At 65.6% G+C, this 100,987-nt stretch carries 78 protein-coding genes and 2 pseudogenes; 47 read left to right on the top strand and 33 right to left on the bottom strand.

Annotated elements, in window-relative coordinates; genetic code table 11:
* The first annotated feature begins 861 nt into the window (after nucleotides 1–861).
* The 3 genes from EBN03_RS30215 to EBN03_RS30205 all read left to right on the top strand — a co-directional run bounded on the left by EBN03_RS30215 (nucleotide 862) and on the right by EBN03_RS30205 (nucleotide 2,320).
* Nucleotides 862–1,206 (top strand): hypothetical protein, encoded by a 345-nt coding sequence (locus tag EBN03_RS30215; RefSeq protein WP_122191567.1) that lies wholly within the window; start codon nucleotides 862–864, stop codon nucleotides 1,204–1,206.
* On the top strand, nucleotides 1,203–1,658 hold the full coding sequence (locus EBN03_RS30210; RefSeq protein WP_122191566.1) for a MerR family transcriptional regulator: 456 nt from the start codon (nucleotides 1,203–1,205) through the stop codon (nucleotides 1,656–1,658). Before EBN03_RS30215 ends, EBN03_RS30210 begins: the two co-directional genes overlap by 4 nt.
* A gap of 326 nt (nucleotides 1,659–1,984) precedes the next feature.
* The gene (locus tag EBN03_RS30205; RefSeq protein ID WP_122191565.1) at nucleotides 1,985–2,320 is read left to right on the top strand and encodes a YnfA family protein; all 336 of its coding nucleotides are present in this window, start codon (nucleotides 1,985–1,987) and stop codon (nucleotides 2,318–2,320) included.
* A 370-nt stretch (nucleotides 2,321–2,690) separates the two neighbouring features.
* Here the strand turns inward: EBN03_RS30205 and EBN03_RS30200 are convergent, their stop codons facing one another.
* Nucleotides 2,691–3,911: an MFS transporter gene (locus EBN03_RS30200; protein ID WP_199743033.1), complete on the bottom strand. Its 1,221-nt coding sequence runs from the start codon at nucleotides 3,909–3,911 to the stop codon at nucleotides 2,691–2,693.
* Nucleotides 3,912–4,156: 245 nt separating this feature from the next.
* Nucleotides 4,157–4,630 (bottom strand): Fur family transcriptional regulator, encoded by a 474-nt coding sequence (locus EBN03_RS30195; RefSeq protein WP_122191564.1) that lies wholly within the window; start codon nucleotides 4,628–4,630, stop codon nucleotides 4,157–4,159.
* A gap of 121 nt (nucleotides 4,631–4,751) precedes the next feature.
* Here EBN03_RS30195 and nicT point away from each other — a divergent pair, with 121 nt between their 5' ends.
* Nucleotides 4,752–5,876, top strand: coding sequence for a Nickel transporter NicT (gene nicT / locus EBN03_RS30190; protein WP_407671272.1), 1,125 nt, complete (start codon nucleotides 4,752–4,754; stop codon nucleotides 5,874–5,876).
* 36 nt (nucleotides 5,877–5,912) lie between these two features.
* On the opposite strand, the gene EBN03_RS35720 is transcribed toward nicT, so the two are convergent.
* Nucleotides 5,913–6,116, bottom strand: coding sequence for a zinc transporter Slc39a7 (locus tag EBN03_RS35720; protein WP_122191563.1), 204 nt, complete (start codon nucleotides 6,114–6,116; stop codon nucleotides 5,913–5,915).
* A gap of 331 nt (nucleotides 6,117–6,447) precedes the next feature.
* On the opposite strand from EBN03_RS35720, the gene EBN03_RS30180 reads away from it, so the two are divergent.
* The 3 genes from EBN03_RS30180 (at nucleotide 6,448) to EBN03_RS30170 (ending at nucleotide 9,482) form a co-directional block, all read left to right on the top strand.
* Nucleotides 6,448–7,029, top strand: a complete 582-nt coding sequence (locus tag EBN03_RS30180) for a DUF5134 domain-containing protein (protein ID WP_122191562.1) — start codon at nucleotides 6,448–6,450, stop codon at nucleotides 7,027–7,029.
* A 113-nt stretch (nucleotides 7,030–7,142) separates the two neighbouring features.
* Nucleotides 7,143–7,355: a heavy-metal-associated domain-containing protein gene (locus EBN03_RS30175; protein WP_122191561.1), complete on the top strand. Its 213-nt coding sequence runs from the start codon at nucleotides 7,143–7,145 to the stop codon at nucleotides 7,353–7,355.
* Nucleotides 7,356–7,454: 99 nt separating this feature from the next.
* On the top strand, nucleotides 7,455–9,482 hold the full coding sequence (locus EBN03_RS30170) for a cytochrome c oxidase assembly protein (protein ID WP_122191560.1): 2,028 nt from the start codon (nucleotides 7,455–7,457) through the stop codon (nucleotides 9,480–9,482).
* Here EBN03_RS30170 and EBN03_RS30165 read toward each other — a convergent pair whose 3' ends face one another.
* Nucleotides 9,483–11,738, bottom strand: coding sequence for a heavy metal translocating P-type ATPase (locus EBN03_RS30165; protein WP_122191559.1), 2,256 nt, complete (start codon nucleotides 11,736–11,738; stop codon nucleotides 9,483–9,485). It abuts the gene before it with no gap.
* Between the two features lie 251 nt (nucleotides 11,739–11,989).
* Between EBN03_RS30165 and EBN03_RS30160 the strand changes: the two genes are divergently transcribed.
* Complete coding sequence (locus EBN03_RS30160) at nucleotides 11,990–12,205, top strand: heavy-metal-associated domain-containing protein (RefSeq protein WP_158675788.1); 216 nt, start codon at nucleotides 11,990–11,992, stop codon at nucleotides 12,203–12,205.
* Between the two features lie 66 nt (nucleotides 12,206–12,271).
* Here the strand turns inward: EBN03_RS30160 and EBN03_RS30155 are convergent, their stop codons facing one another.
* Nucleotides 12,272–12,832: a vitamin K epoxide reductase family protein gene (locus tag EBN03_RS30155; protein WP_122191557.1), complete on the bottom strand. Its 561-nt coding sequence runs from the start codon at nucleotides 12,830–12,832 to the stop codon at nucleotides 12,272–12,274.
* Nucleotides 12,829–13,620: a DsbA family protein gene (locus EBN03_RS30150; RefSeq protein ID WP_233608742.1), complete on the bottom strand. Its 792-nt coding sequence runs from the start codon at nucleotides 13,618–13,620 to the stop codon at nucleotides 12,829–12,831. Before EBN03_RS30150 ends, EBN03_RS30155 begins: the two co-directional genes overlap by 4 nt.
* A gap of 170 nt (nucleotides 13,621–13,790) precedes the next feature.
* On the opposite strand from EBN03_RS30150, the gene EBN03_RS30145 reads away from it, so the two are divergent.
* Both EBN03_RS30145 and EBN03_RS30140 read left to right on the top strand, forming a co-directional pair.
* A complete protein-coding gene (locus tag EBN03_RS30145; RefSeq protein WP_122191556.1) occupies nucleotides 13,791–14,366 on the top strand; it encodes a hypothetical protein in 576 nt (191 codons plus the stop codon).
* Between the two features lie 341 nt (nucleotides 14,367–14,707).
* On the top strand, nucleotides 14,708–15,268 hold the full coding sequence (locus tag EBN03_RS30140) for a sigma-70 family RNA polymerase sigma factor (protein ID WP_233608741.1): 561 nt from the start codon (nucleotides 14,708–14,710) through the stop codon (nucleotides 15,266–15,268).
* Nucleotides 15,269–15,402: 134 nt separating this feature from the next.
* On the opposite strand, the gene EBN03_RS30135 is transcribed toward EBN03_RS30140, so the two are convergent.
* Nucleotides 15,403–15,972, bottom strand: a complete 570-nt coding sequence (locus EBN03_RS30135; protein WP_147471763.1) for a hypothetical protein — start codon at nucleotides 15,970–15,972, stop codon at nucleotides 15,403–15,405.
* 214 nt (nucleotides 15,973–16,186) lie between these two features.
* On the opposite strand from EBN03_RS30135, the gene EBN03_RS30130 reads away from it, so the two are divergent.
* Nucleotides 16,187–16,855: a hypothetical protein gene (locus EBN03_RS30130; RefSeq protein WP_122191553.1), complete on the top strand. Its 669-nt coding sequence runs from the start codon at nucleotides 16,187–16,189 to the stop codon at nucleotides 16,853–16,855.
* 191 nt (nucleotides 16,856–17,046) lie between these two features.
* Here the strand turns inward: EBN03_RS30130 and EBN03_RS30125 are convergent, their stop codons facing one another.
* Nucleotides 17,047–17,421, bottom strand: a complete 375-nt coding sequence (locus EBN03_RS30125; RefSeq protein ID WP_122191552.1) for a zf-HC2 domain-containing protein — start codon at nucleotides 17,419–17,421, stop codon at nucleotides 17,047–17,049.
* A gap of 108 nt (nucleotides 17,422–17,529) precedes the next feature.
* Between EBN03_RS30125 and EBN03_RS30120 the strand changes: the two genes are divergently transcribed.
* Nucleotides 17,530–18,711: an MFS transporter gene (locus EBN03_RS30120; protein WP_199743032.1), complete on the top strand. Its 1,182-nt coding sequence runs from the start codon at nucleotides 17,530–17,532 to the stop codon at nucleotides 18,709–18,711.
* Nucleotides 18,708–19,721: a sugar ABC transporter permease gene (locus EBN03_RS30115; RefSeq protein ID WP_122191573.1), complete on the top strand. Its 1,014-nt coding sequence runs from the start codon at nucleotides 18,708–18,710 to the stop codon at nucleotides 19,719–19,721. Before EBN03_RS30120 ends, EBN03_RS30115 begins: the two co-directional genes overlap by 4 nt.
* Nucleotides 19,722–19,875: 154 nt before the next feature.
* Here the strand turns inward: EBN03_RS30115 and EBN03_RS30110 are convergent, their stop codons facing one another.
* The 4 genes from EBN03_RS30110 to EBN03_RS30095 all read right to left on the bottom strand — a co-directional run bounded on the left by EBN03_RS30110 (nucleotide 19,876) and on the right by EBN03_RS30095 (nucleotide 23,566).
* Entirely contained in the window at nucleotides 19,876–20,598 is a 723-nt protein-coding gene (locus tag EBN03_RS30110) for a metal ABC transporter substrate-binding protein (RefSeq protein ID WP_233608740.1), read from the bottom strand.
* 14 nt (nucleotides 20,599–20,612) lie between these two features.
* Nucleotides 20,613–21,491, bottom strand: coding sequence for a metal ABC transporter permease (locus tag EBN03_RS30105; RefSeq protein WP_233608739.1), 879 nt, complete (start codon nucleotides 21,489–21,491; stop codon nucleotides 20,613–20,615).
* Entirely contained in the window at nucleotides 21,488–22,108 is a 621-nt protein-coding gene (locus EBN03_RS30100) for a metal ABC transporter ATP-binding protein (protein WP_199743031.1), read from the bottom strand. The genes EBN03_RS30105 and EBN03_RS30100 overlap by 4 nt, the downstream gene beginning before the upstream one ends.
* Nucleotides 22,109–22,387: 279 nt before the next feature.
* A complete protein-coding gene (locus EBN03_RS30095) occupies nucleotides 22,388–23,566 on the bottom strand; it encodes an acyl-CoA dehydrogenase family protein (RefSeq protein WP_122191550.1) in 1,179 nt (392 codons plus the stop codon).
* An 85-nt stretch (nucleotides 23,567–23,651) separates the two neighbouring features.
* Here EBN03_RS30095 and EBN03_RS30090 point away from each other — a divergent pair, with 85 nt between their 5' ends.
* A complete protein-coding gene (locus EBN03_RS30090; RefSeq protein ID WP_158675787.1) occupies nucleotides 23,652–25,310 on the top strand; it encodes a CoA transferase in 1,659 nt (552 codons plus the stop codon).
* Nucleotides 25,307–26,944 carry a class I adenylate-forming enzyme family protein gene (locus EBN03_RS30085; RefSeq protein WP_233608738.1) on the top strand — a complete coding sequence of 546 codons (1,638 nt, stop codon included), beginning with the start codon at nucleotides 25,307–25,309 and terminating at the stop codon, nucleotides 26,942–26,944. The genes EBN03_RS30090 and EBN03_RS30085 overlap by 4 nt, the downstream gene beginning before the upstream one ends.
* 1,131 nt (nucleotides 26,945–28,075) lie before the next feature.
* Here EBN03_RS30085 and EBN03_RS30080 read toward each other — a convergent pair.
* Nucleotides 28,076–28,783, bottom strand: coding sequence for a PAS and ANTAR domain-containing protein (locus EBN03_RS30080; protein WP_233608737.1), 708 nt, complete (start codon nucleotides 28,781–28,783; stop codon nucleotides 28,076–28,078).
* A 239-nt stretch (nucleotides 28,784–29,022) separates the two neighbouring features.
* On the opposite strand from EBN03_RS30080, the gene EBN03_RS34370 reads away from it, so the two are divergent.
* Nucleotides 29,023–29,181 (top strand): hypothetical protein, encoded by a 159-nt coding sequence (locus EBN03_RS34370; protein ID WP_158675786.1) that lies wholly within the window; start codon nucleotides 29,023–29,025, stop codon nucleotides 29,179–29,181.
* A 468-nt stretch (nucleotides 29,182–29,649) separates the two neighbouring features.
* Here EBN03_RS34370 and rmuC read toward each other — a convergent pair whose 3' ends face one another.
* On the bottom strand, nucleotides 29,650–31,281 hold the full coding sequence (gene rmuC, locus EBN03_RS30075) for a DNA recombination protein RmuC (protein WP_147471762.1): 1,632 nt from the start codon (nucleotides 31,279–31,281) through the stop codon (nucleotides 29,650–29,652).
* 414 nt (nucleotides 31,282–31,695) lie between these two features.
* Here rmuC and EBN03_RS30070 point away from each other — a divergent pair, with 414 nt between their 5' ends.
* Nucleotides 31,696–32,457 carry a class I SAM-dependent methyltransferase gene (locus EBN03_RS30070; RefSeq protein WP_122191545.1) on the top strand — a complete coding sequence of 254 codons (762 nt, stop codon included), beginning with the start codon at nucleotides 31,696–31,698 and terminating at the stop codon, nucleotides 32,455–32,457.
* A 403-nt stretch (nucleotides 32,458–32,860) separates the two neighbouring features.
* Here EBN03_RS30070 and EBN03_RS30060 read toward each other — a convergent pair whose 3' ends face one another.
* The 5 genes from EBN03_RS30060 to EBN03_RS30040 form a co-directional block, all read right to left on the bottom strand.
* Nucleotides 32,861–33,310, bottom strand: a complete 450-nt coding sequence (locus tag EBN03_RS30060; RefSeq protein WP_147471761.1) for a hypothetical protein — start codon at nucleotides 33,308–33,310, stop codon at nucleotides 32,861–32,863.
* Nucleotides 33,311–33,569: 259 nt separating this feature from the next.
* The gene (locus EBN03_RS30055) at nucleotides 33,570–33,827 is read right to left on the bottom strand and encodes a hypothetical protein (RefSeq protein WP_122191543.1); all 258 of its coding nucleotides are present in this window, start codon (nucleotides 33,825–33,827) and stop codon (nucleotides 33,570–33,572) included.
* A 2-nt stretch (nucleotides 33,828–33,829) separates the two neighbouring features.
* Nucleotides 33,830–35,242, bottom strand: a complete 1,413-nt coding sequence (locus EBN03_RS30050; protein ID WP_122191542.1) for a WXG100-like domain-containing protein — start codon at nucleotides 35,240–35,242, stop codon at nucleotides 33,830–33,832.
* Nucleotides 35,239–35,526 (bottom strand): WXG100 family type VII secretion target, encoded by a 288-nt coding sequence (locus EBN03_RS30045; protein ID WP_122191541.1) that lies wholly within the window; start codon nucleotides 35,524–35,526, stop codon nucleotides 35,239–35,241. The genes EBN03_RS30050 and EBN03_RS30045 overlap by 4 nt, the downstream gene beginning before the upstream one ends.
* 4 nt (nucleotides 35,527–35,530) lie before the next feature.
* Complete coding sequence (locus tag EBN03_RS30040; RefSeq protein WP_122191540.1) at nucleotides 35,531–35,860, bottom strand: WXG100 family type VII secretion target; 330 nt, start codon at nucleotides 35,858–35,860, stop codon at nucleotides 35,531–35,533.
* Between the two features lie 53 nt (nucleotides 35,861–35,913).
* On the opposite strand from EBN03_RS30040, the gene EBN03_RS30035 reads away from it, so the two are divergent.
* The 4 genes from EBN03_RS30035 to EBN03_RS30020 are packed head-to-tail and all read left to right on the top strand — an operon-like array spanning nucleotide 35,914 to nucleotide 42,797.
* On the top strand, nucleotides 35,914–37,518 hold the full coding sequence (locus EBN03_RS30035; RefSeq protein WP_233608745.1) for a DUF3375 domain-containing protein: 1,605 nt from the start codon (nucleotides 35,914–35,916) through the stop codon (nucleotides 37,516–37,518).
* Nucleotides 37,511–38,212 carry a DUF4194 domain-containing protein gene (locus EBN03_RS30030; protein WP_122191538.1) on the top strand — a complete coding sequence of 234 codons (702 nt, stop codon included), beginning with the start codon at nucleotides 37,511–37,513 and terminating at the stop codon, nucleotides 38,210–38,212. The genes EBN03_RS30035 and EBN03_RS30030 overlap by 8 nt, the downstream gene beginning before the upstream one ends.
* Nucleotides 38,213–38,214: 2 nt before the next feature.
* The gene (locus EBN03_RS30025) at nucleotides 38,215–41,562 is read left to right on the top strand and encodes an ATP-binding protein (protein ID WP_233608744.1); all 3,348 of its coding nucleotides are present in this window, start codon (nucleotides 38,215–38,217) and stop codon (nucleotides 41,560–41,562) included.
* Nucleotides 41,559–42,797 (top strand): Wadjet anti-phage system protein JetD domain-containing protein, encoded by a 1,239-nt coding sequence (locus tag EBN03_RS30020; RefSeq protein WP_122191536.1) that lies wholly within the window; start codon nucleotides 41,559–41,561, stop codon nucleotides 42,795–42,797. The genes EBN03_RS30025 and EBN03_RS30020 overlap by 4 nt, the downstream gene beginning before the upstream one ends.
* A 506-nt stretch (nucleotides 42,798–43,303) precedes the next feature.
* Here the strand turns inward: EBN03_RS30020 and EBN03_RS30015 are convergent.
* Together EBN03_RS30015 and EBN03_RS30010 are read right to left on the bottom strand one after the other, a co-directional pair.
* Complete coding sequence (locus EBN03_RS30015; protein WP_122191535.1) at nucleotides 43,304–44,233, bottom strand: IS3 family transposase; 930 nt, start codon at nucleotides 44,231–44,233, stop codon at nucleotides 43,304–43,306.
* Nucleotides 44,233–44,556, bottom strand: a complete 324-nt coding sequence (locus EBN03_RS30010) for a transposase (RefSeq protein WP_122191534.1) — start codon at nucleotides 44,554–44,556, stop codon at nucleotides 44,233–44,235. Before EBN03_RS30010 ends, EBN03_RS30015 begins: the two co-directional genes overlap by 1 nt.
* 304 nt (nucleotides 44,557–44,860) lie before the next feature.
* On the opposite strand from EBN03_RS30010, the gene EBN03_RS30005 reads away from it, so the two are divergent.
* The 3 genes from EBN03_RS30005 to EBN03_RS29995 are packed head-to-tail and all read left to right on the top strand — an operon-like array spanning nucleotide 44,861 to nucleotide 50,714.
* A complete protein-coding gene (locus EBN03_RS30005; protein ID WP_122191533.1) occupies nucleotides 44,861–46,435 on the top strand; it encodes a type I restriction-modification system subunit M in 1,575 nt (524 codons plus the stop codon).
* On the top strand, nucleotides 46,428–47,627 hold the full coding sequence (locus EBN03_RS30000) for a restriction endonuclease subunit S domain-containing protein (RefSeq protein ID WP_199743030.1): 1,200 nt from the start codon (nucleotides 46,428–46,430) through the stop codon (nucleotides 47,625–47,627). The genes EBN03_RS30005 and EBN03_RS30000 overlap by 8 nt, the downstream gene beginning before the upstream one ends.
* 3 nt (nucleotides 47,628–47,630) lie before the next feature.
* Nucleotides 47,631–50,714 carry a type I restriction endonuclease subunit R gene (locus tag EBN03_RS29995; RefSeq protein WP_122191532.1) on the top strand — a complete coding sequence of 1,028 codons (3,084 nt, stop codon included), beginning with the start codon at nucleotides 47,631–47,633 and terminating at the stop codon, nucleotides 50,712–50,714.
* A gap of 233 nt (nucleotides 50,715–50,947) precedes the next feature.
* Here EBN03_RS29995 and EBN03_RS35920 read toward each other — a convergent pair whose 3' ends face one another.
* The 4 genes from EBN03_RS35920 to EBN03_RS29975 form a co-directional block, all read right to left on the bottom strand.
* Nucleotides 50,948–51,556, bottom strand: a complete 609-nt coding sequence (locus EBN03_RS35920) for a GNAT family N-acetyltransferase (RefSeq protein WP_122191531.1) — start codon at nucleotides 51,554–51,556, stop codon at nucleotides 50,948–50,950.
* A 79-nt stretch (nucleotides 51,557–51,635) separates the two neighbouring features.
* Complete coding sequence (locus EBN03_RS29985) at nucleotides 51,636–52,124, bottom strand: hypothetical protein (protein WP_199743029.1); 489 nt, start codon at nucleotides 52,122–52,124, stop codon at nucleotides 51,636–51,638.
* A gap of 489 nt (nucleotides 52,125–52,613) precedes the next feature.
* Nucleotides 52,614–53,324 carry a creatininase family protein gene (locus EBN03_RS29980; RefSeq protein WP_122191530.1) on the bottom strand — a complete coding sequence of 237 codons (711 nt, stop codon included), beginning with the start codon at nucleotides 53,322–53,324 and terminating at the stop codon, nucleotides 52,614–52,616.
* A gap of 22 nt (nucleotides 53,325–53,346) precedes the next feature.
* Nucleotides 53,347–54,681, bottom strand: coding sequence for a helix-turn-helix domain-containing protein (locus EBN03_RS29975; RefSeq protein ID WP_147471760.1), 1,335 nt, complete (start codon nucleotides 54,679–54,681; stop codon nucleotides 53,347–53,349).
* 404 nt (nucleotides 54,682–55,085) lie between these two features.
* Here EBN03_RS29975 and EBN03_RS29965 point away from each other — a divergent pair, with 404 nt between their 5' ends.
* From EBN03_RS29965 to EBN03_RS29925, 9 genes are read left to right on the top strand one after another with little or no spacing between them, the layout of a single operon-like run.
* Nucleotides 55,086–56,327, top strand: coding sequence for an SIR2 family protein (locus EBN03_RS29965; protein WP_199743028.1), 1,242 nt, complete (start codon nucleotides 55,086–55,088; stop codon nucleotides 56,325–56,327).
* Nucleotides 56,324–57,091: an NUDIX hydrolase gene (locus tag EBN03_RS29960; RefSeq protein ID WP_147471759.1), complete on the top strand. Its 768-nt coding sequence runs from the start codon at nucleotides 56,324–56,326 to the stop codon at nucleotides 57,089–57,091. Before EBN03_RS29965 ends, EBN03_RS29960 begins: the two co-directional genes overlap by 4 nt.
* The gene (locus EBN03_RS29955) at nucleotides 57,084–58,004 is read left to right on the top strand and encodes an aminotransferase class IV (protein ID WP_122191526.1); all 921 of its coding nucleotides are present in this window, start codon (nucleotides 57,084–57,086) and stop codon (nucleotides 58,002–58,004) included. Before EBN03_RS29960 ends, EBN03_RS29955 begins: the two co-directional genes overlap by 8 nt.
* A complete protein-coding gene (locus tag EBN03_RS29950) occupies nucleotides 58,001–58,711 on the top strand; it encodes an HAD family hydrolase (RefSeq protein ID WP_122191525.1) in 711 nt (236 codons plus the stop codon). Before EBN03_RS29955 ends, EBN03_RS29950 begins: the two co-directional genes overlap by 4 nt.
* Nucleotides 58,699–59,883 (top strand): glycosyltransferase family 4 protein, encoded by a 1,185-nt coding sequence (locus EBN03_RS29945; protein ID WP_122191524.1) that lies wholly within the window; start codon nucleotides 58,699–58,701, stop codon nucleotides 59,881–59,883. Before EBN03_RS29950 ends, EBN03_RS29945 begins: the two co-directional genes overlap by 13 nt.
* On the top strand, nucleotides 59,880–60,977 hold the full coding sequence (locus EBN03_RS29940; RefSeq protein WP_122191523.1) for a glycosyltransferase family protein: 1,098 nt from the start codon (nucleotides 59,880–59,882) through the stop codon (nucleotides 60,975–60,977). The genes EBN03_RS29945 and EBN03_RS29940 overlap by 4 nt, the downstream gene beginning before the upstream one ends.
* Nucleotides 60,977–61,813 carry an inositol monophosphatase family protein gene (locus EBN03_RS29935; RefSeq protein ID WP_122191522.1) on the top strand — a complete coding sequence of 279 codons (837 nt, stop codon included), beginning with the start codon at nucleotides 60,977–60,979 and terminating at the stop codon, nucleotides 61,811–61,813. Before EBN03_RS29940 ends, EBN03_RS29935 begins: the two co-directional genes overlap by 1 nt.
* Nucleotides 61,810–62,775 carry an aminoglycoside phosphotransferase family protein gene (locus EBN03_RS29930; RefSeq protein WP_122191521.1) on the top strand — a complete coding sequence of 322 codons (966 nt, stop codon included), beginning with the start codon at nucleotides 61,810–61,812 and terminating at the stop codon, nucleotides 62,773–62,775. The genes EBN03_RS29935 and EBN03_RS29930 overlap by 4 nt, the downstream gene beginning before the upstream one ends.
* A complete protein-coding gene (locus EBN03_RS29925) occupies nucleotides 62,772–63,734 on the top strand; it encodes a class I SAM-dependent methyltransferase (RefSeq protein ID WP_122191520.1) in 963 nt (320 codons plus the stop codon). Before EBN03_RS29930 ends, EBN03_RS29925 begins: the two co-directional genes overlap by 4 nt.
* Nucleotides 63,735–64,169: 435 nt before the next feature.
* Here EBN03_RS29925 and EBN03_RS29920 read toward each other — a convergent pair whose 3' ends face one another.
* The 3 genes from EBN03_RS29920 to EBN03_RS35350 are packed head-to-tail and all read right to left on the bottom strand — an operon-like array spanning nucleotide 64,170 to nucleotide 65,236.
* The gene (locus EBN03_RS29920; protein WP_122191519.1) at nucleotides 64,170–64,364 is read right to left on the bottom strand and encodes a DUF397 domain-containing protein; all 195 of its coding nucleotides are present in this window, start codon (nucleotides 64,362–64,364) and stop codon (nucleotides 64,170–64,172) included.
* Nucleotides 64,361–64,885: a DUF5753 domain-containing protein gene (locus EBN03_RS35355; RefSeq protein ID WP_267899318.1), complete on the bottom strand. Its 525-nt coding sequence runs from the start codon at nucleotides 64,883–64,885 to the stop codon at nucleotides 64,361–64,363. The genes EBN03_RS29920 and EBN03_RS35355 overlap by 4 nt, the downstream gene beginning before the upstream one ends.
* Before the next feature lie 9 nt (nucleotides 64,886–64,894).
* Nucleotides 64,895–65,236, bottom strand: a complete 342-nt coding sequence (locus EBN03_RS35350; protein WP_233608735.1) for a helix-turn-helix domain-containing protein — start codon at nucleotides 65,234–65,236, stop codon at nucleotides 64,895–64,897.
* 249 nt (nucleotides 65,237–65,485) lie between these two features.
* Here EBN03_RS35350 and EBN03_RS29910 point away from each other — a divergent pair, with 249 nt between their 5' ends.
* The gene (locus EBN03_RS29910; RefSeq protein WP_147471758.1) at nucleotides 65,486–66,157 is read left to right on the top strand and encodes a hypothetical protein; all 672 of its coding nucleotides are present in this window, start codon (nucleotides 65,486–65,488) and stop codon (nucleotides 66,155–66,157) included.
* 647 nt (nucleotides 66,158–66,804) lie between these two features.
* Here EBN03_RS29910 and EBN03_RS29905 read toward each other — a convergent pair.
* A complete protein-coding gene (locus EBN03_RS29905) occupies nucleotides 66,805–67,614 on the bottom strand; it encodes an MmyB family transcriptional regulator (protein ID WP_122191517.1) in 810 nt (269 codons plus the stop codon).
* A 110-nt stretch (nucleotides 67,615–67,724) separates the two neighbouring features.
* Between EBN03_RS29905 and EBN03_RS34365 the strand changes: the two genes are divergently transcribed.
* From EBN03_RS34365 to EBN03_RS29880, 6 genes are all read left to right on the top strand, one after another.
* Nucleotides 67,725–67,895 (top strand): hypothetical protein, encoded by a 171-nt coding sequence (locus tag EBN03_RS34365; RefSeq protein ID WP_158675785.1) that lies wholly within the window; start codon nucleotides 67,725–67,727, stop codon nucleotides 67,893–67,895.
* A 55-nt stretch (nucleotides 67,896–67,950) separates the two neighbouring features.
* Nucleotides 67,951–68,292, top strand: coding sequence for a hypothetical protein (locus EBN03_RS33880; protein WP_147471757.1), 342 nt, complete (start codon nucleotides 67,951–67,953; stop codon nucleotides 68,290–68,292).
* 353 nt (nucleotides 68,293–68,645) lie between these two features.
* Nucleotides 68,646–69,032, top strand: a complete 387-nt coding sequence (locus tag EBN03_RS29895; RefSeq protein ID WP_147471756.1) for a hypothetical protein — start codon at nucleotides 68,646–68,648, stop codon at nucleotides 69,030–69,032.
* Nucleotides 69,033–69,048: 16 nt separating this feature from the next.
* On the top strand, nucleotides 69,049–71,694 hold the full coding sequence (locus tag EBN03_RS29890) for a tetratricopeptide repeat protein (RefSeq protein WP_122191514.1): 2,646 nt from the start codon (nucleotides 69,049–69,051) through the stop codon (nucleotides 71,692–71,694).
* A 578-nt stretch (nucleotides 71,695–72,272) separates the two neighbouring features.
* Nucleotides 72,273–73,214, top strand: coding sequence for a hypothetical protein (locus EBN03_RS29885; protein WP_147471755.1), 942 nt, complete (start codon nucleotides 72,273–72,275; stop codon nucleotides 73,212–73,214).
* 582 nt (nucleotides 73,215–73,796) lie between these two features.
* Nucleotides 73,797–75,059 (top strand): GDSL-type esterase/lipase family protein, encoded by a 1,263-nt coding sequence (locus tag EBN03_RS29880; RefSeq protein ID WP_233608734.1) that lies wholly within the window; start codon nucleotides 73,797–73,799, stop codon nucleotides 75,057–75,059.
* A gap of 34 nt (nucleotides 75,060–75,093) precedes the next feature.
* Here the strand turns inward: EBN03_RS29880 and EBN03_RS29875 are convergent, their stop codons facing one another.
* The 4 genes and pseudogenes from EBN03_RS29875 to EBN03_RS29860 all read right to left on the bottom strand — a co-directional run bounded on the left by EBN03_RS29875 (nucleotide 75,094) and on the right by EBN03_RS29860 (nucleotide 81,191).
* Nucleotides 75,094–75,921, bottom strand: coding sequence for an SGNH/GDSL hydrolase family protein (locus EBN03_RS29875; protein ID WP_122191512.1), 828 nt, complete (start codon nucleotides 75,919–75,921; stop codon nucleotides 75,094–75,096).
* Between the two features lie 59 nt (nucleotides 75,922–75,980).
* Nucleotides 75,981–77,267: an acyltransferase family protein gene (locus EBN03_RS29870; protein WP_122191511.1), complete on the bottom strand. Its 1,287-nt coding sequence runs from the start codon at nucleotides 77,265–77,267 to the stop codon at nucleotides 75,981–75,983.
* 1,327 nt (nucleotides 77,268–78,594) lie between these two features.
* A pseudogene (locus EBN03_RS35345) lies at nucleotides 78,595–79,017 on the bottom strand (M23 family metallopeptidase); the annotation flags it as partial.
* A gap of 1,046 nt (nucleotides 79,018–80,063) precedes the next feature.
* Nucleotides 80,064–81,191 (bottom strand): hypothetical protein, encoded by a 1,128-nt coding sequence (locus tag EBN03_RS29860; RefSeq protein WP_122191510.1) that lies wholly within the window; start codon nucleotides 81,189–81,191, stop codon nucleotides 80,064–80,066.
* A 795-nt stretch (nucleotides 81,192–81,986) separates the two neighbouring features.
* Here EBN03_RS29860 and EBN03_RS29855 point away from each other — a divergent pair.
* The 7 genes and pseudogenes from EBN03_RS29855 to EBN03_RS29825 form a co-directional block, all read left to right on the top strand.
* The gene (locus EBN03_RS29855; RefSeq protein ID WP_147471754.1) at nucleotides 81,987–88,859 is read left to right on the top strand and encodes a PA14 domain-containing protein; all 6,873 of its coding nucleotides are present in this window, start codon (nucleotides 81,987–81,989) and stop codon (nucleotides 88,857–88,859) included.
* An 81-nt stretch (nucleotides 88,860–88,940) separates the two neighbouring features.
* Nucleotides 88,941–95,705, top strand: a complete 6,765-nt coding sequence (locus EBN03_RS29850; protein WP_158675784.1) for a PA14 domain-containing protein — start codon at nucleotides 88,941–88,943, stop codon at nucleotides 95,703–95,705.
* Entirely contained in the window at nucleotides 95,702–96,052 is a 351-nt protein-coding gene (locus EBN03_RS29845; RefSeq protein ID WP_147471753.1) for a hypothetical protein, read from the top strand. The genes EBN03_RS29850 and EBN03_RS29845 overlap by 4 nt, the downstream gene beginning before the upstream one ends.
* Before the next feature lie 862 nt (nucleotides 96,053–96,914).
* Nucleotides 96,915–97,475 (top strand): hypothetical protein, encoded by a 561-nt coding sequence (locus EBN03_RS29840; RefSeq protein WP_147471752.1) that lies wholly within the window; start codon nucleotides 96,915–96,917, stop codon nucleotides 97,473–97,475.
* An 81-nt stretch (nucleotides 97,476–97,556) separates the two neighbouring features.
* Nucleotides 97,557–98,108 (top strand): FKBP-type peptidyl-prolyl cis-trans isomerase, encoded by a 552-nt coding sequence (locus EBN03_RS29835; protein ID WP_122191505.1) that lies wholly within the window; start codon nucleotides 97,557–97,559, stop codon nucleotides 98,106–98,108.
* A gap of 405 nt (nucleotides 98,109–98,513) precedes the next feature.
* A complete protein-coding gene (locus tag EBN03_RS29830; protein WP_158675783.1) occupies nucleotides 98,514–99,833 on the top strand; it encodes an FAD-binding oxidoreductase in 1,320 nt (439 codons plus the stop codon).
* A gap of 726 nt (nucleotides 99,834–100,559) precedes the next feature.
* Nucleotides 100,560–100,829: pseudogene (locus EBN03_RS29825) on the top strand (transposase); the annotation flags it as partial.
* Nucleotides 100,830–100,987: the final 158 nt, after the last annotated feature.

Genomic DNA, 100,987 nt, shown 5'->3' with positions numbered 1-100,987 from the left:
CCAAAGAGTGGCAAGGAAAAACGCTGGTCATCTTCGATCCGGATTTGAGTAGACGGGTGTTCTTGGTCTACAACCGAAGTGAACCCTAGTGTGGGGGTCAGGGGTTCGAGTCCCCTTAGCTCCACCCATAGATGCAGGTCAGGGCCGGATTATTCCGGTCCTGACCTGTTTCTATTCCGCCCAACCCCGCGTTTACCCCACGGTTTCGATTCAATTTCATCGTCCGTCGTGTCGGGGTGTGGCGAACCTCCTCCGTGACGGCTCCATGTGTCAGGATCGCCGCCCGCTGGGCTTCTCCGGTAATCAGGGAGTTCTCGAATTGGGTCGGCGTGGGACGGAAGTCGTTCCGTGCCGATCTATTGCGGGCTGTGCGGGTGAGGGGTGGTGCAGCGTAGCGGCTTCGATTCCATCCCGACAACGGCATGAACGGAGACAACGGCGGTGATGACCAGACGGGCCTTCGACATGCCCGGCACTCTCCCGGTGCCGGTCCATGTTTCCTATGACCCGAGACAGGTGTTTCCGATGTCCTGAGACACGTGATTGCAATGTCCTGAAACCACACACCCGGCGGCCGGGGGCGACCAGCGGCTTTCGTCGGGAACGCTGACGGTCGAAGCGGGATTCGGTGATCCGGGCCAGCGAAATCCTGGTGGCGGATACTTGCCCGACCTGCGCAGGTGATACACCGACGCAGGCAACAAGTTTCCACTGAGCTGGTGGTAGGTGGCATCGATGTGCCGTGCTGCCACTCGGCTCATGTTGTCGGGTGGGACGGTGCTCGTCTCTGGATTGGCAGGTTCGTGGGCGAGAGATTCAGTGTTTGCATTCTGTACCTAGGTACAGGCTTACCGTGGATTCATGACGATCTCACCAGCTCAGGGCGATTGGGTGCTGGACACGTGCACGCTCCCGACTGCGGAACAACCGATCAGGATCGCGGAGTTCGACCGGTTCTTCGCTGAATTCGTACACGGCACCGATCGGCCTTCCGCGACAAAGCTGAACCTGCACATCGCCGCCGACGCCGAGCCCGCCGGCCGGGATCTCGCTGCGCGGGAATCGAACTGCTGCTCGTTCTTCAGCTTCACCTTCGACACCACCGCGACCGGCCTGGTGATGCAGGTCGGAGTTCCCGCCGCCTACGTCGAGGTCCTCGATGCGTTCGCCGCCCGCGTCACGGCCGTGAGCGGGACCCGCTCATGACAGGTGCCCTGCGTACCAGCGAGCTCGCTGCGGTCGTCGGGGTGAACACGCAGACCCTGCGCTACTACGAACGCCGGGGGTTGCTGGCCGAGCCGGACCGCACACTGGGCGGACATCGCCTGTACCCGGAGGAGGCTGTCACGACGCTGCGGGTGATCAAGGCCGCCCAGCGCCTGGGGTTCACTCTCGACGAGGTCGGCGAGCTGCTCGCGACCACACGGTTCGGTGCCCGGCGCCGCGCCGATGCCGGACTGCAGGCCCGCGCCGCGGCGAAGTTGGCCGAGGTCGACGCCAAGCTGGCCGAGCTCACCGCGGTACGCGACACGCTGCGCGCCGCGCTGGCGGCAGGCTGCGACGACCTACTCGCCTGCAGCGAAATCCCTTCCTGTCCAGTCCCTTTCGAAGTAAGCGCCAGCGTTGCGAGGGTCGGGGGCTGCGCCTGTGAATGCTGATTCGAATGCAGGGTCGCGGCGTTGGTGGGCGCCGATCGGTGCCGGCGCGCTGCTATGTGTTGGGTGTTGTGTGGCGCCTGTTCTGGTCGCGGCGGGGATCCTCGGTGGCGGGACTGCGCTGGTGAGCGTGGGGTGGCTCGAGCCGATCGGGTTCGCGCTCATCGGGATCGGTGTGGTCGGGCTGGTCTGGTCGCGCAGCGAGGCGCGGCGTCGTGGGTGTGCCACGGCGGGCACAGGCGGAGCTGTCGAATCGTCGTGCGTGAGCTCGGGGTGCGGATGTTCTTCGGCTGGCGCGACTTCCTGAGACACACATTTAGGCTCTGTTCATGACCGTGGCGCGCTCGATCGTCTTGTTCGTCCTGGCCGCTGTTGCCGAGATCGGTGGTGCCTGGCTGGTCTGGCGGGGGGTGCGCGAGCATCGCGGCTGGGGCTGGATCGGCGCCGGTGTTGTCGCGTTGGGCGTCTACGGATTTGTCGCGACGTTGCAGCCCGACGCGAACTTCGGGCGCATCCTGGCTGCCTACGGTGGTGTGTTCGTCGCCGGATCGCTGTTGTGGGGCATGGCCGTGGACGGGTTCCGGCCTGACCGGTGGGACGTCACCGGCGCGTTGATCTGCCTGGTCGGTGTCGCGGTGATCATGTACGGGCCGCGCGCGCCATGATCGGGTGGCCAGCGCGTTCTTGTGTCCCTTGGATGGGGATCGTGAGGTCGGCGGGTGAGCGGTCGGGCCACAGCCGCGGAAGATGGGATGGCGCAGGACTCCGCCCGGCCGGCCGTGAGCCCAGACCGGCGGGCTGAGACTGCGGTTGAAGTGAGGTCTGGCGCCACCGATAGGCAGTGCCCCGGTCAGTGCGGCCAGGGCCACGGCTCCGGGTCGGGTCGCCGGCACAGGTGGCCACCAGCGCGTACCGCTCGCGTATCGGACTGTGATGCTGCGGATTTCGGGGATTTCTGCGGCGGCGCGGGAGCGGGTCTGGGGGGAGCGTCGGGGTTCTGCAGTCGCATCAGCGGGGGCAGAAGGCTCGGGATTTTCATCCTGCCGTTCGTGCCACCGCGAGCGGAACGAACAGTGCGAGCGCGACGACTTGAGTGCCGATCACAAAGGCCGTGACAGCGGCGAGCGAGTGCCCGTACAGGGCGCCTATGACGGTGGATCCGGCGAGCCACGCCAGACCGTATGTGGCAGTGAAGATCCCGTAACCGGTGCCCCGGCGGTGTGCGGGAACGATGTCGGCGACCGCGGCGCGCAGAGTGGATTCGTGGATGCCCAGGACGCCGCCCCACACGACTGCCCCGGCCCACACCAGGATCGGGGCCGTGGCGAACGACAGCATCGGTACGACCGCCGACAGCGGCAGCGCGATGATCAATCCCCGCAACCCGATCCGGTCGTACAACCATCCCGAACCGAGCGCGGCCACCGCGGCGGTACCCATGGCCGCGGCGTAGGTGACCGGGATCAGTTCTGCCGCGATGACGTGGCGTACCTGCAGGTGGTAGGCGAGGACGCCGAAGGTTGCGAAGCCGGTCATCGAGGTCGCGGTGAATGCGACGTAGAGCCAGAACCTGATCGGCAGCCGCGTCGGCGCGGTGGACGTTTCGCGGAGGGCGCGGTGGCCGGGATCGTAGGCAGCCGGGGTAGGTGCCGCGCGCCGCAGACGGATCAGGGTGAGCAGGGCCATGATGCCGGGGACGGCAAGAACCGCGAATCCGAGCCGGTAACCGCCGCTGATTGCGATCGTCGCTGCGACGAGCAGTGGTCCGAGCAGGGCACCGGACTGGTCGAGGGCCTCGTGAACGGCGAAGGTCTTGCCGCGTCCGGTGGCGGTGGACGCTTGGGCGAGCATCGTGTCGCGGGCCGGGCTGCGGACGGCCTTGCCGAAACGCTCGCTGATCACCAACGCCGCCGCCGGCCACAAGCTGGTGGTCACAGCAAGCAGCGGCACCGACACGATGGTGATGGCGTATCCGGCGATGGACAGCGCCCAGTGCCGGCCGGTGCGGTCCGACAACGGGCCGGTGACCATTCGGAACATCAGCGCGACGGCTTCACCGGCGCCGGTGAGGAATCCGACCAGAGCAGCCGAGGCGCCGAACGTCGCGAGGTACGGCCCTGTGATCGAGCGGGCGCCCTCGTACACGAAGTCCGCCAGCATGCTGACCAGCCCGAACCGGACGACGAAACTCCACGGGGACAGCCTGTTCGGCGATATCGGTGCGTGAGGTGCCGATATCGGTTCGGGGTCGGTCATCGTCGCCTCCGGGTTGTCACCGGATCGTGGGCATGGAGATCGTGTCCTCGGTTATAGGTGACGCCACACCTTGATCGCGGAGAGCAGTAGCAGTACGCCAGTGCGTGGCCGAGCACGGCGCTGGGGACGGCAAGCCGCCCGATGCAGACCGCATCGCTCACCCACGCAACGTTACTTGCGGTCCAGCGGTCCGTTTCTCTTCGACCTGACCGTAGGGCCGGACCCGACTGCTCCGGAGATGGTGGTCAGATCGAGTCCTGTTGGCAGGCCGGGCACAAGCCGTGCAGGGTGAGCCCGGCGGTATCGGGCAGAGCGAAACGACTACCGGTGCGCGCCTCGGCCAATGCCACAGTGAGATGGGCCGCGGGAACCTCGTCGATCGCGCCGCAGCGGGTACACACCGCGTGGTGGTGCGGGATGTCCGTGAGCCCGTAGCTGGTCACCCGTTCGTCGATGACCAAGGCGTGCAATACATTCGCATCGACCAAGGTCGAGACGGTGCGGTACACGGTCGTGAGGTCGACCCCGTGGCCGGCTGAGGCGAGGCGCTGCTGAATCTGGGCGACGGTCAGATGCCCGAGGTCGCGGGAGCCGTCCAGGACCGACAACACGGCCAATCGCGGTGTGGTGCAGCGCAGTCCGTGGTCGCGCAGCAGGCGGCGTGACTTGTGCTCACCGGCCGAGTCCGGGGCGTGGGAATGTTGCGAAGCGCCCGCCATGGCCCCAGTCTGCCGCCTCGCTCCGCACTCGCCAACCGACCCGGCTTCTTGCCAACCAGTTGCAACAACGGCGAAACCGATTTACCTTCAATGAATTCGGTTCCCGCGGAGGGGGTAGATCGTGACAGCGAAAACTCTGGGACTCTTCCGCACGGTGACCGATCGCCTTGCTTTGACCCGCCAGGAGTGGTGGCGCCTGGCCGCCATGGCCGGCGTCGTCATCGGATTGCACATCCTGGGCTGGGTCACTCTGGTCGCGTTCGTCGCTCCGCAGCATTTCGGCCTCGGTGATCGCACCCTGGGCGTCGGTGTCGGGTTGACCGCCTACACGCTGGGCATGCGGCACGCCTTCGATGCCGACCACATCGCAGCGATCGACAACACCACCCGCAAACTCATGCACGACGGGCAACGACCACTGTCGACCGGATTCTTCTTCTCCCTCGGCCACTCCAGTGTCGTGTTCGGTCTCGCGCTGCTGCTGTCGATCGGAGTGAAGGCCGTCGCCGGGCCGGTCGAGGACGACTCCTCGGCACTGCACCGCTACACCGGACTGATCGGAACGACGGTATCGGGGACGTTCCTGTACATCATCGCGATCGTCAATATCTTTGTGCTGGTAGGTATCCTGCGCGTGTTCCGGCGCATGCGCGGCGGACAGTTCGACGAGGCCGAGCTGGAAAACCAACTCGCACAACGCGGTCTGGTGAACCAGCTGCTGGGTCCGGTGATGAAGCTGGTGACCCGGCCGTGGCAGATGTACCCGATCGGGTTGCTGTTCGGCCTCGGGTTCGACACCGCCACCGAAGTCGCGCTGCTGGTCCTGGCCGGTACCAGCGCCGCGGCGGGCCTGCCCTGGTACGCGATCTTGTGTCTGCCGGTACTGTTCGCCGCCGGGATGAGCCTGCTCGACACCATCGACGGCACCTTCATGAACTTCGCTTACGGGTGGGCCTTCGCGAAACCGGTGCGCAAGGTCTACTACAACATCACCATCACCGCGCTCTCGATCGCGGTCGCCCTCGTGATCGGCACGATCGAACTGCTCGGCCTGCTCGCCGACCGATTCGGGTGGACCGGGAGCTTCTTCGACTGGATCGGCGCCCTGGACCTCAACCTGATCGGTTACCTCATCGTCGGCTTGTTCGTCGCGACCTGGGCTGTCGCCGTCCTCGCCTGGCGCTATGGGCGCATCGAGGAGAAATGGACTGCCGGACTCCAGGCTCGAACCGATCAGCTCGACTGACCAGCGGCCGCGCCCACCGTGGCCGCGCGGGTCGGCTCAGTGGTGGGTGTGCGAATGATCGTCGAGCAGATCGCTCTGATGCACATGGCGATGAGAATGTACGGTCCCGTCGGCGTGGGTATGGGTGTGTTCGTGCTCGATATGGTCGTGCTCGTGCGTGCTGTGGGCGTGGGTATGGGTATGCGTGCCGTGACTGTGCGGGTGGGTGTGGGGCTCGACATGGGGGTGTTCGTCGGTCATCTCCCAGGTCCTTTCGGCATCGAGTGGCTTTGCGGCGAAGCATGCATACCAGCACGACGTGGTGATATCCGGGATGCCACGACGATCGGCGACGAATCGACGACATGGAAGCGGCCTTGGAATCGAAGGCAACGAGGCCGAATTGCGTACCGCGCGAACGAGGCTGGCTGGACGGCGGTGCGCGGAGGATGATCGGGGCCGCCGAGGTGCGGCGCAGCTGCCGGGCTCGTCGGCGCAGTGTCCGTAGTCTGTCGGTGTGCCGCAACGCATCTTGTCGGGCACCGAAGCCGGACGACTACGACTACCTCTCGCCACAACCTGAGGAATTCCCATGAACGAGATGCCCGGGACAGGGGCACAGGCGATGGGGATGGCCCTGCTGCCGTGGTGGGTGCGGGCACTGTGGGTCTGCGTGCTGATGATCGCAGCGCTGGTCCATGGCAGGCATGTGCGGGCATGTATCGGGTTCGACCGTTGGTGGCACGGATCGCATGTCGTGATGGCGGCCGGTATGGCCGTGATGTATGCGGCGGATCCGATGCACCAGAACGTCTTGGACCACGTGTTGGTGGTCTTGTTCAGCATGGAGACTCTCGGGCTCCTGATCGCGACCCTCTTCGTCGGAAGCCGAAGCCGCACAGCCGGTGTGCGCTTTTCCGCAACCACGCTCGAGGCCGCCGCGATGGTGTACATGGCCGGCCTGATGCTGTCGCGGTCGGCTGTGTCACCGGTCGTCACCTGGCTGGTCGCCGGTGTGCTCGCTGCCTGGACCGTCTGGTTGCTCGGGGCAGTACGCAGGCGGCCGTGGTCTCGATTGTTCGACGTGCCCGGACGGCACGGCGCCGATGTGCGGTTCGCTCTGGGGGTGACGACGGCCTCGATGGTCTACATGCTTGTAGCGATGGTCGCGTGACCGATGTCGGCGGTGCGCGGAAATGCCCGGGAACTTCGGGTGCGGAGCGGCCGACTGTATCCGTGAACCGGCATGCATCGAGTCCGATCGATGCCGAGCGAACGAGGAGAGTGATGGCTGCCGAGCAGGTTTTCGCTGTCGCAGGGATGTCCTGCGACCACTGCGCTGGGGCGGTGACTCGGGCACTGACCGCGGTCGACGGGGTCGTAACGGTCGACGTGGATGTCGCCGCCGGCGCGGTGACGGTCTCGATGTCGGCTCCGGTACCCGTCGAACGGATTCGCGAAGCGATCGAGCGCGCGGGATACGAGCTGGTCGAGGCGTGATCCGGCACACCCCGGGCGGCGCCGGCGGTCTACGCCGGGCGTCGTACTGTGGGGCCGGCGCCTCCGGTTCGAGGTGGTGGGCACCCCGCGTGCCGGTGGGTGTTTCCTGTCGTTGAAACGACCGAGAGCAAGGACGGTGAGTTCGGCGTGGTGTTCCTGCGGTCGCCCGGTCCTCGGTGGGTGTACCTCGCGGCCGGTTTCGGGGCACTTGCGCTCCTCGCCGTGGTGGTTTCCGCAGACGGCGGATTGCCGTATCGGGTCGCCGGCCTGGACTCACCCGGCACCGCTGCCACCCTGACCTACGTGATGTTGCGGGCAATCGCCGCCGTAGCTGGGGCGCTCGCCCTGGGCGCGACGGTGTACACGGTCTGCTGCACGGCCGTCACTCGCGGCGGCCGGGTCGAGGTCGACGGTTATTCCGGTCTGCGGGCTGCGCAACTGGCCGGCGGTGTGTGGGCGGTGGCAGCCTTGGCGCTCGTTCCGGTGAGTGCGGCCGACGCCGCGGGGATGCCGGTGGCCCGCGCATTGAGCTCGGGGGCCGTCCTGCCGCTCATCGAGGCCGGTGAGCGGCCCAAGGCTTGGCTCGTCACGGCTGTGCTGGCGGGTGTCTTCGCGGTCGCGGTGAGATTCGTACTGTCCTGGCTCGGCGCGGTGACGCTGGCCGGGATCGCGGTGATCGCCGTTCTGCCGGCGGAACTGGTCGGGAACGCCGGGGAAGGCCCAGGGCACGACTACGCGACCGGTGCGATGATCGGCTTCCAGGCCGCCGTGGCGATCGTGCCAGGGCTGCTCGGATCGGTGGCCGCCCAGCTGCGCCGCGGGCGCGGGGGACCGGATGAGGCAGCCCTGGTCGCGATGCGGCGGGGGACGACGATCGCCGGTCTCTGCCTGGTGACGGCCGTCGTGGCCGGGGCGATCTTGGCCGTGGTCCTGTTGCCGCCGACGGCGGTCGCGCGCACGACCTACGGTCGCCTGGCGCTCGTCCTTCTCGCGATCGGTGTCGGCGTCGCGGTCCTGGTGTGGCGTGCTGTGGTGGCACTGCGTGGCCGGGCGTACGGGCGGATCGAGCCACTGTTGCGCGGTGCGGCCGCAACGGCGGCGTTCGGTTCGGTGGTTCTGGTCGCGATGGCGGTGCTCCCGGCCCCCGCGTTCGCCGATCAGAGCTTCACGGCGCAGCAGGTATCCCTCGGCTTCGACCTGCCCGGCCCGATCAGTGTGTCTCGCGTGATCACGTTCTGGCGCTTCGACATCGTGCTGGGCACGGCGGCGCTGGCCGGTCTCGTGCTGTACCTGTTCGGGGTGTCCAGGCTGCGTCGGCGGGGCGACGATTGGCCGTGGCATCGCACGGTGGCCTGGGCGAGCGGCTGTGCCGTATTGCTGATCACCACCTCTTCCGGTGTCGGCGCGTACGGGTACGCACTGTTCAGTGTGCACATGGTCACCCACATGCTGCTCACGATGGGTGTGCCGGTGCTGCTGGTGCTCGGCGCACCCATGACGCTGCTGCTGCGCGCGGTGCCGCCCGCCGGCCGGGACCGGATCCACGGTCCGCGCGAATGGGTTCTCGCGCTGCTGCATTCGCGGCCCGCCGCGTTCCTCGCGCACCCGGTGACGGCGCTGACCGCCTTCGTCCTGTCCCTCTACGGCCTGTACTTCACCCCGCTGTACGAGACCCTTATCCGATTCCATTGGGGCCACCTGCTGATGAACGTCCACTTCCTGGTGGTCGGTTACCTCTACTACTGGGGCATCATCGGCATCGACCCGGGTCCACGGCGGCTGCCGCATCTGGGCCGGCTGGGAATCATGTTCGCCGTCATGCCGTTTCACGCGTTCTTCGGCATCGCGGTGATGTCGATGGACACCGTGATCGGCGACCGCTTCTATGCGCAGCTGGACCTGCCGTGGCACGTCGATCGGCTGTCGGATCAGCACATGGGTGGTGGCATCGCCTGGGTGTCCGGCGAATTCCCGATCCTGCTGGTGGTCGGCGCGCTGCTGGCGCAGTGGATCGGACAGGAGCGCCGCACTGCGGTCCGCACCGACCGCAAGGCCGACGACTTCGGCGATACCGACCTCGACGCCTACAACGAGATGCTGCGGCAGCTGGCGCAGTCCCGGCGCTGATCAGCGCCGGGACAGCACCCGCCGCAGCCGCAGGCTGTTGGACACCACGAAGAACGACGAGAACGCCATGGCCGCACCGGCGATGAGCGGATTCAGCCAGCCCAGCGCGGCCACCGGGATCGCGATCACGTTGTAGCCGAACGCCCACACCAGGTTGCCCCGGATGGTGCGCAGTGTGGCGTGGGCCAGTTCGACGCTGTCGGCGACCGCGCCGAGATCGTCGCGGACCAGGATGATGTCGGCGGCGGCAATGGCGACATCGGTGCCGGCGCCGATCGCCATGCCGAGGTCGGCGGTGGCCAGCGCGGCGGCATCGTTGATCCCGTCGCCGACCATGGCGACCCGATGGCCGTCGGCCTGGAGTGCGGCGATCCGCGCGACCTTGTCCTCAGGTAGCAGGTCGGCAGCGACCTCGCTGATGCCGACCTGGTCGGCGACCGCGCGCGCCACCTGGGCGTTGTCGCCGGTCAGCAGCACCGTGCGCAGGCCCAGCCGGTGCAGGCGGGTGATGGCGGGTGCCGCGCTGTCCTTGACGGAGTCGGCCACCGCCAGCATGGCGGCCACCGTGCCGTCGATCGCTACGAGGACGGCGGTCCGCCCGGCGGTCTGTTGGGCATGGACCTGAGCCAGGATCGGCTCGGTGGCGATCACGCCGTGCGTTTCGAGCAGGCGGGGGCGGCCGATCAGCACCTTGTGGTCGTCGACCAGCCCGCAGGCCCCCAATCCGGGTAGTGCCTCGAAGGATTCGACCGTGGGCAGCGCACCGACCGCGGCGCGGGCGTGAGCCGTGACGGCCGCGGCGACCGCGTGTTCCGAGGCGGACTCGACAGCGCCGGCCAGCCTCAAAACCTCTGTCTCGGTGAAGGATTCATTCACCACCACCGCCGCCGCCACCGTCATGGTCGCGGTCGTCAGGGTGCCGGTCTTGTCCAACACCACGGTGTCGATGTCGCGGGTGGCCTCGAGCGCCTGGTGGCCCTTGACGAAAATACCCAGCTGCGCGCCACGGCCGGACGCGACCAGCAGCGCGGTCGGGATGGCCAGACCCAGCGCGCACGGGCACGCGATGACCAGGACGGCGAGCGCGGCGGCACCGGCACGATCTGCGTCGCCGGTGGCGAACAGCCAGGTCACAGCGGTCGCGACGGCGAGCGCCAGCACGACGGGCACGAAGACCGCTGATACCCGGTCGGCGAGCCGCTGCATGCGCGCCTTGCCCTCCTGCGCCTGTTCGACCAGCCGGATCATGCCCGCCAGCGTGGTGTCCGCGCCTACCGCGTCCGCACGCACGATCAACCGTCCGGTCAGCGCGGTGGTCCCGCCGACCACGCGCGAACCGGATGCCGCCTCCACCGGGAGCGACTCTCCGGTGATCGCGCTGCTGTCGATGCTGGACGCACCCGACAGTACTTCGCCATCGGCGGCAACCGTCTCGCCGGGCCTGACCAGGAACCGCTGGCCGACCGCGAGTTCCTCGGCCGGGATCCGGATCTCACGATCGTCGCGGGTCAGCACCGTGACCTCGCGGGCTGCCAGCGCGGCCAGAGCGCGCAAGGCGTCACCGGCGGTTCGCTTGGCACGGGCCTCGAAGTAGCGACCGGCGAGCACGAAGCACGTCACTCCGGCGGCGACCTCCAGGTAGATCGCGTCGCTGTGCCAGATGGCATCCCAGACCCCGTGCGGCGGGGTCGTGCGAGCGGGCCGCAGGAACAAGGTGTGCAGCGACCATAGGGTCGCGCTGGTGATGCCGATCGACACCAGCGTGTCCATGCTCGAGGTGCGGTGCCGGGCATTGATCAGGGCCCGGCGGTGCAACGGCGCTGCCGACCACAGCACGACCGGCAGGGCCAGCGCGACCAGGATCAGCTGCCAGCCCGGCACCCGCGCCGCCGGAACGGTCGCGAACAGCACCGACAGGTCGGCGAGGGGGAAGTAGGCCAGCAGCGCGACGGTGAGCCGGCGCCGTAGGTCGGCGATTTCGTCCCGCTCGGGACCGGCCGACGCCAGCGCACGGGCGTGGTCGGTGACGGCGGTGGCGCCGTAACCGACCGCGACGACCTCCGCGCACAGCAGGTCGGCCGAGGTCGAATCGTCCGCGTCGACGGTCGCCACACCGGTCGCGAAGTTCACCGTCGCGGTGACACCGGGAACCTTGTTGAGCCGCCGTTCGACCCGGGTCGCGCACGCGGCGCAGCTCATGCCGGTGACGGCGAGAGCGATCCGGCTGGTGCCGGGCACGGTGACATCGGTGGTCATGGCGGTTCCATCCGTCGGCAGACATTGATCCGGGGTGATCGGGCAGGCGATGCCACGCGACACCGTACCCGTCCGTACGGGTCGGCTCCCGCGCGCGCCCGGTTCCCCGGATCTGCTGCGAAGTAGGTCACAGCCCCCAGGATGAACTGGTGTGATAGCGGACACACATCGGAACGATAGGATCGATGTGGCGCGTGGGGCTGTCGTGTTCTGCTGCGCCGGCTTCGGTCCATCGCGAGATTAGGAGCACCATGTCGCAAGAGACGTTCTCGGTCGACGGCCTGCACTGTCGCGGGTGTGTCGGGACGGTGGAGCACGCCCTGTCCACCATTCCCGACGTCCACTCGGTACAGGTCGAACTCGATGTCAACGGCGTATCCAGGGTGACGGTCGACACCGACCGGCACCTGGTCGACACCGAGGTCCAGCAAGCCCTGGACAAAGAGGGCAACTTCCATCTCGTGTGAGGTCGCCCGCCCGGGAAGGCGGTGGGCTCGAGTGCCTTCGAGCCCACCGCCCGCTCGGCGCAGCGTCTATACCAGCTCCGACCAGGGAAACTGCAGGAACACCAGGACGACCACGACGGCGTAATAGACCGCCAGCATCGTCCAGCGCCACTCCACCAGGAGTCCGGGAAGTCCGACTGGGCGGGCCCACAACAGCCCGGTCACCAGCGCCACCAGTAGCGGCGTGACTGTCCACACCACCATGCAGTACGGGCACAGGGCATGAATCCGGTACAGGCTCTGGCTGATCAGCCAGCCGATGAAACCGACACCGAGAACCAGGCCGGCCCACAGACCACCCCAGAACCAGCGCGGCAGGCCGACGTTCGCCACCGCGAGGACCGCGACAGTCATCACGACCGAGAAACCCACGATGCCGATCAGCGGGTTGGGGAATCCGAATTCCGCCGCCTGCGGGGAGCTCATCACCGATCCGCACGACAGCACGGCATTGACATTGCAGGACGGCTGATAGCCGGGATCGGTGTAGAGCTCGAACCGCTCGACGGTGAGCACCACCGAGGCCAGCCAGCCCAGCAGACCGCAGATCAGCAGCACCCAGGCGGACCGGGCCGGTGCGGTGATCATCTCGCCGCGGCCTCGATCGCCGGGCGCAGCCCGCTCTGGGTGAACAGCGCGCCCGCCGTGATCGGCTGACCGTTGACGAACACCGTCGGCGTCGACTGGATGCCACTGCCGAGAACCGCGGTGGTGTGCTTCGCGACCAACGGCGCGTAGGGGTAGCCGGTGATGCACGCCGCCACTGCGGGATCCGTGTAGCCGGCCTCGGCCGCGATCCGCGTCAACTCGGCATTCTTCAATCCGGTCCCGTTCTCCGGCGGCTGCTGCTCGTAGATCGAGGCCAGCCAGCCGAGGAACTTCGACGGGTCGGCGGCGGCCGTGCAGTAGGCGGCGTTCGCGGCGCGGGTCGAATACATCGTGCCGGACGAGGCTCGGTCCAGGAACGAGATGATGTCGTACTGCACGACCGCGGTACCCGCATTCACTTCGTCGGCGAGCACCTGCGCATTCGCGGCTTCGAACCGCTGACACACCGGGCACTGAGGGTCGGCGACCACCCGGACCTGTACCTTCGCGTCGGGTTTGCCGATCGTGATGCTTCCGTCGGCTCCGATCGTGCCGACGACGCCGGAACTCGCGGGGGCTACGACCGTGGGCACGATCACCGCGGCGTTCGTGTCCGGCAGGGCATCGCCGGTCTTGTCCGACTTGTGCAGGCCGACGCTGATCCCGATGGCCACGATGAGGGCGATCAGCACCGCGGCGACCGCGATCTGGACGACTGTTCCGCGACGGCTGCTACCGCCACGGGCCGCCGCGACGACTCCGGCGCGGTTGGCTGGCTTCTTGTTCACCGGTTCGCCCGGCCTTTCTGCGACCCCGTGAGTCGGTCGCGGGTGGTGGTGACCACGCACTCCTCGGATATCCATCAGTAGGTCGCGCAGCGTGTCGATCCGGTTCCTGCCGGATTCGAAAAGCCCGGCGCTGCCACGCAACAGCGGCAGATGCGACGATGGGCAGTGCCATGACTGATCCGCTCGTGACTCCGGTGACGCGTGTCGTGCGCGCGGCGATTTTCGCCGTGGTCGCCGTCACGCTGTCGGCCGCCGGGCACGGTCATGTGACCGGCCACGGGCTGCCGGTCTCGGTATTGCTGCTGACCTGCACGGGAACCGCTGCCGTGACATGGGCTTTCATCGACCGTCAGCGTGGTGCGCTGTTCATCGTCGGTGCGTTGGCGGCCATGCAGCCGGTGCTGCATGTCTGGTTCGGTCTCGTCCCCGCCGCGGGGGCTCACGCGGAGCACGGCGGTGGGACTGCTGCGGAATGGCCGACGGTCTCGATGCTCGCGGCGCACGCCCTGGCGGCGGTGCTGTGCGGACTGTGGCTCTGGGCAGGCGAGCGAGCGTTGTTCACGCTGTTGCGTGCTCTGTACACCCGGATCTTCCTGCCCCTGCTGCTCGTCTACACGCACCCGTGCGTGCCCGACCCGGCGCCGTTCGCGCGCACGGACCTGGCTCGGGTGGCGAATCCCACGCAGACTCTGCTGCGCCATGCGGTGGCCCGGCGCGGGCCACCGGCGATCGATTTCGGGATCTGAACAGTTCATTGCCGGTGGCGGATTCGCTACCGGTGGCATTCACGCACCGACGTGCCGACACCTGGGCGCCGGCGGTCTCGACGACGTCTGCGTCCGATGGTGTTGCGCGCGGCCCGCGACCGGTACGGCTTCACCGCCGCACCGGCTGAGTGCCTTTCCCGAGCGCTGTGGCTGATCGCCACCGCGCCCCGGCGTCCCCTCTGTGGCGACGTCGCCGATCGAAAGCATTGGTAATGCAGACAATTTCCGTGCCGCCGGCTCCGATCCAGCGGCTCTGTCCCGTGCCATCCACCACACTCTCAGCGCCGGTATCCATCAGGTCCAGACCGGCGACTTCTGCGGTGGACGAAGAGTTGACCGCGCTCGCCCTGGCCGCCGGGCGGGGAGATCGCGCGGCACTCGAACAGTTCATCCGGGCGACCCAGCGCGACGTCTGGCGTTTCGTCGCCCATCTGACGGACACGCAATCCGCGGACGACCTGACCCAGGAGACGTTTCTTCGGGCGCTGCGCAGTCTGCCCGGATTCGCCGGCCGGTCCACCGCACGCGCGTGGTTGCTGTCCATCGCCCGGCGGGCCGTCGTCGACCGCATTCGCCATGCCGCCGCCCGGCCGAAGAAGGCGTTCGGTGAATGGGAGTCGGTCGTGGACGAGCGCCGGACGCGAGACAACTCCGACTTCCCGGAGATGCTGGCGATCACTGATCTGCTTCGTGGTTTGCCGCCGGACCGTCGCGAGGCCTTCGTCCTGACCCAGATGCTCGGCCTGTCCTACGCGGAGGCGGCTGACACGGTGGGATGTCCGGTCGGAACCATCCGCTCCCGGGTCGCGCGGGCCCGGGAATCGTTGATCGACAACATGATCGACTGTAGCCGCGTTCCGGCCGGGTGCCGGGCCGGCTGATCCGAGCCCGCAACCCGCCATGTGCCAGGCCCGGCACATCGACCGAACGGCCGCATCTCCGGACTTCCACAATCGGGGATGCGGCCGCCGCGTTCGCGCTCGCGCCGACATCGCCGCTTCCAGGACCGGCCGGCCTACGCGGTCGCCAGCAGGGCGGCGATGCTCAGTCCAGCTACCGCACAAGCGATCCGGGTGTCGGGCGAGTCGGTCTCGGACACGCTCAGTGGCAGACCGCGGAACATCGGAATGCGATCCCACCCGCCGCACATCCACCCGGTCGCCTCGATACCGAGGTAGACGACGGCGGCCCACGACATCATGCGGCCGACCGGCTCCGGCCACATCGCGACCGCCGCCGTTCCTGCCGCCGCCACCCCCTCGACGATTTCGGGCGGCCACCATGGATTGAGCACGCCCACATGGGATCCCACCGCCAGCAGGACACCGGACAGCACCACTGCCGCGACGGCAGCGGACAGCAACGGTGACCGGCCGGCCTCAGTTGCCGCCGGATCCGCCACGTACATCACTCCCATGCCCGCGGCCATCCCCAACCGGACCCCGTACCACCAGCGTGGCCGCGCCGCCGCCGAGATCGCGTGCCACACCTGAACTGCTGTCGCCGCGGCCAGCGCGGTCACCCACACCAGCCGCGCCCAGTCGGGCAGCGTCGGTGCGGTACCCGCGCCGGCTGCCATCTGCATCACTGTTCCGTCCGAATACCGCATCCAGCAGTGGTCGGTCCCGGGTGGCATCAAGTTCCGATCGAAATTTAATGTCCTGGAAGGAATTTGAGATCTATGCGTTCGACATGACCTTTGTCACAAGGCCTTCCGGAACCCTGATCACCGCAACCGCGACTTCTCATCGGCAGCGCATTCGCGCTGCGGACCGAAGGCAGGAAGTCGAAGGCAGACAATGAAGTTGCGCACGGGTGCCGCACTGGCGGCTATGACCATCTCCACTCTGGGTATCACGGCGGGAACGGCCGCCGCCGAACCGGTGGCCGACACCCCGGACATCCACTTCCAGGCGGTGCCGAACGGCCGGTCGGTGGTGCTGACCGCCGACGCCGGCACGCTGACCGTCGCCGACAACCACCTGCAATTCGTGGACCGCAGCGGAACGACCGTTGCCACACTGCCATTGGCGTATCTGCGGGGCGGCGACGAACTGCCGATCGCAGCCCAGGTCGAGGCCAATACCGTCACATTGACGCCCAGCACCGACCCCGCGGATGCCCGGCCGGCGGAGGCCTCGACCATTGCGGACATCGATGCGATGGCGGACCCGAATTTCAATGCGTCCGTGGGTAACTTCAGCATGGAGATGATGGCGTCCGCCTCTGTCGGCAGCTTGCTGGGCAGTGTGGTCGGCGGTGTGGTCGGCTGTGTGGCCGGTGGGATCGCGGGTGGCGCAGCCGGCGGCGTCGTCACGCTCGGTGTACTCGCTCTGCCCGGTGCGGTCGGCGGCTGCCTCGTCACCGGTGCGGCGCTCGCCGGTATCGGCGCCACGGTCGGTGTCGCCGTGACCGGCATCCCGACCCTGATCGCCGGCGGAACCCAGTTCTGGAACAGCACGCACTGACCGACGGTCGTGCGGGTGTCGCGCGTCGGCCTGCTACCGATGCGCGGCATCGCGCCGCGCTTCCCGAATCGAGCAACCCCGTCCTGCATCTGTAGTGATCTTCGGTAGGCGTTGCCCGCATTCGCGACAGCCGCGCCGGAGTAAGCGACACCGGCGAGCACAGACCGCAGCGGGAGCTCGCCGAATACCTTCTAAGGAGCCAGGATTCGCTGGGCTCGAGCGGCCCGATCGTCTCCGTCGGCCGCCTCCGGCCGCTCTGCCGATGATTGTTTCGACGGACCGGATCGGTGTGTCGGCGAGGTGGTCCGGCAACGCTTCCGATCGCTGCTCAGCGTGATCTCGGGCTCGCAGCCGGCCTCAGGCAATCGTCGCAGGATGGCTGCGGTCAGATCGGGTGTCGAGCCGACGTGCGGCAGCAGCGCGGTGCGTAGTACTACGGCATACTGGAACCACGTTCGGCACGGAGCGCAGACAGCCAGGTGCCGATCGACCGGACCGGTCTCCTGCGGTTCGGCTTCGCCATCGATGCGCGCGGACAGCGCTTCGCGGATCGTTTCGCACGTCATACCTGTGATGGTCGCGCACCGGTTGCCCGGAGTTCCTGGCAGTCTCTCGCCGGCGGTGCGGCGGCGGCCGCCGGGAACTGCAGTGGCTGTCCGTGCGACTGCTGGGATGTGAGTACGCATGCAGAAACCTCGGAGATCGCGCCCGCTCGTGCCGAGGTGCTGACGGTGCTGCTGACCACTGCGATGGCGCTGTCGATGCTGCCGCTGTTCCTGCTAGGTGCGCTCGGGCCTCGGCTGGTGCGCGAATTCGGGATCGCCGCACCGCAGTTGGGTCTGCTGGTGGCGGCGGGGTTCGGGGTGGCGGCCGTGTTGTCGCTGATCGTCGGGCCGATGGTGGCGGCGCTGGGAGCGCGGCGCTGCCTGATCGGCATGTTCGCCGTATCGGCGCTGGCGCTGGGTCTGTTCGCCGCGGCCCCGGGCTACTCGGGCCTGGTGGTCGCGGTGGTGGTGTCGGGGGCAGGGCAGGCGCTGGCCAATCCGGCCACGAATCAGCTGATCGCGACCCGGGTGCCGGTTGCGGCGCGAGGCGCGGTGGCCGGGTGGAAGCAATCGGGTGTGCAGTTCGGCGCGTTTCTGGCCGGGCTGCCGCTTGCGGCCCTCGCCGGTGCAACGAATTGGCGGGTGGCCGTGGCTGCCGCCGCGACGGCCGCCGCAGTCGCCGCCGGAGCCGCGCTGCTCCTCACGAAAGATCCTGGGCCGCCGCGCCTTCCATCGTTGATCGTGGCCCAGCCGCGTGGTGGCGCTGGGTGGATGTGCGGGTACTCGGTGCTGCTGGGCATCGGTATCTCGGCGATCAATACCTATGTGGCGCTATATGCGTCGAAGCAGCTGGGGTTTCCGGCCGCGGCCGCGAGTGCGCTGGTGGCATTGCTCGGTGTCGCGGGAATCGGCGGCCGGGTGGGCTGGACCAGGTGGTCCTCGCGGCTGCGCACACCGGCGATACTTCTGGGCCCCTTGGCATTCGGTGCGGCCTTGGCGGCCTTGACGGTACTCGCCGCAGTCTGGTGGAGCTGGTGGGTGTGGCTCGGTGTGCTCGGGATCGGCTGCTGTGCCGTTTCGGCGAACGCCGTGTCGATGATGACGGTGATCTCGACCGCCGAGCCCGCGCAGGTCGGCCGGGACTCGGCGGTCGTGTCGGCCGGATTCTTTGCCGGATTCGTGGTCGGCCCACCGGTTTTCGGTGCGATCGTGGTTGCCTCGGGTGGCTCGTACGCCCCTGGCTGGGCGATGGTGGCGGCGGCATTCGTGGCCGCCGCGACGGTGGCCTGGTGGTGGCGGTCGCGCGGATGACCGGTTCGACATCAGCGCTCGAGCGCATGCTGGACCGGATCTCGTCCACTGAAAGTGCTGTGCGGGACCGGTTTCCGCTGTTCGCCGCCGCCGATTCGGGCGAGTGGACGACCTCACGGCGTGGGTCGTGGGCCGGCGGATTCTGGGTCGGCCAGCTGTGGTTGCGTGCCCGAGTGACCGACGACCCTCGGCATCGTGCCGCGGCGGAGACCTGGGCGCAACGGCTGGAGCCCGCCATCGCCGCCGACACCGTCACCCGCGGGCTCACCCTGTGGTACGGAGTCGCGGCGGGACACCGGCTGGGTCTCTCGGTCACCGCCGGGCAGCAGGCCCGCGCGGGTGCGGCCCGGCTAGCGGCGACCTTCGACGCCGCGGCCGGGATTCTGCCCTGGGGAACGGCTTTCGGTGAACCAGCCGAGCCGTTGATCGCCAGGGTGGACGGGCTGGCGGGGACGATTCCGCTGTTGGCGTGGGCCGGCGCTGCACATGTGGCGACTCGGCACCTGGCGACTCATCTGCGAATCTGTGCGGCCCCGACCGGGCTTATTCCGGCGCTGTCGCGGTCGGGTGCCGCATGGGAGCCACGCGGTGAACCCCCTGCGGGATGGTCGCGCGGCGAGGCATGGCTGCTGCTTGCGCTCGCCGACGCGGCCCAGTGGCTCGACGGCGACCATGCCTGCCTCGCAGACGAATTGCTGGACCGGTGGCCCTGGCCGATATCCGAGATTCCCGCCGCGCTACGTCAGCATCCCGAGGTTCCCGACACCTCGGCTGCCGCGATCACGGCGGTCGCGCTGTGCAAGCTGGGCCGTCCAGACCGGGCGCAAGAACTGGTGGACGTTCTTGTGGCCCACCACTTGTCGGCTGGCGACCGCCCCGGACGGCTGCTCAGTGGGTGCTATGACCTGCCGCGTGGGCTGGCAACCACGCACGAATTGATCTGGGGGGACTTCTTCCTCATGCTCGCCCTGGCGATCCTGTCCGGTGCGGTCGATCCCACCGATCTGTGATCGATCGGCGTGAACCCGCGGGCGCGCACAGCTTGGTGGCACCTCCGGGTCGGTCCGAATGGGTCCGCGCGTGGCATTTCGCCGGATGCGGACCCACTCGGGCCGAGGGGCATTCGCGCATCGCGGCGGGAACCTCCGATGCGCGCACACGGGATCAGCCCCGCAGGGCCGCGGTGATCTTGGTGGCAGTGTCGCGATAGACCGACAGCAGATCTTGGTCCTGGGACGGATAGTTGGTCAGGGCGATCTGCTTCGCGGCCGAGCCGGGCAGCACCGGCCCGGTACTCATCTGCTCGTTGTCGAAAACGAACTGCGGGTTCTTTGCGGACAAATCGGCAACCTGGCCCGGCGTGACCGGAGCCGGGCCGTACGTACCGAGCACCTGCGCGCCGGACATCTGGGCAGCGAAGTCCAGGAAGGTCTGCTGCACGACCTTCGGCGGCTGCCCACCCTGCCACGCCGCCTTGATGTCACCGGACAACCGGCTGTATTCGGTCTCGAACCCGGTGATCCACGCGTCGGCGGCGGGTCGGGTACCGAAGGTGTCGCCCAAGCGCCGGACCTCGGATTCCATAGTGTCCTTGGCATTGTCGAGGTTCACCTCGACCAGCTTGGCGTGGGAGCCGGCAGCGTCCTTGATCTTCCCCGCGAACCCCTCGAACTGGGCGTAGAGCACGTAGTCGGCGTGCGCGACTTCGGCCAGATCCGAGGGCTTGGGGTCGTAGTCGGGTGCGTGCTTGATCGATGCGGGCACGATAACCGTCACATCGGATGCCCCGGCCGCCTTGGCGAAGGCTGCCTCCCACGAGCTCGCGGCCACAACCCGCGGACCGCTGTGCGGGTGCTCGTCGCTGCTCGAGCCGCAGCCGGTGGTCAAAGCCGCTCCGGTGATCAGTGCGACGACACCGAATCCGATGCGCGCGAACCCGCTTCGTCGGATGAGGGCCATACTCGTTGTCTCCAATCGGGAATCACATGAGCGACGAGGGCGACCGCCCCCGCCAGCAGCACCAGGACCGGCCCGGGCGGCAGGTCCAGCGCCACCGCGAGCGTGAAGCCCGCGGCGTTCACCACGACGCCCACGGCGACCGCCGTGATCGCCATGGAAATCAGCGAATTCGCCAGCCGTCGCGCGGTAAGGGCCGGCAGCAGAGTCAGCGCGTCCACCAGCAGCGCCCCGGTCAGCCGAATTCCGGCCCCGACGGCGATCGCGACCAGCATCAGCAGGATCAGGGTGAGCCGGTCCACCCGCACCCCCGAGCAGGCGGCCAGTTCCCGGTCGTAGAGCAGTAGGCCGATCTGCCGTCGGCGCATCGCGAACAGCAACGGCACCACCACGGCCAGCGCGGCCAGCACCATCACGTCACCGGTACGGGTTGCCAGGATCGAACCCCACAGCAGCTCGAAGGCGCCGTTGGCGTTCACCCCCGAAATCGATAGCACCAGAAGCGCGCCCGCGATGGACAGGCTCATCAGCAAACCCATCGCCCCGGACAGGCCTGTACGGCTGCGGGCCAGCGGCGTCAGCGCGGCACCCGACGCGCCACACGCCGCGAGCGCGCACACCATAGGATCCAGGCCCGTCAGCATGCCGACCGCGATACCGAGCAGCGCCACGTGCATCATCGCGAACCGCACCGGCATGATGTCCAGACCGATGATGATCACGCCGACGATCGGCAGTCCGATCGCGCCCAGGATCAGTGCGCCCATGCCGCGTTGCACCGGGGCAAGCTGCCAGACGTCCACGAAGTTCGCCGCGCTGCTCACGCGACCTCCCGCAGGTGCCCGTCAGCCATCTCGAGCACGCGATCGCAGCGGGCTGCCAGCGCGCGATCGTGAGTCACCACGAGCACCGTGACCGGCTGATCCACCAGTAGCTCGGCGGCCTCCGCCTGGCCGGTGAAATCCAATGCGGCCGTTGGTTCGTCGGCCAGCAGCAGGCGAGCGCCGGCGGCAACGCAGCCCAGTGCCCGCGCCAGGTACATGCGCTGTAGTTGTCCGCCAGACAGCGTGTCCAGCGGCCGATCCGCGAACTGGGCCACGCCGAGGCGTCCTGCCGCGCTCATCGCGGCATCGAGATCACCACTGCTCGACAGCAATTCGTGAGCGAGCAGCGGAAAGTGCCCAGCTGCCTGGCGTTGCGGAATCCATGCCGTGTCTTTGCGGCGTTGGTCCCAGTCCCGCTGTCCCCGCGCCTGCTGACCGTCGACCGTAATGGCTCCCGAGGTCAGCGGATGCAATCCCAGGATCGTGCGGACCAGCGTCGTCTTTCCCGACCCGTTGGTGCCGGTGAGGGCGACCCGCTCACCGGGCTCGACGACCAGGTCGGCCCGGCGTACCACCGGCCGACGGCTGTGCGTACAGCACACACCAGTCAGCTCCACTCTTGCACCCGTACGCACCTGTTCTCCCACTCGTCGCTCAACTAAGAGTCGCTGGGCCCCAGGCGTCGGTTCCCGCCGATATTCGGTGCGGGGGAGAGCGGCTCAGTCGGTGATGCAGCGGGAGGGCGCCCGTTCTGCCATCCAGCGCCTGATCGAGCCTCTGCATCGTCTTGCCAGGCGCCCTTGCGCGGGGACCATGCATGACCTATGCGCCTACCGATGCGGGATCGGCCGGAGGAGCCGAAGCTGTGAGGATTCCCGGTCGCACCGGCGATATCCTCAGCCCATCGTGGCCGTGTCCGAGTAGTCGCGGAGCAGACGGCGGGCGGTGCTGCTGACGTGGAATTCGTCGGAGCCGTCGAGGATGCGGGCCGCGCGCGCGGTACGCAGTAGCCGGGGCAGGCCGCTGGCAGTGCTGAGACCTTCAGCGCCGTGCACCTGTATCGCCGCGTCCACCGCGGTGCTCAGCGCGCGAGCGGCCGCGGTCTTCGCCAGGCTGACCTCGATCCGCGCCGGTGCACCGGCGGCGACCAGGGTGCCGGCCTCGGTCGCGAGCAGCCGGGCCGACCGCACCTGCAATTCGGACTCGAAGACCAGTTGCTGGATCAGCTGCCGGTCGGCGAGATATCCGTCACCGAGCCGCCGTGCGGTCGCCCGCCGAGCGAGCTGTTCCACTGCGCGCTGTGCCTGGCCGATCCAGCGCAGTGCCCGCAACGTGCGGCCGAGCGCCAAACGTTCTGCGGCCAGGGTCATTCCGGCGCCGACGGCACCGAGCAGATGAGTGCCGGGTACCCGCACCTGGTCGAACGCGATCTCGTACTGACCGCCCGCGCCGAGGACGTCGAGTTCGCGAACCACCCGGAACCCGGGCGCGGTCGTGGGCACCGCCAGGATCGAGAAAGCTTGCCGGACCGGTAGATCAGCGCCGGTGCGGGCGACCACCAGCACCCAGTCGGCGCGGGCGGCCCCGGTGATGAACCATTTGCGGCCGGTCACGATCCAGCCACCGGACCCGTCCGGGACAGCGGTGGTCCGCAGGCCGGCGGGATCGGATCCGGCCACGCCCGGTTCGGTCATGGCATACGCGGATCCGGCTCTGCCGCACACCAACTCGGGGACGAGCGCCGCCCGAAGCTCCCGTTGTGCGTGCGCGTCGAGCATCCGGACGGTGAGCAGGCAGGCCGAACCGAGGGCATCCGGCCCGTAGTCGCTGCGGCCCTCGAGTTCGGCGAGGGCGAGATAGTCCGCCAGTGGGAGACCGCCACCGCCGTGCTCGACCGGCAGTGGCAACGCCCACAGTCCGGCCGCGGTCGCTCGATCGCGTAGCGCCTCCCAGCTGTCCCGCTCACCGGCTTCGAGCGCGTCTTCGCGTGGAATGACCTGGGAATCAACGAAATCCCGCACCAGTAGCGGCAGGGTGGCGGACGGGCCGGACTCGGAATGCGCTTCGGAGGTCATGTCCAGATCACACCATTCGCCGGAACTGTGGTGCCCACGCGCCCGACTTGTTGACTACACACCCGAATTCGGCGGAAGGCGCGCAATGGAGCCGGCACACGCAACCATCCCGGACCCGCTACTCACAGGGGCAGCCGCGATCGTCGACGGATCCGGCGCGGCCGCCGAGGTACTGCGCGGCCACCTGCGCGCGTTGGGCGCGACGGTCACAGGCGGTGACCGGTCGGGTGCGGCGGCGGCCACCGCGCTGCTCACACTCGCCGACGGCACGCGGCGCGAGCTGCTCGTGGACTGGGGTGGGCCGATCACCGATCCAGCGCTCACGAATGAGACTGCGGTACAGGCAATCTGCGGCGTAATGCAGGTCAACGGCCGTCGCGCCGGCCGCCCGAGTGGGTTGTCGGTCGACTACTGCGAAACCGTAGCGGGCACCGTGGCCGCCACCGCATTGCTTGCGAGTCTGCTGACCGCGCCGGGCGAATCGGCCACGGTGCGAACCAGTGTCGCCGAGGCCGCGCTGTTGGCGATCTCGCAGTACCTGGCCGCGGCCGGCGCGGACGACCCCGAGGCCGTGTCCCTCGCGCCCGGTGGGCCACCGTTCACCAGCGCCGACGGCATCCGGTTCGAGATCGAGTCACTGCAACCGGAACCGTGGGGCGCGTTCTGGACCGCGTTGGGTGCTGACCCGAAGGACCTGCGGCGCGGCTGGCGGCCTTTCCAGTTCCGCTACGCCACCGCGACCGCACCGCTGGCCGAATCCCTTCACGAGTCGACCCGTGCCCGGACCTTCACCGAGCTCACGGCAGTCGCGGCGCGGACCGGCTTGCACGTGTGCCGACTGTACGGCGCGGACGAACCCGACACTCCCGCCCCGGATTCGCTACCCACACCGTGGACGGTCGTGCCGGTACCGAATTCACCAGCTGCCTCCAGGAGTCGAGAATCACCGATCGCGGCACCACTGACCGGCATCACCGTGCTGGAGGCGGGCCGCCGGGTCCAGGCGCCGTTGGCCGCGCATCTGCTCCGGTTGCTCGGCGCCGACGTCACCCGGATCGAACCACCCGGGGGTGATCCGCTGCGAGAGATGCCGCCGTACAACGGCGAGGTCTCGTCGCGGTGGCTGGCCTTGAACCGGCACAAGGCTGCGGTGGAATTCGACATCAAGGCCGAAGCCGATCGCGAGCTCCTGCGAGCAATGGTCGCTGAATCCGATGTGTTCCTCCATAATTGGGCTCCTGGAAAGGCCGAGCAGCTGCAGCTGTCGGCGGATCACCTTCCGCCCGGCACCGTCTACACCTACACCTCGGGCTGGTCCGGAGCCGACCTCGACCACCTGCCGCCCGGCACCGACTTCATGGTGCAGGCCCGCACCGGTCTCGCGGACCTGGTCGGCCCACCGGGCGAACCGCCGGCACCCTCACTGATGACCCTGGTCGACGTGCTCGGTGGGGTCCTGGGCGCCGAGGCGACCGTCGTGGGCCTGCTTCAGCGGCAACGCACCGGCTCTGGCATCGCGGTAGAGAGCAGCCTGCTCGGTGCCTCGAACATGCTGCGTGGCTACGGCATTCGGTCCGCAACCGCCGACCGGCAGCCGCATCCGGCCGGGGGCGGCTGGGCGGCCGGGCAGGTGCCGGTCACCACCGACCTCGCCGACCTGCTCACCGATACCCGGTTCGCCGATGTGATCGGTCGCGACGACGCCGGATGCCCCGCACTGAACCGGCCCTGGAGTCTGTCGTGATCGGTGCTGAAAGTACTGCTACGCACTGGTATTCGGATCTGGTGCCGGCCGGGCTCCGGCGTTCCTGGGCGCGGTCCGGGTACTACCCGGGGCGAGATGTCTACGATCTGTTCGCCCGCCACCGCACCCGGCATCCGGACAAGCCCGCGGTCGTCGACGCCGACGGTGTCGTCACCTACGCCGAACTCGACGATCAGGCCCGCCGGCTGGCGACCGGGCTGGCCGCTCTCGGGATCGGCACCGACGACGTTGTGGCCGTTCAGCTTCCGAACAGCCGCCTGGCCTGCGCCGTCGATCTCGCCGTCGCCGCGCTGGGGGCCGTCGTCCTACCGTTCCCGGTCGGCCGCGGCAGCCGGGAGGCGGCGAGCCTGCTGCGGCGTTCGCACGCGGTCGCGGTAATCACTCCCGCCGAGTACAACGGATTCCCCTGTGCCGGAAGCATTCGCGAGCTCGCGGCGGACCTGCCCGCCCTGCGCGCGGTCATCGCCGTCGGCCGGCACGCCGCGCGCGGCTGCGTCCCGCTCCACGCCCTGCTGGCCACCGATGCCGGCGAATTCCGTCCTCGGTCCACCGATCCCGACGGCCCGGCCCGGATCCTGGTCACCTCGGGTTCGGAAGCCGAACCCAAGATGGTGCTCTACTCCCACAACGCCCTCACCGGCGGCCGCGGCGCGACGCTGGCCGCACTCGCCGACAACCCGGCGACCATGCGCAACATGTTTCTGGTGCCCCTCGCGTCGGCGTTCGGCTCCAGCGGCACGGCCGTCACGCTCGCCGCCTTCGGCGCTACCTTGGTCCTGCAGCCGAAATTCGACGCCGCGGCGACCCTCGCGATGATCGACAAGGCTCGGCCCACACACCTGCTCGGCGTACCGACGATGCTGCGCATGGTGCTCGATCATCCGGCGCTGGCCACTACGGATACCTCGAGCCTGCGGGCGGTCGTGGTCGGCGGTTCGGCCATCGACGAGCTGACCGTCCGGAAGGGACGAGACCTCCTGGGGTGCCCGGTCGTCAATCTCTACGGCTCCGCCGACGGCGTGTCCTGCCACACCGCGCTCGACGACCCACCCGAACGGGCGACGACCGCCGGCCGACCCGATCCGGTGGTCGCCGACATCCGAATCACGGACTCGGCCGGCATCGACCTGCCGGCCGGCTCGGTCGGCGAGATCCTGTCGCGCGGGCCCATGTCACCGATCTGCTATGTCGGTGACCGAGCCCTAGACCACGCGCTACGCACTCCCGACGGCTGGACCAGGACCGGTGACCTCGGCATCCTCGATTCGGACGGCTACCTCACCGTCGTGGGCCGCCGCAAGGACGTGGTCATCCGCGGCGGCCTCAACATCAGCCCCGCAGAAGTCGAATCACTGCTGATCACCCACCCGGCGGTCACCGACGTCGCCTGTGTCGCGGTACCCGATCCGCTATATGGAGAACGAATGTGCGCCTGTATCGCCGCCACCGTGCCGCTGACGCTCGACGACCTCACCGGACATCTGCTCGCCGCCGGCCTGGAGCCGCGCAAACTTCCCGAGCGCTTGCTCCAATTGCCCACGCTCCCTTTGGGACCCGCGGGAAAGGTCGACCGCCGCGTCCTTCGGGAGCGTGCCGTCCACACTGAAGGCTGAACCGCGCAACCCAGCGGATGCAGGAGAAGACGCCCGCGACCGGCCCGGCCGCAGCCGCTCGACCTGTGTCGACGTCGATCGCGCCGAGCGCTCACGCGCAGTGATCGCGGCGGACGAGCGTGGCGCAGCATCGCTTATCGGGTCCTGATTTCCGGTCCGCTGTCCGAGCGCCCGTGTCTTGTGCCTCGGGTGCGGGCGCAGACTCGAGCCTGCCCCACGGTTACCCCGCGCTTTCGTCGTCGATCAGGTGCCGGTTTCTGGGCGCGACCGAGCGCGGACTTGAAGATACATCTTCGTCCGTGTCGCCATCTTCCCTGCTCAATTGTCTACTCCGGCATCACGACCGGCTCGGTCGCCGTGGCCAGGAGACGCTGCGTTGCTACCGGTTGACTTGACGTTCTGACGACCCGTCAGTTGAGGTCGGGTATCCGATGTGGGGTCTTCCAGGGTCGCCGGATGGGGAGGCCGTGCAGTTCGGTCCAAGCGGGAGTTCCTCACTTCGCGCTGGATTCTGTTGTCGCCGAACATGATTCGTCGGACTTATGGCCGGTTGGCTCGGCCGCGCCCGATGCTGTCGCGGAGACGACCGTTGGAGTCGGTCCGAACGCCGATACCTCGCCAGACCGATGAGTCTCATGAACCTCCCTGTGGGGGTCAGGGGTTCGAGTCCCCTTAGCTCCACCCATTGATGCAGGTCAGGGCCGAATTGTTTCGGTCCTGACCTGTTTCTATTCCGCCCAACCCCGCGTTTACCCCACGGTTTCGATTCATTTTTCATCGTCCGTCGTGTCTGGCGGTGTGGCAGACCTGCTCCGTAACGGCTCCTTCTGTCAGGATCGCCGCCCGTTGGGCTTCTCCGGCAATCGGGAAGTCCTCGAATTGGGTCGATGCAGGACGAAAGTCATTCCATGCCAATCTATTGCAGGCTCTGCAGGCGAGAGGTGGTGCAGCGTAGCGGTTTCGAGTCCATCCCGACAACGCCCTGACCGATCGCTAACGGAGCATCGTCTGGGTCGCTGCCGGCGGTGGATCGCCCGCACGGCGAAAGGGCCCGGAAATTCAGCAGCGATGCGCCGACCGGTTGAGATCAAGGTCGGTTTCCGAACACCGAGAAGCGGATTCGGTCGCGCGTCAGCGCTGGATGCGTTCGTGGAGTGTGAGCAGGAGGTGGTCGAACTCCGTGACGGTTGTTTCCGGCACGGCCGGGACGTCGGGCAGTTCGGTGATCAGCCGTTCGGCGAGGTCGCGGAGACGGGTGTTGGTCTCCTGGGACCGCCACACCAGCAGCTTGAACGCTTGGTCGGCGTCGATGCGGTAGATGCGCATCAGCACGCCCTTGGCCTGCTCGATCGCCGCGCGGGCCTTCATCAGCTCAGGCAGCTGCTCGTTCAATGCTTCCTCGCCGGCGGTAGCGATAGTGCTCGACAGGTCGACGTAGTAACCCGCGGTACCGACCACCCGGCCCTCGGCATCGTGGATGCGATCGGCGACCACCAGCACCTCGTGTTCGACGCCGTGGGTGTCGAGGAAGCGGTGCCGGCTCGAGAACGGTGTGCCGTCGGCGAGTGAGTCGGAGATGATCGCGGCGACCTCGTCGCGGTCGTCGGGGTGTTTGTGCTCGAGGAGCAGGTCGGTGGTCGGTTCCACCTCGCCGGGGGTGTAGCCGTGCATGATGTACATCTCGGGTGACCACTCCCAGCGGCGGGTGGCGAACCAGAACCGGAAACTCCCTGTCCGCGGTCCGGCGGACGCATTCGTCGGCTCCGGTGCCGTCGCGGGCTCGGAGGGCTTCGTCTCGGGCGAGCCCGGCTCTGCCGGTGGCTCAGCGGGAGATCCCACGCCATGAGTATCCCACCGCATAAGTGCATCTACCAGCGCAGACACACCACCGCAGGGCGGGGACGGAGGAGTGCTGGTGGTTCCGTCTGGCGTCGGCATCACTTCTCGCGCAGGCGGGTGAGCCGCTGCATCTCGTCCCTGCCGTCGTTGCGGCACGGTCCGCAGAACAACCGCAGGCCGGTGTGGTCCTGGCCACCCGTCAGCCGCACACGAAGACCGGTGAGGACGGTGTCCGGTGTATGCCGATCCCGCTGTGGGCCCTGCCGGTCTTCCGACGGTTGTACAACGACTATCTCGCTCGTAAGACTCCGAATCGGCTGAAGCTGGTGTTCTCGTCCCGGCAGGGCACGGTGCGCTATCTGAGCAACATACGGCGCGCATGGAACAGCGCCCGCTGAACCGAGTTCGAGTGGGTCACTCTCGGCACCACCCGGAAGACCGGCGCTTGCACAGTGATGGCCAAGCTCGGATCGAAGGCGACGGCCGATCAGCTCGGGCACTCGAGTGAGAGGAACGTCAAGTAGCCAAGGCGCGGGCTCGGATCGTGCCGCGCGTGAACGCGAACGCGCTGTCCTCGTTGGGTCCGACGGCTTAGTACGGGGGCACGACCCGGAACGGCGGCGCAGGAACTGAGCCGCTCGCTCAGCCGCTTGGTAGCAGGTGTCGCAACCGAGTCCTTTGCCGTGGCCGGACTGCTCGATCTCAAGTGCGACAGAGGATTCCTGCATGACCCGGCGGGTTCTGATCGCGTTCGAGAACTTGATCGCACTATCGCGGCACACGCAACTACAGGAACCAGCCCCAGCGACCGCCGGGGCTGGTTCCCCCCCGCGGGTACCGGGTCCGGGCGCGGGGGAACCTCGGCGTTAGGCCACGCTGGTGTCGTCGCCGGTGTCGACCGGGCTCGGGAAGGCGACGGCGCGCACGCTGAGTTCCACCGGTGTCAGGTCCTTCGTCGGGGTAGTCACCACCGCCAGCTCCGCGAGCTTGCGGGCACCAGGAATCACGCGCCCCTCGAACGAGCCGATCGTCTTGTTGAACGCATCGACCGCGCGAGTCAGCCCGGCTCCGGTCGCGTTGAGATGGACGGCCATCTTGGCGAACCGGTTGTACAGGTCGCGCCCGAGTTGCGCGATCTGGTCGGCGTTCTCGGCACGTTCCTGCTGCTGCCACATCTGCGCGACGGTTCGCAGCGACATCAGCAGAGTCGTCGGTGTGGTGAGGATGACCTTGCTGCGGAATGCGTCGTCCCACAGGCTGCGGTCCTCGTCGAGCGCGGCGTGCAGGAACGCGTCAGCCGGCAAGAACATCAGAACGTACTCCGGACTGCTTGAGAACTGAGCCCAATACTGCTTGCCCGCAAGGTTATCGACGTGCCGACGGACGTTACGGGCGTGCGCCGCCGCGCATTTCTTGCGAGTGTCGTCATCGTCGGCTCCGTGCGCGTCGAGAAAGGCCGCGAACGGCGCCTTGGCATCGACGACGACGTTGCGGCCGCCTCCGAGGTGGACCACCATGTCGGGCCGCAGTACGGCGTCCTCGTCGGTGACGACCCGCACCTGCTGCTCGAAGTCGACGTGCTCGACCATGCCAGCGGCCTCGACCAGCGTGCGCAGCTGGACCTCGCCCCACTGCCCGCGCACATCCGGCTTACGCAACGCGTTGGTCAGCTGCGCGGTTTCCCTGCGGAGCTGCTCGCTAGCGAGATTCGACGCCTTGATCTGCTCTGTGACCGACGAGAACTGGCCGATATTGTTCTCCTGGAACGCAGTCAACGCCGTGCTGAACTGCCCGAGCTCCTGACGCAACGGTGCAAGCATCTCCTCGGTCGCGGCCTTGCGCTGATCCAGCTCCCCGACAGCGGCTTTCGCCCGGTGATCGGTCATCTCGGTGAACCGCTGGATCAACTCGGCACCCGACTTTTGCATGACCTCGCCGGCCATCCGGGTCACCGCCTGTTGCATCTGCGTCTGCGTCTCACGCAGCTGAGCCAGCTCGCCGGCGAAGCGCTGGCGCTCACTGTCGAGCTGGGTCTCGACCGCCGACTGCGTCGCGATCGCCCGCTGGAGCTGCTCGGACAGCGACTCGGCCTTCGCCGCGGTGTCCGCCAGGTCGGTGCGAGCCCGTTCGAGCTGATCACGCTCGGCGATCAGCTCGGCCTGCAGACCCGCCGCCACTGTGGATTGGTCCTGCAGCTGCCGGCGTAGTGAATCGACCTGTGCGCGAGCGTCATCCCGCTCCGCGCGAGCCCGTCCCGCGGCCTCCTGATCCTGGCGCGCCCGCTCGGCTACCACCGCCGCGCGACCGCGCGCGGCCAGATAACCGGCCGCAGCAGCGATCACTGCCACGACCACCACAACCGCAACAAACGAGACAATCGAACCGGACACGCCAAACCCTCCATGACTCAACGGCTTCAAAGACGACCCGAAACGGGCCGACCAGGTGACATGAGCGACCAGCGACAATTCATCACGATGCCGGTCCGCCGCGAGCATGCCACCAAGCACCGACAAGAATCGATGCGCGGCAATTGATCTGCTACCGAATTGTCCGAATGGTCCAGCGGGGCGTGGTGTGGACTGCCGGTGTTCTCGCGCGTTCCGTCCAATCGGCTGGCCCGGCAATGAATGACTCCGGTGCGATTTTTGGTGTCGGTCGGTCGAATCCGACATGCTCCCAACGCCTTCTGGGTGGCGCTGAGTGACCCGCGACGTCGATGTGGGCTGTGATCGGGCGCCGTTCTGTACGGTGGCGGCGCCGGTCAGGATTGCGCTCCTGCGCTTCGTCCCCCCGAGCCGGAGCAGGTAGCGGGCGCTGGTGACCTCGGCACGGGCCGGTTCCGGACCGCCGCCTGTGGTGCCGCGCGAAATCTCGCTGCGACGCGACAGGTCTGTCGCTCGGGTGGCCAGATGACCGAGGCGGACGAGGTGGAACTGCGGGCACGCCGGGCGAATTCGTTCGGGCCGACGGCCGAAACCTATTCAGCGCACCGGCCGGACTACCCGCTCGACGGGATCCGCTGGGCACTACAGCCGATGAACGGTACACCGGTCGTGCTCGATCTGGGGGCGGGCACCGGCAAGCTGACCGGCGGGCTGCTGGCCTGCGGTGCCACCGTCACAGCGGTCGAGCCCGATCCGGCGATGCGCGCGGAATTCACCCGGCACTACCCGCAGGTGAGTGTGCTGGACGGCAGCGCGGAAGCTGTTCCGCTGCCCGATAGTTCGGTCGACGCCGTGGTCGCCGGGCAGGCGATGCACTGGTTCGACCTCGACCACGCGTTTCCGGAGATCGCTCGGGTGCTCCGGCCCGGCGGTGTCTTGGCCGGGTTGTGGAACGACGATGATCGTGAGGTCGGCTGGGTCCGTGAACTCGCCGACGTGGCGGCATCGTCGGTGTCGAAGAAGGCTGGCCCGAATGTGGAAGCGCTGCCCGTGCATCCGATGTTCCACCCGTTCGAAACGGCCGAATTCACGCACAGTATGAGGACCACCGCGGCAGGACTCACGGCCACGATCGGCACCCATTCGCACACCCTTGTCATCTCACCGCAGGAACGGGCCCAGATACTGGACGGCATCACCGCCTTCCTGCTCAGCCGCCCGGAGACCGGTGCCGGCGAGTTCCTCCTGCCGCTGCGCACGACGGTGATCCGGGCTGTGATGCGCTGAGTACGATCGCGAACTGCTCACCGCCCACCGTGGCCGGGTGGGCCGTTTCGCCTGGCGACATCGACGACACGTCGGCAAGATCCGCTGAAACTGTTCAACCTTGCCTCAGGTGGCGGGGGTGGTTGGGCAGGGAGCGGAGCAAGCCGGCTTTCGCCGCGAAGGACTATTGCGCAGCTGGCAACAGGTTGGGGATAGCAGGGCGTGACATGTTCATGTACGCGCGGGTCGCAGCGGCGGATCAACGATGATGCGGACCGCTTGAGGTGCGTATCACCAAGAGGTTCCACCGAGGCCGAAGACGACTACGAGCCGAGGCCCGCACACAAACCGGAGATGCTCGCGGGTTCTCGGACGGACGCGTCGGACCGGTGATGGAGCGCCGTAGCCGATTCACGCGGTCAGGTCAGCGGGTGGCAGGCGGCTCCGGCGCGCTCCACCCGTTCCGGTTCCGGTACTCGAAATAGGCATCGTCGGCAGCCTGGACCTCCGCCTCGGACATCGTCTCCTTCGGCTGCGGCTCGCTGTCGTCGATGCCGCGCATTTCACGCCAGTGCTGAACGAACCCTGGATCGGACTTCATGACAACGTCATCGACCTGGCGTCGGATGTTGGCACGGGCCGCCAGCTGGCATCGGACGATGGTGGCGGCGAGGCGGTCGGCTGACCACTCCTTCATCGCCCGCGGAGCGATAGTCAGCCTGGTGATGTCGCCGCTCGGACTCACCTCGACAGCGACTCCGGAAACCTCTGCCCGGCCGCGCAGTTCAGCTACCCGATCAGCCAGCTGTTGGCCAGCTCGCCGGACCCGGTCGGCCCGGGCCGCCAATTCTCGTTCCCGTGCCTGCAGATCCACAGTCGACCACGTCCCTTGTCTCAGCTCGGTACACCATGCACGATCCTGTCCATACCTGACTGCAACCACCAGCTCGATGTCTCGGCCGGGTAGGACCGATCCGCCGGGGACCAGGCGGTCGCCAGTGATGCGATGGACGCGACATCGGTCGGCAGAAGTTCACACGAAGAGGTCGCCGATACGATGCGACGGGTACTGAAGGTCTCATTACCGATATCGCATGCGCAAACTTATCGCGCCTAACTGGGTGGCCGCCTGCCTAGCCGGCATCGGTCCGAATCTCGTCGCCGACCTCGACGTTCTCGGAGATCTCAGCAGAGAACATCATCGAGATCTCACCCGTGACGTTCCGCTTGACGTGCATGGAGTCGAGGGTTCCCCGAATCTGGGTTCCGTCGGCTTTCTTGAGGACCACTGCGTCACCGATCGACATCAGACCTGTTGCGGTCCCCACCACGAACGGAACCGGCTCCGACGTCAGATGGAAAATTCGCGTGACCTTGAACGTCGCAGTCACTGCTACTTACCTCCATTGGTGTATCGATCCCAGAATTCAGCATCAACGCGATACGCCTCGTCTTCCATGTCGTTCATGGTGAGGGTATTGATGCGCCCGGCCGCATACTGCTCGATATGACAATTCTCGTGCACGAGTGTCCGCATCAAGGTTTCCTCGTCCGCAAACGCTGACGGGGCCAGGATAATCTGTCCCGGTTTCGTGCTTGCCAGCGCCTGCGCATAGTTATCGTAGTATGCGATGTCGTCTTCCGACGATGCGATCCTGACTTCGACGCCGCTGAGGTCCAGCCCGGCTTTCTGTGCGTATTCGGCGATTGTCTCCGGAGTCAGTGGCAAGTGGTCTCCACTGGCGAGCACCTCACGGCTCGTGCGCGCCATATCCCGGCTGAACATGCCATGTTCGTTCAGCAGAGATTCGCCGCGCTTCTTGAACATCCTCGCCAAGGCGTCGTCGACCCATTTCTTCACGCGCGCGAACAAGGTCTTCAACCGCTCGGCCAGCGGTTTCAGTGTCTTGGCGACCTCCGCGATCCGGCTGGCTACCCTGCCGATGATCTCCGATATCTTCGTCGCGCTCTTGCCGATCCGGGCTGCCCAGGCGGCGTTCCCGCCGATCTCGACCTCGGGCCCGAGTACGGACCCGATGGCGAACACGACTTCCATTCCGGCGGTTTGGAGCACGAGGTCGTCGAGTTCGTCGCAGATCTGCTTGTGCGCGTCATCGAGCTGGTGGGCGTAGTCCTCGCACAGTTCGCCGAGGGTCTGACACGCGTCACCGAGGTCGTTGATGTCTGTCTGGCGGTCGTTGCACGTGGTTGTCGCGGTTTGGATCTCGGTGGACTGTTGGTTGCCGAGCAACTCGATCGCCTTCGGAAATTCGGTCGCGATGGTGTGGAAGTCGGTCGACGCGGTCTTCCAGGCCGCACCTGCGGAATGCAGCTGGTCCTGGTGGCCGTCGGGCCAGGCGACAGCGAGGAACTTCTTCACCAGCGACCAACCGGTGGGTTCCCCGACACCTCCACCGTATTTGTATGCCGACGGCACATCCTCGCCGAGCGTCGGATCCGGCAGCAAGGTTGGTGGTTGGGGTGCCGGCTGGTTGTCGTGGTGGGCACCGGCGTCGGCTGACTCATGGTCGTGGGCGCAGGTCACGATAGTGTTCCGCAGTTGCGCGACGGCTCTGCCGAGCTGGGCGGAGGTCTTCATTGCGAGGCCGGCGGCTTCGTCGTAGTTCTGAGCCCAGGTCTGGCCGTTGGAGTCGTCGCCGGCCATGCCGCCGAGAGTTCCGAGTACGTTGTGCACCGCGTAGTGGGTCGTTGCCATCTCGGTGGCGGCAGTGGTGAACAGCTGTCCGGCGTTGGTGTAGTCCTCGGCCCGGTAGACGATGACCGGGACGGTCGGGGTGGGGCTCATGGCCACCGCTCGTGCGCGGCCTCGGCGCCTTCTGTATAGGACGTGTGGGCTTTGGTCAGCTTGTCACGCAACACCTTCAGCGCATCCTGCATGTCGCCGACAGCGCTGACCCGGTCGGTGTGGGCTTCCCTGTGGGAGTCGGCGGCGTCACCGGTCCATGAGACGTGCAGGCTCTCGATCTGAGTGTCGAGTTCGCTGATAGCGTCCTCGAGCGCCTTCTCCAACGCGTGGGTGTCGTCGATCAATGTCGAGATGCCGGTGAGGTCGGCCCGATAGTTGCCCACTGTCTCAGCCGATCGGGGGCAGGCTCAGCCCGCCGGTCAGGTGTCCCAACTGATCAGCGTGTGCGTCGTCGGTGGTGAGGTACGTGGTCGCCACGGTTCGCAGAGCGCCGGAGTCCTGGTAGAAGGAGCTGACGACCGATCGAGCCGCCTGCTCCCATTCGGTCCAGGGGTCCTCGTGCGAGGTGGCAGCGCTGCCGGTCCATTCCGTGCCGATCACATCCCGGACAGCGCGCATGTGTTTGTCGATCCGGTCGGACAGGTTCTGCGCGAACTGATCCACCCAGTCAGCGGTCTTGTTCAGCAGTTCGATATCGGCTTCGAATCCGGTCGCCATCCAAACCCCCTCTGGTGGTGCCTCGAAGAGAAGCTACCGAAACGGACTTGACGGTGTCCAGCGGGCGTGCGGAGGCTCCAGTCGGTGCTGCGGTTTCGGCTGGGTGGGTGATGCGATCCGGAGCCGGTACGACTGGTTTGACTCTTGTGTCGGTGGGTCGAAGTAGCCTGGCGTTGATGGGATTTCGCGGGATAGAGGGTTCGTATCAGGGGGCTCTTCGGGCATTCAAGACTCCGATGCTCGATCTGCTCCACCAGACGTATGCCCCGTTCGTAGTCACGATGTTGGCAAGCTTGTTCACGGCAGACCGTCCTGCGGTGGCTGTGGCTGACGCGCATGCGGAGATCAGCGCGGCACTGATTCAGTTGCGGGCAGCTGGATACGGCGACGACAGCGTGCTGCCGTTGCCGGTGGGGAATGCGCGTGATCTGTGCCGTCAGTGGGTGAACGCGGGGTGGCTGATCCGCCAGGTTCTCGACGATCAGGGCGAGATGTACCGGCTGTCCGCGCACGGTGTAGGTGCGCTGGAAGTCGCCGGCCGAGTCGGCGGGTCCCGTGCACGAGTCTCGGAGTCGCGGGTCCGGACCTTGATAGAGGCTGTCGGCCGGCTGTCCAACGACGCTGATCCGGATGTCGCGGCTTTGGTGGCCCGCCTGCGGATGGAGATCGAGGAACGCGAGCGGGAACTGCGGAGGCTGGAGAGCGGTGGCGACATCGAGCCGGTCGAGGACGAACGGTTGGTGGAGGAGGCGGAGAATGTCCTACATTTGGCACGGGAGCTGCCAGCGGACTTCGCCCGGGTGGCGGAATCCATCAAAGCGATGCAGCGGGATGTCGTGGCTGATCTGCGACAGGACGTACGGCCGACCGGTGAAGTGCTGCGTGAGTACCTTGAGCGGGGCCAGCAGATCATGGAGACGACGCCCGAGGGGCGAGCGTTCGCCGGCGCACTGCGGTTGATCGGTGATCCGGAGCAGATCGACGACCTGTCGAGTCGGCTGCGTACGGTGATGCGGCACCGGTTCACCGGGCAGCTGAGTGAGGCGCAGCGGCGGGACTTCACCGATATCGCGCGCCGGATCGAACGCGGTGTGAAAGAAGTGCTGGCCGCCCAGCGGCAGGCGTCGCATGTCATCACGACCCAGGTGCGCAACCACGATCCGATGCGGGACCGGGAAGTCGACGAGTTGCTGCGCGATGTGATGACCGGATTTCAGCGATGGATGCCCAGCTCTCGGCGTGGCGAGCCGATCGAGCCACTGCGCCACCTGCCGACCGCGGCCATCGAGCACCTTCGTCGATCGTTGACAGATCCGCAGCCACCACAACCGCCCGCGCCGTTGGCGCAGTGGGCCGAGGAAGCGATTCCGGACACCGACACCAGGGCCTGGGGCGGGCCGAACTACGCGGCTCTGGAGGACTTCTTGGCACAGCTCGGCGACGGCTCCGGTGATATCGCGGCAGCTTTCGGTGCGGCTCCCGAGGAGATCCGCCGCCCGGTGGATCTGCTCGGTCTGCTCGAGCTCGCGCACCGTGCCGGCATGACCGAAACCGAGGACGTCGTCATCGTCGACACGGTCCGGCCCGACCTGACCCGGCGTCGATTCGCCCTCGGCGGCGTGGTCAGAACGACGACGGAGGGGATTGAAGATGAATAAGTCTGGTGCTGAAGACATGTGGGTCGACGGGGCAGATGGTGGATTCATCGACCCCGTCTCGATGGAGGAAGACCCTGTCGAGTTGTTCGCCGGCGACGCGGGGACTCTAGCTGTGGATGTTCGGCGGGTGCTGGTGCGAATGTTGCAGCGTCGCTACCTGCTTGCCGAGAAGAGCCCGGGGCTGTGGCGGACCCTGCTGGACAACCAGCAACTGGTCGAGTCACGGATGCACGACATGTTCGTGCGCCTCGTGATCGATCACGACCGCGGCGTCGCCTATAAGGAGCAGGTTCGGTCGGTGGAACTCGATGTACCGATTCTGCTGAAGGACGAACCCTACAGCCGGGCCGAGACACTGGTATTGGTCTACCTGCGCACAATATTTCAGCAGGAGCAGGTCGCCGGTGAGATGTCCGCACGAGTCGACATCGAGGATCTCGAGCAGACGGTGCTGACCTATTACGACCCTGACGACACCAACCTGGCCCGTGGGCAGCAGGAGATCCGCGGTGCCGTCGCGAGATTGGCCCGGGAAGGGCTGATCGAGGAGGAGACCGCGGGTAGATATCGGATCACACCGTTGGTGGAGATCGTGCTGAGCGCGGAGAAGCTGAACGAGATCAAGAGCTGGCTGCATGCCCGCAACGAGGGCAGCGCCGTCGCGGTGGCCGATTCGGAGGGGGCCGTGCTGTGACGATGATCGATACGCTCTTCGGGCTCATTCCGGCGGCGTCTCGCGGTGAGCAGTGGGTGGCGGAGGATCTGCAACTGGTCAACTGGGGCGGGTACGACGGACATCATCGTGTACGGTTCGCGCCCAGAGCGACCTTGCTGTGCGGCGAATCCGGGTCAGGCAAGTCCACGCTGATGGACTCCTACATCGCACTGATCATGCCCCACACGATGCCCTTCAACGGCGCCTCCAACGGAGGCGTGGTCGGGCGGCCCCGCGGCAAGGATCAAAGGAACATCCTGTCCTATGCGCGGGGCAAGCTCGACGAATCCCGTTCCGGCGGGGAGACCAAGGCTCGGGTGCTGCGCGGTGAGGACAGGGACACGTGGTCAGCGATCGCGATGACCTGGACTGATCGGTCCGGGGCGAGATTTACGGCTGTGAGGGCGTGGTACGTGCCGTTGACGGCTCGCTCGCTCGACGACCTGGTCCAGGTGCGCGCCACCTGCGATGGATCCTTCGACCTTAACGCTCTGGTGGAGCCGGCGAGCAAACGGCTCGCGGAGTCGGCGGTCAAAGCAGCGGGACTGACCTGCTACCCGACGGACAAGGAGTACACCGCGAAGCTGCACGCCGCCTTGGGGATCGGCGCTGCCGGAGACGGGAACAAGGCTGTCGCGCTGCTCGGCCGGATCCAAGCCGGACAACAGATCACCACCGTCGACGCCCTCTACAAGACCATGGTCCTCGAAGAACCCGCCACACTCGCCACCGCCGACGAAGTGGTCAAACAGTTCGACGACCTGTCGAGCACACGCAAGCAGATGGCCGTTGCCCGCCAGCAGGTCCGCGCACTGACACCGATCCGCGCACATCGCCAGACGATCCTCGACGAGATCGACCGGCTTCAATTGATCGACGGTATCGGGTCGTTCACCGATCCGACGGCGTCGGCTGGACTGTGGTGCCAGGAACGGCGTGTCGAACTACTGGAAGCGGCGCAGGAAGATCTCCGCCAGCGCAGGAAGAAAGCGGACGACACCGTCACCGCGGCAACTGCGTCGGCGGAGGCCCTGCAGTCCGAACTCGAGGGAGTCGCGGAGACCCTGCGGCTTTCCGGCGGCGACCGATTGAGTCAGGCTGAGCGGGAACTCCGTGAGGTGAGTAAACGGCTCGAAGACGTCACGGGGGTCCGTACGCGACTCGACAAGGCCCTCAAAGAGCTCGGCGTCGAGATCGCCGGTCGCGACGACTTCAGCGCGTTGGTGGAGCAAGCACACCAACAACTCCGAGACGAGAAGGCCAGGGAAACCGCCCAGAATCGGTTCGCCGCAGCCATTTCGGATCAGGAAGGCATAGCGAAGGCGCTGGCCTCTTTGCGCTCCGATCGTGAAGAAGCGGGTGCTCGTCGCGACAATATCCCCGCAGACCTGCATCGTGCCCGAGCGGCGCTCGCCAAGGCTGCTGGCCTTGCGCCGGAGGAACTTCCGTTCGTCGGTGAACTGATCGAGGTCCGCACCGAGTTCGAGCCGTGGCGTGAAGCGTTCAATCTGGCGCTCGGCGGATTCGCCACGAAGATGCTGATCGACTCAGCCCATCTCGACATGTTCCGGACAAAGATCAACGCCGAGCGCACCATCCGCCGTATCCAATTCGAGGGCGCGCCAACGGGATTGCGAGACGAGGTGCGACTGGACACCCGCAGGTTGGCCGGCCGCCTCGACTATCGGCCCTCGCCGTTCACCGGCTGGCTGAAAACCGAGCTCACCCGACGATTCGACTATCTCTGTGTCGACACACCTGGCCTGCTGTCCCAGTACCCCAAGGCACTCACGATCACAGGTCAGACCTCCGACGGTGCACGCGGCGCGCACGGCGGTCAGGGACGCCCCAACGTCCTGGGCTTCACCAACGATCGGCTGCTGAGAAGCCTCGACGAACAGATCCTCGACGCCACGAGACGCAAATCGGTAGCCGACACCACCGTGCAGAAAACACGGGCCGACCTCGACTCCTACGAAGACCGCCGCAGCGCCTACAAGACGGTGACCGAACTGTCCTGGGAGCAAGTCGATGTCGACGCTGTCGCTGCTGAGCACGACCGATGGACGAAGATCATCAACGATGTCACGTCGGACAATCCCGAAATCGGCCGGCTGCAGAAGAAACTGAAGGAGCTGACCGGCCGAGTCAAGGACCTCACCGAGAAGGCCACTCTGGCCAAGCGTGACAAGCAACTACTCGACGACGCCTGGGAACGCACCGACAAAGACGCGGCCCGCGCTCAGCAGGCGCTCGAGGCCGCAGCTCAGTCCGGTCGGGAGGTAGACGGCGAGCATCGCGACTACCTGTACACGTTGTTCGGCACGGCGCAGGGCGATGACGTGGCGGCCGACAAGGCTGTCGAGCATTTCGAGGCGGCTATCGTGCGCGTGGCCAACCAGCTCAGCATGGATCGTCGGGCCGCGGAGGTCGCGATCGCCAATGCCAGAAAGGCACTGGCGGACACGTTCACGACCTTCGTCGAGCGGTGGCCCAACCCGAACCTCGGTACCGACTCCGAATCCTCATATGGCGACTTCGACCGTCTGCTGACCGATTTGGAGACCAGCCGACTCCATGAACTCGAATCGCAGTGGCGCGACAGCTTGCTGCGACTGTCAGGCAACGACCTCACCAGCCTGGACAGCGAACTCTCCTCGGCGGTACGCGAGATCCGAGACAGAATCGAACCGGTCAACCGGATCCTCGCGAGCCTGCCGTTCTCCGACGACGACCACCGCCTGCAGATCGACCCCCAGGAAAGTCACTCGGCGGTCCGTGCACGATTCCGCAAGGAGCTGCGGGAGGTCCGGCGCGTGATCGACGCGGCAGACACCGACGCCGGCCGGGAACGCGCCTACGTTCGGATGGCGAAGGTGATCGACCGCATCCGCCGGTCGGCTCCGGACTTCGCGGACCTGATCGACGTCCGCACTCACATCCGTATCAGCGCTGAAAAGCTCAACGCCGCAGGCGAGCACGTCGCGCTCTACGATCATATCGGCGAAAAGTCGGGCGGTGAATCCCAAGAACTCGTTGCCTTCATCGTCGGATCGGCACTGCGTTACCAGCTGGGCGATGCCGGCGCCGAACGGCCCCGCTACGCCCCGGTTTTCCTTGACGAGGCGCTGATCAAGGCCGACGCACGCTACACCGGACGTGCCATCGGGGCCTGGCGTGGCCTCGGATTCCAGCTCATCATCGGCGCACCCAACGACAAGAACAGCGCCATCGAACCGCATGTGGAAGCCGAATACCTGGTGCTGAAGAACTCCCGGAACGTATCGCAAGCCAAGCCGATCGTCGCTGTGCCGCAGGAGGATCGATGACCGCCAGCCTCGTCACCGCCGACAGTGCAGTCGACTCGGTTCGCCGCAAGATCGAGAACAAATGGGCGGAAGCAGTCTGCGCCGAGCGCGGCATCAACGAACCCGTCAGCTTCTCGGTGCCGCTGCGCCCAGGGATCTCGACCGGGAAAGCAGTCGAGCGGATCGGCTTCAGCGCCTGGCACGATTGGCAGACCGCGTGGTGCGACTTCGAAACCCGAATCATCAATGGTGTCGAAGGCGTCATGCTGATCCGCAAGCCGGTCGCGATTCAGGGCGTGACCTACGCCGTCCCGGCCACGCTGTTCGCCGAGAATCTCGCTGCTGCTGCTGAACTCGTATCCCGTGGTCGCGGTGCACCCCCCGCGCACGACATCGACCGTGCCCGGTCACTTGCCGCGTCTCTTGATGTGGGCGGCGCGATTCTCACCGCCACCACGTTGAAGGCCGTCTATCGCCTCGCAGACTGCGACACCGCAGTGCTGTTCGAGGCGATGGCCTGGCTGCGTGACCACCACGATGTCGCTAGCTGGACCGCCCGCCAGCTGCCGGTGCCGGGAATGCATTCGAAATGGCTGGAAACCCACGGCGAACTGTTGAAGACGGTGACCGGACGTGGCGTTCGCGACGAGGTCCGGCCCCGACTGGCCGTTGTCCACCTGACCTACGTCGACCCGGACTACATCGCCCTGAGCCGGCGCAGGCACGACGCCTGGACCACCGGCGACATCCAGGAACTGCCCTACCGGCCGCGGGTCGTCCTGATCGTGGAGAACCGAGACTGCCGGCTCTGGTTCCCGCCGGTGAGCGGTGCCGTCATCGTCGAAGGAGGCGGCAAGGCTGCCGCGTCCCTTCTCGCGGGCATCACCTGGATACGCGAGGCCGAACATGTCGCCTATTGGGGTGATATCGACGCCGACGGATATGCGATCCTCGATCGACTCCGCGCCGCGATGGCGACGCCGATTTCGGACGGATCGCCCGCGAGGACCGTCCACTCCGTCTTCATGGACATTGCGGATCTACACAGGCTCGCCCCTCACGGAGTGAACCACGACAAGGCAGGTCGGCCGCTCAAACCATGCGCCACACGGCTGGGCAACCTGTCCCAGGCGGAATCGGCCGCCTACAACTTCGTCGCCACCGCCGGACCTGCACCATTCCGGAGAATCGAACAGGAGAAGATACCACTTACCGAAGTTGCAATGCTGATCGAATCATCAACTGTCGCAACATAAGTGAGTGCATTCGGGGTCTTCGGGCGCGAGCGGGTCGGCGTTTTCGCGATCGACATCTCCATTTTCCGGGGTCCGTGTGGATGGTGAAGGGCGCCGAATTCCAGCCCTTTCAGCCGGGGCGACGAGCTGCGCTCGTCGCGGGCCATCTGTAGACACGCCGCTGATGGGGGACACCTGCGTTGCGCAGGTTCGCTTCCCCGGCAGGACACGTAAAACATGGGCAACTGGAAAACACCTGGTCATCGTGGGATGTATCAGAGTAGCCGCCGGAGCTGGCCCACTCGGAATGAGTAGCTTCCTATCCTTTTCTTATAGCGCCCGCGGAAAGGCTCTATAGGGGGATGGGAACGGGGCCGACCAGCAACTCTCCGGAGGAATGCTGACGCCCGAACTGGGATTAGGCCGTCGCCAGCCTGCTTCCCGGCTGCCGCCGAACATCACCTCGCACTGGTATCGCAGGGGCCGGCACCGGCCGGTGAGGTTCACCCCGAATGGTGGACAGGGGTTCAAGCAGCTCGGGCTGCGACTGTCAGGGACTGCTCGTAGCGAACGGGACTGATTCCGCCGATCGACGAGTGCCGCCGGTGATTGTTGTACCAGTCCATCCAATTGTCAACCGAGGCAACGAGTTCGGCTCTGGTGGCGTAGGCGTGCCGATAGTAGTGCTCGTGCTTGAAGCTCGACCACAACGATTCGGATGCGCTGTTGTCCCAACATATTCCGGTCGCCCCCATCGAGCGCCGCAGCCCGTGTCGGGCGCAGGCTCGCGCGGTCAATCCGGCGGTGAACTCGCCACCGCGGTCCGAATGCAGGACCGTGCCCTCGACTCGGCCGCCGCGGGCCGCGACCGCGGCGTCGATGGCGGCGGTGACCATGTCGGCGCCGATGTGGTCGGTGATGCTGTAGCCCAGGACCCGGCGGGTGTGCCCGTCGCGGACAGCGCAGAGGAACATGTCACCTTCACCGCAGGTCAGGTAGGTGACATCCGTCGTCCAGACCGCGTCGGGGCGGCCCTGGTCGAACCTGCGTGACACCAGATCCGGCGGGAACGACGCCGTCGGATCCTGCACTGTGGTCCGCATTTTGAACGTGCGGGGGCTGATGCCTTCCAGGCCGATCGAGGCCATGATCTTCGCGACCGTCTTGGCCGAGACCCGCTCGCCCTGATCTCGCAGTTCGCCGGTGATCCGGGGTGAGCCGTAGGTGCCAGCGGACTCGGCGTGGACCTCGACGATCTTGGCGGTCAGGTCGGCTCGCCGTTGCTGCCGGCCGGTGAGAACCGTTGCCGTGCAACGCTTCGCCCACTCGTAGTAGCCGGATTTCGACACCTGCAGCAGGCGTGCCATGCGGCGGACCGAGAATCGTTGTCCCGCAGGGCGGCTGGTGCCGGCGGTCTCGGTGATGTCGTGTGTGTCGGGGGCGGCGTACTTCGCCATCAGTTCGAACCGGTCCGGTTCTTCTGCATCGCGGCAAAGTACGCCGAGGCTTTTACCAGGAACTGGTTGTCTTTCTCCAGTTCGGCGACTTGGCGCCGCAATCGCTGCAGCTCGGCCCGCTCGGCGGCGTCCAAGGGTTTCTCGCCGACGACCTCGGCCGCGGCGATGCGGCGGCGTTCGGCCTTGACCCAGTTGGAGAGCAGGCCGTCGTTGATGCCGAGCTCGCGGGCGACCTCGGCGATCGTGCGCCCGGTATCGATCACCCGGTGCGCGGCCTCGACATTGTACTCGGTCGAGTACGACCGGCGTTGGCGAGGAGGCATGCGGACATCCTTCCAGCAGGACCGCAGGTCCTGCGTATCAGGTGTCCACTACCCGGGGTGAACCTCACGCTACTTGACGGCAGCAGTTGCGGACGCATGCATAGCTGGTGTACGACCCTAGCAGGTCGCCCGCAGGTGCACAAAACTCCTATACCGCAGTGCTTTCCGTCGGTGCTGCCGATCCTGCGACCGTCGTTGTCGGTGATGTCGGTTAGCCTCTGTGTGGGACGTTGACAGCCAGTGCCCGTCCTACTACCAGGGCCTCCGGGTCACCATCCTTTGATGAGCTAGGACACCCCGACTGATGGCAGTGACTCAGCAGGAAATCGAGAACCGGTTGTGGGACGCAGCGGATGAGCTGCGTGTGGCGATGCCCGAAGCACAGTACTCCTCGGTCGTCTTCCCGCTGATGTTCTGGAAGTACCTATCAGATACTTGGGAGCATCATCACCAGGAGTTCCTGGACGAGAACCAGGGCTTGGACGATCTTTCCGCCGAGGAAGCCCGCGAGATCGAGTATCGCGACTACCAATCGTTCGAGATCCCGTGCATCTACCCGGGCACCGTGCAGGAGCGCCGCGCCTCGTGGTCGTCGATCCTCGCCACAATCACCCAGCCCGGCCTCGGCCAGCGGGTCCGCGCCTGCCTGCAGGCCATCGAGACGGCCAACCCTGACAAGTTCTCCCGCCTGTTCGGATCCATGACATGGACTTCTGAAGAGGTGCTATCGAGCGAAGTGTTGGCGTCGGTTATGCGGGCGATGAACCGAACCCCGAAGATGCACGAAGGCAACATGTCCCACGACGTGCTCGGTGGCGCGTACGAGTACCTGCTGAAGCGGTTCTCCGACGGGTCCGGGACCCGCGCCGGCCAATTCTTCACCCCGCGCGAAGTCGTGGAGTTGATCGTGGAGCTCCTGGACCCCAAGGGGTTCGAATCGGTATACGACCCGACATGCGGCTCGGGCGGCATGCTCATCGCTTCGGCGAACCTCCTGAAAGCCCATGGCGGTCGGGGCTACACGCTCCGCCTGTACGGGCAGGAATCTGTCCCAGATATGGCGGGTGTGGCCCGCATGAACCTCTTCATGCACAACCTCACTCAGTTCCAGGTCGAGGTCGGAGACACCCTGAAGGAGCCGCGCTTCAAGAAGCCCGACGGGTCCGTCGCGAAGTTTGACGTGATCCTCGCCAACCCGCCCTATTCCCAGAAGTGGAAGCCCTGGAACAAAGACCCGCGTGCGATCGGTGGTGTCGCACCGCAGTCGACGGCAGACTGGGCGTTCGTACAGCACATGATCGCATCGATGAACCCGAAAAACGGGCGTGCCGGTGTTGTTCTGCCGCATGGCGTTCTGTTTCGTGGCGGCCAGGAAGCAGCCATTCGCCAGCGCATCCTAGACGATGATCTGTTGGAAGCCGTAATCGGTCTGCCATCGAACCTCTTCTACGGCACAACGATACCTACCTGCATCCTCGTGTTTCGTGCACCTGGAACGAAGGCATTGGAGCGCAAAGACGGGGTGCTTTTCATCGACGCCTCCAAAAGGATCACCAAGGCCAAGAATCGAAACGTCCTGACAGACGTGGACATTGCCGATGTGGTGACCGCCTACCTTTCAAGCTTCGATGCCGACGGCGAGCCGGTGGACGCGGGCCGCGAGGGCAGCCTCTTGGCGCGGCTCGTTCCCACAGCAGAGATCGTGGCGAACGGGTACGACCTCAACATCGGGCGCTACATCAAGCAGGCCGCCGCTGAGGCCGAAGACCTCGGCACCCTCATCGACGCTTACAACCTAGCCCGCGCCGAACGACAAGCAACCGAAGCTCACATGCTGCAGGTGCTCGCGTCCGCGGGGATCGAGGGTTTCGATGACTGAGCCCACCGAGTGGGAGCTAGGCACTCTGGACGATGTCCTCGAGCACGTTGATGTCCGAAACAACGACAAGTCTGTTGACCTAGTGCTCAGCGTCACCGAGGGACGCGGCGTCGTTCCCCAGACCGAGGTGTTCAGCAAGAGGATCGCCACCGAGGACACGAGCAAGTACAAGGTTCTCCAGCCCCTGGACATCGCCTGGAACCCTTATCTTCTCTGGACCGGAGCTGTCGGGCAGTGGCTTGGCGACAGTGCTGGCGTGACCTCCCCGGTTTACCCGGTATTTCGAGCCCGCGAAGGGCAAGACGCGCGGTTCTGGGGGTTGGTCCTCGAAAGTGGTGTGCTCACACCGTACTTCGACAGGCATGCGATTGGCTCCATCGTTCGTCGCCGCCGCACTACAATGCCGGTCTTCGTGAAGGCCCCGACCTTCGTCCCGCCCCTGATGGTGCAGGAGGGGATCGTCGAGGTCATCGGTGCGGTGGATGCCCAGATCGCCGCGCTCGACACGGAGGCAGGGACGCTGAAAGCAGTTCTGCGTCGCCGACGAGCCGACCTCATCACTGACGACGCGGTTGAATCCGTCAGGGCCGAGTACGCTTTCGATTTCTCCACTGGTGTCCGCCGGACACCTGACAGGGCAACCGGCCCATACATGACGCCATACCTCCGTTCGGCGAACGTCGGCTACGGGACTCTCGACCTTTCGGACATCCTCGAAATGAACTTCGACCCGGCGGAACGCAAGAAGTTCAGCCTCCAATATGGCGACGTCGTGGTGTCGGAGGGCAGTGCAAGCGCGAATGCGGTTGGGATGCCGGCCATGTGGCGAGATGAGATCCCAGGGCCCGTCTGCACCCAGATGACCTTGCTCCGTCTCCGGGCACTGCAAGGGGTTTGTGTCCCTGAGTTCGTATTCCACTGGAGCATGTGGGCCTACGAGTCCAGGGCCTTCCTTGAGGTCGCGGGCGGCACGAACATCAAGCACATCAGCGCCAAGCGGGCGAAAGGCATGGCGGTGCGGCTACCGTCGCTCGACCGCCAACGCGAGATTGCGGCGGAACTTGACGCGATGGACTCTGCCTTGGCGGCGACTCGGGCGGCGGCCGTCCGTCTCCGTGCGGTCCGGGTGGCACTGCTGTCGGGGCTGTTGGACCGCACCATCGACATCGAGTCCGCGGAGTTGGAGATCTGAGCAGTGGCTAAGGGCATTCGAGAGCGTGAGTTCCAGAATCTGATGATCCAATGGTCACTCCCGATGGGCTGGAACTTCACGGCCGGTAGGGCGTTGCCGCGCAACACAACGCAGACTGTGATCACCTCGCAGCTACGAGACGCCATCGTCCGGCTCAACCCTGGCGTGATCGACGGGTTCGACGTGGATGCCGTGGTCGAGGAGATCGTCGCCACGGTCAACGCTGTCGAGGGTGGGCTGGTGCGGGCCAACGAGCAGGTGCTGCACATCCTGCGTGGGCTCAAGGAATTCCGCGACGCTGACGGCGTGTGGCACGCGCTGAAGGTAATCGACTTCGAGCAGCCGGCTGACCCGGAGCGCAACACCCTGGTCGTGTCGGACGAGGTGACAATCACCGTGCCGGGTAAGACTTCTCGCCGGTTCGACCTCGTGTGCTGGGTCAATGGGCTGCCTCTGGTCGTAGTCGAGGTGAAGTCCCCGACTGCGAAGTCCGGATGGGCGGATGCAGCCCGGGAGATCAACAACGTCTACGCCCCCGAGTACCCGTGGTTCTTCACCCCCAATGTCTTCGCCGTCGCCTCCGACGGGCTGAAACTGCGGTTCGGCGCCGCCGGTGCACCGACGAACTTGTGGCAGCCGTTCCGGTCCACCGCCGACGACGAGAACCTGTCCGGGCAGGCCGATGTGCGGCGCTCGGTCGAGTTGCTGATGAACCCGGCCGTCGTTCTGGACATGTTGGCGAATTTCGCCTTGTTCGACACCTCCGGGGGCGGGGTGGATATCAAGTACCTGCCCCGCTACCCGCAGATGGAGGCCGCGCACCTGATTCACAAGCGGGTCCTGGAGGGCGGCTCGAAGGGGCTGATCTGGCATCACCAAGGCAGCGGGAAGACGCTGCTCATGGTGTTCGCGGCCTCATTGCTACTGGCCGACACCCGCACCGAGTCGCCCACGATCATCCTGCTGTCGGACCGGACCCAGCTCGTCCGCCAGACCTCCGGGGTATTCACCTCGGCGATGGGTGACGCCTATTTCCACCAGCCTGCGACCAGCCAGGAGTTGCGTTCTCTGCTGGGTGACGATGTGCGTGGTGTCATCTCCACGACCGTGCACAAGTTCGCCGACGCAGGCGAGAACCTGTCGACTCGCAGCAATATCATCGTGATGGTCGACGAGGCACACCGCACCCAGTCCAGGCGGTCGAAGTCACTGGCCGGGCAGATGCGCGCAGCATTGCCGCGGGCGAAGTTCTTCGGAATGACCGGCACCCCTGTCCGGAACCTCGCCACCGACACCTTCGCCCTCTTCGGCGAGGAGACCGACCCGGGCAGGGTACTGCACCGGTACTCGGTGTCCCGGTCTCTGCTGGACGAGGCCACCGTGCCTGTCATGCTGGACCCACATCCGGTGTCCTTCGAGATGAATGACCAGGAATTACAGGACCAATTCGACCAGTTTGCCGACGAATTCGACCTCGATGACCCCGATCGGGAGGCTCTGTCCCGCAAATTTGGACGACTCACCTCGGTGTTTGCAAACCCCGACCGTATCCAGGCGGTCTGCCAGGACATCGTGGACCACTATCTGGCCGGCGCCTACCGCAATGGCCTCAAGGCTCAGGTGGTCGCCTACAACCGTGAGCTGGCCGTGGCATACACAGACAAGATCAACGAGCTGCTCGCCGGCTTCGAAACGTCGCAGGTACTCGCCGCGGTCGGCAAGCACGATCGGATCACTGCCGAGGTGAACATCTCCGTCTCGGACTCCAAGGACGAAGACCCTGCCATGCGTCCATTCCGGCTTTCGGAGACCGACGAGGAGGAGCAGAAGCGGCGGTTCCTCGCTCCGGACGACCCGCTGTGTTTCCTGGTGGTGACCGCGAAGCTGATGACCGGGTTCGACGCCCCCAACGAGGGCGTGCTTTACCTGGACAAGCCACTGAAGGCCCACAGTTTGTTCCAGACGATCACTCGCCCGAACCGAACCTGGGTGTCTCCGAACGGGTTTGTGAAAACTGCCGGCGTGGTCGTGGACTACATCGGCCTGGCCGCAGAGGTTCAGCGAGCGGTTGCTGATCCTACCCCGGCCGCGGCCGATGAGGGCGGGGGATTCATCACCGACGTGTCCGAGCTGGTCGCCGAATTCCGAACCACCTTCGCATGCATCGAAGACCTGCTCGCGGACGTGGATGGCCTCGACCTCACCGTGCATGGCTATGAGTCCGTGCGAGCTGTCAATGGCTTCCTGGACGCCAATCCTGGTGCGGCTGAAGTGTTCACGAAGAACTACCAGCTCCTGGCTCGACTTTACCCATACATCAACACCGACAAGCGGATCGCCAAGTACCAGGACGGCTTCGGGCTATTCGGGTCCGTCTACACGACCCTGCTCAAGAAGTCCTCAGACGAGGAACGCAAGGAACGGCTGAGCGAGCTGGGGCCGATGGTCCTGGAGATCATCAATGCCCACGTCCACTCATTCTCCGTGGTCGCCGCCCAGGAAGAGCCTCTCGTCCTGGACGCCCAGGGCATCGCCATCCTCAAGGAACTGCTGGCCCTGGTCCGCCGCAACCCCGGCAGGGGCGACAGCGGCGATAAGACGCCGCCGTCCGCAGCGGAGATCCTGAACCACATCAAGGCCGCACTTGATGAGGGCGTCGAACCGGGATCCGCGAAATACACCGCCCTCGCCGAGCGGATCAGGCTGCTGCGGGACCGAATCATCCAAAACTCCCACGACGCCCTGGAGTTCCTGTCCGAAGCACTCCGGATCGCCCGCGCCATCGTCAACGCCCAGAGGCACCCCGACGAAGCCGTCGTGCTGGATGAGGACCACGTGGGCGTCCTGACACGGATCATCCACGACCACGCACCCACCGGCCTCACTGTCACCGAAAGAAACCTTGCCGAGGAGATCGACCGGGTAGTTACCAACACCCTCGCCCGGTCATGGGACAACAGCGACGCCCGAAACCGAGGTGCCCGCCGCGCCGCCGCCGCCGTCTTCCGCCGATACATGTTGAAACCAGTAGGGGAACCATACGACTCCACGGTCGCCTACATCGAAGCGCACTACCTGGTCGACTGATCGGCCGCCGGCCGAAATCGCGGACACACTGGTCTCGAATCGTCAAGTGCGGAGGGGGTCCGCCGTGGCGAGAATGCCATCTACCGGCTTCACGACGGTACTCGTGGCACGAGTTGCCCGCCGGGAAGGCAAATTTGCGGATATGAATGCCAGACGATGGGCGCCGCGCAGCCGGGGAAGACGGCAACCGTGCGGCAGTTGCGACGGTTGAAGTGTGTGCCTGACCCCGCAACTCAGCCGACCGCTGATCCGATCGACCACGGCCACGGCTGACACGGTTGCCGGCCGTCTCCGCGACACAGCGTCGCGATCCACCCGTCCACTGGAGGACTGCCCGGTATCGAACACAGGCCGCGAATCTGACCTTCCAGCCGGAACCCGCTGCGCCACGCGGTCTTCGCCGAGGCCCAATTCCCGGCCACCGCTCGCCACTGTAATACCTCCACTCCGGTACTGAATGCGTGGTCGGCGACCAGCCCGAGCGCGGCCGACATCAAACGCCGACCTCGCCACGCTGGGTGTAAGCCGAAGCCGACGACCGCCATTCCGGCACCGTCGGGCCGGTAGTCGATCGTTCCGGCCAGCACGTTGGGTTTCTCCACCGTCGACACCGCCCAGCAACGGAGCGCCTCGGAAGAGCGGTCCTCCCATGCCGACTTGACGCGTGCCAGGAATTCGGCGGCTTGATCTGGGCCGTAGGGCCGGGGCACTGTGGTGTACCGGAGCATGTCCACGTCGTTGCACTGCTCGACGATCGCCGGTAGGTCGTCGGCGCGGTGCGCGCGCAGCAGTACCCGCCCATCCCGGAGAAGCGGTACACAGTCTGGGAAACGCCGTGTCATCACCCCAGGAAACGCGCCAACCCGGCAGTCGGCAACCGAATTCCTGCGCTATGACGCGGTCCGCCGCTCGGCCTTCCGTCTACCGCTTCACCAGTACGGCGAGGTAATCCTGCTTCTCGCTGTGGTGCAGGTCTTCGAGCCGCCATGGCGTCGCGGCCAGCACTTCGACGAGTTCGTCGGCCGAGGTCAGCCAGTAATCGAACCACCCGGTGGCGGTGCGGCGGTGCCGCACCCGCAACCGCAGTTGCCCTCCTGGCCGGCCGGCGGTCCGGTTGCGGTCGTGATATGCCAGGTGCAGCGGGTCGCTGGTCCGGTACGGGTCGGTGCCGCGACCGTAGATCCGCGCCCCGCAGCTGGTCACCGCCGCGAGCGCATCCAGAAACTGCGGCGCCTGCGTCGGTGAGGCAAGCAGGCCGAGGTTGTTGCCCAGCAACAACACCGAGTCCCACACCGGCTGGTCCAGATTCGCCAGTTCATCGACCTCGCCGTGGAAGGTGTCGGATACGCCCCTGCTGCTGCACACCGCGATCGCGCCCGCCGAGGTGTTCCAGCGCCAGCACTGGAACACCTGCCTGCTGTAAGGCCAGGCTCGCCCGACCCGCGCCGGCACCGACGTCGAGAACCCGTCCCGTGCACGCCGAGACCGCCGCACGATCCAGCTCTGGCCACTCTTCGCCGACGGCGAAGTAGCGAGCGGCACGTGATGCAAAGATGTGGCCGTCGTCGCGCTCGACGATCTCCGCTACCCCTGGCCCCCCGAGCTCGTCGATCAGCATGTCCCCGAATGCGTCGCCCTCTACTGGTTGATCTTCCATCAGACCGATGATCCACGCGCGAATTGCGTTCGACCACCGAATATCGTGGCTGCCCCGCTACGACCGCGCAAGCCACGGCGGAGGCTGTACGGACATCGAGCGGCGATCGACCGGACGAAACTGCCGAAGGAGCTCACGGGCTCCTCGTGTCTCCGCGGCCTTGGCGTCACCGCATTTTCCAAGTGACATCACCACGCCAGGACAGGTAGACATTCGCGCGCGCCGGTGCAGGAGAGCAAGGGTTAGGGACTGATCATCTTCATGTAGCCGTCGAACGACTTCACCAAGCTGTCCAGGGCTGCCTTTCCTTTGGAAGCGGTTGCCTGCGAGGGACTTCCGATGATGCCGGATTCGGTATATGCGGCCATGCCGGCGAGGAGTAGGTGTGGGCGGTGCGTGGCCTGGTGGTCGGCGGTTCGGTAGCTGTCGCGCACCAAGTCCGGGTAGGCGTGCAGGAGCAATGCCGTTTCCAGTTCCCCGCCGTGCATATCGTCGTGGGCGTTGGTGGCCATACCTGCGGATTCACGGGCGGCGTCCCAGTCCTGTCGGCCGGGGAACAAGGCCACGTGGCGGCCGTCGACGTTGGACTGCATGGCGATGTTCGACAGGACGAAGTTACCGCCGTGGCCGTTGACGATGACGAGCTTGTTGATGCCGGACCGGGCCAGCGATTCTCGGATGTCGGCGATGATCGCGGTGAGCGTCGTCGCGCTGATGCTGACGGTTCCGGGGAATCCTTCGTGCTCGTGTGAGCAGCTGAATGTTATTGGTGGCAGTAGGAATACGGGATAGGTTTCCGCGATCTCGGCTGCGATCAGGTTGGCGATCACGGTGTCGGTGATGAGGGGGAGGTGATCGCCGTGCTGCTCGAAGCTGCCGACCGGTAGAACCGCGACGGACGCGCCGCGGGCGGCTTCGTCGGTCGAGGTGGCGGTGGTCAGCAGCTCTGGCATCTGGAGATCTCCTTGTTGTCCGTCACCGCAGCGCGGCGCGAGTTCGGTGTTGCAGCTGGAGCCCGTGGTTCGAGGCGCCGGTGGCGGCCAGTGTTTCGCTGGTTCGAGCGAGTTGGCGGGCGATTCGATGTGAACGTGTTGATCCGAGGATATCGAGCGCGAGTTCGGAGGTGGTGAGGGCTTCGTCCGGCTGGCCGGTCGCCGCGTAGGCGGTGGTGAGCCTGGCCAACCCGAGACCGAGGTCGCGCCGGTTCTGCGGTTCCCAATCGATCAAGCCGTCGATCAGAGCAGTTAGGGCTCGGTCGGGCTGGCCGAGCTGGACCCAGCACGCCGCCGCCTCCATCTCGATATACCCGGTCGTGCAGTAGCCGGCGAGTCGAGCTTCGTCCGACTCCTCGATGGTGGAGTAATCCCGCGCCTGATCGAGGGCGCGACGGCAGTCGTCGGCCTGGCCGGTGAGTGCGAGGCTGTGGGCCATTTGCCGAAGTGTGACCGCGCGCTGCCGTGGAGTCAGCGAACGCGAGGTGCGCAAGGCGTCGGCTGCGAGTGCCGTTGCGAGCCTCGGGTTTGCGCCGTCGGTGGCGATGTTGCTCTTTCGCATCTGGACGTAGGACTGCAGCTGGACCGCGTCGACTTCCTGTGCCAGGTCGTAGGCGGTGTTCGACCACCGCATCGCGGAGGCGAGATCGCCGCTGTCCTGGTACAGCCAGCCGAGGAACTCCGAGTATCGAGCGCGGGCATACAGCAGCCGGTCGCGGGCTCTTCCCCGGCTCCCGGCCTCGAGCTGCTCGATGAACTGCGCCTGTTGCGCGATCATCGGGATCAGTGATCGCGGTCCGGTCAACATGTCGGTGACTGCGTGGTCACCGAGCATCGTCAGGAGATGGTCCGCGATTGCGGTGGTCGGGAAGGTCGCTGCGGCAGTAAGAAGGTCGCCACTGGGCAGCCGTGCGGGTTGGTCGGATTGGGGCGCGTCGTCGACAGCGGCAGGGACGACGAACCACAACAGCTCGGGCGGGATCCTCAGCACTTGCGCGTAGCGCACCAAAGTGTCGAGGTTACGAACTCGACTGCGGCCGTTCTCGATTCGGCTCAATTGGCCTTGGGTGATTCCGAGCCAGCCAGCGACGATTCCCTGCGGCAGGGGTCGATGGCCATGTGTCGGATGGTGCCGGAACGCCGCGATGACCGCCCCCATGTCCTCGGCCGCCAGCGCGGCCGCCAACTCGGCGGTGCGCCATTGGTCGATGCCCAGGCTCGGTGCTTGTTGCCCACCACGTTGGCACGGTGCGCAGATCCGGTTGGTGTTGTGGCGGCTGAGCTGCGCCAGGCATCGGACGCAATGCCGTTGTTGCATCCAGGCTCCAGGGGAGGGTTCGGAACGATTCGGCTGTGTTCAGCGTAGCCAGTCTCGAAGCGGGTGGCGACGAATATGTATGCCGCGCATATAGAGCATGAATGTCTCACCGGACGTCGAGCCGCCGTCCGGACCGACTCTGGATTTGGGTCCGGACGAGGGGCCGCGCCCGATCGGCTAGGAGACCACGATGGCATCGACGTTTGGCAGTCAAGGCTTTTCGGCTGGGTTGAGGTGCGACGTGCCCGCTCAGATCGAGAGCTTCGAAGCGGCGCAGACGTTGCTGAGGATGCATCACCAGTGCTGCTCTGCCCGCTGCATGGCGAGGCAGTCTGCTCGGCAATTCGTCGACTATGTCGCCGGCGTTCAAGACCGACGCCCCTGATCTGTAACCCGCTCGAATCATGCTGATGGACAAGGAGATTGGTATGCGGATGCCGTTTGTGGTTGCGCAGCTCGATCCGGAGCTGGTGCGACGTTGGAACGTCAACTATGCATCGGGGCAGGATCGGCGGTGGGATGTCGAGGAGGGGCTGTGGCGCCGCACCCAGCACCCGGACAACGCGACGGAGTCGGGGTGGACGGGACCGGACGATGCTCGGCGCCGAATCCTTCACTACCGGTATCGATTCGATGTCTACAACGGTGTTCTGCGCCTGGCCGATTTCTACTTGCTGATGTCGGTGGCGGCGCCCGCGGAAGAGCTGGTGCGACGCACCACTGCGGTGATGGCGGCACTCGAGTCGGGCAGTTGGACTCCGGCCGGCGGACAGTCGTGGTCGAGAGGGAATCTGGTGTGCCGGTACCGGACGTACGGCGCGCACCCTCGCGATATCGACTCCGGGCGAACGCTTCCGGACAGCTATCGGTGCGCGGACTTGATGATCAGGTCCGATCGGTTCGTCCCGGACGACGCGCTCGATGCGCTGCCGTGGCAGGTTCTCGATGGTGGTATGCGCGCAAAGGACCAGCGCGGAGCTCCGCGGCTGGTGCCTGACCTTGCCAGTCTCACCGAGTATCTGCCGTTCCAGGTCGAGGTCGGTTGCGGTATGTCGATGGAGGCGGGAGTGCCGGCGCTGCACCGGCTCCACGAGATCTACCAGGTGACCGATCGTGAGTCGGGCGCCTTCGTTCTGCGCCCCGACGAGGATTCCTTCGCCGCTTGGCTTCTCGCCGATCCTGACTCGGCGATGCCGACGTTGACCGACATGTTCTACCGATGCCTTCTGGCCGAGCCGACAGCCGGCTATCGCGCCCTCCGGGCGCTGGCCGAGGCAGGCCACCTCGTCGGTCCGGTGATCACCAACAACTTCGACGGCCTCGCGGTACGGGCCGGTCTACAGCAGTGCTACGTCCGCCGCTACGACGAGGCGGTCCCGCCCGTGCCATGGGAGCCCTCGGCGCGGTCTCTCCTGGTCGTCGGCAGCCACGCCGACCGGCGCAAGGTTCAGGAACGTGCGCGCAAGCGCGGCCTGAAGGTGTTCTACCTCGACCCCGAAGGGTATTGGGAAAAAGGTCAATTCGTCTCCTACCCGATCGAGGGCGTCCGTGACAGCGAGGTGCTGTGCAGGCGACCCGCCGGCGCAGCGCTGACCGAGCTGGCTGCTCTGCTCCAATGCGGCGCAGCCGAGGAGAAGATCGCGTGAGCACAGTCCGTTTGTATCCGGCCGCGAAGCTCGAGCTTCGGCGTACGAATCCTCCGCATGTCCGGGTCGCTGATCTACAACAGGTGTCGGAGTATTGGCGGCTGACCAGCATGCGAAATCCCACGCTGTTCAACGGCCCCCTGGTGCGGTCGCATGGCGTGAGCTGGGAGTCCGACTCGTGTGTCGTGTCATGGTCGCGAAGCAACTACGCCCACTACCTATGGCGCCACGCCCCGGGCAACTCGCCCGACAGGCCGTATGCGCGGGCGGTGTACGTGTCCGTCGTAGCCCGTACCGACGACGGCAGCCTGGTGCTGGGGCGGATGGCCACCGAGACCAGCAGCCCGGGGCGCATTCAACTGCCAGGCGGGAATGTCGTACCGCCGATAACGGATGACGACCTGACCGAAGACGCAGTGCGCCGCCACGCGGCCTGCGAATTCCGCGAGGAGGTCGGCGTCGAGCTCGACCCTGAGGCCCTCAGATTGTGGGCGATCAAGGTCGGCGGTGCCGGCGATATCGGTGTTTTCTATCTCGCCGACCTCGGCAGCGCAGAGCTCCTGCGCCGAGCCTTCGACGAGCACATCGCACAACATGACGGCCCGCCGGAGTTCACTTCGTTGATCACCGTCCACAGCGGAATCCCCGGGATACCGCTGATCGGACCGCAGGTGGATTACTTGCCTGCCTTGCTCCAGATGCTGTTCGGGACGCCGCTCGTACCTGGGACAGAGTTCACGCCGAGGGGAGTTCGCCATGTATGAGACAGAGCCACAGTCGATCTGGTGGAACGGTGCGATCACCGACTGGGGCAGGGCGCGGGTGCATGTCGCATCGGAGACCGCGCTGCGCGGCCTCAACGTGTTCGAGGGGATTCGCGCCTACTGGCGACCCGACGAGCAGCGTTGGGCTGTAATCGAACTCGCCGCCCACCTGCAGCGGCTGACGGAATCGGCGCGGTTGATGAACATCCCCGTCGACTCCGGGCTGGTAGAACGCATGGCTGGCGGCATCGTCGCGCTCCTGGCGGGATCGGCAGTCCGTGGGGCCGACCTCTACTTGCGCCCGACTGTCTACGTGAACGCCGGGCGATACTCCGGCTCCGCTGACGAGACGGAAGCCGGTGAATTCGTGGCCTGCCATTCGGCCGATCCGACCACTGCGGAGTCGATCCGCTGCATCGTCAGCAGCTGGCGGCGGATACCGGATGAGGCGATGCCGACGCGCGCCAAGACAGGCGCGGCCTACACCGCGTTCCGGAACGCCCGAATCGAGGCGATCCAGGCCGATGCCGACGAGGCAATTCTGCTGAGCACCCGCGGAGTGGTGGCCGAGACGCCAGGAGCAGCGGTATTCGCGGTAATCGAAGGGCAGTTGACAACACCTCCGCTATCGGATGGCTTGCTGGCCGGCATCACCCGTGCGGCGGTCATGAGGATCGCCGAGAGGGAGCTGGGCGGCCCGGTCGTCGAGCGGTCCCTGACGGCAGACGATCTGGCCGGCGCGGACGAGGTGTTCCTGGCGGGGACGCTCGACGAGATCAAGGTGGTCAACTGTATCGACGGACGGCGGATTCCGGACTGCTCGGTCGGGGAGAAGTTCCGCGGCCTCTATCTCGCTATGTGCCGAGGCATCGCTGAGCCGCTGCATGACGAATTCGAGGTGATGATGCCATGAGTCACAACGGAATTCCCCGTGCGGTGTTGTTCGACGTGGGCATGACTCTGATCCATCCGATTGGACGGGTCATGGTAGAGGAACTGGCCGCCGTCGGCGTCAACTCCGTCTCGCCGGAACGAGCGGCGTCCGCGTGGGCTGCTGCGGCCGAGAGCCACCACATCGACTTTCCCCGCGGGGCGACCAGATCCGACAAGGCCGGTGCGACCTGGGCGACTCTGTTGGGGGTAAGGCGAGATGCGGGCCGCGCCGCATGGATCGCCGCGGCCGCACGTCCGGATCTGTTCACCGAACTCGATCAGCACGCGATCCAGGTACTGCGATACCTGCGGGCTTGCGACATCCGTGTCGCGGCAGTGTCGAATTCGAACGGAACACTGGACGAAGAGCTCACCGCCTTCGGTCTCGCCGAGTACTTCGACATCACCATCGACTCGACGATCGTCGGGACCGAGAAGCCGGACCGCGACATCTTCACGACCGCGCTGACCCAGGTCGGTGGTGATCCGACGCAGATGTGGTTCGTCGGCGACGGCCTGATCAACGACATGTTCGGCGCAGCGGTCGCCGGGGTCGGACGGTTGGTGCTCTACGACCGCCACCGCGTCTATCGAACTCCATTGCCGGTCACGGTGATTCACACGCTCGGTGAGCTGGGATCCCTGATCGCTGACGCACTCGAAGGCGAAACTCCATGCGTATCCTGATGATCGCCCCGACATACCGGCCCCGCACCGGCGGTCTCGAAACCTATCTCACGACCATCGCCGAAGCGCTCGCGCGTGACCATGACGTATCGGTACTGACCAACCGAGACGCTGATACGCAGCCACCTGTCACGACGGAGAACCGAGTCCGGGTGCTGCGTGCGAGCGCATTCCTGCGTGACGATCCGGCCAATACGGTCCCGTGGGAGGCGGCATTGTTCGGACTTCACACCGACATCGCCGAACTGCTGGCCGGCCATCGATTCGATGTAATCCACACGCACACGCAGGTCGCCCTGCTGGTCGCCACCATGGCCGGCCTGGGCCGACGGGCTCCGATCGTGGCCTCGTTCCACGAAACTCAACCCGAGCGGGATCCTCTAGGCCGCGACAGATCGCAGTTCATACTCGCAGCCTGCCGGCCAGACCGGGTACTCGCGGGCAGCGAAGCGTTCGCAGACCAGGCCGGGAGCTTCGGCTACCCGCGGCAGCGGATCCGGATCGTGTATCACGGTGTCGCGGTGCCGGATCCGCACCACACCCAGCCGAATCGCGCGGATCTGCGCCAAGTCGCCGGAGTGGCCGACGACGGCATTTTGGTCTCACTTGTCGGACGGTTCAAGCCGCGCAAAGGTCATCACCGACTTCTTGCGGCCTACCTGAAGATGGCTCAGCGAGAACAGGTTCGGCTACTTCTTGCCGGATCGTGCAACAGCGCCGACACCGACTACCTCGACTACATCAGGAGGACCGCGACGACCGGGGAACTCCGCAATCGTGTGACGGTTCTGGCTGATTGCCCCGATTCGACACGAGATGCTGTCTGGTCCGCCACCGACATCGCCACCCAACCGAGTGAGGCAGAGGGACTCGGGTTGGCGTGCATCGAGGCCATGCACGCAGGACTGCCGACGGTTGTCGCCGACGTACGCGGACTGCGCGAGGTCGTGACGCCCGAGACCGGGCTACTGGTCGATACCGACGACGCCGACGCCTACGCCGCGGCACTCGACACCCTCGCGGTTGCGCCTACCGCGCGGTCCCTCCTCGGCTGCGCCGGCCGCGTCCGGGCCCGCACGGTATTCGGAATCGACCGTGCGGCAACCGGAACCCTGGGCGTCTATGCCGAGGCGATCGCCGAGCGTGTGTTCGAGAACGGAGCTCACCGATGACATCCCAACGCACCCTCGGGATCTACGGACCGCAGCCATGGGAGCCGAGCGGCGTCGCCAAGTACATCGCAGAATCCGTCCCTCACCTCCTGCGGCACTTCACCCCGGTGCCGGCGGGATCGGAGGCGGACCCGTACACGTTTGATCGAGTGCTGTACCACCTCGGCAACAACGACATGCACCACAGCGCCTTTCGCGCGCTGCGCAGGCGTCCCGGCCCGGTGGTCCTGCACGAGTTCAACGTCCTGAACTACTACTACCAGGCATGGGACCGGCTCGACGCCGACGAACACGAGTACGTCCTGCGGGCTCTCGGCGCAAGCCTCGGCACCACCTTCGAGGACAGCGGCGCACTCGACCGATTCTGGCGTGCCCGCCCGGACACGGACCGGTACAGCCTCAACGCCGGAATCGAAGCCCAGGCAGTCCAATCAGCGACGTGCGTACTGGTCCACCATCCAGCTGTCGCCGCGCTACTCCAGCAGCGATTCACCGGCCATGACATTCGAGTGATCCCCTTCCCGGTCACACCCATCGCCGGCGAGGATCCCGCGCTGGTTCGTCAACGGTTCGAGATCCCGAGTGATGCAGTAGTTTTCGGCTCGTTCGGGTACATCGGCGAGTACAAGCGAATCGAATCGCTGCTGACCGCCTGGTGCGCGTGGCCAGGCCGACCCACCAATGCCGTACTGCTTCTCGTGGGCGCACTGCAATATGGGCTCGAGATCCCTCCCGACCGGTCCATTCGACACATCGACCACCCTGACGATACGGACTTCGACCAGCTCCTGTTGGCCGTGGACTGCGCGGTTCAACTTCGCGGGCCGTGGCTCGGCGAGTCATCCGGCCCGGTCAGTGCGCTTCTAGCCCACAACCGCCCAGCAATCCTGAGCGACGTCCCGGCCTTTTGTACCGACTCCGACCACGTCACTCACATTCCCGGTGGCAGTGCCGAAATCGACTGCCTTGTCCGAGCACTCGCGGATCATTACTATCGGCCGAGCCTGGGCATCGGCGGGTTCGACACGGCCTACTCGTGGTCTGCTTGGGCGGAGCAGGTGGCGGCCATCGTCAGCAGCGCGGGGAGAGCCTGATGCAGGCGCCGCGGACCACGCACCATCAAGCCTTCGCCGTGAGGCCCGAGGCCAAGGCCGCCATCATCGACGCCGTCACGCAAGCCAGCCGCGCACTTCTCGGCATGTGGCCGGGCCGCCCCGGGGCGCCGCGGCCGGTCACCACGATGAAGGCCGACAACACCGCGGTCAGCATGGCGGACCTTGCCAGCCAGGCGATTCTCCTCGACGGGCTCAGATCCGTCGGCCACGACGAGGTAGTTGTGACCGAAGAGGATGTCCGCACGCATACCCTGAGCGCGTCCACCGTCTGGTTTGTCGATCCACTCGACGGAACCCGCCAATACCTCTCCGGCAGTCGCGATTTCGCGGTACTGGTCAGCGGATGGTCGAGTGGAAAGCCTGTGTACTCGGTCGCGGGGTTTCCCGCGAATGGAATCCTCGCAGTAGCCGACGGCACGACCGTGACCCATATCGGACCAGAGGCTGGCGGCCGGCCGACGGTGCACGCCGTGTACTGCGATCCGCCCGGGCTGCGGGGAGCCCTCGGCTCTGGCACCGAATATCTGGTGGACTGTTACGAGTCGACCCGGGTATTGGTCGAGGTCGCCCGCCGATACGCCCGCGGCGCTGTTGTCGAGATGTGCGGTCACCGGGCATGGGATATCGCCGCACCGATCCACCTCATCACGGCCGCAGGAGGTTGCGTCACCGACGAGCAGGGACGAACTGTCAGCCTCACCACGCCGCAGGTGCAAGCCCGGTACCTTGTCGCCGCCACGGACGCATCCACGCACCGCGCGCTTCTCGACGCACTGTCCGACCCAACCGACCGAAAGGATCCCGAACAACGATGATCAACCGGCGCGATTCTCGAGACATCCCCGCGGAGGCCGAGCGCGAGGTCCTGTCCACCTACAGCCTGCGCGACACCGACCTGCTGGGCAGCGGGACCGAGAGCAAGACCTACATCCTCGACGACAAACACGTCCTGAAGATCTACGCCGACCCCGGGCAGCGCGCGGCACTCGAGATCCTTCAGGACTTCTACGACCGGCTCGGCCACCCGGACGCGACATGGGTTCTGCCCCACATTGATTCGATCACCGAGCACGGCGAGCTGCTCGCAGTCGTCGAACGCCGGATACCGGGTCAGCCGATGGAGCACTACTGCCTCACCACAGGGCCCGAGATCGAACAGCTGTATCTGGAAACGGTCCGTGACCTCGGCCGGACGACAATCACGCCGCCACTGGATCGGCGGCTCCTGCTGCCCTCACCCGCCGAGCCGCCGGCTGGCACCGATTGGCACGGATTCCTCACTCGCACACTCGAATCGAAACTTCCTCCACTTCTCCCGGTCCTGCAGGAGAGCGTCTCTGGATTCGAAGCGCGAGCGGGCGGCCTGTTGCGGCACTTCGCTCTCCCGTACACCGGCTTCGAAACCGTGATCCACGGTGACCTGTATCCAGGCAACATCTTGATGACCGACCGCGAGACCGTCTCCGGCATAATCGATTTCGGAACGTTCACGATGATCGGGGACCCGTTGTACGACCTCGCGTGCGCCTGCTCGTTCTACAGAATGTACGAGCCGGACCACGCGGAAGTGCGCACCAGGTTGCTCGCAACGGCAGCCGGCGACCTGGACGGCGATCGACGCCGTGACCTGCACGCCTATGTGCTGGTGAATGCGTTGCTGACCTGCGACCTGTACCCCGAACCCGACCGTCCGATCGAGCGGACCGGCCACTTTCAGTGGGCTGTCGAGATACTCGCCGCGGACACGCATTGGCAAGCGGTCGGAGGCAGGCGATGATCGGAAACGACTGGGCCGCAGCACTCTTCGACGAGGGGTACGAGGAGACCTTTCGGCGTCTGGGTAAGTACGACACCACCGAGCGGGACATCGACGACTTGGTTCGGCTGGTAGGGCTCGCGCCGGGTAGCCGGATTCTGGATGTGCCATGCGGGTGGGGCCGGCACGCGGGTCGGTTGCAGTCGCTGGGGCACAAGGTTTTCGGAGTCGACGGCTCGGCCTCGCAGATCCATCGTGCCCGCACTATGTGGCCCGAGGTCACCTTTCAACGCTCAGATATGCGCAACACTCCGCCCGGGCCGTTCGATGTGATCCTGAACTTGTGGACCAGCTTCGGCTACCTGCCCACGATGGAGGATGACCTGACGGCGTTGCGCGCGTGGCACCACAGTCTCGCTCGAACCGGATGTCTTGTGATGGAGTTGACTACCAGGGAGAACGCCGAATACACCAACCGTGTCGGAGATGAGTTGTCCACCTCGAAGGTCGTTGACATCAACGGCGTTCGGGAGACCTCGATTATCGATTGGGGTACCGGAATCTCGCGGAACACCTACTCGCGAGACGGCTGGACGCGGACCTCGTACTTGCGGCTGTACCGGCGCACCGAGATCGAGGACCTCCTGCGACAGGCTGGTTTCGCCGCGGTGGACCAGTACGGATCGTTCACTGGCGAGCCTGTATCGGATGCCCACCGGACTATCTTCCTCGCCTACCCCATAAGTCCCGGTCGGGTATCGCCCCGTCCACACGTCCCGTCATCGCATCGAGCGGCCGTCCCGCACGACGACTCGGGTACGCCGGACGTTCCTCTGCCGCAGCGCTTGTCGAGGGAGACTGTGGCAGTGAACCGCAACGAACCCAGTCTGGACGGCGGGCAGCTTTCGGCATTTCTGCTGGCACTCCGCTGGTGGGCGGCCAGAGACCGGTTGTACTTCGACCCCGTGCTCCGTGAATGAGTCACGTCGGGACACGGCTGTCCTGGATGACCTCGTCGCGATTTCGCAGGTCATAGCCGTGGAACTGCGACAGCCATTCCAATTCGATGCTTGCGACGAGAGGGCCCGAACACCGATGACCAGCGGCACGCCACACCGGCCCTATGTGGTCCGGCGCGCGGCAGCGGGTGCATCACCGATTCCGCCCGGGCGGAGGCTGCCAGCGCAGACGACTGCTCCTGATCGCTCAGGCCACCAGCTGGCGTGTGCATGACCGCCCACCAGGCCGTGCACGGATTCGACGACAGCTACCACGCCACAACGGGATCCGAGCGCAACGTGACGGGTCGATCGATCCGGTGGGCCGCAACCCGCGAGGTGCGATCTCATCGCGAATGCGGGTCCGGAACAGATCGCCTCGCGTGGTGCCGGTCGACCAAGTGGTGGCTGCCGTATTCAGAACTTGTCGCCCACACCCGCGGTGAAGGCATCCCAGTCGCCGGGTGCGAAAACCAGCGTGGGACCGGCGGGGTTTTTCGAGTCCCGCACGCCCACCGTTCCGTCGTCGAGGAACGCGACCTCCACGCAGTCTTGGCTGCCGCCGCTGTGGCTGCTCTTGAACCAGCGAGCCTTAGGCACGTCAACGCTCACTCTGCGTACTCCCTTGCAATATCACGAAGCAGTTGCCTGCTGTCTTGCTCGCTCAACGCTACCTGCCCCAGTGCGATATGCGTCTGGCGATACCGGGCCACCACGTCCGGGTCCTCGAAATACATGGCTCCGGCGTACCCCTCGGCGTAGACGACGGGGGGCTCGGCGGTGACTCCGCGTTTGGGCTGGGGAAAGTCCAGAATGGTGAACGGCCCGGTCAGGTCGCCCAACGGAACCCCGGCCCTGAACGGCAGCACCCGGACCGAAATGTTCGTTCGCGTTCCCGCGTCGGCGAGATGCCGCAGTTGCGTATCCATGATGCGGCGGCTCCCGACTGCGCTCCGCAGCGCGGATTCGCCCAGGATGACGTCGAAGTTGGTCGGCTTTTTGCGGGTCAGCAGAATTTGCCGCCGGGTTCGCATCTCGACACGGCGCGTGATCTCGCTGTCGGGTTCGGCGGGGTGCGCGAGCCGGATCAGGGTTCGCGCGTAGTCGGGTGTTTGCAGCAGACCGGGTACCAGCTCTTGGAACTAGGTCAGCCGGGCGGCTCCGGTCTCGAGTCCGATGTAGACGTCGAAGTTCAGTGGGATCAGGTCGCCGTACTGGTGCCACCAGTTCTGGGTGTTGCCGTCCTGGGCAAGCCCTTTGAGCGCGGCGGTCGTGGTCTCGTCCGCCCCGCACACCTGGCAGATCGCCTCGATGTCCCACAAGCGGATTCGATCGGCAGCGCCTGTCTCGAGTCGCTGGACGGTGGTCGCGCCGCGCTCGATGTGGTGCGCGAGTTCGGCGATCGTCAGCCCGGCGGCTTGGCGCATGTCGCGCACCAGGCGTCCGAGCTGGCGGCGGGGGATGGTGGGGCCGATATCGGCCATGGAGAGTCTCCTGCCGTGGATGCAGTTGTCGTGTTTCGTGGATAACCCTCGCCCGAATTTTGGATATTGTCATGGGGTTTCGGGTCAATCCATTTGGATTATCCGTTCCCTATTGTCCGTCGTCCAGCGTTCCTATGTCCTGGGAATCGGCGGCCGGGAAATCCGCAGTCAGCGCCTCTCGGCAGCCGCCGGATTCCACACATTGTGGCCACGGTGGATCGTTCCCATCGACACGGAGGCGTCGGAACAATGAACGCGAAAGTCATGCAAGCGGATGCAGGCGTGTGCCGGCCTACGGCAATCGGACTGGTGCGCAGCGAGGTGTCGGGGCCGGACGCGCCCCGGCACGCCGCCGAGATGGTGCGCCACGCCATTGGCCTGGGGTACCAGTACGTGTACACCGTCCGCCCGCCTGAAGGTCACGCCGACCCGATTGGGTTCGCTGTCAGCGTCGCGGTCGGCATTCACGCTGCCGCGCTGGTCGTCTACGACCTGGCGACCGTCGGGAACACACCGTCGCGGGTCTGCGACAGCCTCGACCTGGAAACGGTGTATCCACCCGAGACGTGGGCCGCGGCCACGCCTGCCGACCCCGCCCACGCCTACCCGGCTCCGATCACTTCGCTGGCCGAGGCGTCGCGAATCATGCAGCAGCACATCGCATGTCTGGCCGTCCTCTGCCCCCGCAAGTCCTTGGCGTTGCACTGGCTGGTCCGCGCGGGCAGAGTCGCGCCGCAGACCCGTTCACCCCGTGAACGCGCCGCCGCTCGAGGGATCCCGTTTCCGCCTCTGCCCGATGACCACCCGCTGCTTGTCGGGGCCGACGCCCGCCTGCTGCTCGAAGTTCTCGACGGTCTCACTGATCCGGAAGCCGATGCGGCCCAACTGATGACCAGGCTGTCCCCACTCACCCGCGATTGACAGTGAGGGCATCGGTCATGGCTCAACTTCTGATTCCCGTCGTTCCCTGCGTGCTGGTAATCATCGCCTGCATCGCGATGCCCTATCTCGGCACCGGAAGCAGCGAATCCCAGTACCAGGGGCGGCATCGCCGGGCTCATGGATGCCACCGACTGCAATGAGTGGTACACCATCTGGTCGCGATCACCGTGTGGGAGTACGGTTTCGCGAACCTATCTGACCCGGGCCTGTCGGCGACCGGTATGGATCACTCCTGCCGGTGTAGTGAGGAACGCCGAATTCTGCATCTGGCCTGTTGCCCGGCTCCCGGGGGCATGCGCTGAGTGATGGCCTGGCCGAAGTGATCTCCGATCTCACACCCGCCGCTACGCCGAACGCGTCACGCCGGCAGGGACGCCGAAGTGGCGGATCACGACCAGCGGCTACACCGCGCTGTCCGAGGAGGCACGCCGGCAGGGTCTCGACTCGTAGCGCGCGTCACCGGGATCGGCTGCGGGACAGCGTTGTCCCGCAGCGTGGCCGTTCAGGCGAATCAGTGGCGAGATCGGAGTCGGCGACCGACGTCACCGACACATGGCGGGGGACGATGAAGTCTCCCGGCCTGTCTGGGCGATTGACCTGAACAGCTTCAGCGACGGCTACATGGGCTATGTGAGCGGCTTGAGTTTGCACCGGGTCCGGATGATGGGGAGATCGTGTTGCATCTGCCAGTTCTCCATCACCAAGGAGAATTGCCTGTCGCCAACTCGCACGATCTGTTCCGCTGCGATCGCGAGTGAGTACCCCACTTCGTTCGCTTCCCACATCTGCTGGAACTCGGGGAATTGCCACAGGCGGCGGTGTGATTCCTGGGCCCAGGTGGTGTGGCCGTAGCGGCCCATGATCCCTCGGTGCCACGCGACGCCCCAGGCCACCGCCTCGTGCCAGTTGACCATCTCTTCCTTCGCTGCGCTGGTGAAACACCATTCGAGCAGGTAGATGCCTGGCTTGTGGGTCGGATGCGTCTCGAAGTAGGCGCGGTTCGCTGCGATCAACCGTCGTTGGGGGGTGTAGAACGCCACGGTATCGTTTGTGGCCTCGTGCATTTCGGATCGCATGATGTCGGTCACCGCGTCCTGGAAGACCTCGAGTGCCGGCATGTCCATCGTGGGCTCCAACCCCGCAAGGGTTGCGTAGGGCGCGGCGTAACCGGCCAGGTCGCAGACGTATCGCCACTCGGCGTCGTCGGCGTGATAGCTCTTGGTCAGCAATCGCAGGATGTCGATATCGACCCGTCCGGCTTCGTCTCGCTCCAGCTTCGTCAGGTAGCTCGCGGTGATGTGTGCCTCACCTGCGGCCTTCTCCCGGCTGAACTTCCGGCTCGGGAGAAGCAGCCCCACCTCGTGTCGTCGGCGCTCCTCTCGGTGTCGCAGCGTTGTGAGGTACTGCCCCAGTGTCGGGGTTCCGGGTGCGTCCATCCTCGGCAGATCCTGATCAGGTCGGTCGGTATGTACAGTGCGAGTGTATGCACTGATGGGGTACTTCCGCCCGGGAGCATAGTTGGCGCACCGCTGATAGCGTCCCGGTCATGGGGAATGAAACTGCTTGTGTACCAGCCGAACTGATGCCGGAGCCGATCGATCTGCCCGACGACTTCGCGGTGGATCCGCATGCCTCCTACGATCGGCTGCATGCTCTCGGACCGGTGCATCATGTCCGGTTCCCCGACTCCAGCACCGGGTGGCTGATCACCGGCTGACTGAACCGTCACGGATTTGGGGCCGCTTCCTTCTTTGAGGAAGATGGTCCCCATCATGTCGAAGCGTTACCCGCCCGAGGTCCGGGAGAAGGCCGTGCGCCTGGCTCTGGAACGGCTCGATGAGTACGGATCCGCCTACGCCGCCGCCCGCGCGATCGGCCCGATGGTCGACGTGCATCACGAGACGCTGCGGTTGTGGATCAAGAAAGCCCTCGACGACGCACCGTCACCGAATACGGCTGCCGCGCCTCACTCCACGGCAAGGAATTCCACGGTCGGTCCGAGCTTCGGATTATGGTGGCATTCATGCTCGACCGCCACCGCGAGCTCGACGTGGCCGTCGTGCTTGTCGGGGTTCTGCGGCTCAAGGGCGGCGTGGCGGCGTTTCAGGCGGTGACCCGGCTCTCAGCCGGCGCATCGCCCGGCCGCGACAGGGACGCAGCAGTCCTGAGCGTGCAGCCTTGGATTGCATCCGTCGGGACACCGCCGAGCGTACGTTCGGCGTGCACATGCCCTTCGAAGAACGCCTCCTGACCCGCGACAGCGACGGGCGGTGGATAGCCTTGCCCGAGAACGACATCCGGAATCAGAACGGATAAGCGGTCACCAGCGCGCCGCGCATGCGGATGGTGATGTCGCCGAAGTCGACCTCGGTGCCCGTGAGCCGTGGCGGAGGGCCTCACGAAATATATTGGGCCACACAGGGCTACCGCAGGTTCCTATACTTGGGTGGAGTCGGGGAGGTATCACGTGGAGCCAGTGTCGATAGGAATCGCAGCGGCTGCGTTGCTGGCCTCCAAGTTCGGTGAAGGACTTGCGAAGGACGCCGGCAGTAGCACCTGGGACGGCGTGAAACGCGTACACGAACTCATCAGCCGCAGGTTCGTCGGTCATGCCACGAGCACAGCGGCTCTCGCGGCTCTCGGCGAGGAGCCGACCGCCGCAGCCCAGAGCGTGGTGGCGGAGTCGATTGACTCACTGGCACGTGTGGACCGAGTATTCGCTGATCAGCTCAAACTGTTGATCGCCGAGGCCGACGGTCTACATGAAACCGGCCGGTTCGTCGCGATCGCCCGTGAAGACGCCCGCCAAGTGAATATCCAAGGCGGCAACACCGGCACCATCAACATGGCCTGAGCGTCAAGGAATTCCGGTGCCCGAGTTCACGGCCGGCGACACCGCCCGCCAGGTCAACGTAACCGGCGGCAACCACGGCTATATCACCGTCGCCACAGGACAGCCGCCTGCAGTGCGACTGGCGCTGACCAGCACCCTGCGCCGCGACCCCGCCCACTTCCTCGGACGCGACGACGAAGTCGGACAGATCCTCGACTCGATCAGCGTATCGAGCTCGATGCGCATCTACACCATCGACGGGATGGCCGGGGTAGGGAAGACCGCTCTCGCGACCCGCATTGCACACCTGCTGGCCAGCGACTTCCCTGATGGCCAGCACTTCGTCGAGCTCCACGGACACACGCCCGGACGGGCGCCGGTCGATCCCTCGGAACTATTGGCGGAGTTACTGATCGAGCTCGGCACCGATCCCCGCCTCATCCCGGAGACATTGCCCGGGCGGCATCGTCTCTGGTTGGACCGACTCGCCGGAAAGCGAATCCTCCTCGTCCTCGATGACGCCCGAAACCCTGCTCAGATCGAACCCCTGCTGCCCACCGAAAGTCAGTGCCTGACGTTGATCACAAGCCGCAGACGGCTGGTCGCGCTCGACGGGGCCAAGCCGCTCAACCTCGGCATGCTCGCACCTGGACCGGCCGCTGATTTGTTCACCACCCTGGCTGACCGACCGTCGACCACAGCGGCGGACCGTGCGGCAGTCGAGGAGCTCGTCCAGCTGTGCGGCCACCTCCCGCTGGCGATCGTGCTGCTCGCCGGCAGGCTGGCCCACCATCCGAGGTGGACGGTTGCCGGGCTCGCCGCCGAATTCAGTGCCAGGACAGAACGAATCGCTGAGTTCAGCGTCGGTGACCGTGCAGTCGATGTCGCCTTCGGCATGTCCTACGAGAGCCTTCCCGAGGTCCGGCAGACGCTGTTCCGGTACCTCTGCTTGTATCCCGGTGCCGACATCGACATTCGCGCGACAGCGGCGATGACCGGCCTCGAAGCGCGGCAGGTCCGCGTCGAGCTCGAAGAGCTCTACATCGAACACCTGGTGGAGGAGACTGACTCCGGTCGCTATCGCGTGCACGACCTGCTCCGCGAATACGGTCGGCGGCTGACTCCCGACGCAGACGCTCCGGCGGCGGCCGCCATGCAGCGTCTGCTGGACTACTTCGTGACAACTGCGGTCGAAGCCGGCGGATACCTGTCGCCCGGGCCGAAGGTTCCACACGAAGGCTATTGCACGACGAGCGAACCGGCCTTCGACGGGCACTCGGACGCGGTCGTGTGGATGCGCACCGAGCGGCCGAACCTTCTCGCGTGCTTCGCCTATGCCGACCGCATCAGCCCGTCGGTCCTTCCGCGGTTGGCGGACGCAGTGGCTGGCCTGCTCGATCAGGACGGGCCCTGGACGCTCGCACGAGAGCTTCATCACCACGCCGCAACGACCGCACGGCGTCTCGGTGATCGTCTCGGTGAGGCTGTCGCTCTGGACAATCTGGGGTTTGCGCACCTACGTTCAGGCCTGCCGGCTGACGCAGCCGAATACCACTCCGCAGCCTTGATCGCTTACCGTGCTATCGGCAACCGGCTGGGTGAGGCCAACGCCCTCAGCAACATCGGAACCACCTGCTTTGCATCCGGTCGCTACGACGAGAGCGCCGAGCAATATAACGAGGCATTGGCGATCTACCGCGACCTCGGGAACCGTCTGGGCGAGGCGAACATCTACGAGAATCTCGGCATGGTGCGGCAGTTCACCGGCGACTACACCGGTGCTGTGGAGCTGCTCGACCACGCGTTGACTCTGTACCGCGAGACCGGCAACCTGCGCCGGGTCGCCGACACTCTCGACGATCTCGGCATCGTTCATCGGCTGACGGGCAACCACACCGAGTCGATCGAGCACCACCGCCGCGCCCAGGCGCTGTACCGGGAGATCGGCGAGCTGCGCGGTGAGGCCGACACCGAACTGAACCTCGGCAACATCTATTGGCAGACCGGTCGCCACGACCTGGCGGCCGCGCACTACACGCGAGCCTGCACCCTCTACCGAGAATGCGGAGACGAGAACTCCTTCGCCAGAGCGCAGATCGGCCTCGGCAACGTCCACAGCCACCGTGGAAACCATCGGGAGGCCGTTGATCTCTATACCCGCGCAATCGACCTGCACCGCATGTTCGAGGACCGCCGCGGCGAGGCGGAGGGAATGGCCAGGCTCGGCGCCCTCTACGAACGAATGGGTGACTACAGCGGTGCGATCGGGCGGATTTCCCAGGCATTGGCGCGGTTCCGTGAAATCGGCGCGCTGGAAGGACAGGCGTATTCGCTGGCACAACTGGGAGTTGCCCATGCTGGATTCGGAGCACACGAGCTGGCGGCCACTGCGCTGCGCAGCTCGCTGCAGATCTACCGTGAGACCGGGAATCGGTGGGGTGAAGCAGTGACGCTCAACTACATCGGACGTGCCCTGGTCCTCGCAGGAGACCACCGCCGAGCTGTTGAAGAGTTCACAGCTGCAAGCGATATCGCGCGATCGATCCAGAGCCGCCTCGAATTCGCCAACGCTCGCGAGGGAATCGCCCAGTGTCGCACCGAACTGGGTCTTCCCGATCTGACCACGTCTCCAGCCGGCGGAGCCGATCCGGAAGGCATAGAGCGCAACCCCGAACCCCGATAGGCCGAAGTAGTCACAGACCCAGGCATCTTGGCAGTTCCGGCGCGACTTTCCAGCAAGGTTCGGGCTGGTGACACGCGGCGCGCAACAGCGCGGCCTCTCGCGACGTCACACAATCGTCTGGCAATTGCGCGGGAACTGGCCAGGCGAGTGCGCTGCCGCCAGTGAGCACCTGTACCGGATCGCTCGCCCCGTCTGAGTTGCTTCGGTCCTGCACGGCCTTGTAGCCCCACGCCAACAACCTGGCGGTCGGTCGCGGTGTCATCGACGGCCCGAGGACGGAATTCCAGATCTTGCCCGAATGTCACTGAACCCCAACGAGGGTCAGTCAACTGTTCTCGCGGTAGTAGTCTGTGGAGCACACGCCATCGTCTCGACAACCTGGCTGGCCGCCGTGTAACCTGTGGCGCACAACATTGGTTGCTCGGCGGCAGAATCCGAGGCGACCACCGCGCGATCTATCCAGGCATCGTGTAGTGGGCAATCACGCGGAGGCGTGAATCTGCAAGAGTCACATACAGCGTCGGTCTGCGCAATTGCGCGTGTCCTTGTGCTGCGCCTGGACAGCATGGAGACACGTGATGCCCAAGACGACCCATACCTTCACCCACGCTCAGCTCACTGCCGAGCGGGCCCGATACACCGGTGAGCCACTGTGGGCAGCTCAGCACGGAATCCGCCGCAAGGACGTCGGTCTCGACGAGTGCGACCAGCAGCAACTGCGATTGCGGGCCTTGCTCGCCCTTCGGCTACTGAATACCGAGATGGCTCCCCATCATTGCATCGAACCCGGCGACCCCCGCACGAGAGCTTGGCGCGATGTCCGTGGCTTATTGGCAAACACTCTCACGTACTCCCCGCGCTACAACGACTTCGCCATCCTCACCTACATGCCGGGTCATCTTGCGAAGACGCTCGACGGATTCCCCGGCATCCGGGTCGATGGGGTCACCAGCGGCAAGTATCCAGCGCTGCAACTACGGCACCTGCCCACCAACAGCATCATCTCGTTCCGATACGTCTCCCATACCCTGCGCGGGAAACTCCCCGCCTCATGCCATCCGGTGATCTTGTCTTGCAAGGAAGTGTTACTCCGCCCTGATCGCGAGCTGACCGCCCGGGAGTACGACGACCTGGCAGCTGCGCCACACATGACCAGCGACGTCCAGATCCTGCTATCCGGGCTGCTCGCTCGAATGAGACTCGCGCACCCTGACAAGAAATGGGCTGTCCGCGAACTGATCTGGGGTCGGGAGAATCGCCCGGATCAGGACGCGGGTTCGTTCACCTACTGCTGGGGAACCGGTGATGAATGGGTTGTTCGCTGGGGTGGACGCTCATCGGTTCCCGCCACGGACGTCGCTCAGGCACTGACCGACCCGTTCGCGGGCGTCGAGGGCGCCACCGCTCGGCACTTCGGGTCCGACCGATGCGAGGTCCGTCTCGGCAGTGCCCGGCTGCGCCTCGAACATCGTGACGTCGAACGAGGCTGGGAATACGACCAGCTTGGAATGCGGCCATGACGGAACGCGTCGACAGACGAATGGTGCCAGAGGCATCACGGAGATATTCGCGCCAGCCGACGTGTTGTCCGGAGCGACCGGGAGGGCGGCGAGCCGACCCTCGGACGTGGCGTGGGTTCGGGTTCCGGATTCTCTCGGACCCACTCCTGTTTCGCCGGGCCGTGACAGCGATCACGGTGGTCGGGGTGATCTTGCTCCTGCTGGCCCGGGTGCTTGCCGATCATATGACAGCCGTCGAGGGCGTGGCCTTGTGCGCGCCGGCCTATCACATCGTCCGGGGCCGACTCGGGCGTCGTAGCCGCTGACCGGCCTATGGGTGATTTCCCATGGATGGTCCGGGGCAACGTGGCCACACTGATGGATCAGAGGTCGAGGGCGGATCGCTTACTCGGTGGCATCGTCGATCGATACGGATCGCTGGAGGCGTTCAGTGTCGTACGGGCGGTGAAGATGCTGCGTTTCAGGTCTCGTAATGCCCTCTGGGCGGTAACGAAACCCACCGTCGACCGCTTCGACATCACTAATGGCTTCCGATAGCGTGTCTCCGCCGCTCCGGGGTGTGCTGGGTCGCAGTGTTAAGGCGTGACCTTGCGTTCGATACACAGGCTACTGGCCGCGTTACTGCTCGGGATCTGCAGCGCCGCAATCGGACTGCCCTCAACGGTCGCGACCGCGGTCGCGGCGTGCCCGGCCGCGCACTGGGTGAGCAGCTGGTACGCCGCGCCTTCCGACAACGTCAGCGTTGCGGACGAGTTCGGGACACTGACCTTTGCGGCCGGCGATCAGACCTACCGGATGGTTGTCACTCCGCATCGCGGGGGAGCACAAACGCGTGTGCGGCTGAGCAACCGGTACCGGTCAGTGCCACTGACGATCGAGCGGGCCACCGTTGCGTCGCAGGCCGATGGAGCTGCGGTGCAACCGGGTTCACTGCGGTCGCTCACCTTCAGTGGCGCGGCGGGTGTGACTGTTGCGCCCGGGACCGACATAGTGAGCGACCCCGTCGACCTGACCGTGACCGCCTGGCAGCCGGTCGCTATCGGATTCCACACCGCGGGCGCGGCGGCTCTGCTCACCCAACATCAGGTCGGCAACGCCACCAGTTACTACACCCTTCCAGGGTCGGGCGATCACACCGCCGACGTCGGTGGTGCGGCCTTCTCGCAACGGACGACAGCGGTGCTCGTCGCGTCGGGACTCGATGTCCTCGCGCCGGGTGATGTCTCGGCTGTCGTCGCGCTCGGTGACTCGATCACCGACGGCTTCGAAACCGCTGGCCTGCCAGGTTCTTTCGACCTGGTCGGCACCGACTCCCGCTATCCCGACTTCCTGCAGCGCAGGCTGGATGCGGTCGGGCTTCCGGTGTCCGTGGTCGACGCTGGTATCAGCGGAAACCGGGTGCTCATTCCGTCAACGGGAGTCAGTGCTCTGGATCGCCTGGATTCCGATGTCATCGACCGGGCGGGCGTGACCGACGTGATCGTCGTGGAGGGCATCAACGATGTGAAGGAGTTTCCCTATGCTTCTGCTGATCAGGTCGTCGCCGGTTACGAGACCTTGATAGCCCGGTTGCGCGCCGCCGGGCTGCGTGTGCACCTGGGCACACTGTCGGGCGGGATACTGCCTTTCGCAGAGCCCGCCCGACAGCAGGTCGATACTTGGATCCGCAGCCAGCAGCTCAGCGACTCGGTCGTCGATTTCGATGCCGCACTGCGGGATCCGGTGAACCCGAGGGCGCTGGCGGCACCGTACGCGAGTGCCGACGGGTTGCATCCGAGTCCTGCGGGCTATCAGCGGATGGCTGACGCGGTCGACGTGGCAACTCTCACCACGAACCACTGTTGAGGCCGTGGTCGCGTGCGGGTGACGCGAAGTCCGATCACATGCCGAGTTGCGCGGCCAGGGCCTGAGCCACTACGGCGTCCCCGGTCACGGTCGGGTGGAACGGCCAGCCGAGCCGGTACTCCGGCCGGTTGAACAGTCCGTTCACCCACGGGTCCGGCGCGCAGCTGCCGTGGCCGGCGGTAAGCGCGCGAACGTCGAGGAAATCGACGCCGAGCAGCTGTGCTGCCTGACGCGCGGCGGTGTCGAGGTGATCCATGTGGGCCGAATCCCTGGCGTCGTCCGGCTTCGGGATTTCGCCGAGCCCGAGCACATCGACGCAGCCCGGGCCGAACATCTCCGGATAGCCCAGGATCACGATTTTCGCGTTGGGCGCGTAGTACTTGACGTAGGCGACAACATTCGACAGCGCGTGGGCGTACACCTCGCCGGTGACGGAGTTCTCGTCGGGCCAGGTGTCGTTGACCCCGAATTGCAGCGTCACCAGCTTGGTGCGCGGACCGAAGGCGCCGACTTTGTCGGCGGCTTTGGCCTCGAGTGCCGGTGTGTACTTCGAGTCCGATTGCAGGGCGGCGCCACTGCACGATTCGTCGACGAAATCGCTGGTGCCCGCCACTCCGGCCAGTCGGCTGAGCTGGCCGGGCCACGCATCGGGCTTGTGACTGCACACGGTCTCGCCCAGACCGTCGAACTGACCTGTGGCGGGATCCCAGACCTGCGGGTTGGACGAGTAGGAGTCGCCGAGCGTCACGATCTCGGCACCGCCTGTCTCGTCGGCGTGGGCTGCTGTAGCTGTCCCGAGCTGTGTCGCCGCGGCGACCACCGCGAGCCCGATCCACCCCAGCCGCTTGCCGGGCATCTTCATATCTCTCCATCCAACTAGTGATCTGTAGTGCCTTGGGGCACAGGGAATTACCGAAACAGTCAGGCCGCGCGTGCCACCGGCGGCGCATCGGCCGCCGGTTTCGGTTTGCTGCGGGCGAAGTTGCGCATGATGGGCAGGTCGACCCAGTAGTAGACGAGCGCGCCGCCGCCGACCGACAGCACCAGGCACAGCGTCGCGAATCCGAGCCAGCCCCAGAACCCGTAGGAGTGGCCGCCGATCAGGAAGCGGGTGACCGCGACCATGATCGGGTACTGGACGAGGTAGAAGGCGAAGCTCACGTTGCCCAGCCAGATCATTCGCGGCGAGGCGTTCAGGCCTCGGATGCCGGCGAGGTCGCGGGCTGCCATGGTGGCGATCACCGCGGTGGTAGGGAGCAGGAGCAGTACGCCCATCTTGTAGTTGACGGGCACGAACCAGGTGGCCGCGAACGACAGGGCCAGCGCGAGCAGCGGCGGCCAGATGCGGGTGTTGCGCCACTGCCGTTCCAACACCATCCGGGCGGCGAGGACGCCGAGCAGGAATTCGGGCAGCCGGGTGAGCGGGAAGGTGTAGCTCAGCCAGTAGGAGCGCGGTGGCTGCATCGTGTCGAGGGTGAACCAGCGCGGGTCGGCGTGTGGTTCGAAGTGTGGTGAGACGTCGTGCGGGGCACGCAGTCTGGGTGCGAACTCATTGGTGATGCCCTTGGGGCCGTCGACCCACAGGTAGTAGGAGGTGTGCAGGGCGACGATGAGTACGAAGATCAGTGCCGCGGCGAGCCACAGGTTGTGGGAAGGGATTCGGCGCAGTAGCGGCAGGAACAGTGGAAAGGTCAGGTAGAACAGCATTTCCGCGCCGAGTGACCACGAGGGGACGTTGAGTCCGCCGACCAGGGTCCAGGTCGGGACCCAGGTGTGGACGAGGAACAGGTTCGGTAACCATACGTGCAGGTGTGACCACGGGATCCCGCCGGTGGCGATGATGAACGCCGCCATGGCGACCAGGTGTGAGGGGTAGATCTTGAGGACTCGGCGGCGGTAGAAGCCGACCACGTCGGTGCCGGGTTTGTAGGACCAGTAGATGATGAAGCCGGACAGTACGAAGAAGAAGGTGACGCCGCAGGCGCCCAGCTGCATCGGCACGAACCAGTCGATCCGGCGGAACAGGGCAGACCACTGGAACGGGTAGACCGGCAGGAAAACCATGGCGTGCAAGACGAATACGGCGAATGCCGCCCACCATCGGGCTCCGGTCAGCGACGGCAGTGCGGGCCGGCGGCGCTCGATCTCCGCCACAGACGGCAGGGGCCGTGCCCGCGCGGCGTCGTCGGCCGCGATGGTCTGAGTCATCGAACTTCCTTCGTATACTTGCTGATCGGCATGTCACTGCGGCGCCCGCGTGGGAGGTCGATCGGTCTCGACTAGGTCAGTGACCGGTGTTCAGACCGAACCGGGAGTCCAGAGTGGGCTCGGCCCAACTGGCGCATATCTGTGTGCTGGCAGTCGACGGGGTGCGTCCACCGCGGCAGTCGGCGCGCGGCGGTCCAGGTGCCATCGGCCTGGTCGCGCCGACCAACTACCCGGTTCCCATCCACGAGTTCTGTCCCCCCAGCTGCATCAGCGGACCAGCCGAATACCTTGGGTGCCGATGATCGATAGCTGAACCAGCTCGGGTCTACGAACCCCAGCTTGTGGGCTCTCGATCGCGAAGATATGGGATGCATACGCTGCAAGGCTCACGATCGGCGCGACTATCCGAGGCGCGCCGGCAAATGGCTCGCGCGAGGGCAATGCGGTCCACGCGGAAGTATCGACCATGAGGGGCGGCTTTTCCGCAATGAGCCTGACGAGATCTGCATGAGACTGACAAACCTTGGGTAGTAGTGTAAGCGGACTATATCATCCTATGTCTGGATCGGCGTGCCCCCAATTCTATGGGCAAACAGAAGACGCGGCTGTGCCATGCGATCCATTCTGCGGATTCAACGGTGCCTTTCTGAGGCTTAAGGCGAAACCTGAATAGCACAAAACGGCGTCGGCGGCAGCTGACATCTCGAATACTGGGAATTAGCGCCCCCGGCCGAGCTGTGCGAGGCTCCGATTGCCCTGACCCCTTCCCATCTTCCCAGTTCAAGGTACCTGCCGGTCGGGAGAGGTAAGGTCGCATCTCCCGGGATGGATCTGCAGTCGCTTGCGCGTATTGTCCTATCGTTCGCCCATGTTCTCGGTCGCACCATAGACAGATGGCATAGGTATGGGTGATAGTGACTTTGACCTCGGCCACCTGGTCATCCGACTGAAGATGATCTTGGTCACAGGAAAGCTTTGTGGACTCTCATATCTGCCGACAATCAATAATCTGAAACCTTCAACCTGTCTATTGCGCCCCGAGCTGTCCGGTAGGAGACTTTGCGATGACTGAGTACATTTGAACCCCCGCTGGATACTCCGTAGTTGAGGAAGAACCCGGGGCTGGGTCGAGTCTCTGCTGCCGCCTTGGAACCGGGAACTATCAACCAGCCCGACGTCGACGCATTCAAACATCGGAGGCACAGCTCCGTTCGCCGAATATCGCCGAAGGCGGCACGGCAAAAGTTCTAGCGGCCATAGCCCGTGGCGAAAGGATTCGTCTCGCTGCGAAGCCGGTTGGAACCATGTGGGTCGTCCGCCGTGGTCCTCAACTGTTGGTGTAGGTGATTCCGTGTGCGGTGAGCCAGGTTTGGGGATCGACGGGGTTGCCGCCGCCGGGGTGGACTTCGAAGTGCAGGTGGGGGCCGGTGGAGTCGCCGCGGTTGCCGACGGTGGCGATCTGCTGGCCCGCGGTGACGTGTTGTCCGACAGTCACGTTCATGGTGTTGACGTGGCCGTAGACGGTGACGGTCCCGTCGGGGTGGCGCAGGCGTACCCAGAGGCCGAAGCCTTGAGCGGGGCCGGCGTCGATCACCGAACCGTCGGTAACGGCGAAGATGGGTGTGCCGATCGGTGCGGCAAGGTCGATACCGTGGTGGAAGGTACCCCAACGGGATCCGAAACCTGAGGTCAGAACTCCCGCGACAGGTTTGGCGAAGCCACTGGTGTAGGTGGCGCTGTATCGGTTTGCCGTCGTGTGGATCTGCTCGAGGTAGGTGGTGGAGTGGTTGTAGGCCAGGATCGCCGAGGTCCAGCCGGCGGGGGTGGCGAGGTCGTGGTTGTCGGCACACAGGTAGCGGGCAGCGGTGAGGGCGGCATCGTTGATGTTGTCGGCGCTGCCGTTGGCGGCGCCGTTGGCTCGGGTGCCGGTCGAGAGCACTTGTGTGAGTTGGGGGTTCGGGGTCGCTGCGGCGAGTCCCCAGCGTCGCCAGGTGTCGGGCAGGAACTGGAAGGGGCCCTCGGCGCGCACGTAGGTCGAATGCCCGTTCGCTGCGGGTGCGGTGATGGTGGCGTTGCCGTGAGTGCCGTCGAGCGGGACACCACGGATCGGCGGGCTGACCTGGCCGTTCGCGCTGATGGTCGCTCCGCCGAAGCGGGCATGGTTGCTTTCGGTGGCGGCGATGGCGGCGAGGGTGGTCCAGCCGAGGTGGCAATTCGGTTGTGCGGCTTGGATTGCCGTGGTGGCGTGGCCGTAGGCGTAGAGGGCTTGTTCGGGGATGTTGTAGGAGGCGGCCCGCTGGTGTGCCCAGGCTCGGAGTGGGTCGGGGCTACTAGGGGCAGCGCTTTGGCCGCTTGGTGCGGTGGTTTGCGGGGCCGGTGGGGCAGTGGCGGGCAGGTCGGCGGGCAGCGGTTCTCCGGGTCCCGGCGCCGATACCAATGTTGGTGTGGGAGTGTGCGTTCGCGGTGCGGGCACACCGGTAGCAGTGTGCAGCGCGAAGCCTAGGGCGACGACCGACAGCGTCAGTGCTGTAAGCCCGGCGGTTCCGGTGAGCCGGCGCGATGGTGATCCCGCAGCGTCCATCGAGCTGTTCCGCGGCACCGAGGCCTCGCCCGAGGTGCCGTCGTGCCCTGCGGTGCCCGGATCGGCGACCTGGTCGAGTGCATCGCTACCCGCCACCGCCATGTTCGCGGCGGCCGCAGATTGTGGCCCCACTGTCGGCCTGGTGAGGCTTTCGGAAGTCGCGACATGGCTGAAGGAGTCGTCCGCGGCGGCGCGAGTCGAGCGTTCAGGGTCGGTCAGTGCCATGGGATCGTGGCGGCTCGGGTCGTGGTCGTCGGGGTGGACGGGCGCGGCGCAACCGGCTTTGGAGCGGCAGGGGCCGTGGTCGTCGGCGCGTGGGTGACGGCGGGAGTGGCCGGGGCATGAGTGGTGGTGGTGGTCGTCGGTGCTGTGGAAGTGGTTGTGGGGGTGGTGGTTTGGGGTGCGACGACGGTGACGGTGGTCACGGTGGTGACGGTGCTGGGTGTGGCGGTGACGTAGACCGTGGCGGGGGTTTGGGGGGCTTGGGTGTAGACGGTGACCGGGCTGGGCGGTGCGGTGACGTAGACGGTGCCGGGGTCTTGGGTCTGCGGGTAGTAGGTCGGGGGGTAGTAGTAGCCGGGTGCCTGGGTGTAGGGGTAGGTCGGGGTGGGCGGGTTCAGGGAGAAGCTGAACGACAGGCCTGGTGGGGTTGTCGCGACGGTGCCGGGGTCGACGGTGGACGGTGCTGGGGTTTCGGTGGTGACCACCGGGTTGTCGGTGGTCGTCGCGGCGTCGGTGACGGTGGAGACCTCGGTGACTGTGGGCGGGCTACCGGCGTTGGCGGGTTGGTCGATCGGTTGCGCGGTCGCGGTGTCGGGTCCGGCCGCGGGCAGCGGGACGTCGCTGGGTGTGGTGCCGAGGTTGAGATCGCTCATCACGGTCGTCAAGGCCGCCGAGGTTGTCGGCATGACCGTGGTCGGCGCGCTAGTGGTGGTGTAGTAAGTCTCGGGCGTGGTTGTCGTTGTGGTGTCACTGGTTTCGGTGGTGCCACTGGCGGTGTTGCCGATGCTGTGGTCGTGTTCGGCACTGACTGCGATCACCACGGCGATGGCTGCGATGACCAGCGCGGCGGCGGTGGTGGCGTGCGGCAAACGCTTGCGGAGCTCCAGTGCGGTCGCCTGGGCTGCGACTCGGCCGGCGAATCCGTGCCACACCCGCAGCACCGGCTGCAGTACCGCCCGACGGCCCCCTTCGTGCGGCACGTCGATGTCGGCCACTGTGCCGTCGGGACCGCTGCTGCCGTCTCGGCCCGACTCGGATTCGGCATAGCGGCTTTCGGCCTCGACCGGCGCGCCGTTGGCGTCTACCCGGGCGTCGCCCTGGGCATGGTCGTCGTCCCCCACCGAGGGGCGAGCTGCACTCTCATCGAAATCAACGGCCTGGGTGGACGTTCGGTCCTCGCCGGAAGAGCGTGGGGGTTCTACCGGCAGCCGTCGGGTGGGGTCTTCTCCGGGTTCGTTGGTCTCCGTTCGGCCCACGTCGCCACAGTCCTTTCGATGACACGCTCCGCGGATGCGGACCGGTGTACGGATGCGGCACCTGGGCACGCGCCATCGGCCGTGGGCCTGTGGCCGCACGACGGGATGGCAAGAGTTCGAGATGTGCCTGTCGCGGAACAGATTCCGGCGCCCAGGCGCCCCCAGCAGGTTCCGCGCTTGTTCTCGGTTCGGCTGCAGTGTGCAGGATCGTCGGGGCACGACGCAACCCGAGTGGAGATGCCGAAATTTAACTGAAACGCATGCCGGTCATCCTATTCAGGGCGGTGATCGATTGCTGAGTGATACGACGGATTTTTCGTTTTGCGAACGTGTTCGATCCGTGCAGTCTTCCAATTCGGGGGAAGCAGTCTGGCAAATAACAGATAGATTCCTGTGTACATTCTGTGAGATTGCTGTGAATGGTTCGGCTTTGTGGATCCCGGTGTTTCCAGGGTCTCCCCTTGGGCTGTGGCGCGGCGTGCGGGCCTGATCGCGCGCTTGGGATGGGCGTGATGCTCGTCAAAAGACGTTGTGGTGGTTGCTGTTTGGCGGTCGCCGAGTCTCTGCGGTCCCGGCCGGCCTTGGGTGCCGGCGGAGGTCGCCGTCCGGGCGATCGCAGTCTGGCGTTCCTTGCTGGCTGTTAGCTTATGCCGGTGTCGATTGGTTCGAAATGGATGTTTTTCAGTTGCTGTAACTGAATCGTTTTGTTGCTGTTGCGAATTAAGTCCGCATAGTGCAATCTGTGGCGCAGCTGAGAACGAGCCCGAGGTTGCCTGGTTTGGCGCAACGCCTGCCGCCGAGGGGGAGTGTGGGAACTCCGGCGGTTCTGGTCTCGGCCGGGTTATTTGCTTGTCTGCTGCCATCAGGGTATGGCCGCTCCGTCAAGGGGGATTGATCCTCGTGTCTTCGCGTCCCGATTCGGCTCATTGGCGCTGGTGGCGCCGGTGGCGGTCATCATGCCTGTCTGCGATCGTGATGATGGTCATCGTTGCGATGGGCGTGACTTTGCTGCAGGTGATGTCGTCATCGACCGCCTCGGCAAGCCCTGGTAAGCCGGATAATCACTTGCCGACTCCGGCGAAGACGCATGCTGTGCCGTTGATGTCATCGCAAGGCCCGGACGCCAAGAAAGCCCTGCAGCCGATGCCGGTGGCACCGAACTTCTCCAAGGGAGACTTCAAGCCACTGCAGCGGAGCACCGCCGGCACGCATTCTGGTGGTTTCGATCCGAAGTCGTCGAAGGAGGCGTCGCGTAACGAGTCTGCGGTTGAGTATGTCAACACTGATGGTTCGCATTCGTTGGTGTTGTCGCAGCATCCGGTGAGTGTGTCCGACGGGCACGGCAAGTGGGTGCCGATGGACACTCGGATCGCTGAGGACCCGTCCTCGCACAAGGCCCGGACGGCGAACGAGGCTACGCATGCGCAGTTCGCGGAGTTTGCGAATGATCCTGCGTTGGTGCAGGTGCAGCCCAATGGTGCGCCGATTACGTTGGCGCTCAACGGTGCCGGCAAGGCTGGTCACAAGGTCGCGGATTCGACGGTCACCTACGCTGATGCTCTGCCTGGTCAGGACTTGAAGTATGAGGTGTTGCCGGGTGCGGTGAAGGAATCGGTGATCGTCAAGTCGGTCAAGAGTATCGGTGACGGTCAGTGGACGTTCACGATGAAGCTCGGTGCGGGCTTGACGCCGAAGCTCGACGGTGATCAGGTGGTCGTCCTCGATGCCAAGGGGCAGACCATCGCGGTGCTGCCGGCGATCCAGGTGTGGGACTCCGCCGGAAACGCTAAGGGCAAGACCACCGCTCGTACGGGTGGTAAGTACACGCTGTCGCAGGCCAAGGACGGCTGGCAGTTGACGGTGTCGGTGGACAAGGGCTGGCTGTCGGACAAGGCGCGTGTCTTCCCGGTCACCGTGGACCCGACTGTCTCGGTCTCCAACGGGTTCAACGGCGGAACCTCCCGAACCGCATACACCTCCACTGGCCAGACGTACTCATACCCGGGTCTGGACATCGGTAACCTGCCTGCGGGTGGGCAGGATGTGTTCTGGCGCACCGCGTTCGGTTTCGACCTGTCGAACCTTTTCGGCAAGCAGGTGATCGGCGCGCGCATGGACTTCCAGCCATGGGACTCCACCGTCACCTATCCGCCCGAGACGGTGAACCTGTACCAGTCGACCCGCCCGCTGGGCTACAACGCCGAGGGTGCGCTGCTGGCCTCGGGCCAGATCGGTACCGCAGGGTCGCTGTACTCGCAGGCCTTGACCAACCTCCTGTCGGCCAGGGTCGTGAACAGTGACAACACGCCACAACAGTTCATGCTGGCCGGCACCGAAACCCCCGGCGCTACCACCAAGATGGCACTGAACACCAATCTGATCGTCGACTTCGGCACCCCGCCCCCGGCGACGGTGCAGAGCGGGTCGCTCCCGGCCGACCAGGCGGTGGTCGCGACGTCGACGCCGACGTTGTCCGTGCCGCCGGTGGCCACCCCGACGCCCTCGGGTGACACGGTCTTGTACTGCTTCCAGGTGTCCACCGGCGCCGATGGCCAGTCCGGGTACATCGCGCAGTCGGGTTGCCAGACCTCGAACCAGTGGACGATGCAGGACAACGTGCTGCAGAACGGTGTCGAATACACGTGGACGGTGCAGACCGCGATCCAGGGCGGGGTGACTACGACGACGCCGCAGTGGGTCAACCACTTCCGCTACGACCGGCGACTCGGTGCGAACACCCTCGCGCCTGTCGACAAGTTCGGTCCGATGACGGTGAACCTGTACAACGCGAACCTATCCACCGAGGTCGACGGGCCGACGTTCCACTCCGTCGGCGGTGACTCGGGCATCAAACTGTTCTACAACTCGGTCACGAGCAACAGCGCGATGAACGGTTCGGCGATTACCAACTCCGCCAACGGAGTGACAGCCACATACTTCAACGACCCGACCCACACGGGAACGCCCGGACCGACACCGGTACTGGTGCGCAACGAACCGACGATTGTCCAGCCGGGTCCGCCGGCGGTGAACGGGCTCGACGCGACCTGGTATGTGTGCCGGTACGAGTTCTGGTTCCAGGCACCGGTCGACGGTGACTATCGGTTCGACGCCGCCTATAGGGACGGTGCCGCGATCTGGGTCGATTCCGGAAGCGGCTACACGCGGATGATGAACGATCCGAACGGGACCCGCACCACCACGGACCTGAACACGGTCGATGCCTTCAACTCGTCACGTGACACCACGTTGAAGGCTGGCCAGAGGGTCAAGGTCCGGGCCGAGCTCTACCACCGGGTGGCCAACGAGGCGCCGACGATGCAGCTGTCGTTCCGCAGCGCCACCGGCACCGGCACCTCTCGCACCTTGAACATCACGCCGCAGACGGTCCCGAACGCGCTGATGTACCCAACCGATTCCAGCCCCGTTCCCGCGGGCTGGACGCTGTCGGCCGGCAACAGCAAGTACACCAACGCCACCATGATGGTCGGATCGATTGTCCTGCAGGACAACTCTGGCGGTACCCACACCTGGGTCCAGAACGGCAGTGGCGGCTACACACCGCCCGCCGGCGAGGACGGTGTGCTGTCGTTCGACTCCACCGCCGGTCTGATCACCGAGGCCGAGGGCGCGCTGGTATCGGTGTTCAACGCCGGCACGGGTGCGCTGCAGACGGTGTCCTCGGCGCTGGACAGCCGCAATCCCGCTGCGCTGCAGTACAACTACAGCCCCGCCTCGGCGGGTATCGTGCCGCGGTTGACCTCGATCACCGATCCGGTGTCGGGTCGTTCGCACAAGCTGTACTACAACACCGACAACAGCAACAGCTGCTATGGCGGAGCCACACCCGCACCCAATTCGGTAGTGCCGCCGTTGAACATGCTGTGCCGCATCACCTATTGGGACGGTTCCGAAACCCGGTTGTGGTATTCGCCGTGGCGGACGCTGGACCGGGTCGAGAACCCGGGCGGTGCCTACACTGATTTCAAGTGGGCACTGGCGTGCAACTGGCAGTACTTCACCTCGGTTCTGTCCTGCTACGACAGCGGCACGCCGCCGAGCGACCCGATCCAGAAAGAGGTCGCGATCTCGCAGGTCGGTCCGATGGTGTCCATGCGTACTCCCTTGGCCAACGATTGGCTCGCTACTCAGACCGGGTTCAACGGCACTACTGATCGGACCAGCATTACCTGGGAGCAGTGCCCGGATAAGAACCGTCAGATCGGTGTCTGTCCGCAGGCGATCACCAGCCCCGCGACCGACGGCAAGACCGCGTCCACACAACAGTCACACAGCTACAACTTCCCCACTTCCGGGAACAACAGTGCGCAGGTGTCCAGCGCTGGAACCTTGATCCGGACCGCGGCATTCGACGCGACCGGGCGTGCGACGTCCTCCCAGGACGCCGACAATGTGACGACCCAGATGCAGTGGTCGGCGACGAGCCCGAGCCAGCCCGCCGAGACTATCGACGGCGCCGGGCGCGTATCGACCACGATCGTGGACTGGGACAACCGTCCGACCGATACTTACGGTCCCGCACCTGCCTCGTGTTTCAACAGCAACCAGCGCCCGACTGCAGCGTGTGCCACTACGGTGCCGCACACCCAAATCAAGTACGACGAGGGCATGCAGGGTCTGATGGCCACCCTGTACGGGAACCCGACCCTGTCGGGTGCGCCGGCAGTGTGGCAGACCGGGATCGGCACCGCCGACGGGTCTCTGGCCGGCTCCTGGGCGACGGCTCCGGTGGCCAACACCAACGGTTGGTCGGGCCGGTTCACCGGTGAGATTTTGCTGCCGACCATGGGTACCTTCACCTTCGGGTTGAACGCCACCGGTAATGCGCGGTTGTGGATCGACGATGCCAAGATCCTCGACACCAAGACCGGGCCGACCGGCACCTACAACAACCTCACCGGTCCTAATTCCTGGCATCGGATCAAGGTCGAGTACGACACTGCTCCTGCATCGTCGTCGGCGTTGAACCTGACGTGGATCCCGCCCAACGGTGCTTCGGCGACGGTTCCGGGCCAGAACCTGAAGCCGGGGTACGGGTTGAAGACCAGTGTCGTCACCTCCGACACCTCCGGCGGCCCCGAACGGGCTCCGTCGACCACGGTCGCGACCAGCTACTCTGACCCGGCCAACGGGATCGATCCGGTCTACGGCATGGTGGTCGCCACGACCGCCGACCCGAACGGGTTGAACCTGGTGCGCAAGAACTTGTTCGAGGCGCCGGGGCACGGTTTCCTGCGCCCGATCGCGACCGCGATGCCGTCGGGTGACGTGACCAACCCCGCGACCCGCAGCACGACAACCTATTACGGGAACGCCGAGACCCGCTCGAACCCGTGCGTGTCCGGATCGGCGGCGGTCAACCAGGCCGGTATGCCGAAGCTCGTTACCGCGGCCACGAACTCCGACGGTCACGCGAACACCACCGAATCGGTGTATGACGCTGCCGGGCGCGTAGTCGCCAGCCGCGTCAACTCCGACGCGTGGACGTGCACCACCTACGACGCCCGTGGACGTGCGACGCAGTCGGTGTTCCCGGCGCTCAACGGCCAGCCCGCCCGCACGGTCACCTTCAGCTACGGGGTTTCGGGCGGAGCCAACTACAGCTACGGCGCCGATGGTGCCGGCAACTACGGTGCGACTGTGACCTACACCGATTTGCTCGGTCAGGTCATCCAGTACACCGATGCAAATGGCGACATCACCACCAACACCCACGACACCATGGGCCGGCTGACGCAAGCCAGGACCGTGAACGGTGGTACGTGGAACAGTCAGGTCAACTACACCTACGACAACGCCAATCTGCTGAAGTCTGTCGTGCTGGACGGGACTACGGTCGCCCAGCCGCACTACGACAGCTCCGAGCAGATGACCGACGTCACTTACAACAACAGCACGTCGATGAAGATCAACCAGCGCAACAACACCGGCGCGGTGACCAACCTGGAGTGGACGGGCCAAGGGTTCGACTACCTCTCGACGGCGACTCGCTCGCAGAACAACCGCATCACCGACGAAGGGATCTACAACGGAGGCACGACCCCCACTCTGCTGGCGTCTGACTCCTACACCTACGACACCGCGGGCCGGCTCGTCGCCGCGACCGTGCCGCACCACCAGCTGACCTACAGTTACGCCCCCACAGGCGGCTGCGGTCCGAACACCGCGGCCGGTGCCGACACCAACCGGACCTCGCTCAGCGATAGCCAGGACGGCGCGGCGGCCACCACGACCTCGTACTGTTACGACAACACCGACCGTCTGGTGTCGTCCAGCAACGGGGGAACTCCGACCTACGACAGCTATGGTGACACCACCAAGAGCGGCACCGACACTCTCGTCTACGACGGCGCCCGCCGGCACTTGAGCACCACGACTGCGTCGGGAACCACGATCGCCTACACCCGCGATGCCGCTGGCCGGCTGCTCGGCCGGCAGGTGTCGGGCGCGCCGCCTGCAGTGCCCAGCAGCACGCGCTACGGCTACACCTCCGATGGTGGGAGCCCGGAGTTGGTGCTCGACACGACGGTTTCCCCGTCCGCCAACCTGCTGCAGCGGGTACTGCCGCTGCCCGGTGGCGCTGTTCTGACCAAGACATACAGCCCGACCGCGGCGCAGAACTGGTCCTACCCCGACCTTCGCGGCAACTTGCTGTTCACCGCTGACGGCACCGGGCACGCGACCACCGGTGTGCACCTGTACGACCCGTACGGCCAGGACATCAACGCCACCACCGGCGCTATCGGCGACATCGCGATGCCGCAAACCGAAACCGGCGGTATGGATCTGGGCTGGCAAGGCAACAGTACTCAACCCATCGAACACAGTGGTGGCCAGCAATACGTGGAAATGGGGGCCCGCACCTACGTCCCGAGCCTGGGCAGGTTCCTGCAAACCGACCCCGTCGCTGGCGGATCGGCTAATGGGTACGCCTACACCTATGGCGACCCGATCAACTCCAGCGACCCGACCGGGCGGGAAACCACGTTCGGTGTCATCGGGGGATTTCTCAGCCTGATCGGCTTGGGGGGCCTCGGTGGAGTCTTCTCGGCCATGGACGGTCTCTATGACCTGTTCTCCCCGAATGCTGCGCTGCAGGGAGTCAACAGGCAGCTCGGTGACATTGGGGAGATCCTCGGCGGTGTGGGCGCGGCGGTAGCTGGCCTCGGCGATGTCGCCGGCCTGGTCGCTGGGTTCGGCATATACCTGGCTGGGGTTGCGGGCGCGGGCTCGATGCTGGCCGGCATGAGCGCGGTGATGGCTGGCGCGAGCGCGGCAGCGGCAGTGCTGCCCGTGGTAGGCGCCGCCATGATCGCCGTAGGCACTGGGATCGGGATCTATCTAACCTGGAACTCGTTGCAATCCCAGTATGTCGACAGCGGCGGAAACTGGTCGAGCTTGATCGAACCGGGGTTGGGGATCCTCGAAGGTGGGGTCTCCGTCGTGGCCGGGCTGACGACGGTGTTCCAGGGGATGCCTGGATTCCTGATGGCGATGATGCCTGCTGCCTAGCAGTCCCCTTCCCTGTCCTGATCTGAAAATTTCCTGGCGTCGCGTGCGCGGCTGCCTATGGTGCCTGAAAGGGCTTTGTCGATGCGGTTCGTTCGGCGTGCGGCGCGCAAGATGCGCGCAGCGATGGGTTCGCTGATACCGGCGGTGGCGCTGGTACTCACACTGGCGTTGGGTTTTTCGGCCGCGCAGGTGGTGGTGGCACCGCACGCGTCGGCGTGGCCGTCGTGGCCGTGGTCACCACACCCACCCAAACCGGAACCGCCACTGCTGTCGGCCCGCGCGGATCAGGTGAACGCGGCGAAGGCCACGAAGGCGGACCCGCCCAGGAAGAATGTGCCGAACCTGACGGGCGTGGACTTCCGGCCATTGGGCAGCCCGGGAGCGCAGACCGCACAGCCGGGCATCCATCCTGGTGGTTTCGATCCGAAGTCGTCGAAGGAGGCGTCGCGTAACGAGTCTGCGGTTGAGTATGTCAACACTGATGGTTCGCATTCGTTGGTGTTGTCGCAGCATCCGGTGAGTGTGTCCGACGGGCACGGCAAGTGGGTGCCGATGGACACTCGGATCGCTGAGGACCCGTCCTCGCACAAGGCCCGGACGGCGAACGAGGCTACGCATGCGCAGTTCGCGGAGTTTGCGAATGATCCTGCGTTGGTGCAGGTGCAGCCCAATGGTGCGCCGATTACGTTGGCGCTCAACGGTGCCGGCAAGGCTGGTCACAAGGTCGCGGATTCGACGGTCACCTACGCTGATGCTCTGCCTGGTCAGGACTTGAAGTATGAGGTGTTGCCGGGTGCGGTGAAGGAATCGGTGATCGTCAAGTCGGTCAAGAGTATCGGTGACGGTCAGTGGACGTTCACGATGAAGCTCGGTGCGGGCTTGACGCCGAAGCTCGACGGTGATCAGGTGGTCGTCCTCGATGCCAAGGGGCAGACCATCGCGGTGCTGCCGGCGATCCAGGTGTGGGACTCCGCCGGAAACGCTAAGGGCAAGACCACCGCTCGTACGGGTGGTAAGTACACGCTGTCGCAGGCCAAGGACGGCTGGCAGTTGACGGTGTCGGTGGACAAGGGCTGGCTGTCGGACAAGGCGAGGGTGTTCCCGGTCACCGTCGACCCAACCATCTCGTCCGGGTTCGGTGGCGGAACCTCACGCACGCAGTACACCTCGCAGAACCAGACCTACACCAACTGGTCGGCTCTGGATGTCGGCAATATGCTGACCTCAGGCGACGACTATGTCCGCACCGCGTTCGGGTTCGACACCTCATGGATCAACGGCCGGCAGGTCATCGGCGCCCGCTTGGACTTCCAGCCCTGGAACGGCGGGAACTACCCGACCGCATACAACCTCAACCTCTACGCCTCCACCAGCCCACTGGGCTACAACGCCGAAGGCGCGCTGCTGGCCTCGGGCCCGATCGGTAATGCCGGGTCGCTGTACTCGCAGAACCTGACGGACTACCTCGCGGCGCGCGCGTCGGCGAGTATCAATACCCCGCAGGAATTCATGCTGACCGGCGCCGAAACCCCAGGCGTCAACACGCATATGGCGTTGAACGCCAACCTGATCATCGACTACGGGACCGCACCGCCGCCGGCCGTGCAGGCCAGTGCCACTCCGGCGGATCAGGCGGTGATCGCGAGCACGGTGCCGAGGTTGCAGGTGAACCCGGTGACCAACCCGTCCGGCGACCCGACGCTGTACTGCTTCAAGATCTCGACCAGTGCTGACGGGGCCGCGGGCGAGACCTTCGATTCGGGATGTCAGCAGAACAACTACTACGACGTGCCCGACGGGGTGCTTGGCAACGGCGGCCAGTACACGTGGACGGTGCAAACGGTACTCGGCAACGGTGGCGTGACCGTCACGCAGCCGCAGTGGTTCAATCATTTCAAGATCGACCTGCGACTGGGGGCGGGCACGACCGCACCTACCGACACCCTCGGCCCGGCGACAGCGAACCTGTACAACGGCAACCTCTTCACTGCGGTGTCGGGACCGAAGTTCACCTCCGTAGGTGGCACCTCAGGTGTCGACCTGTCCTACAACTCGCTTGCCGGCGCGGCGCACGGTGTCACGGTCTCCTACTACAACGACCCCACCCATACCGGCGTCGCGGCGTCGGCGCCGGTGATGGTTCGCACCGAACCGCAGGTCAACCTGCAGCAGCAATGTTCTCTTTTCAGCTGCGTGCTGCAGAACGTGGACTCCTATCAACTGGCCCAGAGCAACGCGGACATGTATGGCCCGGCTCTGGCTCCGGCGCTGGACCCGAACTACTACATCATCGATTACAAGGGGTATTTCCAGGCGCCGGTCGACGGTGACTACCGGTTCATTGCCGGCTACAGGGACGGTGCACAAGTGTGGGCCGGGCCCAACCATACCTTGGTGTGGGACGACATCGCGGGCACGAAGAGCGCTGGTGATTTCAACACCGCGACCCCGTACAACCCCGCCGAGTTCGATATGACGTTGAAGGCCGGGCAGCGGATCCCGGTCGAGGCGAAGCTGTACCACCGGTCGGGGAATGCGCCGATGATGGAGCTGTCGGCCCGGTCGGTGACTGGCCCCCCGTCTGCGCGCGTGTTCAACATGTCCCCGCAGATCGTGCAGCCGCAGCTGCTCTACACCCAGGACGCCCCGGTCCTGCCGGCTGGCTGGAACCTGTCGGTGGCCGGTTCGAAGTACGTCTCGGCAACCAACCTGGGCTCCTCGATCGTGCTGGCCGACAGTTCCGGTGGAGTGCACACCTGGACGCAGGCCAGCAGTAACTCCATCGACGGTTTCACCCCTCCCGCGAACGAGGATGGTGTCCTGGCGGTCGACACCGCCACCGGCATCGTCACCGAAACCGAGAACGGAACCGTCTACACGTTCAACCCCAACGGCACACTCGCCTCGGTCTCCTCGGTCCTCGACAGCAAGAAACCCGCGGCGCTGCAATACTCCTACGACCAGTCCGCGCCCACCCACCTGACCAGCATCAAGGACCCGGTCTCGGGCCAGCAGCACACGCTGACCTACAGCGACGGCACCAACAGCTGCTACAACGGCGCCACGGGACCGTCCACGGCGGTCGCGCCCGCCAAAGGGATGCTGTGCCGGATCATCTACTGGGACGGCACCGAAACCCGGTTGTGGTACTCGAAATTCCGGACCCTCGACCGCGTCGAGAACCCCGGTAACGCCTATACCGACTACACCTACGGTGTCGGCCAGGGCACCGGGTGCCCGAACCAGCCCTGCTACACGACCAAGGGCAATATCGACTCCAACCCACTGATCGCGGAACACCAGTACGAGCAGGTCGGGCCGATGATGTCGATCCGTGATCCGCTCGCCTGGGATTGGGAAGCGACACAAACCAACTACGCCCCCACCGGTCCGGGGGACACCACCACGTTCGGGTGGAACTACGGCAGTATCGACAACGGCACCACCCTCCACCCGGTCATCACGTCGCTGTCCAGTCCCGCAGTCGATGGATACGACGGGCTGTCCTCACGCCTGCACCAGTACAACTACAACAGCGGGACCACCCAGTCCGGCGTCAACAACAGCAACATCCCCTACTACTTGATGCCGGGGCTGACGACGACGGTCTCGATGCCACTGGTACGCGGCGGCCTACCGGTCACCGTCCGGACCGTGACCTCCGATAGTGCCGGCCACGCCACCAGCACCAAGGACGCAGACAACGTCATCTCGTCGCAGCAGTGGACACCGCAGGACAAGGTCGCGGTGGCGATCGACGGCGCCGGGCGGGAATCGTCCACGGTCTACGACCACGACTACCGGCCCACCGACACCTACGGGCCCGCGCCTCAATCCTGTTTCACCGGAAAGGTTCCCGCACCGGTCGTGCCGACCGCGGCATGTGCGAGCACTGTTCCGCACAACCACGTCAATTACGACGAGGGCATGCACGGCCTGCAGGCATCGCTGTACAGCGACTCGAACCTGTCCGGGATGCCTGCGGTCTGGCAGACCGGTATCGGTACCGCGGACGGATCCCTCAACGGAGCCTGGGGCGCTACAGCACCGGTACCCAACGCCACCAACGGTTGGTCCGGCCGTTTCACCGGCGAGATGCTCTTCCCCGCAGCGGGCCAGTACGGGCTCGGTTTCACCGCGACCGGTGGTGTGCGGCTGTGGATCGACGACGTCAAGATCGCCGACAACTGGGCCAACCCCAGTGCCCCGGTGACGGGCAACTACCAGAATTCGAACCCCGGTACCTGGCACCGGATCCGGGTCGAATATAGCAATCCGGCCCCCGGTAACACCGGTGCGCTGAACTTCACCTGGGCACCGCCCGGTTCCGGTACCACGACCGTGCCCGGTGCGGACCTGCAACCCCGGTACGGAATGGAAACCAGCCGCACCGACTTCGACACCTCCGGCGGCAGCACCGAACGCGCACCCTCGGGTAGTACCACCACCAGCTATTCGGACCCGGCCAACGGCATCGACCCCGTCTACGGCCTCGTCACCGCCAAAACGAATGATCCTGGCGGGTTGAATCTGGTCCGTAAGACCACCTACGAGGCGCCGGGCACTGGCTACCTGCGAGAGACAGCCGCGGCCTTGCCGGCTGGCGATGTCACCGACCCGACCAAGCGCTCCACCACCACCTACTACGGAGACCAGGAGACACGATCGAATCCGTGCGTGTCCGGTGCACCGGCGGTGAACCAGGCCGGCATGGCGAAAATCGTCACTGCGGCCAAGAACTCCGACGGGCAAGTAAACACAGCCGAACAGGTCTACGACCAATCCGGACGCACAGTCGCTTCGCGTGTCGACAGTGACGGCTGGGCTTGCACCAGCTACGACAACCGCGGACGACCCACCCAGATGAGCTTCCCGGCTCAAGGCGCTCAGCCCGCCCGCACGGTCACCTACAACTACGCCGTGGGCGGCAACCCCCTCGTCAGTTCGGCCACGGACGCCAGCGGCACCATGACCACCACCGTCGACCTGATCGGGCAGGTCACCTCCTACACCGACGCCAATGGCGTCACCACCACGACCAGCTACGACCTCGGCGGCCGAGTCACCAGCGCCGCAACCACCGTCAAGGGCGTCACCAGTACATTCGCGACCACCTACGACGCGGCGAACCGGGTCCTGACCGAGTCCCTGGACGGAGCTACCCTCGATACCCCCGCCTACGACAGTGCTGGTCAAACCACCAGCATCACCTACAACGGCAACAACACGAGCCTGTCCTCGATCATTCGCAACGCTGCGGGCCACACCCTGTCGACCGCGTGGCAGATCGGCGGCGCCACGGGGTCGACGGTCACAACCAGCGTCACCCGGTCGCAGCAGGGCCGGATCACCGACGAATCGCTCACCGACACATCCACACCCGGTACCACCTACACCGACTCCTACACCTTCGACACCGTCGGCCGGCTGACCGCGGCGGCGATCCCGCACCACCAGCTCACCTACAGCTTCAGCCCTTCAGGGGGCTGCGGCGCGAACCCGTCCGCCGGTATGGACACCAACCGGACCGGATTCTCCGACAGCCAAAACGGTGCTGCCCCGGTCACCACCAGTTACTGCTACGACAACACCGACCGGCTCACCTCCACCAGCGGCGGCACCACCCTGCCGCTCACCTATGACGTGTACGGCAACGCCACGGGCGTCGGTACAGACACTCTGACCTACGACTCCACCCGCCGGCACATGTCAACCACCACTGCCGCCGGCACTACGGTCACCTACACCCGCGATCCCGCCGACCGCCTCATTGCCCGTACAACGAAGGGAACTCCGGCCCCGGGCACGGACGGCACCACCCGGTACGGCTACACGGCACCGGCATCCGCCGAACCCCAACTGGTACTCGACGCCAACAACAATCTCCTGCAACGAGTCCTGCGACTGGCAGGCGGCGTGGTACTGACCAAAACCTACAGCCCGACCCCTGCCCAGAACTGGTCCTACCCCGACAACCACGGCAGCGTCCTGTTCACCACTGACGGCTCCGGCAACCGAACCGGCACCCCGGTCCACCTTTACGACCCCTTCGGCCAGGACCTGGACCCCGCCACCGGCAATATCGGTGACATCCCCGTCCCCGCGACCATGCAAGGCGGCATGGACCTGGGATACCTCGGGCAGAACAGCCTGCCCATCGAGCACCTCGCGAGCGAACAAGCCATCGAAATGGGTGCCCGCACCTACCTACCCGTTCTCGGGCGTTTCCTCCAAACTGACCCCATCTCCGGCGGATCGGCCAACAACTACGACTACGCGGCTGCCGACCCCATCAACAACCTCGACCTCACCGGAAAGCAAGTCGAACCGGAAATCCCTCCATATGAGCCGGAGCCGGAACCCGAACCTGGGGAGGTCCCTGGGGTTATCATGCCCGGGACCGAGGTCCCGGAGATGGGGATTGATATCCCTCAGTTCCCCGATATTCCGGAAATTCCTCAGGGCTTGATGAACACTGGGCATCGCGAAGGTAATGTGTATGCTATCATCCAGGAGGGTAAGTACGATTACATGTTCGGTCGTGTAGATTCGAATTCGCACAACACGGCGCGATCCCAGCAGAACATGGGACAATTCATGAGTATCGGAATATACGACACCCCGCAGGGGCGTGCGTACATCGACCAGAGCCTCATGGACTCGCTACAGAGCAACAGTAGTATCGTCCGAGCGTGGTGTGATCAGTATGGAGATTTCGAAATCAGGGATTCGTTATTACAAGGCCCGACTGGGGGAATACTGAAACTGGAAAGTACATGGAAGCTCCTGCCGGATGGGACATATGTCCTGACTACGGTAATACCGATGGGGAGGAAGTGGGCATGACCGGAATCGAATTTATCGAGCCCGATGAAGTTGAGTTTTTGAATACTTTCGGCGCCGAGAAGTCGGCCATTCCGGGTGAGGAATCGGCATTTCGGTTCGATATCGAAGGCGTCGGCGACGATGGTAAGGTGCAATTGTCTTACGATGCTGTCGGCAGATCCGCTCAGGTAATCTGGCTCCGCCGCGATCGTGAGATGGCCAGAATCTATCGAGAGAATATTCACCAGATCAGCGTCGACCCATCGGGTGCGATAAGGATCGAGAATGATTCTTCCGATATTTCGTCGGTCTTGATCGTCGAAATATATCCGGCAGTTCGAATAACTGACACCCAACTTTTATGCTAGCTGTCGAGACTACTCGCTAACGGTGTTTCGCTGTTGTCCTTAGTCTGAGGGTAGGCTGACCGCGGCTTTCTGAAGGACCGCTGATGGCCGACGCTTGTAGCGATGCAACGGTAACACGGGGCCTCCGATTTAGTTCCAAAGATCAACTTCAGGGAACTCTCAGGCCTGATCGATGTCGTTCGGCAACAGCGACAGATCCACCGAACCTAGTCCTGTTCACCGCCGATGCCTCCGGGCCTGTGAGCGCCAATGGAAGTAGTCGGGACCTGAACATCGACACCGAGAAGACTATATGAGCGAGCCGGGGCTGCGGCCGCCGCGTTCGCGTGGTCTCGCCTGCGAGCCGTACCTGACTGCGGGATGCCACCGCTGGCATGTAGTCGGAGGGCCGGGTCGAGCAACCTCTTGCTCTGGGCACGGGGGTGCTGTGCTGTGCCGGTGTTATCTCGAAGCGTACTGGCCGACTTGTCGATTGGCGTTCGCAGTGCCATCGAGTGACGAAGCGATGTTCTGGTCTTGGTTGTGTTGTGGTCAGCGGTCGTCGCAATGCCGACCTATGACAACGCGGGATAAATCACCAACATCGCCGACAACAGCAAGAATGCGAGTCTGTCCTCGATCACCCGTAACCGGGTTGAGCGGTGAACTGATCATGGGGACGGAACGGCTGGAAATCCTTGTCTGAGAATCGAACCCGACGGCATCAGTGGTCGGGCGCCTGCGGGGAGCGGGGTGGCGGGGAGCATGCGGTCGATCCACTCTGAGACGTACGACAGCGTGCCCGTTGTGGCATAGAGCTGCGAACGGCTGTGTCCTGTAATAGAGTTCAATCGGTTTTGGTGATGATTCAGGAGGATTGACGGTGGGGTGGAAACCGGCACTGGGAGTGTTGGCGGCAGCTGCGATGGGGTTGGTGCCGACGGCGGAAGCGAATGCCGATGTGCCGCCGCATCTGTCGCCGTTCGTGGATTTGGACTGCCGATGTGCTGGGCTGATGTTCGCGTCGCCGGGCACACAGAAGCTCCCCCCGAAACCGACGAGGAAGGTCGAGGCGGACGGGACGGTGACGACGTACCAGATGTCGGAGACGGAAATCTCTGCCACGGATGGGGCGGGCACCACCGAAGTGGTCATTTCGGAGGTGCCGACGGCTGGCGGGATGAACCCGAGATCACCACAGGAGAGGATCGACCGTATGCAGAGTGTCCTCGGTGGCACGGGCCAGGTGGGGACCTTTCAGGGATATCCGTCCGTGACGGCGCTCGGTCAGGCGGCCTCGTCGGATGATGGGCACCCCCCATTCGCGAAGGACATGTACGTCTATACGGATGACCGATCCATCAGTGTGTACGTCGCTGGCGACTCTGCCGACGATGTCACGGTGAGCTTCGACGCACTGACCGCGACCTTCCAGATTTTCTGAATTCGGCTGTCGCACTGAATGGCGAGTGGCTGGGACTTTTCTCTCACGTACCGCGGGTAAGAATTAGGTAGGGAAGCAAGAATGCAGAATTCGGTCCGGATCATCGGCACCATGACGGTCGTCGCTGCCGCACTCGGTTCGAGCGCGTGCTCCAGTGGCAACTCGGCCTCGTCGGCGACCTCCTCGACCGTGGCGATGGTCCCCACCACCCCGAGTAAGGGGCACCCCTGTACCGCGGACGATGTCAAGGTCGCCGGTGAGTTCGGTGAGGCGCCGACCATCACCATCCCGGACGGCTGTGACCCGCCCACTACTTTGCTCACCAAGGACCTGGTTGTCGGCGCCGGCCCTGGCGCAATGACCGGGCAGCAGCTCCAGACGAACTATTCCCTGGTTACCTGGTCGGACAAGAAGCAGTCGGGTGGTTCCTTCGGTAAGCAGCCCTTCACGCTCGTACTGGGCTCGGGAACGGTCATCTCAGGGTGGGAGCAGGGATTGGTCGGTATCCAGCAGGGTGGTCGGCGGTTGCTCATCGTTCCTCCGCAGCAGGGATACGCGGCGAAGGGCTCGGGCAAAACGGTTTTGGGCAACGAGACGCTGGTCTTCGTCACCGACGCCGTGAAGGTCGGTTGACCCGAGGCTCATCGGTCCCGGCGCGCGGAATGACCGGAGAGGTCGACTGGCACCTGATCATGTTCTGGCCGAGCGCATCTCGTCATCCGCGGACCGGATCTGGTGAACGGTTCCCGAATGCTGAATCGTGCTCTCCAGTCGTGACCGAACGGTACAAAGTCGACTACAGTTTCACTCCGGCGAGGCACATGCCTGACTGCCGGTGGCGGGTGCGCACAAGGACCCAGGCTGTTTGAGGAGATTCGCGTGATCGACCGCGAACTGGGAGGTCCCGACCTGTCGTCGGGCACCGCATCCCGGCGGGCTTTCCTGGTCGGAGCCGCTGCCGCGGCGTTCACGGGGAGTGCAATACCGGCGTCTGCGCAATCGGCGGTATCCGGCTCAGCGTCAGATTCGGCCTCCGGAGTGGACTGGAGTGGTCTGACCAAGACCTTGCACGGCAGCTTGACCTTGCCGGGCTCCAGCGGATTCGGTAGTGCCGCAAGCCTGTTCGATCCCCGTTTCGACGGCTCCTCGCCGGCGGCGGTGGTCGCCGCAGCTGATGCCGCAGATGTGGTATCCGCACTACAGTTCGCCGCAGCGAACCACCTGCCCGTCGCGGCGCGTGGTGGCGGGCATTCCTATGTCGGTGCGTCGGCGCACTCCGGTGCGCTGGTCGTGGACACCAGGGCGCTGAACTCGGTCACTCTGTCCGGGGATCTCGCCACGATGGGGGCGGGCGCGGGGCTGTATCCGGCACTGTCGGTTCTCGATGCCGCCGGCCGGAGTCTGCCGGTCGGCACCTGCCCGACCGTCGGCCTAACGGGCCTAACTGTCGGCGGGGGCATCGGTGTGGACTCCCGTCAGTACGGGGCTACCTGTGACCGGTTGGTGTCCGCGCAGCTCGTCTTGCCCGGCGGGCAGCTCGTGGAAGTGTCCCCGCAGTCCGACCCGGACAGGTTCTGGGCGCTGCAGGGTGCCGGCGGTGGGCTGGGTATCGTCACCGCACTGACTTTCCAGACCTGTCCATCCGCGTCCAAAGACATTGTGCGACTAAGCATTCCGGTCGGCGATCCGGTCAAGGTGCTGACCGGGTGGGCCGCCTGGTCCGCCACTGCTGAACGCACCTCTTGGGCCAACCTGACCGTCCGTGCCGACAGTGGCGGTATCGCCATCGACGGCCTTATCGTCTGCTCCGCCGGTGCCGGTGCGGCCACCGTTGTCGCTCTCGGCGCCGCCACCGCGACTACCCCGACAGTTCTCGACAGCACCACCTACACCTCGCTCGATGCGGTCCTATCGCTGGGTGGCGGGAGCCCCGATGAGCCCCGCACGGTCCGGATCGCCGGCTCTGACGTCCTGCCCGCGCTCGATACCGCCACCGCGACCTCGATCGTGACGGTGATGCAGGCCTGTGCGCGCGCCGGGCTGCCCGGCCGCGTGCTTCTGGATCCTTTGACCGGCGCCCTGAGCGACCCGGCTCCCGACGCGACAGCGTTCCCGTGGCGCCGCCACGCCGCGATGCTGCAGTGGATCGTCGAATCACCGCAGGACTTGGGGGCGGCCCGCGCGTGGATCGGCACCGCGCATACCGCGGTCGCCTCGACCTCTGCCGGCGGCTACGTGAACTACATCGAGCCGGACACCAGCGTCGACCGCTACTACGCGGCCAACGCGACCCGAGTTCGGTTGCAGCACAACCGTGCCGACCCGACCAACAGCCTGTATTGGGGACCGTCGGTGTAGCAGCACAGCGTGACCATTGGTCGGAATAGCTACGCCAGCAGACGGTGCCGGGAATCTCGCGGTACTGCTTGGGACCGCGCTCACCCACGGCAGTGTCATATAGACCGAATCGCCCTCGCCGCGCAGGTTCGACTCCCTGGCGCGGCACGTGTGTGTGATGCCTCGGGACATCGGAAACGCCCCTAACCTAATTCTCGGTTCGGGGAGTGAGTCGTTCGGGCCCTTCCGGGCGCCAGTGGGCCGGTAATTGCGGAAGTCGTGTCGAGGTGAATTCCCGCAGGAGTTCTCCGGTGGCTGTGTCGGCGATGCGGATGTCGTGGTTCTGGATCAGGAGCAGGACCGCGAGGCGGGTGTAGGTCGGCCCCGAGGGCTCCGCCGCAAATGTAGGGCAGCCACGGTCGAGATCAACCTGGTAGCAGGATCGCCTGCGGCGCACTGGAATACACCGCGGCAATGTGCCCCATGTACACGGGTAGTACACGGTTTGGCTGAGAATTAGTAGGAGGCAACGGGAAGCGAGAACCCATGCGTATCCACTATCAGCGCAGTTGACGGCACGTATTGGGAACCGTTGGGATGCCTGCCGGGCATATGTTTCTAGGTCAAGGGGTCGCAGGTTCGAATCCTGTCAGCCCGACGTATCGACGCTGACCTGACCCCGTGATTTCGGTCCGGCGACTGTGAGAGCCTTGCGGCCCACGAAGTGGGCGGGAAGGCTCGATGACCATGGCGACACGCAAGAGGCACACCCCGGAACAGGTCGTGCGGAAACTGGGCGAGGCTGATCGGCTGCTGAGCGAAGGCAAAGACGTCGCCGACGTGTGCCGGGCCCTCCAAATCACCGAAGCCACCTACTACCGGTGGCGCAACCAGTTCGGCGGCCTCAAAGCCGACGATGCCAAACGGTTGAAGGACCTCGAACGCGAAAACTCGACCCTGAAACGGCTTCTCGCTGAAGCGGAGCTGGAGAAAGCGGCGTTGCAGGAGATCGCCAAGGACGCTCCTATAGATGTCAAGCCGCCATCGCCCGGTAGTCGGTGCGTAAGGCGCGGAACACTTTGAACCGTCACGGATTTGGGACCGGCTTCGGATTCAGACCAGCGCCGGTCGGCGTGGCGATTGTTGAGCGTAGTACGCGGCCTCGTATTCGGCCG

Source organism: Nocardia stercoris (genome assembly GCF_003696265.1).
In the GTDB taxonomy this organism is placed as follows: domain Bacteria; phylum Actinomycetota; class Actinomycetes; order Mycobacteriales; family Mycobacteriaceae; genus Nocardia; species Nocardia stercoris.
This window is presented reverse-complemented; position numbering and strand designations above follow the sequence as displayed.

Coding starts and splice junctions, on each gene's coding strand:
- EBN03_RS30040 (WP_122191540.1), bottom strand. CDS start 35,860: ATGGCGACCGGATTCGAAGCCGATATCGAACTGCTGAACAAGACCGCT.
- EBN03_RS35350 (WP_233608735.1), bottom strand. CDS start 65,236: ATGGCCGATATCGGCCCCACCATCCCCCGCCGCCAGCTCGGACGCCTG.
- EBN03_RS30125 (WP_122191552.1), bottom strand. CDS start 17,421: ATGACGTGCGAAACGATCCGCGAAGCGCTGTCCGCGCGCATCGATGGC.
- EBN03_RS29950 (WP_122191525.1), top strand. CDS start 58,001: ATGAGTCACAACGGAATTCCCCGTGCGGTGTTGTTCGACGTGGGCATG.
- EBN03_RS30095 (WP_122191550.1), bottom strand. CDS start 23,566: ATGACCTCCGAAGCGCATTCCGAGTCCGGCCCGTCCGCCACCCTGCCG.
- EBN03_RS30090 (WP_158675787.1), top strand. CDS start 23,652: ATGGAGCCGGCACACGCAACCATCCCGGACCCGCTACTCACAGGGGCA.
- EBN03_RS30030 (WP_122191538.1), top strand. CDS start 37,511: ATGAATAAGTCTGGTGCTGAAGACATGTGGGTCGACGGGGCAGATGGT.
- EBN03_RS30020 (WP_122191536.1), top strand. CDS start 41,559: ATGACCGCCAGCCTCGTCACCGCCGACAGTGCAGTCGACTCGGTTCGC.
- EBN03_RS30160 (WP_158675788.1), top strand. CDS start 11,990: ATGTCGCAAGAGACGTTCTCGGTCGACGGCCTGCACTGTCGCGGGTGT.
- EBN03_RS29870 (WP_122191511.1), bottom strand. CDS start 77,267: ATGACTCAGACCATCGCGGCCGACGACGCCGCGCGGGCACGGCCCCTG.
- EBN03_RS30155 (WP_122191557.1), bottom strand. CDS start 12,832: ATGATCACCGCACCGGCCCGGTCCGCCTGGGTGCTGCTGATCTGCGGT.
- EBN03_RS30115 (WP_122191573.1), top strand. CDS start 18,708: ATGACCGGTTCGACATCAGCGCTCGAGCGCATGCTGGACCGGATCTCG.
- EBN03_RS29975 (WP_147471760.1), bottom strand. CDS start 54,681: ATGCAACAACGGCATTGCGTCCGATGCCTGGCGCAGCTCAGCCGCCAC.
- EBN03_RS29845 (WP_147471753.1), top strand. CDS start 95,702: ATGACCGGAATCGAATTTATCGAGCCCGATGAAGTTGAGTTTTTGAAT.
- EBN03_RS30215 (WP_122191567.1), top strand. CDS start 862: ATGACGATCTCACCAGCTCAGGGCGATTGGGTGCTGGACACGTGCACG.
- EBN03_RS29885 (WP_147471755.1), top strand. CDS start 72,273: ATGCCCAAGACGACCCATACCTTCACCCACGCTCAGCTCACTGCCGAG.
- EBN03_RS34370 (WP_158675786.1), top strand. CDS start 29,023: ATGCCGATCCCGCTGTGGGCCCTGCCGGTCTTCCGACGGTTGTACAAC.
- EBN03_RS34365 (WP_158675785.1), top strand. CDS start 67,725: ATGGGGAATGAAACTGCTTGTGTACCAGCCGAACTGATGCCGGAGCCG.
- EBN03_RS30145 (WP_122191556.1), top strand. CDS start 13,791: ATGACTGATCCGCTCGTGACTCCGGTGACGCGTGTCGTGCGCGCGGCG.
- EBN03_RS30210 (WP_122191566.1), top strand. CDS start 1,203: ATGACAGGTGCCCTGCGTACCAGCGAGCTCGCTGCGGTCGTCGGGGTG.
- EBN03_RS30005 (WP_122191533.1), top strand. CDS start 44,861: ATGGCAGTGACTCAGCAGGAAATCGAGAACCGGTTGTGGGACGCAGCG.
- EBN03_RS30130 (WP_122191553.1), top strand. CDS start 16,187: ATGAAGTTGCGCACGGGTGCCGCACTGGCGGCTATGACCATCTCCACT.
- EBN03_RS29875 (WP_122191512.1), bottom strand. CDS start 75,921: ATGAAGATGCCCGGCAAGCGGCTGGGGTGGATCGGGCTCGCGGTGGTC.
- EBN03_RS29965 (WP_199743028.1), top strand. CDS start 55,086: ATGCTGATGGACAAGGAGATTGGTATGCGGATGCCGTTTGTGGTTGCG.
- EBN03_RS35720 (WP_122191563.1), bottom strand. CDS start 6,116: ATGACCGACGAACACCCCCATGTCGAGCCCCACACCCACCCGCACAGT.
- EBN03_RS30070 (WP_122191545.1), top strand. CDS start 31,696: ATGACCGAGGCGGACGAGGTGGAACTGCGGGCACGCCGGGCGAATTCG.
- EBN03_RS30175 (WP_122191561.1), top strand. CDS start 7,143: ATGGCTGCCGAGCAGGTTTTCGCTGTCGCAGGGATGTCCTGCGACCAC.
- EBN03_RS30050 (WP_122191542.1), bottom strand. CDS start 35,242: ATGAGCCCCACCCCGACCGTCCCGGTCATCGTCTACCGGGCCGAGGAC.
- rmuC (WP_147471762.1), bottom strand. CDS start 31,281: ATGCTCGCGGCGGACCGGCATCGTGATGAATTGTCGCTGGTCGCTCAT.
- EBN03_RS30135 (WP_147471763.1), bottom strand. CDS start 15,972: ATGCAGATGGCAGCCGGCGCGGGTACCGCACCGACGCTGCCCGACTGG.
- EBN03_RS29910 (WP_147471758.1), top strand. CDS start 65,486: ATGAACGCGAAAGTCATGCAAGCGGATGCAGGCGTGTGCCGGCCTACG.
- EBN03_RS30000 (WP_199743030.1), top strand. CDS start 46,428: ATGACTGAGCCCACCGAGTGGGAGCTAGGCACTCTGGACGATGTCCTC.
- EBN03_RS30195 (WP_122191564.1), bottom strand. CDS start 4,630: ATGGCGGGCGCTTCGCAACATTCCCACGCCCCGGACTCGGCCGGTGAG.
- EBN03_RS29905 (WP_122191517.1), bottom strand. CDS start 67,614: ATGGACGCACCCGGAACCCCGACACTGGGGCAGTACCTCACAACGCTG.
- EBN03_RS29925 (WP_122191520.1), top strand. CDS start 62,772: ATGATCGGAAACGACTGGGCCGCAGCACTCTTCGACGAGGGGTACGAG.
- EBN03_RS30205 (WP_122191565.1), top strand. CDS start 1,985: ATGACCGTGGCGCGCTCGATCGTCTTGTTCGTCCTGGCCGCTGTTGCC.
- EBN03_RS30025 (WP_233608744.1), top strand. CDS start 38,215: ATGATCGATACGCTCTTCGGGCTCATTCCGGCGGCGTCTCGCGGTGAG.
- EBN03_RS30010 (WP_122191534.1), bottom strand. CDS start 44,556: ATGCCTCCTCGCCAACGCCGGTCGTACTCGACCGAGTACAATGTCGAG.
- EBN03_RS29935 (WP_122191522.1), top strand. CDS start 60,977: ATGCAGGCGCCGCGGACCACGCACCATCAAGCCTTCGCCGTGAGGCCC.
- EBN03_RS29940 (WP_122191523.1), top strand. CDS start 59,880: ATGACATCCCAACGCACCCTCGGGATCTACGGACCGCAGCCATGGGAG.
- EBN03_RS35920 (WP_122191531.1), bottom strand. CDS start 51,556: ATGACACGGCGTTTCCCAGACTGTGTACCGCTTCTCCGGGATGGGCGG.
- EBN03_RS33880 (WP_147471757.1), top strand. CDS start 67,951: ATGTCGAAGCGTTACCCGCCCGAGGTCCGGGAGAAGGCCGTGCGCCTG.
- EBN03_RS30015 (WP_122191535.1), bottom strand. CDS start 44,233: ATGGCGAAGTACGCCGCCCCCGACACACACGACATCACCGAGACCGCC.
- EBN03_RS30180 (WP_122191562.1), top strand. CDS start 6,448: ATGAACGAGATGCCCGGGACAGGGGCACAGGCGATGGGGATGGCCCTG.
- EBN03_RS29850 (WP_158675784.1), top strand. CDS start 88,941: ATGCGGTTCGTTCGGCGTGCGGCGCGCAAGATGCGCGCAGCGATGGGT.
- EBN03_RS29955 (WP_122191526.1), top strand. CDS start 57,084: ATGTATGAGACAGAGCCACAGTCGATCTGGTGGAACGGTGCGATCACC.
- EBN03_RS30200 (WP_199743033.1), bottom strand. CDS start 3,911: ATGACCGACCCCGAACCGATATCGGCACCTCACGCACCGATATCGCCG.
- EBN03_RS30165 (WP_122191559.1), bottom strand. CDS start 11,738: ATGACCACCGATGTCACCGTGCCCGGCACCAGCCGGATCGCTCTCGCC.
- EBN03_RS29835 (WP_122191505.1), top strand. CDS start 97,557: ATGCAGAATTCGGTCCGGATCATCGGCACCATGACGGTCGTCGCTGCC.
- EBN03_RS29930 (WP_122191521.1), top strand. CDS start 61,810: ATGATCAACCGGCGCGATTCTCGAGACATCCCCGCGGAGGCCGAGCGC.
- EBN03_RS29980 (WP_122191530.1), bottom strand. CDS start 53,324: ATGCCAGAGCTGCTGACCACCGCCACCTCGACCGACGAAGCCGCCCGC.
- EBN03_RS29945 (WP_122191524.1), top strand. CDS start 58,699: ATGCGTATCCTGATGATCGCCCCGACATACCGGCCCCGCACCGGCGGT.